Consider the following 112164-nt stretch of genomic DNA (forward strand, 5'->3'; position numbering starts at 1 on the left):
ACCTCGACCTCGGCCGGGCGGGCGGCGGTGGTGAACTGGCCGGCCTTGCGGAAGCGCCAGAGGTAGCCCGGCACCACCGCCTCCAGGGCGGTGGGCACGATGCCCAGCGCCGTAATGGTGCGCCCCTCCGCCTCGGCGGCCTCCGAGACGACGTTGTCGGTCTGGAGCAGGGTGACCTGGTCGCGGGTGAGCTTGAGGGCGTCGGGCAGGAGGCCGAGCGACAGGGTGTCGACGATCTCCAGCATCCGGGCCTGGAGGTTGGCCGCCGGCAGCGGCAGCGCCACCACCGGGCGCCGGCGCATGGTCGTCTCCAGCATGTAGCGCACCAGCGCCTCGAGGGTGCGGATCTCGGGGCCGCCGAGCTCGTAGACCGTGCCGCCGGGGACCTTGCCGTCCACCGCCCGGGCCACGGCCTCGGCGACGTCGCCCACGAACACCGGCTGGAACCGGGTCTCGGCGCCGGCGAGCGGCAGCACCGGCAGGGCACGGGCGAGGCCCGCGAAGCGGTTGAAGAAGCTGTCGCCCGGCCCGAACACGATGGAGGGCCGGAACACCACGGCGTCGGGCCGGGCGGCGAAGACCTGCGCTTCGCCCAGCGCCTTGGAGCGGGCGTATTGCGACGCGGACTGGGCGTCGGCGCCCAGCGCCGAGACATGGACGAGGTGGGCACCCACCGCGGCCGCCGCGCGGGCGATGGCCCCGGCTCCCTCCGCCTGCAACCCCGAAAAACTCTGGCGCCCGCTCTCCTGCAGGATGCCCACGAGGTTGACGACGATGTCGGCGCCCGCCACCGCCTGCGCGATCGACTGCGGATAGCGCAGGTTGGCCTGGACGGCGACGATCTGGCCGACCTTGCCCAGAGGCTGCAGGAACAGGGCGAGGTCGGGCCGGCGCACGGCGACGCGGATGCGGTAGCCGCGCTTGGCCAGCGCCCGCACCACGTGCCGCCCGAGGAAGCCGGACCCGCCGAACACGGTCACGAGGCGTGTCGCGGCCGGGGTCAGCGGCCCGGCGCCGGGCATGGCGGAAACCCCGGTCTGGGAAATCCTGGTCTGGGAAACCCCGGTCTGGGAAACGGTCTCTGGAAGGTCGGTCATCGCTGATCCCGAAAGACGGCCCGGAGCGGGGTCTGCCGCGCTCGCGCGAAGGGATCGCGGCCGGCGCCGGTCCCGTGCGCAGCGCTATGTAGAGCAGTTCCAGCCCGAACGGGAGCCGCCGCGGGCCGCGAAAACACGCGACGTCGCGGCCCCGGACGGGACGCATGGCGCTAGGCGGCCCGACGGTGGTATCGACGCCCGATGCTGCAGACCTTCGGCGAGGCCTTCTCGCTCCTCGCAAACCTCGACCGGGACGTGGTGGCGATCGCCGCCCTGAGCCTGCGCGTCAGCGCCTCGGCGGTGGCGATCGCCGCCCTCGTCGGGATTCCCCTGGGCGCCCTCGTCGCCCTGGTGGACTGGCGCGGGCGCCAGGCGGTGGTGGCGCTCCTCAACGCGGCCATGGGCCTGCCGCCGGTGATCGTCGGCCTCGTGCTCTACCTGCTGCTGTCCCGCTCCGGCCCGCTGGGAGCCCTCGGGCTCCTGTTCAGCCCCGCCGCGATGATCGCGGCGCAGGCGGTGCTGGTGACGCCCCTGGTGGCGGCGCTGGCACGCCAGACCGTCGCCGATGCCGACGGGCAGCTGGGCGAGCAGCTGCGCTCGCTGCGCCTGTCCCTGTGGCAGCGCATCCTGGTGCTGATCTACGACGTGCGCTTCTCCCTCGTCACCATCGTGCTGGCCGCCTTCGGGCGGGCGATGTCGGAGATCGGCGCGGTGCTGGTGGTGGGCGGCAACATCGCCGGGCACACCCGCACCATGACCACCGCGATCTCGCTGGAGACCCAGAAGGGCGACCTGCCGCTGGCGCTGGCCTTCGGGCTGGTGCTGATGGCCCTCGTGATCGCCGTCAACGCCGCGGCGGCCGTGCTGCGCGGCTACGCCGCCCGCGCCTACGGATGAGCGGCCCCGCCGCCATCGTCCGCCTCGCGGGCCTGCGCTACGAGGCCGGGGGCCGCACCATCCTCGACGGGCTCGACCTGACGCTCGAGGGCACCGGCATCACCGCCCTCGTCGGCCCCAACGGCGCGGGCAAGAGCGTGACGCTTCGGATGATCGACGGGCTGCTGGCGCCGCAGGCCGGCACCGTCGAGACCGGCGCCCTGCGCCGCGCCTTCGTGTTCCAGCGCCCGCCCCTGGTGCGCACCAGCGCGGCGCGCAACGTCGCCCTGGCCCTGGCGCCGCTCGGGCTCTCGGGGGCCGAGCGCAGGGCCCGCGTGGCGCAGGCCCTCGCGCGGGTCGGCCTCCTCGACCGGGCCGGCGACCCGGCGCCGAAGCTGTCGGGCGGCGAGCAGCAGCGCCTGGCGCTGGCCCGCGCCTGGGCGACCCGGCCCGGCCTCCTCCTCCTCGACGAGCCCACCGCCAGCCTCGATCCCGCCGCCACCGCCACCGTGGAGACGCTGGTGGCCGAGATGGCGGCGGAGGGCATCGCCGTGGTGCTGGTGTCGCACAACCTCGCCCAGGTGGCGCGGCTGGCCGAACACGTCGTCGTGCTTGCCGCCGGCCGCGTGGTCGAGCAGGGTCCGGTCCGACAGGTTCTCGGCGCACCGCGATCGGCGCAGGCCCGGGCCTACATCAAGGGAGAGTTCTCATGGGAATCGGCCGTCGCAGCCTCCTGAGCCTGTGCCTCGCGGTCTGCCTCTCCGGGCCGGCCGCCGCCGAGCCGGGGGAGACGATCACGGTGGCCTCCACCACCTCCACCGAGCAGTCGGGCCTGTTCAAGCACCTGCTGCCGCTGTTCACGCAGGCCAAGGGCATCGGCGTGAAGGTGGTGGCGCTCGGCACCGGCCAGGCCCTGGACGTGGGCCGGCGCGGCGACGCCGACGTGGTCTTCGTCCACGACCAGGCCGCCGAGGAGGCCTTCCTCGCCGACGGCTTCGCCGTGAAGCGCCAGGACGTGATGTACAACGACTTCGTCGTGGTCGGCCCCAGGAACGACCCGGCCGGGGCCGGCGGCCAGGACGTGCTCGAGGCCCTGCGCCGCATCGCCGCCGCCAGGGCGCCCTTCGTCTCGCGCGGCGACCGCTCGGGCACCCACGCGGCCGAACTGCGATACTGGAAGGCGGCGGGCGTCGACCTCGGCGCGGCCAAGGGCGAATGGTACAAGGAGATCGGCCAGGGCATGGGCCCGGCGCTCAACACCGCCTCGGCCGCGAACGCCTACCTCCTGTCGGATCGCGGCACCTGGCTCTCGTTCAAGAACCGCGGCGATCTCGCCATCCTGGTGGCCGGCGACCGGCGCCTGTTCAACCAGTACGGCGTCATGCTGGTGAACCCGGCCAAGCACCCGCAGGTGAAGGTCGCCGCCGGCCAGGCCTTCGTCGACTGGCTGGTCTCGAAGCCCGGCCAGGACGCCATCGCCGCCTACACCATCGGCGGCGAGCAGCTGTTCTTCCCCAACGCGGCCCCGGATGCGAAGGGGCAGTGAGCGCGCACGAGGCCGGGGAATCGGCTAGAGAGCGGGCATGACCGCTCCCCTCGTCCGCTTCGCGCCCTCGCCCACCGGCTACCTGCACATCGGCAACGCCCGGCCGGCGCTCCTCAACGCGCTGTTCGCCCTGCGCCACGGCGGGCGCTTCCTCTTGCGCCTCGACGACACCGACGCGGAGCGCTCCACGGACGTCTTCGCCGATGCCATCGCCGAGGACCTGGCCTGGCTCGGCATCGTGCCCGACCTCGTCGCCCGCCAGTCCGACCGGGCGGCGATCCACGACGCGGCGGCCGAGCGCCTCAAGGCGATGGGCCGGCTCTACCCGGCCTACGAGACCCAGGACGAGCTGGAGCGCCGCCGCCGGCGCCAGCTCGGCCGCGGCCAGCCGCCGCTCTACGACCGCGCCGCCCTCGAACTCACCGAAGCCGATCGCGCGGCCCTGGAGGCGGAGGGGCGCAGGCCGCACTGGCGCTTCAGGCTCGACCACAGGAGCGTGACCTGGACCGACCTCGTGCGCGGGCCGGCCCACGTCGACTGCGCCTCGCTGTCGGACCCGGTGCTGATCCGCGCCGACGGCAGCTACCTCTACACCCTGCCCTCCGTGGTGGACGATGCCGAGATGGGCGTCACCCACGTCATCCGAGGCGAGGACCACGTCACCAACACCGGCGTGCAGGTGCAGATCTTCGAGGCGCTGGGGCACCCGGTGCCGGTGTTCGGCCACCACAACCTGCTCACCACCATCGACGGCGAGGGCCTGTCGAAGCGCCTCGGCCACCTCTCGCTGCGGGGGCTTCGCGACGAGGGGTTCGAGCCGGCGGCCGTGCGCTCGCTGGCGGTGCTGACGGGCTCGGCCGAAGCGGTGCGGGCGGTGGCCACGATGGACGAGCTCGCGGCGTTGACCGACCTGGCGCAGATCTCGCGGGCGCCCGCCAAGTTCGACCCGCACGAGCTCGACGGGCTCAACGCCCGCCTGATCCACGCCATGCCCTACGCGCAGGCCAGCGAGCGTCTGCTGGCGCTGGGCGTGCCGGACGACCGCGCCGAGGCGTTCTGGCTCGCGGTGCGGGCCAACCTCGCCAAGGTTGCCGAGGCCGGCGACTGGTGGCGGGTGGTGGCCGGGCCGGTGACCCCGGTCGTCCCCGACCCCGGCTTCGTCGCCGCCGCCCTCGCCGTCCTGCCGCCCGCGCCCTGGGACGGCGAGACCTGGAAGGTCTGGACCGGGGCGGTGAAGGCCGCCACCGGCGCCAAGGGCAAGGCCCTGTTCATGCCGCTGCGCCTGGCGCTCACCGGCCTCGAACACGGGCCGGACCTCGCCGGACTGCTGCCGCTGATCGGCCGGGAGGCGGTGGTGGCGCGGCTGTCGGGCGAGTAGGCCCGCCGGTCACCCCTCGCCGGTCTTGCCCCGCTCGGCCCGGCTGCGGCCGAAGTCCGGTTCGGCGGTCTCCTGGCCCTGGGCGACGATGCCCCGGCGGATGGCGCGGGTGCGGGTGAACAGGGCGTGGAGCGCGTCGCCGTCGCCCCAGCGGATGGCGCGGGCCAGGGCCGAGAGGTCCTCGTTGAAGCGGCCCAGCATCTCCAGCACCGCGTCCTTGTTGGCGAGGAACACGTCTCGCCACATGGTCGGGTCGGAGGCGGCGATGCGGGTGAAATCGCGAAACCCGCCGGCCGAGAACTTGATCACCTCCGATTGCGTCACCGCCTCGAGGTCGGCGGCGGTGCCGACGATGTTGTAGGCGATGAGGTGGGGGACGTGGCTGGTGATGGCGAGCACGAGGTCGTGGTGCTCGGCCGTCATGGTCTCGACGATGGCGCCGATCCCCTCCCAGAACGCCTGCACCCGCGCCGCCGCGCCCGCGTCGCCCTCGGGCAACGGGGTGAGGATGCACCAGCGCCCGGAGAACAGGGTCGAGAAGCCGGCGTCCGGCCCCGAGTATTCCGTGCCCGCCACCGGGTGGGCCGGCACGAAATGGACACCGGGCCCCAGATGGGGCGCGACGGCGGCCACCACCGCCACCTTCACCGAGCCGACGTCGGAGACCACCGTGCCGGGCGCGAGATGCCCGGCCATGGCCTCGGCCACCGCGCCCGCCGCCCCCACCGGCACGCACAGGATCACGAGGTCGGCCTGTGCCACCCCTGCCACAAGGTCGTCGGTGGCGACATCGGCGATGCCGAGCGCCCGCACCCGCTCGAGCACGGCCGCGTCGCGGTCGATCGCCACGATGGTCTCGACCATGCCGTAGTGCCGGGCCGCCCGGGCGATGGACGAGCCGATCAGCCCGAGGCCGACGATGGCCAGGCGCCGGAACGGGGCCGGCGCCTCAGCGGGCACGGGTCTCGTCCATGAAGGCGGCGAGCGCGGACAGGAACGCCTCGTTGGCGGCCTGCGAACCGATGGTGACGCGCAGGGAGCCGGGCAGGCCGTAGGCCGAGACGCGGCGCACGATGATCCCGCGCTCGGTCAGGAACGCATCGGCGTCGGCCGCCGAGCGGCCCGGCGCATCGGGGAAATGGACCAGCACGAAGTTGGCGACACTCGGGGTGATGGCCAGGCCCAGGGCGCGCACGCCCTCGCCGACCCGGGCGAGCCAGGCGTCGTTGTGGGCGATCGCCGCGGCGACGTGGTCCTCGTCGGCGATGGCCGCCGCCCCGGCGGCGATGGCCAGCCCGGACAGGTTGAACGGACCCCGGATGCGGTTGACCGCGTCGGCCACCTCGGGCGGGGCCACCATCCAGCCGATGCGCAGGGAGGCGAGGCCGTGGATCTTCGAGAAGGTCCGCGTCGTCACCACGTTCCGCGCCTCGTGCACGAGGGCGAGCCCGGCCTCGTAGTCGGCCGCCCCGACGTATTCGGCATAGGCCCCGTCGAGCACCAGCAGCACCCGCGGCGGCAGGCCCGCGTGCAGGCGCCGGACCTCGCAGAACGGCAGGTAGGTGCCGGTGGGGTTGTTGGGGTTGGCCAGATACACGATGCGCGTGCGCGGGGTCACCGCGGCCAGGATCGCGTCGACGTCGGCCGTCAGGTCGCGCTCGGGCACCACCACCGGGGTGCCGCCCGCCGCCAGGATGGCGATGCGGTACACGAGGAAGCCGTGCTCGGTGTAGATCCCCTCGTCGCCCGCCTCCAGGAAGGCGTAGGCCAGGAACGACAGCAGCTCGTCCGAGCCCGCACCGCAGACGATGCGGGCCGGATCGAGGCGATAGCGGTCGGCGATGGCTTGGCGCAGCCGCGTGGCGTTGCCGTCGGGATAGAGGGCGAGCTTGCCCGCCGCCTCCGACAGCGCGGCGATGGCCCTGGGGCTCGGGCCGAGCGGCGTCTCGTTGGAGGAGAGCTTGTGGACCGGATGCGCGCCCGGCGCCCCGCTCTTCTCGGGGCCGCTCTTGCCGGGCACATAGGCCTCGATGGCGAGCACCCCGGGGCGGGGCAGCGGGCGGGCGGCGGACGGGTCTGCGGGAACGGTCATGTCGGGATACGGCGCCGGAACGAGGGCGAAGCCGTTCCTCTAGCGCATTTCGTGAGGCCGTGGACACCGGCGGCGACGGGAAAGAATCGCCGCAGCTCCGACCGGGCGGGACGCCCTACACCCGGAACCGCGCCGCGTGGCTGCCGACCTCGTCGAGGCTCTGCGGGGCGGCACCGGCGCGCTCCAGGGTCTCGCGCAGCTGGCGCGGGCCGGCGCCGCCGGGAACCGCGAGGAGGAGGCTGAGGCCGTCGCGGGCCACCACCTCGCCGTAGAGGTCCTGCAGCGCGCGCTCCGCCTGGGGCGTCCAGGCCGCGACCCGCAGGGCGTGGAGCACCCAGTCGCGCTGCGCGGCGGCCGGGTCGTCGAGGGGGTTGGAGATCACGAACACCGGGGTCCCGGCCGGGTGGGTCGGCCGCTCGATGAAGGGCAGGCGGGCAATCACCTTGGGCCGGCCCTCGCCCACCAGCCCCTCCCACCACGGCGCGGCGCCCGAGGCCGGGGCATCCTCGGAATCGAGGCGGAAGATGCCCAGGTCGCCGCGGGAGGCCGCCACCGCCTCGATGACCGCGAGGCAGGTGGGATGCGGCCGGTAGGGCACCGTGAAGCCGAAGTGGAACCGGGCGGAATCGCGCATCGGCGCGTCGCCGCCCGAGACGTCGGCGTGGACGCCGAACGGCGCCTGGACGTAGGTGAAGGTGGCGATGATGACCCGCCAGATCCCCTCCACGGTGTCGAGGGGCAGGAGCCCGCGATGGCGCTCGGCCACCCGCCGCATCATCCCGGCCTCGCGGCCGGGCCGGAAGGCGGAGCCCGAGGCCGAGGTCTTCTTGACCGCGATCAGCCGGTCGATGATCGACCCGCGCTGGATCAGCAGGGCGTGCATCTCCGCGTCGATGCGGTCGATCTCGGCGCGCAGGGAGGCGAGATCGTCGAGGGGCGGCGCGGGTCTCGTGAAAAAGCGCATGCGAGGAAACGCGGGTCCGGGGCGGGGGACGAGTGGTCGGCGCGTGAGAGGCCGCCGGGCCCGTGTGCGGGACCCTGCTCGGGGGCCTTGCTTAGGGAATTGCGCGAGCGAGGGCCAGTGCGGGGAGCGATCCTGCCCGGCAAACGGCCTTTTGCCGGGGCGGGGGCCTTTCGTTGACGCCCGCAGGGGCGCACATTACCTCGCGTGACACCCGTTGCGGGCAGACCGGCTCGTGCCGGCCGGCGCTCGACGCCCAAAACCCGAGACGGACGGAACCGTCAAGACCCGCCATGGACACTTCCCTCGATCCCGCCACGGCACCGGGCGCCCCCGTGGACGACGTTTCCGCGCGGGACCCGTCGCAGCCGGTCGACCCCAGGAGCCGGGATCCCAAAAGCGCCGATCCCAAAAGCACCGATCCCAAAAGCCCGGTGGCGCTGTTCGGGGCGGACGAGCCGCTGGCCATGGACGCGGGGGTGGCGCTGGCGCCGTTCCGCATCGCCTACCAGACCGCGGGCACCCTCAACGCGGCGCGCACCAACGCGGTGCTGATCTGCCACGCGCTCACCGGCGACCAGCATTTCGCCCACACCCATCCGCTCACCGGCAAGCCCGGCTGGTGGGAGACCCTGGTGGGCCCGGGCAAGCCGGTGGATACGGATCGCTACTTCGTGATCTGCTCCAACGTGATCGGCTCCTGCATGGGCTCCACCGGTCCGGCCTCCCTCGACCCGGCCACCGGCCGGGCCTACGGGCTCGATTTCCCGCTGGTGACCATCCGCGACATGGTGCGCGCCCAGGCGATGCTCCTCGACCGGCTCGGCATCCCCGACCTGTTCCTGTGCATCGGCGGGTCGATGGGCGGGATGCAGGTGCTGCAATGGGCGGCGAGCTACCCCAAGCGGGTGTTCGCGGCGATGCCCATCGCCACCGGAGCCCGGCACTCGGCCCAGAACATCGCCTTCCACGAGGTCGGCCGCCAGGCGATCATGGCCGACCCGGCCTGGGCGGAGGGGCGCTACCTCGAAGAGGGCACGCGCCCGGCCAAGGGGCTCGGCGTCGCCCGCATGGGCGCCCACATCACCTACCTCTCGGAGCCGGCGCTGCACCGCAAGTTCGGCCGCCGCTTCCAGGGCGGCTCGGCCCCGACCTTCTCCTTCAACGCCGACTTCCAGATCGAGAGCTACCTGCGCCACCAGGGCCTGAGCTTCGTCGAGCGGTTCGACGCCAACGCCTACCTCTACCTCACCCGCGCCATGGACTACTTCGACCTCGCCGCCGATCACGGCGGGGTCCTGGCCAAGGCGTTCCAGGGAACGAAGACGCGGTTCTGCGTGATGTCCTTCACCTCCGACTGGCTGTTCCCCACCGCCGACTCGCGGGCGATCGTGCATGCGCTCAACGCGGCCTCGGCGGCGGTCGCCTTCGTCGAGGTCGAGAGCGACAAGGGCCACGACGCCTTCCTCCTCGACGAGCCGGTGATGTTCAACGCCGCCAGGGGGTTCATCGACGCCGCCGCCCGGGCGCGCGGGCTGTGAGAGTGGCCTCGAGACCGCCCGGAACGCGTCGTCCCGCCCACCTCCTCATCCTAAGGTGCCGCGTGAGCGGCCTCGGGAGGAGGGAGCGGGACGGAACGCCGGCGGGTGCCGCCTCATGACGATGAGCCGCTCCCCATCCCTTTCCCCCGCCCCCTGGCAGGGCATCGGCGCACTGCCGCATGACGACGGCGCGCGCATCGATCACCTGATCGTGCTCGGCCTGGTGCCGCCCAACGCCCGGGTGCTCGACATCGGCTGCGGCGACGGTTCGCTGCTGGCGCTCCTGCGCGACCGGCGCGGGGTCGATGGGCGCGGCATCGAATTGTCGCGCGAGGGCGTCAACGCGTGCCTGGCCCGCGGCCTGCCGGTGATCCAGGGCGACGCCGACACCGACCTCGAGAACTACCCCGACGACGCCTTCGACGTGGTGGTCCTGTCCCAGACGATCCAGGCGACGCGCAACCCGCGCATCGTCCTCGAACACCTGCTGCGGATCGGCCGGCAGGTGGTGATCTCGTTCCCGAACTTCGGGCATTGGCGGGTGCGGGCCGAACTGGGGTTTCGCGGGCGCATGCCGGTGACGACCCTGATGCCGGAGGCCTGGTACGAGACCCAGAACATCCACCATTGCACCATCCGCGACTTCGTCGGTCTGTGCCGGGTGGTCGGCGCCCGCATCGAGACCGCCCAGGCCCTGAACGCCAGGGGCCGGCCGATGCGCTTTGCCATGCCGTGGTGGGTGTGGAACTTGATGGGTGCGCAGGGGGTGTTCCTGCTGCGCCGGGGCGAACCCGGCCCGACCTGAGGCCGCCCGCGTTCCACGTGAAAACTCGGGCGTCGGCCCGACGCTTCACGGGCGGACCGGGCAAGGACCTTGCATCGGATCGCGTACCGGGACCGGCGTCCTGCGCAGCTCGGTTCCCGCGCGGCCGGCGGCGTGAAGGTCTCTCCCCTCCCCGCGAGGCGGCGATCGAGGCGGCAGGGTAGGAGGGGGAGCGCCTTGGACCTGAACACCATCGCGGCCGTCGCGACGCCCCGGTCGCGGGAGGAACTGACCGGCTGGCGGCCGGGCGACGCCTGGCTCGCGGGCGGGACGTGGCTGTTCTCGCAAGCCCAGCCGGCCCTGACCCGGCTCGTCGACCTCACCCGCCTCGGCTGGCCGGATCACGCGATCAGCGACGAGGGCCTGTCGTTGGCGGCGACCTGCACCATCGCCGCCCTCGACCGGATCGAGCTGCCGCCCGCCTGGGTCGCCGCCCCCCTGGTCGGGCGCTGCTGCCGGGCGTTGCTCGGGTCGTTCAAGATCTGGACCCTGGCCACGGTCGGCGGCAACGTCTGCCTGGCGCTGCCGGCCGCCCCGATGATCGCCCTGGCGACGGCCCTGGAGAGCACCTGCGTGGTCTGGACGCCCGACGGCGGCGAGCGCAGGGTCGGCATCCTCGATTTCGTGGTGGGCGCCCAAACGGTGGCCCTGGCACCGGGCGAGGTCCTGCGCCGCATCGACCTGCCGGCGGCGGCCCTGCGGCGGCGGACCGCGTTCCGGCAGGTGTCGCTCAGCCCCAACGGCCGTTCGGGCGCCCTGCTCGTCGGTACGCTGGACGCTGACGGCGGCGTCGCCCTCACGGTGACGGCCGCGACCCGGCGGCCGTTCCGCCTCGCCTTTCCGGCCTGCCCGGAGGCGGGGGCGTTGCGGGAGGCCATCGCGGCCGCGATCCCCGAGGCGGCCTATCACGACGACGTCCACGGCGCGCCGGACTGGCGCCGGCACATGACCCTGGTGCTGGCCGAGGAGATCCGCGCCGAGATGGCGAGGGAGGGACGGGCATGATCCTCACCGTCAACGGCGAGGTGCGAGAGGCCGCGCCGCGCCCCGGCCAGTGCCTGCGCACGCTTTTGCGCGAGCACGGCTGGTACGGGGTCAAGAAGGGCTGCGACGCCGGCGATTGCGGCGCCTGCACCGTCCACCTCGACGGCGAGCCGGTCCACTCCTGCCTCGTCCCGGCGTTCCGGGCCGAGGGCCGGGCGATCACCACCATCGAGGGGTTGGCCGGCTCATGCCGGCCGGGCGAGGGGCTGGCCGGCTCATGCCGGCCGGGCGAGGGGCTGGCCGGCCCGTGCCGGCCGGGCGAGGGCCCGCCGGCGGTGCTGCACCCGATGCAGGAGGCGTTCCTGGCCGCTCAAGGCTTCCAGTGCGGCTTCTGCACGCCGGGCATGATCATGACGGCCGCCGCCCTCGACCAGGGCCAGCGCCGGGATCTGGCCACCGCCCTCAAGGGCAACCTGTGCCGCTGCACCGGCTACCGGGCGATCGGCGACGCCATCGCCGGGATCGGCCACGTCGACCGGGACACCGATGGGGCGGCCGACCCGTGCGGGCGCAACCTCCCCGCCCCGGCCGGCGCGGCGGTGGTCTCGGGCACCGCCCGCTACACCCTCGACGTTCCGCTGGAGGGCATGCTGCACATGAAGGTGCTGCGCTCGCCCCATGCCCATGCCCGCGTCCTGCGCATCGACCGGGCCGCCGCCCTGGCCGTGCCCGGCGTGGTCGCGGTCCTCACCCACGATGACGCGCCGGCGAAGCGCTTCTCCACCGGCCGCCACCAGGACCCGCTGGACGACGCCAGCGACACGCGGGTGCTCGATGATGTGGTGCGCTTCGTCGGCCAGCGCGTGGCGGCGGTGGTGGCGCTGGGCGAGGCGGCGGCCGAGGCCGGCTGCGCCGCCCTCGTCGTCGACTACGCGGTGCGCCCGGCGGTGTTCGACCCGCGAGCCGCCCTCATGCCCGAGGCGCCGCCGGTCCACGCCAGGCCCGGCGTCGCCGCCGGCCCCCACCCCAACCTCGCTGCGGAAGTCCACGGCGAGATCGGCGACGTCGCGGCGGGTTTTTCGCAGGCCGACCTGATCCACGAGGGCACCTACGTCTCGCAAAGGGTGCAGCACGCCCATCTCGAGACCCACGCCGCCATCGGCTGGCGGGACGCGGCCGGCCGCCTGGTGATCCGCTCGAGCACCCAGGTGCCGTTCCTGACCCGCGACGCCCTGGCCGACCTGTTCGACCTCGCGCCCGAGGCGGTGCGGGTGGTCTGCGGCCGGGTCGGGGGCGGATTCGGCGGCAAGCAGGAGATGCTGACGGAAGACCTCGTGGCGCTGGCCGTGCTCGCCACCGGCCGGCCGGTCGCCTGGGAGACGACGCGCGAGGAGCAGTTCGTGGGCGCCACCAGCCGCCATGCCATGCGGGTGGGCGTGAAGATCGGCGCCCTGCGGGACGGGACGCTCACCGCCATCGCCCTGCACGTGGTCTCCGACACCGGCGCCTACGGCAACCACGCCGGCGGCGTCATCCACCACGGCTGCAACGAGGTGATCGGGGTCTACCGCTGCCCCAACAAGCGCGTCGACGCCTACGCGGTCCACACCCACACCGTGCCCGCCGGGGCATTCCGCGGCTACGGCCTTAGCCAGACGGTGTTCGCGGTGGAATCGGCCATGGACGAGCTCGCCCGCGGCCTCGGGATCGACCCCTTCGCGATGCGGCGCCTCAACGTCGTGCGGCCCGGCGACGCCATGGTCTCCACGAGCCTGGCGCCGCACGACGTCGCCTACGGCAGCTACGGGCTCGACCAGTGCCTCGACCGGGTGGAGGAGGCCTTGGCGGCGATGCCGCCGGCCGTTCCCCCCTCCCCCGACTGGCTCACCGGCGAGGGCATGGCGATGGCGATGATCGACACCATCCCGCCGCGTGGGCATGTCGCCGAGGCGAGCGTCGCGCTCACCCCCGAGGGGCGCTACGCGCTGTCCGTCGGCACCGCCGAGTTCGGCAACGGCACCACCACCGTCCTCGGCCAGATCGCCGCCTCGGCGCTCGGCACCACGCCGGACCGGATCGCAATCCGGCAGGCCGACACCGACGCGGTCGGCCACGACACCGGCGCCTACGGCAGCACCGGCATCGTGGTGGCGGGACAGGCGAGCCTGCGCGCCGCCACCGCGCTCGCCGAGGCGATCCGGGCCGCGGCCGCCGCCCGTGCCGGGGTCGCGGCCGAGGTTTGCCGGCTCGGGATCGACGCCGTGGCGGTGCCGGGCGGCGCCGTGGCGCTCGCCGACCTGGCGCGGGAGAGCGCCCTCGTCGGGCATGGCCGGGCCGACGGGACGCCGCGCTCGGTGGCCTTCAACGTCCAGGGGTTCCGGGTGGCGGTGCACCGCCTCAGCGGCGAGGTCCGCATCCTCGACAGCGTCCAGGCGGCGGACGCGGGCCGGGTGATGAACCCGATGCAGTGCCGCGGCCAGATCGAGGGCGGCGTGGCGCAGGCCCTGGGGGCGGCCCTCTACGAGGACATGCGGATCGACGACGCGGGCGCGGTGACGACGCGGACGTTGCGCGACTACCACGTCCCGTCCTTCGCCGACGTGCCCCGCACCACGGTGCTGTTCGCCGACACCCACGACGGCATCGGGCCGCTCGGCGCCAAGTCGATGAGCGAGAGCCCGTTCAACCCGGTCGCCCCGGCTCTGGCCAACGCCATCCGCGACGCCACCGGCGCCCGCCTCACCCAGACCCCCTTCGCCCCCGACCGGATTTTTCGCGCGGTGATGGCGGGCGGATCGGGATCTCGGGCTCAGCGCCCGTAGATGTCCTCGACGCGGACGATGTCGTCCTCGCCGGTGTAGGAGCCGACCTGGACCTCGATGAGTTCCAGCGGGATCTTGCCCGGGTTGGTGAGGCGGTGCATCGCGCCGATCGGCAGGTAGATCGCCTCGTTCTCGTGGACGAGGGCGACGCTGCCGTTGAGGGTGACCTCGGCGGTGCCGCGCACCACCACCCAGTGCTCGGCCCGGTGGAAATGCTTCTGCAGGGAGAGCCGCCCGCCCGGGGTCACCATGATGCGCTTAACCTGGAAGCGCTCGCCGATGTCGATGCGCTGGTACCAGCCCCACGGGCGGTAGATCCGGCGATGGGCGTCCGCCTCCGGATGCGCCTTGTCGCGCAGGACCGTGACGAGGTCCTTGACGAGGCCGGAGCGGGCCTTGGAGGTGACGAGCACCGCGTCGGCGGTGGTCACCACCACCACGTCGTCGAGGCCGACCACCGTGGTCAGGTGCTCGCCCTCGCTGTGGACGAGGCTGCCGCGGGTGTGGAGCAGCTCGACCCGCCCGCGCACGGCGTTGCCGTCCGGGTCCTTGTCGAGCACGGACCAGACCGCGTCCCAGGTGCCGACGTCCGACCACGGGAACGAGACCGGCAGGACGCCGGCATGGGTGGTGCGTTCCATCACCGCGTAGTCGATGGAGGTCTTGGGCGCGCGGGAAAAGGCCGAGGCGTCGAGGCGGATGAAGTCGAGGTCGCGGGTCGCCTGCGCCAGGGCGCCCTCGGCGGCCTCCAGGATCTCGGGGACGTGCGCGCGCAATTCGGCGATCATCACGTCGGCGCGGAACAGGAAGTAGCCGGAGTTCCACAGCGCCCCGTCGGCGATCAGCGCCTCGGCACCGGCCGCGTCCGGCTTCTCGACGAAGCGCGCGACGGTGCAGGCCGCGCCGTCGCCCTCCAGCGGGCGGCCCCGGCGGATGTAGCCGTAGTCGGTGGCCGGCCGCGTCGGCTCGATGCCCAGGGTCATGATGTAGCCGGCCCGCGCGCCCTCGGCCGCCGCCCGCGCCGCCGCGGCGAAGGCGGCGGTGTCGCCGATGACGTGGTCGGCGGCCATGATCAGCACCACCGCGTCCGCCGCGGTGGCCGCGGCGTGCAGGGCGGCCACCGCCACGGCGGCGGCGGAATCGCGCCGTTCGGGCTCGAGCAGGATGTCGGCGGCGATGCCGGCCTGGGCGAGCTGCTCGGCGACGATGAAGCGGGCGTCGCTGGAGGTGATCACCGTGGGCCGCCCGAAGCTCGCCGCGTCGCCGACGCGCCGGGCGGTCTCCTGGAAGGTCGAGCTCGCCGGGCTCACCAGGGCGGTGAACTGCTTGGGCATGCTCTCGCGGGAGGCCGGCCACAGGCGCGTGCCCGAGCCGCCGCACAGGATCACCGGGAGGATCAGGGGAGTGGGCATGTCCGTCATCACCGAGCCTTCGTCTGGAGCGCGCGTCGTCATGGAGGGGTCACCGGCCGGGTCGGGTCCGCGCCGACGCGGCGGCGGGCATCCTCCAGGACGGACAGAAGGGTATCCTCCCAGGGCACGGCCGGCGTCCAGCCGATCGCCGCCGTGAGGGCGGCGGCGCTGCCGCTGGCCACCGGGATCTGGGACGGCCGCATCCGCTCGGGCGCGACCCGGACCTCGAAGGGCCGCCGCGACAGCCGGCGCAGGGCCTCGAGGATGTCGCCGATCCGGCGCGCCTCGCCCGAGGCGATGTTGAACACCGACAGGCCGGGCAGGCCCTCGGCCTTCTCGACGAGGGCCACGTAGGCGCAGACGACGTCGCGGACGTCGAGGAAGTCGCGCCGCGCGTCGAGGTCGCCGACCGCGATCACCGGGGGCGTCACCCCGGCCTCGATCCGGGCGATCTGCGCGGCGAAGGAGGGAACGACGAAGCGCTCGTCCTGGCCCGGGCCGCTGTGGTTGAACGGCCGCATCAGCACGACCCGGTGGCCACCCCCGTGCAGGATGTCGGTCAGCACCTCCTCGCCGACCCGCTTGGTGCGGGCATAGGTGCCGGCGGGCTGCGGCGGGGTCGCCTCGTTCACGGGACAGCCATCGAGGAAGGCGCGTCCGTAGACCTCGCCGGTGCTCGCGAAGAAGAAGCGTGCCCCCGGCGCCAGGTCGGCGACGGCCTCGGCCAGGGTGACGAGGTCGCCGACGTTGGCCCGCCAGGTGCCCGCGCGCGCGCCTTCCGACTGCTGGACCGAAGACGCCGCCGCCAGGTGGAGCACGTCGGTGGGCCGGAACGCGCCGATCACGTCCCGGACCGCCGCGCCGTCGGCGAGGTCGGTGTCGCGATAGGCCATCGGCGGCGCGGGGATGCCCGGGACAGGGGCGGCCGCCGCCGTTCTCCCGATTCCCAGGAGGCACGCATCGGGAAAGGCCCGCACGAAGGCGGGGGCGGCGTGGCGCCCGACGAACCCGTTGATGCCGGTGACGAGGATGCGCCTCACGTCGTCGTCCTCCGCTCCATAGCCCGTCTGCGTTCGTCCGATGACACCGAACGGTCCCGGCGCGGCCGTCACCCGGCCTTGCGCAACCGGGCGAGATCGGCGTCCACCATTTCGGTGATCATCTCCTCGAGGGTGATCTGCGCCTTCCAGCCGAAGGTCCGGTTCGCCTTGGCGGGGTCGCCGAGGAGCACGTCGACCTCCGCCGGCCGGTACAGGGCCGGGTCGACGACCACGTGGTCCTCGTGGCTCAGTCCGACGTGGCGGAAGGCGATCTCGCACATGTCGCGCACCGTGGTGGTGCGGCCGGTGGCGATGACGTAGTCGTCCGGCGTGTCCTGCTGCAGCATCAGCCACATCGCCCGGACGTAGTCCCTGGCGTGGCCCCAGTCGCGCTTGGCGTCGATGTTGCCGAGCCGCAGCTCGCCGGCGAGGCCGAGCTTGATCCGCGCCACCCCGTCGGTGACCTTGCGGGTCACGAACTCGACCCCGCGCAGGGGCGATTCGTGGTTGAACAGGATGCCGTTCGAGGCGTGGAGGTTGAAGCTCTCGCGGAAGTTCACGGTCATCCAGTGGGCGTAGAGCTTGGCGACCCCGTAGGGCGAGCGCGGATAGAACGGCGTCGCCTCGTTCTGCACTTCCTCTTGGATCAGGCCGAACATCTCGGAGGACGAGGCCTGGTAGTAGCGGGTGTCGGGCTTGAGGTTCCTGACGCATTCCAGGAGGTGGACGGCGCCGAGCCCGGTGACCTGGCCCGTCAGGATCGGCTGCTGCCACGAGGCCGTGACGAAGGATTGGGCGGCCAGGTTGTAGATCTCGTCCGGCTGGACCTGGTGCACGATCCGCGACAGGCTCGAGGGATCGATGAGGTTGCCGTCGAGCATGTGGACGTGGTCGGCGATGCCGAGCCACTTCAGGCGGTGGTCGTAGATGCCAGCGTGGCTCGAGCGACGGACGACGCCGAAGACCTCGTAGCCCTTGTCGAGCAGCAGCTGGGCCAGGTAGGCGCCGTCCTGCCCGGTCACTCCCGTGATCAATGCGCGCGGGGCTGCCATGGGACGGTCCTCAGCGGGGTTCGGGACGAAGGCCGCCGGCTCCCGACCAAAAACCGCGTCCCCTCAAGGCGTTGGATGGAGACGCATCGGCGCGTCCCGCCGTACCGGATGCCCGGGGGGCACGCAAGGGGCCGGACCATCCCGTCGGCCGGAGTCGGCACGCCCGACGATGCCGTCGTCCTCGCGACGCCGGCATCGCGAGGCGACGGGGATCAGAGCAGTTGCGAAAAGCTGCGCTCGGACCAGGACGTGCTCGACACCGGCCGGCGCGGCGGAGCCTCGCCGGTGCGGTCGGCCTTGGCCGGGCGCGGCCGGCGCGGGGCGGGCACGGCCTTGGCGAGGCGCTCGGGCTTGGCCGGGCCGCGGATCGCGTCGCTCTCGAACAGGATCGCGTGCCCGTCGAGGTCGGTGATCCAGCCGTCCTGCAGCCAGCCGATGGGGCGCCCGCCGTAGTCGACCACCATGTCGCCGTCGAGGTAGGCGGCGGGCCGCCCGTCCCAGAAGTAGAGGGATGCGCCGTCCTCGCAGAAGGCGGTCGCCCGTCCCTGTCGATCGTAGAAGGCAATCATGACGGGATCCGTGTCCGACGCGCGGGGAACCGGGCGTCCCCGTCACAAGGTAGGGCCGAACGCGGGAACGGCGAGGACGACGCCCCCGTCAGGCGGCATCCGCCTCCCGCCGCCCGAGCCAATCGGCCGCCAGCGTCGCGTCGGTCGCGGTCAGGCCGTGGCCGCCGGGCAGCACCCGGTGCTCCACCCGCGCACCGCGCTGCGCCAGCCCGGAGGCCAGGCGCCCCGCGTTCTCCTGCGGCACGATCGGGTCGGTCGCCCCCGACAGCACCAGCACCGGCAGCCCGGCGAGATCCGCCTCCGGCCAGGCGCGCAAGGGGACCATGGCGCGCAGGAGCACGGCGCCCGCGAGCACGCCGGGCCGCAGGAGCAGGGTCGCGGCGGCGATGTTGGCGCCGTTGGAGAACCCCACCGCGATCGGCCGGCCGATCCCGTAGGCGTCCCGCGCGGCGACGACGAAATCGGCGAGGTCACGAGCGCGGCGTTCCACGTCCGCCTCGTCGAACACCCCTTCGGCCAGACGCCGGAAGAAGCGCGGCATGCCCCGCTCCAGCACCGGCCCGCGCGGCGACAGCAGGGCCGCCCCGGGGGCGATCGCCCGCCCGAGCGGCAGCAGGTCGCCCTCGTCGCCCCCTGTCCCGTGGAGGAGCAGGAGGGCAGGGCGCCCCGGCACCGTGGCGGGCGCGAAGCGATGGACGAAACCGAGGGTGGCGGCGGTCATGGCGGGCTCCTGCAGGGGATTCGGCGATGTCGCCCCCGCGCCGGTCGTGGCGGCGCGGGGGCGGTCGCGGTCAGGCGAGGGCGGGCAGCACGCCTTCGATGCGGGCGCGCTGGGCCTCGAGGAAGGCCGGCAGCTTGAGCGCCCCGCCGAGGTCGGCCACCGGCTCGTCGACGGCAAAGCCCGGGACGTCGGTGGCGATCTCGAACAGGATGCCGCCGGGCTCGCGCAGGTAGACCGAGCGGAAGTACTGGCGGTCGCGCTGCTCGGTCACGGCGAGGCCGTGGTCCCGCGTGAGCCTGTCCACCATCGCCGCCTGCTCGGCATCGTCGGCCGCACGGAAGGCGATGTGGTGGACCGAGCCGGCCCCGGCCCGGCCGCGCTGTGCCTCCCCGACCCCGCGCAGGGTGACGAACCCGCCGAGATCCGCGCCGCTGGCGTAGCGCACCGCGTCGCCCTCGCGGGCGACCTCGGCAAAGCCCATCACGTCGGTGAGGATCGCCGCCGTCGGGCCGGTCTCGGCGAGCCGCAGCGTCACGCCGTGGATGCCGCGGATCGCCTCCCCGGCCGGTACCTCGCCGCCGCTGCGGGCCGGTGCCGGCCCGGCCTCGTCGACCCCCACCAGGGCGAGCGCCATGCCGTCGGGATCGGCAAAGCGCAGCACCGTGTCGCCGAAGCGGCGCACCGGCGGATCGACGGCGATGCCGTGGCCGGCCAGGCGGTCGATCCAGGCCCCGATGGCGCCGCGCGGCACCGTGAAGGCGGTCTCCTCGGTCTCGCCGGTGCCGACGTGGCCGCGGGCGGCCTGGGCGATGGGGAAGAACGTCAGGATCGTGCCGGGCCGGCCGGTCTCGTCGCCGTAGTAGAGGTGGTAGGTGCCCGGATCGTCGAAGTTGACGGTCTTCTTCACGAGCCGCAGGCCGAGCACGCGGTTGTAGAAGTCGAGGTTGCGCCGGGCCGGGCCGGACAGGGCGGTGACGTGGTGGATGCCGTGGCGGATGCCGGGGACGGACATGACGATGTCTCCTTCGAAGGGCGTTCGGTCCGGTGGGACGGACCCCGTGACGCCGATATGGAGCTTGTCAGGACCGGCATAAACGGAAACGATGGAAACCCATCGTTTCGCAAAAGCAGGGTTGCCATGCGCCTACCCGATTTCGAGGCCTGGGCGATCTTCGCCAAGGTGGCCGAGGCCGGCTCCTTCGTGCGGGCCGCGGCCGACCTCGGCCTGTCGAAGGGCACCGTCTCGAAGGCGGTGAGCCGGCTCGAGGCGCGTCTCGGCGCCCCGCTGTTCCACCGCACCTCGCGAAAACTCTCGCTCACCGAGACCGGGCGGCAGGCCCGCGAGGGCGCCGCGCGGCTGCTGGCGGAGGGAGAGGCGGCCGAGGCGCTGGCGATGGCCACCACGGCCGAGCCGCGCGGCCTGGTGCGGCTGGCCTGTCCGATGTCGTTCGGGGTGCTGCACGTGGCCCCGCTGCTGCCGGCCTTCCTCGCCGCCCATCCGCAGGTGCGGATCGACCTGGCGCTGAGCGACGCCGTGGTCGATCTCGTGGGCGAGGGCTTCGATCTCGCCCTGCGCATCGCGGCGCTGGCCGATTCGAGCCTCAGGGTGCGCCGCCTGTGCCCGATCCGGCGTTCGCTGGTGGCGGCCCCGGCCTATCTCGACCGGCACGGCCGGCCGCAGGCGCCGGCCGACCTCGCCCACCACGCCTGCCTCGGCTACGCCCACCTCCCGAGCCCCGACCGCTGGCGCTTCGTGAGCGAGACCGGCGAGGAGGCGAGCGTGGTGCCGGGCGGGCCGCTGCGGGCCAACAACGCCGACGCCCTGACGCCGGCGGTGCTGGCGGGCCTCGGCCTCGCCGTGCAGCCCGATTTCATGGTGTGGGAGGACCTGGCCGCCGGCCGGCTCGAACGGGTGATGACGGCCTGGGCGCCGCCGCCGATCGCCCTCAACCTGGTGATGCCCCCGGGTGCCCTGCGCCCGGCGCGGGTGAGCGCGCTGATCGGCTTCCTCGAACGGGAACTGGTGGCGCGGCCGTGGAACACGCCGGGGCCGTGACCGGATGTGACGGGCTGGTCCCAGTCGTGCTTACGGTTGTCCGACAGGCGCGCGCGCAAGGAACATGCGCAAGGACCGCGCGCAAGACGAACCATGATCGACGGGGGGACGGATGGCGGCCAAGGCGCAGACACACGACGGCACCGGCAAGGTCGGGTCGATCTGCCGGTCCCTGCGCCGGGCCATCGTCGAGCGGGCGCTGCTGCCGGGGGACCGCCTGCCCGAGGATGCGCTGGGCGAGCGCTTCGGCGTCAGCCGCACCATCGCCCGCCAGACCCTGGGGCAGCTGGCGGCGGAGGGGCTGGTGGAACTGCGCCGCAACCGCATCGCCGTGGTGGCGACCCCGAGCTGGGAGGAGGCGCGCGACACCTTCGAGGTCCGCATCTCGCTGGAGCGCCTGGTGATGCAGCGCCTCGTCGGGCGAATCGGCCCGGCCCAGGAGGCGGCGCTGCTCGCCCATATCGACGAGGAGGATGCCGCCCGCCACGGCACCGAGGCCGCCTCGATCCGGCTCGCCACCGAGTTCCACCTGCTGCTCGCCGAAATGACCGGCAGCCCGGTGCTCGGCCGCTACGTCGGCGAACTCGGCTATCGCTGCGCCCTGATCCTGTCCCTGTACAGCCGGCCCCATTCCTCCGATTGCGCCGTGAGCGAGCACCGCGAGATCGTCGCCGCCCTGGTGGCGGGGGACGCCGAGCGGGTGATCGCCCTCATGGACCACCACCTCGACGCGGTGGCCGAGCGCGCCCACATCGTCGCCGAGCCCCCCCGCGACCGCGACCTCGGACGCCTGCTGGCGCCTTATGTCGAGGGCGGGGCGGCGAGGCGGAAGGCGGGGTGAGGGGAGCGGTGTCGGCCGGAACCCGATTGAGCGAAACGCGCAGCCCTCACCCACCCACCTCCGGCAGCCGCCCGGCGTAGTCCGCGATCCCGCCGGCCGTCGTCAGCCAGACGTCGTCCCGCCGCGACGCGATATGGGCCAGGGCGGCGCGCAGCGGGCGCAGGCGGTGGGGCTGGCCGACGATGTAGGGGTGGAGGGCGATGCCCATCACCAGGGGCGCGGCGGCGCTCTGCGCCAGCATCTCGTCGAAGGCGTCGACGATCATGTCGGAAAAATCCCGGGCCGAATCCTTGCGCGCCACGATGGCGGGGATGTCGTTGAGCTCCTGCGGGTAGGGCACCGAGAGGATGCGCCCGCCGCCGCGGGTGGCAAACCACACCGGCTGGTCGTCGTGGGCCCAGTCGAGGAGGTAGCGGTAGCCGGCCTCGGCCAGGAGGTCGGGGGTGATGCGCGACTGCGAGATCCACGGCCCGAGCCAGCCGGCCGGGGCGCGGCCCTCGTGACGGGTGAGGGTGGCGGTGGCCTCGGCGATGAGCGCGCGTTCGGCGGCCTCGTCGAGGGGGCCCTGGCGCTCGGCGTTGGTGCGGCCGTGGCCGACGATCTCGTCGCCGCGTGCCCGGAACGCCTCGATCAGGCCGGGGCAATCGGCATAGAGCCGGCTGTTGACGAGCACGCTGGCGGGGAGCCGCAGGCTGTCGAACGCCTCGGCGAGCCGGAACGCGCCGACGCGGTTGCCCCAGTCGCGCCAGGCGTAGTTCAGCACGTCCGGCTGCGGCCCGCCCGGCGCCAGCTCGGCCCCGAGGCCGGAGCCGAAATCGAAGGTCTCGAGGTTGAGGGCGACGTAGACGGCCAGGCGCCTGCCCTGCGGCCAGTCGTAGACCGGCCTTTGCGGGAGGGCGCTGTAGCCGTAGCGGCCGTGTCCGGGAATCGTATCCATGGGGTGTCTTCGTGAGGGGTGGAGGGATCAGGCGGCGCCGAGGTAGGCCGCTTCCAGGGCCTTGTCGGCGGCGAGCTCGGCGGCCGAGCCGGCGGTGACGACGCGGCCCTGTTCGAGCACGTAGCCGCGGTCGGCCACGGTGAGCGCCAGGGCCGCCATCTGGTCGACGATGAGGATGGTGACGCCCTGGTCGCGCAGCTCCGCCACCACGGCGTAGAGGGCGTTGATCATCGCCGGGGCGAGGCCGAGGGACGGCTCGTCGAGGAGGAGGATGCGGGGTTTGGCCATCAGCCCGCGGGCGATGGCGAGCATCTGCTGCTCGCCCCCCGAGAGGAGGCCGGCCCGGCTGCCGGCGCGCTCGCGCAGGCGCGGGAAACGGTCGAGCAGGGCCTCGATCTCGGCGGGGTCGAGGGCCTCGGCCCGGCCGTGGGCGCCCAGGCGCATGTTCTCGATGACGGTGAGTTCGGGAAACACCTGGCGGCCCTCGGGCACCAGGGCGAGGCCGAGCCGGGCGATGCGGTGGGCCGGCAGCGCCGCGATGGCGACGTCGTCGAGCAGGATGGTGCCGGTGACCGGGCGCAGCAGGCCCGCGAGGGAGCGCATGGCGGTGGACTTGCCGGCCCCGTTGGCGCCCAGCAGCGCCACCGTCTCGCCGGGGCGCACCTCCAGGGCGAGGGCGTCGAGGACCGGCGCGGCGCCGTAGCCGGCGGTGAGCCCCTGCGCGAACAGCACCGCGTCGGCCGGCCCGCGCCAGGGTGTCTCGCGGGGCCTCGCCGGCGTGTCGGCCCCGCCGAGGTAGGCGCGCAGCACGGCCGGATCGGTGCGGACGGCGGCGGGCGTGCCCGCGGCGATGGGCCGGCCGGCGTCCATGACGAGGACGTGGTCGGAGACGCTCATCACCAGCGGCATGTCGTGCTCGACCAGCACCACGGCGATGCCGCAGCCGGCGATGCGGCGCAGGAGGCCGCCGAGCGCGTCGGTGTCGGCCCGGGTGAGGCCGGCGGCGGGCTCGTCGAGCAGCAGCACGCGGGGGCGGCCGGCCAGCGCCCGCGCGATCTCCACGAGGCGACGGTCGACGTGCGGGAGTTCCCCGGCCGGCCGGTCGAGGCGGCCTTCGTAGCCGGCAAAGTCGAGGAGGGCGGCGGCGTCCCTGGCGTCGCCGGCGCGGGGCCAGCGCCAGAGCCGGCCCGGATCGAGGGCGAGGACGACGTTGTCGAGGACGCTGAGCGAGCCGAACAGGCGGGTGGTCTGGTAGGTGCGGGCGATGCCGGCCCTGGCGATGGCATGGGCGGGCGCACCGGCGAGATCCGCGCCGGCGAGGCGTATGGCGCCGGCGTCCGGCCGGTAGAAGCCCGAGACCATGTTAAGCACGGTGGTCTTGCCCGCGCCGTTGGGGCCGATGAGGCTGGTGACGGCGCCGGGGGCGGCCGTCACCGAGACGCCCTCGGCCGCGCGGATGCCGCCGAAGGCGATGCCGATGCCCTCGATCGCCAGGGGCTCGCCGCCACGCCGGTAGAGGAGGCGCGTCACATCGGGCGAGGGCCGGGGCGGCTCGGGGGCGGGCTTGGGCAACAGCCGCGCCAAAGTCCCGATCAGCCCCGAGGGCACCAGCCACAGCACCACCAGGGTGGCGAGGCCGAAGAACAGGAGCCGGTATTCGGCGAGCCCCGCCAGCAGTTCCGGCAGGAGCACGGTCACGAGGGCGCCCACCAGCGGCCCCAGCACCGTGCCGGCCCCGCCCACCACCACCGAGAGGACGAACAGGATCGACTGCGAGAACGGGAACGAACTCGGCGCGATGAATAGCATCAGGGGCGGCAGCACCGCGCCGGCCAGCGCCGTCAGCGCCGCCGAGATCGCGAAGGCCAGGGTCTTGACCCGCACCGGGTCGAACCCGAGGGAGGCGGCGGCGACATCGGCGTCGCGCACCGCCCGCATGGCACGGCCGAGGCGGCTCAGCGCCAGGCGGTGGAAGCCGTAGAGGGCGCCACCCGCTCCGAGGACCGAGAGGAGCGCCAGCTCGCGCTCCAGGAACGCGTGGCCGAACAGGGTCGGGCCGCCGGTGACGACGAGGCCGTTCTGGCCGCCGGTGAGCGCCCCGCCCTCGATCAGCCCGTGCTCGACGATGAAGCCGAAGGCGATGGTGACCATGGCCAGGTACGGCCCCTTCACCCGCATCGCCGGGATCGCGAGCAGCCCGCCGATGCCGGCCCCGATCAGCGCGGCGGCCGGAAGCGCCAGCCAGAAGCTCACCCCGGCCAGCGTCAGGATCGCGCTGGCGTAGGCGCCGATGGCGTAGAACCCGGCGTGGCCGAACGACATCAGCCCGGTCAGGCCGAGGAGCACGTTGAGGCCGGTGCCGGCGATGGCCGTGAGCGCGACGAGGGCGATCACGAAATGCGCGTAGCCGGAACTGACCATCACCAGGGCGAGGCCGGCCAGGGTGAGGCCGGCGATGGCCAGCGGCATCGCGTGAGGCGAACGCAGCATCGCTCAGACCTTGTTGACGGCGGCGCGACCGAGCAGGCCGTCCGGCCGCAGGGCGAGCGCCAGGATGATCACGGAGAACACGACGATCTGGGTGTAGGTCGAGCCGAGGGTGGCGGTGACGAGCGCCTCGGCGAGACCGTAGAGGAGGCCGGCCAGCACCACGCCGGTGGCCGAGCCGATGCCCCCCAGGATCGCCACCGCGAAGGCCTTGATGCCGAACAGGGTGCCCATCTCGGCCGAGACCGAGAACAGCGGCGCGATCAGCAAGCCCGCCACCCCGGCGAGCAGCGCCGAGAGGGCATAGGCGCAGGCCACGGTCCGGCGCACGTCGATCCCCATCAGCCGGGCGGCGTCGGCGTTCTGGGCCACCGCCAGCAGGACGCGGCCGAGGTCGGTCCGGCGGAACACCGTCCGGATGGCGAAGGCGACGCCGAGGCCGACCACGGGGATGACGAGCTGCAGGGGATAGAGGCCGGTGCCGAGGATCTCCACGGGCCTGGTGGCCAGCACGGAGGGCAGGCTGCGCGGCTCCTTGCCGAAGGTGAACAGGATGGCGTTGTCGAGGACGATGCCGCCGGCCACGGTGGCCAGGAGCCAGGAGTCGGACGCCCGCTCGACGAAGGGCCGCACCAGGAGGCGTTCCACCACGAGGCCGAGCAGCGCGCAGCCGGCGAGCGCCAGGAGCACGGCCAGCGGCATCGGCCAGCCGAGGGTGACGCCGAGGGCGTAGCCGAGCACCGCGCCCAGGGTCACAGCACTCCCTTGTGCGAAGTTGACGGTGCCCGACACCACGTAGGTGACGTGGAACCCGAGCGCGATCAGCCCGTACATGCTGCCGAGGCCGAGGCCGCTGACGAGGGTTCCGGTCAGCATGGGGTGGAGCCTTTCGGGTTGGCGGGGGCCGGACGTCGGACCGCAGGAGACGCCGGATCGGGCGCGGGTCCCTTCTCCCAGGGGGAGAAGGACAGGTTGAGGGGCGTGCCCCCTCCGGAACGGTCACTCCCCTCACCCCTGCGCTCTCCCCCTGGGAGAGGGAGCCCGTCGCGGCGCACGAACGACGTTGCGCCCTCGGAATCGGGTTGCGACGGGACCACCGGCAGCCCGCCCCCTCCCCTCAGTTGCCCACCGCGACGATCTCGCCGTTCTGGAACCGGGTGAAGACGTAGTCCTGCGGCCCGAGCGCGTCGTGCTGGCCGGGGGCGAAGGGTTTTTCGTAGGTCTTGATCAGGCCGGGATAGGTGGCGACCTTGTAGAAGCCGTCGCGCACCTCCGGTCCCTTGGCGGAGCCCGCCGCCTTGATGGCCAGCGCCAGGAGGTGGGTGGCGTCGTAGGCGTTGGCGATGCCCACCGCCGGGGTGACGTCGGCCATCGACTTGATCGCCGGGTACTTCGCCTTGAGGGCGGTCAGCACCGCGGTCGCCTTGGGAGACGCGTTGCCGGCAAAGGTGAAGGTCTGGATGAAGTGGACCTTGGCGGCACTCGGGCCGGCCAGTTCGTCGAAGCGCCCGCCGGCAGGGCCCCAGTGCGAGACCACCGGCACGCTCCAGCCCATCCGGTCGAGGGATTTGACGACCTGCGCCGAGGGGCCGACGTTGCCGACCATGAACAGGGCGTCGGCGCCGGCCTCCTTCAGCCGGGTGAGCTGGGGCACCATGTCGACGTCGGAGGCCTCGAACTTCTCGATGCCGGCCGCGGGCAGGTTCGCGCCCTTCAGGGCGGCGGTCAGGCCCTTCTCGTTGGACTCGCCCCAGGCGTTGTTGACGAGGATCATGCCCGGCTTCTTGGCGCCGTAGGTCTTGACCGCGTAGGCCACCAGCGCCTCGTCCACCAGCGCATCCACCGCCGAGACCCGGAAGGCGTAGTTGTCGGCGGCCCCGTTGCGGGTGATGCCGGTGCCCGCCGCCCAGGGGCCGAGGAAAGGCACCTTCATCTGGTTGGCGATGGGGACGATGGCCATCGACACCGGCGTGTCGAGGCCGCCCACCAGCGCCACGACCCCGACCCGCTGGACGAGCTCGCGCGCGGCGAGCACGCCCTTCGAGGGGTTGGCCTCGTCGTCGCGGGCGACGAGTTCGAGGGGCTGGCCGAGCACGCCGCCGGCGGCGTTGATCTCGTCGATGGCCAGCCCGATGCCCCGCGAGATCGCCTCGCCGGACTTGGCCGACTGGCCGCTCAGCGCCGTGACGAGGCCGATCTTGAGGGTCTCGGCCGCGTGGACGCCCGAGGCCAGACCCAGCCCGATCAGGGCCACCGTCCCCAGGGCCAGCCGGCGTGTCGGCGATCGGCGTCCTTTGGCGTTCGGAGCCCGGGCGTTCGGAGCCTGAGTTTTCAGAGCCTGAGGTTTCATGGCCTGGGCGTTCATGGCGTCGTCTCCGGCTGAGGGTTACGGGCCTTTGCGCAACGGCCGTGCCATGCGCGTCGCATGGGCTGACGCCTTGCAGAGTCAGGCGAATCTCGGTTCGATGACGCCTCGCTGCCCAGATCGGCGCCAAACTGCATGCACTTGATGCATACACTTCGGCGCGATTCGCGCAATCCTGCCGCCGGACCCGATCCTGCCGCCCTCTCGAGGAGACCCCATCCATGACCACCGGACCAGCCACCGACACGACGCAGCGCGACGCGGCCGTGGTCACCGCCTATCTCGAAGCCTCGATGGTGCCCGACCCCGAGCGGGCGGCGGGCTACATGGCGCCGGGCATCCCGATCACCTTCACCGGCGCCCGGCTGTTCCACCACCCGCGCGAGGTCACCGCCTTCAACGCCGGCCGCTACGCCTGGGTGAAGAAGCGCATGGAACGCCTCGACGTGGTGCCGGGCGACGGCGTCACCACGGTCTACAGCCTCGGCACCCTCTACGGCGCCTGGCCCGACGGCACCCCCTTCGAGGGCAACCGCTACGTCGACCGCTTCACCGTGCGCGACGGGGTGATCGTGACCATGGAGGTCTGGAACGACAGCGCCGAGCGCCTGCTCACGAAGCACGGGATCACCGCCTGAAGGGGGAGCCCGCGGCGTTGACAAACGCCGGCCCGGCCGTCTGTCCTGCGCTGGACCCATGCTGTTCACCCGCCTCTCCGACGACCTGTTCCGGCCGCTGGCCTCCCCGAGCCGGGCCTTCAACGCGGCCCTGCTGCTGCACCTGCACACCCGCGTCTTCGCCGACGTCGCCGACCCCCTGCGCAAGGGCGAACTCCTCACCGAGATCGGCGATTTCGCCGAGGCCTTCAGCCAGGGCGAGATCGCCGACGACGAGACCACCCCGGCGGACCCGGTCGAGCGCCGCTCGGCGATCTACCGGCGCCTGCTCGATGCCGGCTGGCTGACGGAGCGGCGCGAGCGCTACGTGCCGGTGGTGGAGTTCGACCCCGAGGCCCGCCTCCTCATCGAGGAGCTGGCCCGGCTCGACAGGGGCGAGACCCGCTCCTACGGCGGCGCGGTGCTGGAGGTGCTCGGCAGCCTGGAGAGCGCCATCGCCAACCCGGCCGACCGCTCGGAGGCGCTGGTCAATGCCGCCAAGGCGTCGCGCGCCTTCCTCGGCCACCTGCGCAGCCTGGCCGGGGCCATGCGCAAGGTCGAGGAGCGCATCCTGCGCGAGGACGACCAGCGCGCCGCCTTCCGGCTCTACTTCGAAGAGTTCGTCGCCCGCCACCTGGTCAGCGACTACCGCACCCTCCACACCCGCCTGAACCCGTTCCGCTTCCGCTCCGGCATCGTGCGCGAGGCGGCCCGGGCCCTGCGCGACGCCCTCACCATCCGCGCCCTGGCGGAGGCCGGCCTGCGCGAGGGCCGCGCCCCGGACCTGGGAAGCGCCGAACGGACCGTGCGCGGCGACCTGGCCGAGATCCTGGCGGTCTTCGAGGGGCTCGACCGGCATCTCGATGCGGTGGACGCGGTGGTCGCCCGGCTCGAACGGCGGATCGCGGCGGCCCTGCGCTACCTCGACCACCGCGATTCCGACCGGATCGAGCGGGTCGCCGCCGCCCTGCGGGCGGTGGGAGCGACGGGCACCCCGCCCGATCCGCCGCCGATGGCTCAGGTCTCGCTGCTGCACCCGCCGGTGGGTGAGCCCCACCTCTACCGGCCGCGCAACGCCCGCCGCCCGATCCTGGCCGAGCCGCTGCCCGAGATCTGGCTCGATCCCGCGGTGGAGGCCTTCATCGCCGCCAAGGACGCCTTCCGCCAGCGGGTGGCGGTGACGCCCGAACGGATGATCGCCTTCGTCGAGGGCCAGCTCGGCCGATCGACGGCGATCCGCGGCTCGCAGATCCGGGTGACCGACGTCGACGCCTTCGTGGTGTTCCAGCGCCTGCGCGAGCTCGACGTGCTGTTCGACGGCGCGCTCGGCCAGCGCTACCGCCTGTCGCGCCTGGAGGGCCGTGTCTCCAACGGCTGGCTCGACTGCCCGGATTTCCTGCTGGAACGGACCGGGCTGCGGGTGGTGCGGGAGCGCTGAGGCGAGGCCCAGCGGGGGGCGCATCCCCCTCCCCCTCGCGGGGAGGAAGGCGGGTCGCGGGTCCCGCTGTCGGCTTTGGACGGTCGGGCACCGCCCCCTGTCTCGCCCAACCGATTCGTTCGACGGCGTTGCGTAAACTGTATGCAATCTGCCCAATTCAGGTCAGAGGGCGCCCATTGTTTCCACTTTACAGAAAATAATATTCTCTCCAGTGAAGTGCATACATCCTCGCCCCCGGCGGGGTGTTTCACATGAAACGAATGGGAAGCCGGTCATGGATCCCCTGTCACTCACCCGCCGCGGTCTGATCGGCGGCGCGGCGGCGCTGGCCGCCCTCGGTCCCGGTGCGTCGCGCTCTTTCGCGCAGACGACGACCGGCACCCCTGCCGGGGCTCCCGCCGGCACCCTCAACTACGGTATCTCGATGAGCGACCTGCCGCTCACCACCGGGCAGCCGGACCGGGGTGCGGGCGGTTACCAGTTCACGGGCTTCACCCTCTACGATCCGCTGGTGGCCTGGGAGATGGACGTCTCCGACCGCCCCGGAAAGCTGGTGCCGGGTCTGGCCACCTCCTGGGAGAGCGACCCGGCCGACCGCAAGAACTGGGTCTTCAAGATCCGCGAAGGCGTGAAATTCCACGACGGCTCGCTCCTCGACGCCGATGCGGTGATCTGGAACTTCGACAAGGTCCTCAACAAGGAGGCCCCGCATTTCGACCAGCGCCAGGCGGCGCAGGTGCGCCCGCGCCTGCCCTCGGTGGCCAGCTACAGGAAGCTCGACGCCTCCACGATCCAGGTGACGACCAAGGCAGCCGACTCGCTGTTCCCCTACCAGATGCTGTGGTTCCTGGTGTCGTCGCCGGCCCAGTACGAGAAGGTCGGCCGCGATTGGGCGAAGTTCGCCTTCGAGCCCTCGGGCACCGGCCCCTACAAGCTCGCCGGCCTGACCCCGCGGGTGCGGGCCGAGCTCGTGCCCAACGAGGCCTACTGGAACCCCAAGCGCGCCCCGAAGCTCGCGCGGCTCATCCTGAGCTGCCTGCCCGAGGACCTGTCGCGGGTGAACTCGCTGCTCAGCGGCAGCGTCGACCTCATCGAACTGCCCGCCCCCGATTCGGTGCCCCGCCTCAAGGCCGCGGGCATGCGCATCGTCGGCAACGACACGCCCCACGTCTGGAACTACCACCTGTCGATGGTCGAAGGCAGCCCGTGGCGCGACCTGCGCCTGCGCAAGGCGGCCAACCTCGCCATCGACCGCGAGGGCGTGGCCACCCTGATGGGCGGGCTCGCCACCCCGGCCGAGGGCCAGGTGCAGCGCTCGAGCCCGTGGTTCGGCAAGCCGACCTTCAAGGTCGGCACCGACATCGACGCCGCCCGCAAGCTGATGAAGGACGCCGGCTACTCGGCCCAGAACCCGCTTAAGGCCAAGTTCATCATCCCCACCGGCGGCACCGGGCAGATGCTGTCCCTGCCCATCAACGAGTTCATCCAGCAGAGCTGGGCCGAAATCGGCATCGCGGTGGAGTTCCGCACCGTCGAGCAGGAGGTCGCCTACACCGCCTGGCGCCAGGGCGCGGCCGATCCGAGCCTGAAGGGCATCACCGCCAGCAACGTCGCCTACGTCACCTCCGACCCGCTCTACGCCATCATCCGCTTCTACGATTCGAAGCAGATCTCCCCCAACGGCGTGAACTGGAGCCACTACCGCAACCCGGAGGTCGACGCCCTCTGCGACAAGGTCAAGCAGAGTCTCGACCCCAAGGAGCAGGACGCGATGCTGGCGCGTATCCACGAGATCGTGGTCGACGACGCGGTGCAGGTTTGGGTCGTCCACGACACCAATCCCCACGCCCTGTCCCCGAAGGTGAAGGGCTACACCCAGGCCCAGCACTGGTTCCAGGACCTCACCACCCTGTCGTGAGGGCGCGCTCCCGCCGACGCCGTCGCGTCGTCGGCGGGGTCCTTGCCGATCCACCGCCCGCTTGCCTCGGATTGCCGGGCGATACGGTTTCCACTCGAATCGAGCGGGACCCGTATCACCGAGCCCGCACGGCGCCTGAGCGAAGCCCATGTCCGCATCACGACGTGATCACCCGGAAATGGGATGACGGGACGGCCTACGTCCCGATCATCGAGCGGATGCGGGCGGCCATGGTCTCGATGGCGAAGGGCTTGGTCAGCACCGCCATGCCGGGGGCGAGCGAGCCGTTGCCGACGGCGGCGTTCTCGGCGTAGCCGGTGATGAACAGCACCTTCAGGGCCGGCCGGCGCGCGCGCGCGGCATCCGCCATCTGGCGTCCGTTCATGCCGCCGGGCAGGCCCACGTCGGTGATGAGCAGGTCGATGCGCACGTCCGACTCCAGCACCCTGAGGCCCGCCGCGCTGTCGGACGCCTCGATGGCGGTGTAGCCGAGGTCCGCCAGGACGTCGGCGATCAGCATGCGCACGGTGGATTCGTCGTCCACCACCAGCACCGTCTCGCCCTGGACCGAGCGCGGCAGCCGGGCGATGTCGGTGGGGGCCTCCTCCGGCGCGATCTCGCCCTCGTGCCGCGGCAGGTAGATGCAGACCGTCGTACCCTTGCCGACCTCCGACGTGATGCGGACCTCCCCGCCCGACTGCTGGGCGAACCCGTAGATCATGCTGAGCCCGAGGCCCGTGCCCTGCCCGATCGGCTTGGTCGTGAAGAACGGCTCGAACACTCGCTCCACCACCTCCGGCGGCATGCCGATGCCGGTGTCGGTGACGCTCAGGCACAGGTACTGCCCCGGCGGCATGTCGTGCCCGCGCGCCGCCTGCGCGTCGAACCGGGTGTTGGCGGTCTCCACCGTGATGCGGCCGCCCTCCGGCATCGCGTCGCGGGCGTTGATGCACAGGTTCAGGAGCGCGTTCTCGAGCTGCGAGGGGTCGACCAGGGCCGGCCAGATCCCGGCGGCGGCGGCGACGTCGATCGGGATCGCCGGCCCCACCGTGCGCTGGATCAGCTCGCGCATGTCCGCCACGAGGCGGTTCACGTCGGTGGGCTTCGGGTCGAGGGTCTGGCGGCGGGAGAACGCGAGCAGCCGGTGGGTCAGCGCGGCGGCGCGCTTCGAGGCCCCCTGCGCCGCGGCCATGTAGCGTTCGACGTCGTTGAAGCGGCCCTGCTGCATCCGGGTCTGCATCAGTTCGAGCGCACCCGAGATGCCGGCCAGCAGATTGTTGAAGTCGTGGGCGAGGCCGCCGGTGAGTTGGCCCACCGCCTCCATCTTCTGGGCCTGGCGCAGGGCCTCCTCGGCCGCCATCAGGTCGCCGGTGCGGGCCGCCACCTGCTCCTCGAGGGTCGCGTTGAGGGCGGCGAGCGCATCCACCGCCTCGCGCACCGCCGCATCCGCCCTGACCCGTTCGATATGGGCCCAGCAGCGTTCCGTGACCTCGCGGACGAGGGTCAGGTCGTGCGCGGTCCAGGTGCGGGGGACCCGGTCGTGGATCGCCATCAGGGCGGTCAGGCGGCCGTCCTTGATCAGCGGCATGCAGATCGTGGCGGCGATGCCGATCGCCTGGAAGGTCGCGGCCTCCTCCGGCGCCAGCTCCGCCAGGTTGTCGTTGACGATCAGCGGTTCGCCGGCACCGAGGTCGCGCACCGCACGCCTGCCGAAGGCGGCCAGGCTGTAGTGACCGACGATGCTGGGGGAGCCGGGTGCGGCCCAGTCGCCGCGGATGGTGAAGCCGTCCTCGTCCGGGTCCATGTCCGCGTAGGCGCAGTTCGACAGGGACAGGTGCTCGGCCACCATCCGCGTGGTGGTGGCCAGGATGGCGTCGGCGTCCACGCTCTTGGCGGTGGCCACCCCCAGGTCGTCGAGGAAGCGCAGGCGGGCCTCGTTGGCGCGCAACGCCTCGTCCGCCTGCCGCCGGCGGGTGATGTCGATGGCGGTGCCCAGCGCCCGCAGGCAGCGGCCGCCCTCGTCGAACAGGCCCCGGCCCTTGGCCGCGACCCAGCGCACGAGGCCGTCCTCCTTGCCGACCGTGCGGTACTCGACGTCGTAGGTCGCCCGCTGCAGCGGATCGAGGGCCGAGGCGAAGGCGGCGACGGTCGCGTCCCGGTCCTCCGCGTGCAGGCCGCCGTAGAAGTCGTCCATGGAGCAGGGCACGTCCGGCGAGATGCCGAACATCGCCTTGGTGCGGTCCGACCAGGTCAGGACGCCGGTGGAGAGGTCGAGGTCCCAGGTGCCGATCTCGGCCGCCGCCACCGCGAGCTGGTGCGAGACCTCGCTGAAGGCCAGGCGCTCCCGGCTGGCCTGCCGTTCCGCCGCCAGGATCGCGTTCTGGGTCTCGAGGGCGCAGAGGCGGTCCCGGTCGAGGGTGACGTCGAGCTGGCTGGCGAAGAAATACGCCAGCGCCCCGGCCGCGTCGGTGACCGGCGCCAGCAGGAGCCGGTTCCAGAACGGGGTGCCGTCCTTGCGGTAGTTGCGGATGTCCATCTCGACGGCCCGCGGCACCGCCAGCGCCTCCCGCAGGCGGGCCACGTCGTCGGGATCGGTCTCGCCCCCCTGCAGGAACCGGCAGTTGCGGCCCAGGATCTCCTCGCGGTCGTAGCCGGTGAGACGGCAGAACGCCTCGTTGACGAAGACGATCGGATTGTCGGGCAGGCGCGGGTTCGTGATGACCATCGGCATGCGCGTGGCGCGCACGGCCGCGGGGAACGGATCGAAGCCGCCGTCGGTGCCGGCGATCTCGGCGCCGATCCGGGTCTCGTCGCGCAAGAGCTGCTCGACGGAGTCCCGCGGGATCGACGGCTCGGTCGTGTGGTCCTTCGAGGTCTCGTCCATGCGACCGGCGGTATACCCGACAAAGGATCGTTTTTCACCGCGCCCGGCCACGCGCCGCGGGCGATCGGGTCCCGGACGAGGTTCTTCGCGAGCGGGACGTTCTGGGAATCGGGTTTTTGCGGGACATGTTCCCGGCTTGTCATCGGGGAGGACGGCCCGCCGGCCCGTGCTAGGAGGAAGGCGATCCGAACGCCAGCCGGTCCGCCATGCTTGAAGCCTTCCGCGCCATCGTCGACGGCGACGAGCCCCCTCCCCCCGGGGCCCGCGCGCCCGACGAGACCGAACTCACCCGCGCCCTGCAGGTGCTGCTCAAGAGCCAGTGCGTCTATGCCGGCACGCCGGGCATCGGCCGCTCCTACGAGATCGCCCGGCACTACGCGCCGTTCTTCCAGAGCTACTTCTCCGGCCTCGGCTACGGCTTTGAGGTCTCGCACCGCGACCAGATGGTGTTCCTGCGGGTTCCGACCGACGGGGTCCGCCACGACGGCCAGGCCGAGCGCCTGCGCAAGGACGAGACCCTGGTGCTGCTGGCCCTGCGCCTCGCCTACGAGGAGGGCTTGCGCGACCACCGCGTCACCACCGAGGGGGTGGTCGAATGCACCACCGACGACATCGCCGAGTCGATCCGCACCGCCGCCCGCAGCGATCCGCCCGAGGAGACGCGGCTCACGGAGATCCTGCGCCTGTTCGCCCGCAAAGGCGCGCTGCGCCTGGGCGAACGCGACAAGGCGGAGCGGATCACGCCCCTGATGGTGCTGCCGGGCATCGCGGTGCTCTCGCCCGACGCCTGGATGGACCAGGTCCGGGCCTGGGCCTCGCGCGGTGAAGACGAAGGGTGACGGGGGAACGGCCGAACGCCCTGGGTCGTTTCCCGTGGCCTTAGCCGGCTCGGCGATCGCCTCCGGCCGCACCTGCCGGAGAGCCTCGTTGTTTCGCATGGACGCGCCGACGCTCGAACACATCGCCCGGCTCGGGTACGGCGCCCGCGGGGCGGTCTACTGCCTCGTCGGCGGGCTCGCCGTCCTCGCCGCCGTCGGCACCGGCGGCCAGACCGGGGGCAGCAAGTCGGCCCTGACCGCCCTGCTGACGCAGCCGTTCGGGCGGATCTGGCTCGGGCTCGTCGCCCTGGGCCTGCTGTGCTTCGCCGTCTGGCGGATCGTCGAGGCCGCCACGGACGCCGATCGCCACGGGCGCTCGGGCAAGGGTCTGGCGGTGCGCGCCGCCCATGTCGTCAGCGGGCTGACCAACGCGGCGCTGGCGCTCAGCGCCGGGCAGCTCGCCCTCGGCCTCGCCCTGTCGAGCCGGGACAACGAAGCCGCGCAGGATTGGACCGCCTGGCTGCTCGGCCAGCCGTTCGGGCAGTGGCTCACCGGGATCGTCGGCCTCGTGGTGATCGGCATCGGCCTCGGCTTCCTGCGCAAGGGCTGGTCGGGCGACGTCGTCAAGCACCTCGCCCTGCCGGCGGGCGCCGGGTCCTGGGCGGTCCCCCTCGGCCGGCTGGGCTTCGCCGCGCGCGGAGTGGTGTTCGCGCTCATCGGCGGCTTCCTCGTCCTGGCCGCCGTCCACAGCCGCTCCTCGGAGGTGAAGGGCCTGGGCGAATCCCTCGTCTTCCTCCGCAGCCAGCCGTTCGGATGGGTGCTCCTGGGGCTGACCGCGGCCGGCCTGTTCGCCTTCGGCCTGTTCAGCTTCGTCCAGGCCCGCTACCGCCGCATCGACGCCCCCGACATGGCCGACGGAAAGGCCGCCCTGAAGAACGCGGCGTCCTCGCTGCCGGGGCGGTGAGGCGCGTCAGCGGGCCCTGAGCGCCCGCCGCGTGCGCCCGATCCAGCGCAGGAACGCGGTGGAGCGCCACGACAGCGATTCGCGCATGCGCAGGCGCGAGGCCAGGGCCGCCTCCAGTCGTGTCCGCAAGTCGGCCATGGCGGCATCCGCCTCCTGCAGGCGGGCCTCCAGGTCTTCGGCGTCGGCCCGGCGCCGCGCGTCGGTCTCGGCCAGGGCGGCGGCCCGCCGCTCGGCGTCCGTCACCGCCGCCGTCAGGTCGGCGACCTCCCGATCGTAGCGGAGGTCTTTCTCCGCCACCGTCTGCGTCAGCTGTGCCACGGCGTGGTCCCGGCCGTGGATCTCCCGCTCGAGGTGCTGGAGGGTGCGCAGGTTGTAGACGTCGAGGGTGCCCGACCAGACGCGCAGCCGGTCGATCTCGTCCGGGGTGCGGGCATGAGTATAGAGGGTGTCGAGGGCAAAGCGCTGCATGTAGGTGTGGGGCTGCCGTTGTGCGATCGCGGCGACCCGCAGGGCGACCGGGTCGGTGGCGGGTCCGCCCTCCTCGCCGAACACCTCTCGGAACAGGTCTTCGTCGATGCCCGCGAACCGGTCGAGGATCCGAGTGATCTCGCATTGCAAGCGCAGCATCGCCTCCACCGTGGGAGCGCTGGTGTTGGCGTTGTTGTAGCGGATGCGGAACGCGCTCAGGGGCTCGGAAAGGACGTGGATGCCGTGGCCCGCGATCAGCATGCGGATCCACATGTCGAGGTCCTGCAGATTGACGAAGCGCGGGTCGTAGGCGCCGGCGGCCTCGTAGGCCTCGCGCCGGATCATGGCGGTGGGGGCGCACAGGCAGTTGCCCTCGAAGAAGAACTGCCGCAGCCAGGTCCGGCGCGAAAAATCGGGAAACCGCAGCGGCACGGTGAAATCGTTGAACGGCGCGGCCGGCAGCCCGTCCTCGCCGACGGGGCGGGGCTGGCCGAACACCAGGGAGACCTGAGGGTTCGCCTCGAGGAAGGCGACCTGGCGGGCGAGCCGTCCGGGCAGGGCCCAGTCGTCGGAGTTCAGGATCGCGAGGTAGCGTCCGCGGGCGCGGGCGATGGTGGCGTTCATCGCCGCCGAGATGCCGAGGTTGCGCGGGTGCGCCTCCAGGCGGATGCGGGGATCGTCGAACGCCTGGAGGATCGCCAGGGTGTCGTCGGTGGAGCCGTCGTCGGTGACGACGATCTCGAAGTCCTGGAACGGCTGGGCGAGCACGCTCTCGATGGTCTGGCGCACGTAGGGCGCGTGGTTGTAGGCCTTGATCAGGACAGAGACCGTGGGCGCGGCGTCCAGGGTCGCCGGGACGGCCGGCGGGAGAGGCGCCGCCGCGACCCGCGCGATCCCCTCCGCCGCCTCCCACCACAGCGGGCGGACGCAGGCCTCGTCGGGGACCATGTCCGGCCCCGAGAGGTCGGTGGACCCGGCCTCCATCTCGTCCCAGAACCCGCGCAGCCGCTCCCGGGTCCAGCGGTAGTGTTGGCCGTAGCCCTCGGCGAGGTCGACCTTGCCGAGACGCAGGGCCTGCGTCGCCTCCCGCGTCGCGTTCCGGTCGAAGCCGAGGTGCTTGTAGTGCCAGAGCATCAGGTCGTCGCGGGCGGGCAGGTGGAGGGCGCCCACGGGCTCGGCCGCGTGCCGGCCCGGCCCGAAGCCGGTCTCGTGCAGGGCGCCGGGGTCGAACACGCTGAGCTTGTTGAACGCGGCCCGCGGCCGGCCGCGGGTGACGCGCTCCACCAGCAGGCCGGCGTCGTCGGGCATCGCCTCGGCGTTCATGTCGAAGCCGAGCGCCGGGATCAGGGTGACGCCGCGCTCCCGCTGCTCGGCGAGGTAGTCGGCCATGCCCCGCCCGCGCAGATGGAGATGCTCGTCGATGGCAGTGACGATCACCCAGTCGGCCCGGCCGCGGCTCTCCTTCCAGGCCTCGTCCTGCATGGCCTTGTGCGACAGGACGAAGGACTCGGCCTCGACCCGGGCAAAGCTGCGCAGCTCCACCTTCGGATGCGCCGCCAGGATCTCGCGCGAACCGTCGGTGGAGCCGTCGTCGTAGATCACGTAGCGATCGACGAAGGGATCGTAGTGGCGGAAGAAGAAGCCGAGCATGTCGGCCTCGTCCCAGCACACGGTGTAGAGGTGGACGACGGGGAGCTTCACGTGACGGGCAGTCCCTTGTAGCCGCCGATGTCCCGCCGGACGATGCGGGCGGGGTTCCCGAGCACCAGGGCGCCCGGCGGCACGTCGCGGGTCACCACCGCGCCGCCGCCCACGACGGCGTTCTCGCCGATGGTCAGTTCGGGCAGGATCGTGGCGCCCGCCCCCACGACCGCGCCGCGCCCGATGGTGACATGGCCGGCCACGACGACGCCGGGGCCGATGGAGACGAAGTCCCCGAAGCGGGCGTGATGGCCGATGCTGGCCCCGCGGTTGATGAAGACGTGGGCGCCGAACGCCGAACGGGCGCCCAGCGAGCAGCCGGCATTGACGTAGGTGCCCGGCCCGATGTCGATCCGGCGGGGCGTCGCGACGGTGGGATCGACCAGCGTGAACGGCGTGACGAGCCCGGCCGCCCCCGCCTCCCGCGCCCCGGCCTGCCGGTGGGCGGGGGTGAACAGCGGCACCACGAACGCAATCGCGCGCAGGGTTTCGTCGAGGTCGGCGACATCGAGGGGGCGCACCCCCTCCCCCAGGTGGCAGGCGCCCGGCCGGTTGCGGACGCCGGCGACGATGGGGATGCCCGCGCGATGCAGGCTCTCCTCGACGTCGACCAGGATCGGCGAGCCGGTTCCGAACAGCAGGATCCCGGTCATCGCGGGCCCGCCTCGGCGAAGGTCAGGACCGCCTGCGCGATCCGCTCGGCGACCTCATCGGCGACGTCACCGATCACTTCTGGCTGGATCGGCAGACTCAGGAGGGTGTCGCTCAGCCTCTCGGTGATCGGCAGGGGGTGGGCCGCGCCCCCGGCGAAGGCGGGGTGCCGGTGCAGGCCGGGCGCGTAATGCACCGCGGTGCCGATGCCGGCGCCGGCCAGATGCTCCTTCAGCCGGTCGCGGTCGGGATGCGCGATGGCGAACTGGTGGTGGACGCAGCCCTCCGCCTCCGGCGGCAGGACGATGGACGGACAGGCCGCCAGACCCGCCCGGTAGCGCGCCGCGATAGCCCGGCGCTCGGCGTTGCCGGCATCGCAATGGGGCAAGAGCGCCAGCAGGATCGCCGCGTGGATCTCGTCGAGCCGGGCGTTGAAGCCGAGGGTCTGGCTCACGCGACCCCCGGGCGAAAAGCCGTAGGCGCGCAGCGAGCGGACCCGGCCGGCAAGCGCCGCATCGTCGGTGACCACCGCGCCGCCGTCCCCGACGCAGCCGAGGTTCTTGGTGGGATAGAACGAATAGGCCGCCGCGTGCCCGAAGGTGCCTAGGCGGCGACCCTCCAGGGTGGCCCCGTGCGACTGGGCGCAATCCTCCACCACCGCCAGCCCGTGCCGGCCGGCGATGGCCATGAGGGCGGGCATGTCGGCCGGATACCCGAACAGGTGCACCGGCATGATCGCGGTCGTGCGGGCCGTCACCGCATCCGCCACCGCGGCCGGATCGATGCAGCGGCTGGCGGCATCGACCTCGACGAAGCGGGGCAGGGCCCCGCACTGCAGGATCGCCTGTGCGCTCCCGGCGAAGGTGAGGGCCGGCAGGATCACCTCGTCGCCCGGGCCGGTGCCGAGGGCGCGCAGCGTCAGCGCCAGGGCATCCGTGCCCGAGGCGACGCCGATGCCGTGGCCACGGCCGCAGTAGCGCGCGAAAGCCGTCTCGAAGGCGTCCACCGCCGCACCGAGGATGTAGTCGGGTCCTCTCAGGACAGCGGACACCGCGGCGTCGATCTCGGGTCGGAAGCGGGCGATGCGGCGCGGTGGGGCCGCCTGCGGGATCATGCGAGGCAATCGGCCATGAAGAGATGCGGCTGGGCTCCGTCGTAGTGGCGGGTCTCGCCGTAGCGGGCCGAGGCGCATACCAGGAGGAGGGTGCCGGGACGGAAGTCGCGCAGGTGGATCAGGATCCCCGGCTTGATCCACAGGGCCCGGTCGTAGCCGTCGAGGCCGATGGCGGTCCGCTCGTCGCCGTTGTCGACGTGGATCTCCACCGACCCGGTCAAGGCCACGATCAGCTCGTCGCAGGAATTCGCGTGGCCGCCGCGGGTCACCTCCGACGACGAGACCTTCATGACGAACACCCGTTCCATCGGAAACGGAACGTTGCTGAAGTGTTCGAAGGCCAGCAGGTCGCCGCGCATGTCACGATTGACACGCTGGTCGATGAATTCGACGCCATTGATAAGGCGCATGACTTCTCGTTCCGATGACGTTTGCTTTCTCGTCACCGTATAATCCGATGTTTTAAAATGCAAACTCGGGATTATTCGGAAACATCGTTGCCGAATGCTCCCGGCGACACCGATGGGAGGCGTCGTCCCAGGCTGGGCCGGAGGGGTGCCAGGCTGGGTTGGAGGGGTGCCAGGCAACGCCGTGCCGCGTCCCGTGCATGGCCTCCGGACCCAGACCCCGTGATCCCCTGCCCAGCGATCCCCTGCCCAGCGATCCCCTGCCATGCCGGCCCCATCGCTTGCGCCGGCCGCGCGAGTCGGGGCAACTGGACGGCCACCCCTCACGGATCGCCGGGCCCCTCGGAGTGTATCGCCTCACCGACATCGTCCTCTCCAACTGGTACCTGATCCGGCGCGAGCAGATCCGGATCCGGGGCGCGACCGCCTTGGTCGGGCCGACGGGGGCGGGCAAGTCAACGATCTTCGATGCGGTCGGCACGGTGCTGGCCGGCAACAACGCCAGCCGGCTGGCGCTCAACGCGTCCGCCTCGGGGCGCAGCGCACGCACGGTGCGCGACTATTGCCTGGGCTGGATCAGCGACCCGGCCGAGGGCGGGCGCCCCACCCGCGAGGCCTGCGAGACCCTGATCGTCCTGGTGTTCGAGAACGCCGCCACCGGCCGGGTCGTCTCGGTGGGGCTGGCGCTGGCCGCCCGCGCCGAGGACAGCCGCGAGACCACCCTGTCGCGCTTCATCGCGGAAGGGCACCGGTTCGAGATCGGCGACTACGTGCGCGAGACGCCGGAGGGCAGCTTTGTCGCCCCCTGGCCCGAGATCGCCAAGGACCTGCGCCTGGTGTCGCGGCGCTTCGAGGAATTCCGCTCCTCGGGCGAGCGCTTCACGGCGCAGGTGCTCGCCCTCCTGCGCGAGGGCGCCCCGGCGCCCGAGCCGCGCCACTTCCTGCGCACCTTCTCGAACGCCGTCGCCTTCAAGCCGATCTTCGATTCCAGCGCCTTCGTGCGCTCCTTCGTGCTCGAGCCCGAGCCGCTCGACGTCGCCCGCATCCGCCAGTCGGTGGAGAACTGGCGTCGGCTCCTCGAGACCATCGAGGAGCTGGAGCGGCGGCTCTCGCATCTGCGCCGCCTGCTCACCCGCTACGAGACCTGGGCGGAGGCGAGCCTGTCGGCCGCCCTCGACGAGGTGCGCGCCGCCGGGGCCGACCTGCGCCGGCGGCTCCTCGACTGGAGCGCGGCGAGGGCCCGCCTCGGCGAGGTCGCCGAGCGCCTGCGCATCGCCCGCGAGAGCGTCGCCGCCAGCCAGGGCTTCGTGCGCGACATCGACGGGGAGATCGCCGCCAAGAAGGCGCTGGCGGCGGGCACCGCCGCGCAGGGCAGGCTCGCCGCCACCGATGCCGGCCTGTCCATGCTGGCGCGCGACCGGCGCGACCTCGGGACCCGGGTGGGCGACCTCGTCGGCCTGGTGCTCGAGGCGGGCAAGCTCGCCGCGATCCTTCCCGAGATCCGCCGGATCGACCCGCAGGCGGCGCGGGTGGTGGAGGCCTGCGCCCGCTCGGGGCTGCGCCGGGACGCGCCCCCCGACGAGAGCCTGCGCCCGGACGGGCCGCTGGCGCGCCTCGTCGCCGACCTCTCCGCCCTGCCCGACATCGCCACGCCCCTCGACCGGGCCGCCGAGGACATGGCCCTGCGCGCCCGTGCCGAGGAGACGCAGGTTCAGAGCCTCTCGGCCGCCTTTTCCGGCGGTCGCACCAGCGCGGGGCGGCTGTCCTCGGACACCGCCGGCTTTCGCGACGAACTCGCGCGCCTGGGCATCGAGGCGGTGCCGGTGTGCGAACTCGCCGAGATCGTCGATCCGGCCTGGGGCCCGGCCCTGGAAGGCCTGCTGGGCGGCGCCCGCGAGGCCCTGGTGGTGCAGCCCGACCGCCTCGCCCAGGCCTTCGCCCACCTGGAGGCGCGCAAGAGCCAGTTCTACCGCTGCCTGTTGGTCAAGACCACAGACACCGCCCGGCGCCGGGGCGGGCGCGACGACGTCGGCCCGCTCTCGCTGATCGCATCGGACGATCCCCACGCCATGGCCTTCCTCGCCGCCCGGCTCGGCGGTTACGACCTCGCCCCCGACGATGCGGCCCTGTCGCGGATGAGCCGGGCTGTGGCGCCGAGCGGGCGCTCGACCTCGGGCATGGCCTATTCGGTGGTGCGCCCGGTGCAATTGATGATGACCCGCGGCAGCCGGGGGCCCACCGCCGAGGGCCGGCAGGCGCTGGAACAGGCGGTGGCGGAGGCCCGGCGCCTGCGCTCGCAGGCCGACGTGCTGCGCGAGGCCGCCCGCAGCGCCACCGTGCTGGGAAAACGCCTCGGCGAGGCCGATCTCGACGTCGCCGCCCTGCGCGAGGAGGCCGATACCATCGAGGGCCGGCGGCGCAGCCTCACCACCGAGCGCGAGGCGGTGGAGAAGGCCGACACCGGCGCCCTGGAGGCCGAGATCCGCGACCTGCAGGCCGAGCGCTCGGCCTATCTCACCGAACTGGTGCAGGTGCTCGAGCCCAAGCGCGACGCGCTGCTGGGCGAGGAGGCCGGGCTGAAGGCGAAGGTGACGGCCTCCCGCGAGGCGGCCCGCGCGGCGCTGGCCGCCCGCCGTAGCGCCCACGCCCGCTGGAGCGGCGGCGACAGGGTGCGCATCCGCCTCGTGCGTCCGGACGGGTTCGATCCGGCGGCGGTGGCCAGGGCGCGGGCGGATGCGGCCGGGCTCGACGCGAAGGACCTGGCCGCTGTGGCCAACGCCGCCCGCCAGGCCGCCCGCGAGGGGGCCGAGACCGCCCGCACGCAGGGGCGCGCCGCCGAGCGGGATCTGGCCGAATACTGCGCCCAGTGGCGGCTCGAGAATCCGCTCGGGCGCGGCGACGTGCCGGCCTCCTTCGGCTACGCCTGGGTCGTGCGCGCCCACGACGAGGTCGCCGGGCACGAGCTGCGCCGCTACCGCGACCAGGCGCTGCGCGCCGAGGGCGAGATGCGCCGGCTGATGACGGAAGACCTGCTGACCCGGCTCGCCGACAAGTTCGAGCGGGTCCGCACCCGCCTCGACGCCCTGAACGAACGGCTCTCGACCCAGAGCTTCACCGGCCAGACCTACGCCTTCGAGGCGGCGGTGGACCGGCGCTACGCCGCCGTCCATGCGCTGGCCACCGAGGTCGCCCGCTCGCCCGACGCCGCCCAGGCGATCCTGCCCGAGGCGGGGGCGCCGGCGGACGGGCCGCTCTCGGCGGCCATCGCCGAGATCTCGGCGCTGATCGCCGGCGAGGAGAGCGCGGCGCGGCTGGCCGACTACCGCAACTACTTCGTCTACGAGATCGGCATGCGCGATGCCGCGGGCAACCGCACCACCATGTCGAACCGGGCCCTGCGTGGCTCGGGCGGAGAGGCGCAGGCGCCGTTCTACGTGGCCATCGCCGCCTCCCTCGCCTCGGCCTACTACCCCGGAGACCGCCCCGGCGACGAGAACCCGGGGCTGGGCCTGTGCCTCCTCGACGAAGCCTTCTCGAAGCTCGACGTGCGCAACTCCCAGGCCCTGGTCGACCTCTACCAGGCCTGGGGCCTGCAACTGCTGATCGCCGCGCCCGAGGACAAGCGCACCACGCTGACCGAGGTGATGGACACCATCGTCACGGTCTACAAGAACCCCGACCTCACCTCCGTGCGCATCGAATCCGAGCATCCGCTGGAGGCGGCCAAGCGGGCGCTCGCCGCCATCAATCCGGAGCGCCGGAGCCCGCAAGCCTCTGTCATGACGAGCGATGCCGCCGAATAGGCCGGCGCCCGGCGCGAGGGATTCTCGCGGCATCGGCGGTTGCCCCGCCCACGATCCCCAAGTACAGCCGACCGACACGGCCGGCCGATCGACCGGAGAAACCCTCTCCGCCCGCCCGGCGGCGGCGGCGCTGGCAAGGTTGTGCTTCGCGTCGTCGCCGAATCGGTCGATGGCGGCGACCAGCAATGACGGATGATGGCATGCGCATCTTGGTGACCGGCGGCTGCGGCTTCATCGGCTCGGCGCTCGTTCTGCATCTGGTGGAAGACCTCGGCCACGACGTCCTCACCCTCGACGCGCTGACCTATGCGGCCAACCCGATCTCGCTGCAGCCGTTGGCCGACGATCCGCGCCATCGCCTCGTGGAAGCCGACATCTGCGACGCGCCGGCCGTGCACGCCGCCTTCGCCGCGTTCCGGCCGCAGGCGGTGATGCATCTGGCCGCCGAGAGCCACGTCGACCGCTCGATCACCGATCCGGGCGCCTTCATCCGCACCAACGTCATCGGCACGCAGGTGATGCTCGATGCGGCCCGCGGCTATTACGAGGGCCTCACCGGGCCCGACCGCGAGGCTTTTCGCTTCCTCCACGTCTCCACCGACGAGGTCTACGGCTCGCTGCCGCCGGGCGGGTTCTTCACGGAGGAGAGCCGCTACGACCCGCGCTCGCCCTATTCGGCGTCGAAGGCGGCGTCCGACCATCTGGCCCGCGCCTGGCACGAGACCTACGGGCTGCCGGTGCTGGTCACCAACTGCTCCAACAACTACGGCCCCCGGCACTTCCCCGAGAAGCTGATCCCGCTGATGATCCTCAACGCCCTGGAGGGCAAGCCGCTGCCGGTCTACGGCGACGGGCTCAACGAGCGCGACTGGATCCATGTGGAGGACCACGCCCGCGGCCTCGTGGCGGTGCTGGAGAAGGGCAAGCTCGGCGAGACCTACCTCCTCGGCGGCCGCTCGGTGCGCAACAACCTCGCGGTGGTGAAGGGCCTGTGCGCCGCCTTCGACCGGCTGCGCCCGGAGGCCGGCCCGCACGAGCGGCTGATCACCTACGTCGCCGACCGCCCCGGCCACGACCGCCGCTACGCCATCGACCCCACCAAGTCCGAGGCCGAGGTCGGCTGGGTCCCCACCAAGGTGTTCGAGGAGGCCCTGGAGGAGACCGTGCGCTGGTACCTCGACAACGAATCGTGGTGGCGCCCGATCCGCGAGGGCCGCTATTCCGGCGAACGCCTCGGCCTGTCCGGAAAGGCCTGAGGTGGACGTCCTCATCCTCGGCGGGGCCGGGCAGGTCGGCACCGAACTCCAGGCCGCCGGCCGCTGGCCCGAGGGCGTGCGCCTGCACGCCCCCGACCGGCACGCCCTCGACATCACCGACGCGGCGGCGGTGGCCGCCCTCGTCGCCGGAACGCCCTGGGCGGCGGTGATCAACACGGCCGCCTACACGGCGGTGGACAAGGCCGAGAGCGAGGTCGCGCAGGCCTGGCGCCTCAACGCGCTGGCGCCCGCCTATCTGGCGGCCGAGACGGCCCGCACCGGCATCCCGCTGGTGCAGGTCTCCACCGACTACGTCTTCGACGGCAGTGCGCCGGGCGCCTACGAGGCCGATGCGCCCATTGCCCCGCGCAGCGTCTACGGGGCCAGCAAGGCCGCCGGCGAGATGGCGGTGCGCACCGCCAACCCGCGCCACGCCATCGTGCGCACGGCCTGGGTGGTGAGCCCGCACCGGGGCAACTTCGTCAAGACCATGCTGAGGTTGGCCGCCGAGCGCGACGCCCTGAGCGTCGTCGACGACCAGCACGGCTGCCCGACGAGCGCGGCCGACCTCGCGCAGGCCCTGGCCGCGATCGCCCTGCGCCTGGCGTCCGATGCGGGCGCCCCCACCGGCACGGTCCATTGCGTCAACGAGGGCGCCACCACCTGGTGCGGCTTCGCCCAGGCGATCGTGGCCGGCGCCGCCCGGCGCGGCGGCCGCTCGGTGCCCGTCACCGGCATCCCCACCAGCGCCTACCCGACCCCGGCCCGGCGGCCCGCCAACTCGCGGCTCTCCACACGTAGCCTGACGCAGGCCTACGGCCTCGTGCCGCGGCCCTGGGAACAGGCCCTCGACGACATCCTCGACCGGCTCGTGGGGCCGGCGACAGAAGGAGTGCAGCCATGAAGGGGATCGTTCTGGCCGGAGGCTCGGGCACCCGGCTGCATCCGGCGACGCTGTCGATCAACAAGCAGCTGTTGCCGGTCTACGACAAGCCGATGATCTACTACCCGGTCTCGGTGCTGATGCTGGCGGGCATCCGCGAGATCCTGATCATCTCGAGCCCGGAGCACCTCGACAACTACAAGCGCCTGTTCGGCACCGGCGAGCAGTTCGGCCTGAGCTTCTCCTACGCGGTGCAGCCGCGTCCCGAGGGCCTGGCGCAGGCCTTCGTCATCGGGCGCGACTTCGTCGGCAGCGACGACGTCGCCCTGGTGCTGGGCGACAACCTGTTCTTCGGCTCAGGGATGAGCGAGCTGCTGGCGCGGGCGCGCGAGCGCAAGCACGGTGCGACGGTGTTCGCCTACCACGTCGAGAATCCGGCCGCCTACGGCGTCGTCACCCTCGACCGCGAGGGCCGGCCCCTGCGCCTCGTGGAGAAGCCCAAGGAGCCCGAGAGCCCCTGGGCGGTGACGGGCCTCTACTTCTACGACAACCAGGTCCTCGACATCGCCGCGGCGGTGACGCCCTCGGCGCGGGGCGAGCTCGAGATCACCAGCGTCAACCAGGCCTACCTGGAGAAGGGCGAGCTCCACGTCGAGAAGATGTCGCGCGGCTACGCCTGGCTCGACACCGGCACCCACGACAGCCTGCTGGAGGCGGCCGAGTTCGTGCGCACCCTGCAGCACCGCCAGGGCCTGCAGGTCGCCTGCCTGGAGGAGATCGCCTACCTCCAGGGCTTCATCGGCAAGGACCAGCTCGTCGCCCGCGGCGAGCTGTTCGCCAAGACCGCCTACGGGCAGAACCTGCTCCGGCTCGCCCGCGAGGAGATGCCGGGGCAGGCCGGGCTCTGAGGGGAAGGTCGGCAGGCGATGAGGATTTTCGCGTCGCCCGACCCGTCAGGGACAGAGCGTCGCTGAAGAATGAGATCGTTTCCTCTCCATGAAGCCTCGGTGAAGCGCGCACCTCTCCTCCCCCTTGTGGGGAGGAGTAGGGCGGTGGGGGTGGTTCCGCCTGCTACCAACCGAGGGGCACCCAGCCACCCCCTGCCCCCCTCCCCACAAGGGGGAGGGGAGAGCGTTCGGCCCTCCTCACGCCATGCGCTGCGGTTCCCGCTCTTCCCGCGCGAGGACCGGCGCCGGGTAGGGTGCGGCGGCCAGCAGCGCGTTCGAGGCGTCCTCGACCCGCTCCTGCAACCGGTCGAGGAACGTCGCGCGGTCGAGGCCCGGCAGGATCGGGGGCAGGAAGGCGATGACGGTGGTGCCCGGGCGCCGCATCAGGCTGCGGCGCGGCCAATAGAGGCCGGTGTCGAGGGCCACGGGCACGCAGGGCACGTCGAGCGCCGCGTAGAGATGGGTGATGCCGAGCTTGTAGGCGGGGGCGGCGCCGGGCGCCCGGCGGGTCCCCTCGGGGAAGATGATGAGCTGGCGGCCGTCGCGGATCGCCTGGGCGGCGGCCTCGTTCATGGTCGCCATCGCCTTGGCGCCGCGGCTGCGGTCGATCGCCACCATGCCGCTGCGCGACAGGTACCAGCCGATCAGCGGAATCCAGAGAAGCTCGCGCTTGAGGATGTAGGCGAAGTCCGGGAACACCGTGACCAGCGCCAGGGTCTCCAGCGCCGACTGGTGCTTGGCCGCCACGATGCAGGCCCCGGCCGGCCGGTTCTCCAGGCCGCGGAACTCCACCGTCAGACCGCCGACCACGCGTAGCAGCCACAGGGTGGTGCGGCCCCAGACCTGCGCCAGCCGGATCACCGCGCGGCGGGAGACCAGGGTCGGCAGGCCGGCCACGGCGATCACCGTGGTGGCGAGGTAGAAGGCGCAGTTGAAGGCAAGCGATCGGAGGAGGAGCATCGACGACCCGGGTCACGCCGCCCCCGCGACGCCGGGGCCGGCCGCCTGCGTGTAGCGCGCCGGTCCCCGCTTCACCACCGTGCCGGGTAGGGAGTCAGGACAATCGGGTGAAACCCGATTGTCGATGGACCGGGCGCGAAGAGCGCCCCGCGGAGCGGGCTTTGCAGGACGCACGTCCTGCAAAGCGTCGCGCGAAGCGTGAGCCCAAGGCCGCGGATGCGGCCGCCGGCGCTTGAGGCAAACCCAAGACGACAGGGCGATCGGGTTCACCCGAGCGCCCTGGGTAGGGAGTGGCCCTCAATATCCCTCGGCGAGGGTGCCGCGCTGGCGCGGATCGGCGGCCCCGGCGAGCAATCCCTCCGCCGCCATCACGGAATTGGCCGAGCCGGAGCTCTGGCCCACCGCCACGGCGTGGCCCCGCGCGCGCAGGAGCGCCAGGGTATCGGGCGAGACGCCCTCCTCGACGCTCAGGCGGTCGGGCCGCCACTGGTGGTGGATGCGCGGGGCCGCCACCGCCTGGGCGAGGTTGAAGCCGAAATCGACGAGGCCGACCACCACCTGCAGCACGGTGGAGATGATGCGGCTGCCCCCCGGGCTGCCGGTGGCCAGCACCAGCCGGCCGTCCCGGAACAGGAAGGTCGGGGTCATCGACGAGAGCGGGCGGGCGCCGGCCGCCACCGCGTTGGCCTTGCCGCCCACGAGGCCGTAGGCGTTGGTGGCCCCGACCTTGGCCGAGAAATCGTCCATCTCGTTGTTGAGGAGCACGCCGGTACCCTCGGCGACGAGGCCGACGCCGTAGGAGAAGTTGAGGGTGGTGGTGTTCGAGACCGCGTTGCCGGCCGCATCGATCACCGAGAAGTGGGTGGTCTGGTCGGGCTCGAACGCGAGCGGATCGCCGGCCTTGACGGAATCGGCGCTGCGGGCGCGGGCCGGATCGATGGCCGCGCGTAAGGTCGCGGCGTAGGATTTCGCGGTCAGCCCCTCCACCGGCACCTGGGTGTGGGCGGGGTCGCCGAGCCAGGTGGCGCGGTCGGCGTAGGCGGGCTTCATCGCCTCGGCCAGATGATGGATCGCCTCGGCGCTGCCCGCCCCCATCCGGGCGAGGTCGAAGCCCTCCAGGATGTTGAGGATCTGCAGGAGATGGATGCCGCCCGAACTCGGCGGCGGCATCGAGACGACCTCGTAGCCGCGGTAGCGGCCGCGCACCGGCTCGCGCACCACCGTGCGGTAGGCATCGAGATCGGCCGCCGTCATCACGCCGCCCGCCCCCCGCACCGCCGCGGCGATCCTCTCGGCGACCGGCCCGCGGTAGAAGGCGTCGGCCCCTCGCGCGGCGATGGCCTTGAGGGTGTCGGCGAGATCGGTCTGGACGAGGGTGTCGCCGCGGGCCAGGGGCGCGGTCCCGGAGAAGAAGATCGCCCGGCTCGACGGCCAGCGCCCCAAGAGCCCGGCGGCCCGGGGCAGCGAATCGGCGAGCCCGGCCTCCACCGGGATGCCGCCGCGGGCCAGCGCCTCGGCCGGGGCGACGAGATCGGCGAGCGACAGGCGGCCCGAACCGTAGAGGCGGTGGGCGTCGGTCAGGCCCCGCACGGTGCCGGGCACGCCGATGGCCTTGCCGCTCCGGGTGGAGGCGGACGGGTCGGGCTCGCCGCGGGCGTCGAGGAACATGTCGCGGCTGGCCGCCGCCGGGGCGGTCTCGCGGTAGTCGATCGCCACCGTGGCCGCCGGCTCGGCCCGGTGCACCAGCATGAAGCCGCCGCCGCCGAGATTGCCCGCCCGCGGCAGGGTCACGGCCAGGGCGAACCCCACCGCCACGGCGGCATCGACGGCGTTGCCGCCGCGCCTGAGAATGTCGACCCCGACCCGCGTCGCCGTGGCGTCCTGCGACGAGACCATGCCGTGGCGCGCCAGTACCGGGAGCACCCGGGCGTCGTCGGACTGGATCGGCGGCGTCTGCGCCCGGAGCGGTCCACTCAGGAAAAGGAGGGCGAGCCCGACGCGAAGAAGGTCAGTCGTCGTCGCTCTCGTCGGCTGCCGCATAGAGTCCTTCCGCACCGATCCCCTCGTCGAGCATCATGCGGGCGCGCGCCCGCAGCTTTTCCGTCTCGCTCTTCAGCTGGCCGCAGGCGGCCAGGATGTCGCGGCCGCGCGGGGTCCGCACGGGAGAGGCGTAGCCGGCGTCGTAGACGATCTCGGCGAAGCGCTCGATCCGCTCCCACTCGGAGCAGGCGTAGGCCGAGCCCGGCCAGGGGTTGAACGGGATCAGGTTGATCTTGGCCGGGATGCCCTTGAGCAGGCGCACGAGTTCGCGGGCGTCGGCGTCGGTGTCGTTGACGCCCTTGAGCATCACGTATTCGAAGGTGATGCGCCGGGCGTTGTTGAGGCCCGGATAGGCGCGGCAGGCGGCGATCAGCTCGGCCAGCGGGTACTTGCGGTTGAGCGGCACCAGGGTGTCGCGCAGGTCGTCGCGCACGGCGTGCAGCGAGATCGCCAGCATCGCATGGGCGTCGGTGCCCAGGCGCTGCATCTGCGGCACCACCCCGGAGGTCGAGACGGTGATGCGCCGGCGCGAGAGGCCGAGCCCGTCCTGGTCGGCCATGACGCCGACGGCGTCGATCACCGCATCGGTGTTGTAGAGGGGTTCGCCCATGCCCATGAACACGATGTTGGTCACCGCCCGCCGGGTCTCGTCGGCCCCGGCCTGCACCGGGTTCTGGCCGGCCCAATCGTTGAGGCGGTCACGGGCCACCACCACCTGGGCCGTGATCTCGGCGGCGGTGAGGTTGCGCACGAGGCGTTGGGTGCCGGTGTGGCAGAACGAGCAGGTGAGCGTGCAGCCGACCTGGGAGGAGACGCACAGGGTGCCCCTCCCCCGGCCGGGAATGTAGACGCATTCGATCTCGGCGCCGCGGTTGTGGTCGTGCCGGCCGGTGGGCGGCATCCGCAGGAGCCACTTGCGGGTGCCGTCGCGAGAAACCTGCTCGGTGACGACCTCGGGCCGGTCGAGGGTATAGGCCTCGGCGAGCTGCGCCTTCAGCCCCTTGCCGACGTTGGTCATGTCGGAGAACTGGGTGGCGCCGCGCACGTTGAGCCAGTGCCAGACCTGGGCGGCGCGCATCTTCTGCTCGCGCTCGGACACGCCGATCGCCCCGAGCCGGGCCTTCAGGTCGTCGCGGGTCAGCCCGACCAGGGACGAGCGCACCCCCGGCACCGCCTCGGGGACGAAATCGGGCAGCTTCTCGATTGCTGTCACGGCGCCCGCCTCGCGCGCCGCGGTGTCGAACGACGCCGTCGCCATGGAATGTCTCGTGCCTTCGAAGATTTTTGGGGAACGGCCTCCTCTTAGGCGATTCCGCGGTCGAACGCGAATGGTGCCGCTGCGCTTGCGGGCGGCCGGTCGGCGACGGTAAGGCGGCGGGCCGCCCGGGCCGGGCACGGGCGGAGGAACGGATGACCCGAGCGATCCACGTCGGCGCCCTGGTGGCGCTGTGTCTCCTGTCTCCGGCCCAGGCGCAGGACGCGGCCTGCGACGAGGCCGACATCGCGGTGGCGACGATCCCGGTGCCGCCCCAGAGCGCCACCGCCTATCGACGCGCCCGGGCGGTCGGCGTCACGGTTGGCGAAGCGCAGGACGGCGATGTCGTCCTGCTCGGCGACAGCCTGACCCAGCTATGGCCCGCCGCATCGGTGGCCGAGACCTTCGGTGCGAAGGTCCTGAACCTCGGCGTCGGCAGCGACCGCACCCAGAACGTCCTGTGGCGCCTGCAGGACGCGCGCTACGCGACGCTGTCGCCGCGCACCGTGTTTCTGATGATCGGCACCAACAACCTCGGCTACCTCGACAAGGTCTGCGCGATCCGGGAGGGGGTCCGGCAGATCGTCGAGCGGATCGACGCCCTGTGGCGCAAGCCGAGGCTGGTGGTGGTGGGCATCCTGCCCAGGGGCAGGAAATCCGCCTTTCGCGATGCCGACCGCATCGGTTTCAACCGCGAACTCGAGATCCTCCTGACGAGGCGGGGCAACGCCGTGATGGTGGACGACACCGCCCTGCGCTGCGCCGACGACCACTGCCCGACCTTCGCGCCCGACATGGTCCATCTGACCCCGGAGGGATACGCGGTGCTCGGCGCTGCGGTCCGCCTGAGGTTGGAGGCGGCGGGAGCGCCGTGAGGACAGGCGGGTTCGCGCTCGCGCATCTCCGAACGCTGTCGGCTCCTCCCACACCCTGCCCTCATCCCGAGGTGTCGGGTGGGAGGGCAGCGTCCGCGGGAGAAAGGTGACGCGACACCCGCCTCGCGACAGGTGCGACGGCCGAAAAGCCCGACCCTACTGCGCCGGCTTCGGCTCGGCCGGCGCGGCGGCGGCGGGCAGGAGCACGTCCTTGGCGACGGTGCCCTCCGGGCCGTACTCGCCGGCCACCGCGAGGCAGGAGCGCTCGCGGTTGAGCTGCATCTGGTTGGACATCAGCGCGAACATGGTCTGGACCTTGGCGCCGAAGGGGCCGCGCGGGGCGACGTCCTTGGGGTCGACGTTCTGCTTCTGGAGCAGGGCGTCGAACTGCTCGACGCCGATGCGGTAGCCGCAGACGTTGGCCGCCGAGAAAATGTAGGCGGCGAACTCCAAGGCGCGCGGGTTGGGCGCGTTGCGGATCTGCGCGCTCGCAAACGTCGGTGCGGCCGCGAGGGCGAGCCCCAGGGCGAGGCGCAGGGGGAGCGGGGATGTCGACATGGCGTGGTGGTTTCCTCAATCGTCCCGCGCGGGCTGCTCAAACGTCCCGCTTCGGAGACCGCCACATAGGTCGGTCCGCCGCTTCGGCCAAGGGACCACATCGAAGCACCGACCGCTTGCCCCGTCAGTGCCCGAGGCTGTGCGAGAGGAAGAAGGTGAGCATGGCGCGCGATGCGTCGGGTCCACGCGGGTCGGTGTAGCTCGCCCCCGCGCGCCCTCCCGACCAGGCATGGCCGAGGCCCTTGACCACCCAGTTCTCCACCAGCACGCGGCCGTCGGCGTCGGCATAGCGGGTGCGGGTATAGGCGAGGCCGCCGGGGCTGGCCTGAGGAGCGGGCGTCTCCAGCGCTTCGAGCCGGGCGATGCCGGCCTGGGCCAGGACCTGGTCGCCGTTGCGGGGGCTGACGGTGCCGTCGCCCTCGCCGTGGACGACGATGGTGGGGATGCGGATGCCCGCCGCCGGTGCCCCGAAGCCATTGGGCGGATTGGCGCCCGGGGCGCCCATGTTCATGGCCATCAGGGCGGAGGAGAGGTCGCGGGCGCAGCCCGCCGCCAGCCCCGAATGGACGCCGACCCCAGCATAGAGGTCGGGATAGGCATGGGCGACGTTGGCCGCCGCCGCCGCACCGGCCGAGAGCCCGGCGATGTAGACGCGGGCGGGATCGGCCCCGTGCGCGGCGGTGACCGCCCTGGTGATGCCGGCGATGATGCCCGCCTCGCCGCCGTCGCGGCCCTGGTCGCGCGGCTCGAACCAGTTCCAGCACTTCTGGCCGTTGGCCCGGCCGGACTGGCCCGGATAGACCACCAAGAACCCGAGTTCCTCGGCGAGCTCGTTCATGCCGGTGCCGGCGGCGAAGTCGTCGGGCGACTGCGAGCAGCCGTGCAGCATCACCACCAGCGGCGGCCGGGCCGCGAGGTTGCTCGGGACGTAGAGCTTGTAGGAACGGGCGCCGGCGGCGTTCTCGAAGGCATGCTCGGAGAAGGTGCCGGCCCCGGCCACCCGCGGTGCCACCGCCGCGCCCGGCACCAGCCCCTTGAACAGCGGCGCGACGTTGCGCCCGAGCCCGCCGACCACGGTGCTGACGACCTCGCGCACCCGCTCCGGCAGCACCGGGCCCTGGAAGCCGGCCCGGTTGAACGCCGCCGCCTGCGGCGCCTCGGGCGCCTGCGAGGTGGACGAGGACGCGGACGTGGTCTTGGAGGAGGACGCGGGACGCGGCTCGACCGGTTCGGCCGTCAGGTCGATGGTCCTGGGTTCGATCGCCTTCGGCTGGGAGGAGGTCGGCGCGGCGCCGGTCAGGGCCCGCTGGATCAGCGCGGTCGCCTCGTGCAGGCGCCCTGCCCCGGTCATGCGGGTGGCCTCCATCATTTCGGCGATGCGGGCCTGGATTCCGTTCGACGACTCGGACATGGGGGAATCGCTTTCAAGAACGTCCGGTCTCCCTTCGGAGACGCGTGGCGCTATCGGGACAAGGGGGTATCGGCTGGATCAGCGCAGGCGGTCGCTCAGGGCCGCCTTGACGGCGGGGCTGGCGTGCAGGCTGCCCAGGACGTCGAGGGAGGCGATGGTGGCCCGGGCGAGGTCGGGGCTCACGTCGTAGGCGATGCTGGCGAGGCCCAGCACCCGGATGTGCAGGGTCTCGCCCCTGGCGCGGGCGTCTTCGAGGTCGGCGCGGGTGAAGTGGCGCAGTCCCAGCTCCACCCGGTTGCGAGCCACCGCCTGGCGGGTCACCTCGGCATGGCGTTCGGTCTGGTTACGGATGGCGGTGCGGATGAAGTCGGTGCGGTTGGCATAGACCCCCTCGGAGACGAGGAGGTCGATATGGCCGAGATCGACGAAACCGAGGTTGATCGTGATCTTCTCGCTATCGCCGGAGCGCGCGGGGGCCTTGCCCGGAGCTACCGGCGGGTCCTCGATCTGCAGCATCACCACCATCCTCACGCCATCCCGTTGGATGGTATATGGGCTTGCGATGATGCATTGCAATATGCACGATCGTGCAACGCAGCATCACGCCGCGTCGGTGGCGCTGCGGTAGTCGGACCAGACCGGGGTTCCGCCCAGGGTGGCGCAGAAGGCGGCGTGCGCCTCCCGTTCGGCGGGGGTGATGCGGCTGCGGGCACGGCGCGGCGCGGCGGCGCCGACCTCGTCGCCCGGGGCGAGGCCGGGGTCCTGCGAGGCGGTGAGCGCGGTCAGCCCGAGGGTGGTCTGCTTGCCGCCCAGCAGCTCCATGTAGACTTCGGCGAGGATCTGCGCGTCGAGGAGCGCCCCGTGCTTGGTGCGCCGGGCGGTGTCGATGCCGTAGCGGACGCACAGAGCATCGAGGTTGTTGGCCGCGCCGGGGTGCTTGCGCCGCGCCAGCTGCAGGGTGTCGACCACCGACTCGAGGACGATCGGCGGCGGGGCGGCGGCGGCCAGCCGCGCGAACTCGGCGTTGAGGAAGCCCACGTCGAAGGGGGCGTTGTGGATGACGAGGGGGGAATCGCCGCAGAACGCGACGAGGTCCGCGACGATGTCGGCGAACAGCGGCTTGTCGGCCAGAAAGGCGTCCGAGAGGCCGTGGACGGCGAACGCCCCCTGCGAGACCGGCCGCTGCGGGTTGCAGTAGCGGTGGAAATTCACCCCGGTCTGGATGTGGTTGACGAGTTCGACGCAGCCGATCTCGATCAGCCGGTCGCCGCCCTTGGCATCGGTGCCGGTGGTTTCGGTGTCGAGGACGATCTCGCGCAGCATGTGGCATTCCGGTTGGCGACGGCTTCAGCCGCGCAATCGTTCAAGGATAGCATCGACCTCCCTTTCGGTCCGGTCAAAGCCGTGGCCGGTGTCGATCACGATGTCGGCGCGCGCCCGTTTCTCGGCATCGGGCATCTGCTTGGCGAGGATCGCCGAGAACACCGCCTCCGTCATATCGGGCCGGGCGAGCACCCGCGCGCGCTGCACCTCCGGATCGGCCGTGACGACGAGGACGGCGTCGCAGCGGCGCTCGGCACCGCTCTCGTAGAGGAGGGGGATGTCGAGGACGACGAGGGGCGCGTCGGCGTGGCGGGCCAGGAAGGCCCGGCTCTCCGCCTGGACGAGGGGATGGACGATCGCTTCCAGAGCGGCCATGCGGGCGGGATCGCCGAGCACCGCCGCGCGCAGGGCCTTGCGGTCGACGGCGCCGTCCACGCCGACCGCATCCGGTGCGATCGCGGCAATGGCCGGCCCGGCCCCTCCTCCCGGCCCGTAGAGGGCATGGACGGCCGCGTCGGAATCGTGGACGGGCACGCCGCGCTTGGCGAACATCGCAGCCGTCGCCGACTTGCCCATGCCGATCGAGCCGGTGAGGCCGAGGACCGTCTGCACGCGCCCGGTCATGACGGGGCAAGGTCGGCCAGGATGCGCTCGCGCAGGGCCGGCGTCACCGAAGGGGTGCGGCCGAACCAGCGGGCGAACCCCGGCACCGCCTGGTGCAGCAGCATGCCGAGCCCGTCGACGGCATCGAGCCCGCGGGCGCGGGCGGCGGCCAGCAGCGGCGTCTCGAGGGGTGCGTAGACGATGTCGGCCACCGCCGCCTCGGAGCCCAGCGCCGCCACGTCGAGGACGAGGGGCGGATGGCCGGCCATGCCGAGCGAGGTCGTGTTGACGAGGAGCCCGGCGGGCGCGAGCGCGGCGGGGAGTTCGTCCCAGGCGATGGCGCGGACGCGGGCGGGGTCGAGGGCGACGAGGCCGAGCGCCCGTTCGGGCGTGCGGTTGGCCACTGCCACCCGGGCGATGCCGCGTTCGAGGAGCCCGACCACGATGGCCCGCGCCGCTCCCCCCGCCCCGAGGACGACGGCCGAACCGTCGCCGCGGCTCGGCCAGTCGCGGCCCAGGCTCTGGTCGAGGTGGGCGATGAAGCCCGGCGCGTCGGTGTTGTCGCCGGTGAGCCGGCCGTCCTCGGAAAAGAACAGGGTGTTGACCGCGCCGATGCGGGCGGCCCGCGGGGTCAGGACGTCGACGAGGGCGAAGGCGGCCTCCTTGTGGGGGATGGTGACGTTGCCGCCGGCCAGCCCCTCCTCGCGCAGGTCGCGCAGGAAGGCGGGAAACGCCGAGGGCGCCACGTCGATCCGCTCGTAGCGCCCGTCGATCCCGAACGCGGCGAGCCAATGGCCGTGGATTAGCGGCGAGCGCGAATGGGCGATGGGGTGGCCGACGACGAAGGCGCGGATCATGGGCGGCAGCCTTGCGCGAGGGGGCAGGCGGGGCCGCCGGGATCCTCGATCTGGAGCGTGGTGTGGGCGATGCCGAAGCGGTGGCGCAGGGCCTCGGCCGTCTCGACCAGGAAGCCGTTGCCGGGGTGCCCGGCCGCCATCACCAGATGGGCGGTCAGCGCCGTCTCGGTGGTGCTCACCGGCCAGACGTGGAGGTCGTGCAGGGCGCTCACCCCCGGCCGTGCGGTGAGGAAGGCGGCGATGGCCGCGGGGTCGAGGTTCTGCGGCACCGCCGAGAGCGCCATGACGGTGCTGTCACGCAGGAGGCCCCAGGAACTCCAAACGATGAGGGCGGCGATGACCAGGCTCACCAGCGGGTCGACCCAGTCGAACCCGGTGACCAGGATGACGAGGCCGGCGACCACGACGCCGGCCGAGACGGCGGTATCGGCGAGCATGTGGAGGTAGGCGCCGCGGATGTTGATGTCGCCCTTGCGCCCGGAGGCGAACAGCCAGGCGGTGACGCCGTTGACGAGGATGCCGACGCCGGCCACCGCCATCACGGTGCCGCCGGCCACGGGGGCGGGATCGACGAGGCGCGAGGCCGCCTCCCAGATGATCATCCCGGTGGCGAGTAGGAGGAAGACCGCGTTGAACAGCGCCGCCAGGATCGACGACCCGCGCAGCCCGTAGGTGAAGCGGGCGCTCGCCGGCCGCGTCACCAGGCGCGAGGCGACCCAGGCGACGACGAGAGCGAGCACGTCGGAGAGGTTGTGCCCGGCATCGGCCACCAGCGACATCGACTGGCTGGCGACGCCGTAGCCGGCCTCCACCACCACGAACACCGTGTTGAGGACGATGCCGATGGCGAAGGCCCGCCCGAACGAGGCCGGAGCGTGATGATGGCCGTGATGATCATGGCCTTGATGACCGTGGTGATGGTCGTGCGCGTGATCGGCCACGGAGCGCCCTTATCGTCTTGTGTGGAGGGTTCGATACCCTGACCGCTCTGTGGGATCGAGAGGTGCGCATCCCCTCTCCCCGCGTGCCGGGAAAGGCGAACCCGCGATCCGCCCTGACGAGCCGTGAGGACCGTCGACTGCGGTCCGTCCACGAGCCCGTGTCAAAACGCCAGGCACCCCCGCTCCCGCAACCGCTTCAACAGCGGCAGCAGCGGCAACCCCAGGATCGTGCTGTGGTCGCCCTCGATCCTCTCGAACAGGTGGATGCCCAGGCCCTCGAGCTGGTAGCCGCCGACGCTGGCGGTCACCCGCGCCGGCCCGGCCAGCGCGACGTAGCGGGCGATCTGCTCCGCATCGAGGCGGCGCAGGGTCAGCCGCGCCTCCTCGACGAAGCCGTCCACCACCTCGCCCCCTTCGGCGATGGCCACGGCCGCGTGCAGGCTGTGGGTCCGGCCCGAGAGCATCGCGATCTGTTCCCGCGCCTGGGCGAGATCGGCCGGCTTGTGCAGGAACGCGCCGTCGCAGGACAGGACCTGGTCGGCGCCGACCACGAGGCGGCCGGGAAACCGCTGCGCGACCGCGCGGGCCTTGGCCTGGGCGAGCACCAGGGCGAGGGCGGCCGGGCCGTCGTGACCGGCGGCCTCCAGTCCCCGCTCGTCGACATCGGCCGCGCAGGCCTCGACGGTGAGCCCGGCGCCTTCCAGCAGCAGGCGCCGGGTCGGGCTGGCGGAGGCCAGGAGCAGCGGGTCGGACCGGGTCCAGAGGCTGGTCATGGAATGGCCTGCCGTCGCTCAGCTGGCGATGAACTTGAGGCGGTGTTCGCGGTGCAGGTCGAGGATGGCGGCGGCCGTCTCCTCGATCGAGCGGCGGGTGACGTCGATGGTCGGCCAGCGGTGCTTGGCGCACAGCCGGCGGCAGGCGGCGACCTCGTCGGCGACCGCGCTGCGGTCGACGTAGAGCGAGGAATCGTCGGCCTTGAGGCTGAGGAGCCGGTTCTGGCGGATGTGCACGATGCGCTCGGGGCTGGCGAGCAGGCCGACCATCAGCGGCTTGCGCGCGGTCTCGAGGGATTCGGGCACCGGCATGTTGGGCACCAGGGGGAAGTTCGCGGTCTTGAGCCCGCGGTTGGCCAGATAGATCGCGGTGGGCGTCTTCGAGGTGCGGCTGACCCCGATCAGGATGACGTCGGCCTCGTCGAGGTCGAGGGGCAGGTTGCCGTCGTCGTGCGCCAGGGTGAAGTTCATGGCGTCGATGCGCTTGAAGTACTCGGCGTTCAGCATGTGCTGGGCGCCCGGCCGGGCCGTCGTCTCGGCCCCGAGGTAGGACTGCAGCAGGGCGTGCACCGGCTGCAGCACCGACAGGCAGGGCGAGCCGGTCTCGCGGCAGGCCGCCTCCAGGCGCTGGGTGAGGTCGTGGCCGACGAGGGTGTAGAGCACGAGGCCGGGTGCGGCCTCGATCTCCGAGATCACCCGCTCCAGCTGCGGCCCCGAGCGGACGAGCGGATAAACGTGCTCGATGGCCGAGATGCCCTCGTATTGCGCGGCCGCCGCCCGGCCGACGTTGATGAGGGTCTCGCCGGTGGAATCCGACACGAGATGGAGATGGAAGTAGCTTCGGCTCATCGGGCGCAGAGGTCCTTCGGCGCGATCGGGACGGCGGCCGGTCGGGGCGTCATCCACCGCGTCGCGCGAGAGGAGTCGACGAGTGTGGATAAGCCGGCTCAACGGGACCGTCCAGGGATCTCGCCTGCACGATCGTCGACTCCTGGATCAACAGCGTGTCGCAACCGACTCGTGCCGGGACCGGTTTTGGGAGAATCCGGGACGGCGTACGGTCGTCGGGGAGGGTCGAGGCGGCAAGCGCCTGACTCTGCTGATCGAATGCTCAGATTGCTCACGATCCGTTAAAGCCCGGTTAACGCCGTCGCTCCAGGGATCGCCTGTGGATGGATTTCCGCTCCCGTCATCCAGTCTCCAACTGAAAAAACAGAGTCCTCAAGAGTCTTTCTTTCTCTCTTTAAGGGGGCCCTGTGTGGATCGATCCGAGGCGATTCCACGATCGAGGCGGCGCCGGCGTTTTCGCTCTGGCCAAGACCCCGATCGGTGATGCTACACACGACACCGACGCCGACCCCCCGTTTCGAGGAGACCCGATGAGCCAGCTTCGCCGAGAGGACCGCGCGGTCCTGCGTGTCCTGTCCGGAGAAGCCGTGTTTCCGCCTCCGGCCTGGGTGATGCGACAGGCCGGACGCTACCTGCCGGAGTACCGCGAGGTTCGTGCCAGGGCCGGGTCGTTCCTCGACCTCTGCTACACCCCCGACTACGCGGTGGAAGTGACCCTGCAGCCGATCCGCCGGTTCGGCTTCGAGGCCTCGATCCTGTTCTCCGACATCCTCGTGATCCCCGACGCGCTGGACCAGAGGGTGCGGTTCGTTGAGGGCGAAGGCCCCCGCCTCGACCCGCTGGAGGGCCGGGCCGAATTCGACCGCCTGCGCCAGGCCGACGACCCGGCGATCTTCACCCACCTCGCGCCGGTGTTCGAGGCGGTGCGGCGGCTGCGGGCCGAACTGCCCTTCGAGACCACCCTGCTCGGGTTCTGCGGCGCGCCCTGGACGGTGGCGAGCTACATGATCGGCGGGCGCGGCACGCCGGATCTCGCCCCTTCGCGCGACCTCGCCCGCCGCGAGCCCGAACTGGTGAAGGCGCTGATCGACCGCCTGGTCGACGTGCAGATCGAATACCTCGTGCGCCAGTTCGAGGCCGGCGTCGACGCCGTGCAGATCTTCGAGTCGCACGCCGGCACGCTGCCGGAGACGCAGGGCGACGCCCTCAAGCAATGGTCGTTCGAGCCCATCGCCCGGATGGTCGCCGGCGTGCGCGCCCGGGTGCCGGGCGCCAGGATCATCGTGTTCGCCCGCGGCTCGGGCCTCGAGGGCCACGCCCGCGTGGTGCCCGAGACCGGCGCCGATGCGGTGGGCGTCGACTGGTCGGTGGATCTCGCCGAATTGCGCGCCCGCATCCCCGACACCACGGTCACGCAGGGCAACGTCCACCCCGACGTGCTGATCGAGGGCGGCGAGGCGCTGGACGCGGCCGTCGACGCGGTGCGTGAGGCGGTGAAGGGCAGGCCCCACATCTTCAACCTCGGCCACGGCATCACGCCGCAGACGCCGATCGCTCACGTCGAGCGGATGCTGGCGCGCCTTCGCCGATGAGCGACCTCTACCTCTGGATCAAGGCCGGCCACGTCGTCGCGATGATCGCCTGGATGGCGGCGCTGCTCTACCTGCCGCGCCTGTTCGTCTACCACGCCTCGCTGCCGCCCGGTCCCGGGTCGGCGGGGCAGTCCGAGACGTTCAAGGTGATGGAGCGCCGGCTCCTCAAGGCGATCATGACGCCGGCCATGATCGCCACCTGGGCCTTCGGCCTGGTCCTGGTCTGGCAGAGCGGCTATTGGGCCGAGGGCTGGATGCAGGCCAAACTCGCCCTGGTGCTGGCGATGAGCGGCATCCACGGCTGGCTCGCCCGCATGGTCAAGGACTTCGCCGCCGACCGGAACCGGCGCGGCCACAAGTTCTACCGCGTCATCAACGAGGTACCGACGCTCCTAATGATCGTCGTGGTGGTGCTGGTGATCGTGAAGCCCGGTCTCTGGTGAGCGGGCGGATTTTTGCCTGACGGCCCGTCCCTCGCGGGAAAGCGCATCGCCGCAGCACGGACGACGGCGGTATCGCTCCCCCCGCGATCGCGGCCCTCAGCCCGGCCGTCGCAGGGACGTCACCGCGCCGTAGCTCGTCTCGCGGATGCGCGTCATCGCCGTGTCGAGGGGTTCGGCCGCCACCGCCATGTGATGGCCGTTGGCGTGAATGAGGGTGGCCGGGTCGAGCATGATCCCGACGTGGCCGCGCCAGAACACGAGGTCGCCCCGCCGCAGGCCGGACGGGTCGAGGGGCAGCGCCTCGCCCAGGGCCGCCTCCTGCTGGTCGGCGTCGCGGGGAACGGACAGGCCGGCGAGCGAGCAGCACAACTGCACCAGGCCTGAGCAGTCGAGGCCCAGGCTGGTGCGGCCGCCCCACAGGTAGGGCGTCCCGATCAGCCGCTCGGCGCTCCCGGCGATGTCGGCCGCCGTCTCCTCGAGGGGGGCGCAATGGGCCGCGAACACGAAGGCGTCGTGGATGAGCCGGCCGTCCGCCGCGATGCCCCCAACGATCCGGCGATAGGCACCCTCGCTCTCGCCGAGCGCGAGGGTGGCGCCGAGCCCGAGATGGGCCAGCACCGGCTGCTTCAGGTCCGGCGCGGGATAGACGAAGGTGCGCAGCGCCGTGACGCGGTGGGTGGGCGTGGGGTCGACCGGGCCCAGCGCCGCGCTCGGCAGGTAGCCGACGTAGCCGTCGCTGCCGAGCTGCACGAAGGAGAAACCCTCCCAATCCTCGTAGAGGGTCACCGGCTCGCCCCGCTGCGCCTCGGTATCGAGGCCCGCGTCGCGGCCGGGGCCGCGGCAGAGGGGGGCCGAGCCGGCGAGCACCCGGCGCGGCTCGCCCTCGACGTAGCGCGTCGCGGTGATCCGGCCGCGCAGGCGATGGTCGGCGAGGTCGGGGCGCGCCGGCAACAGGCGGCGGTCGGTGGTGGCGAAGCGATCGACGGTCATCGCGCGAGATTATCGGGCGGCGACCGGCCCATCGCAAGTCGACCGCCCGTGCGGCGACTCTCGCGGCATGACGACGCAGACTTCTGCCTGATTGCTCATCATCGGGGCCCGGATTGCCCTTTGGTATGGCGGTGGGCCCGGAGCCGTGGTCGAAATCCGGTCATCGGGGCGAAAAACCCGCTCGAGCCTCGCTCGCCGCGCGGGGCGGGCCGCGTTTGGTGCAATGCACAAAGCGGACGGTCTGGCGTATATCCTCATGGGATGACGATCGCGAGCCGTGCTGTGAAGAAGATTCCGAAATCCTTCCAGGATCTGCCGCCGATCCGCGTCCGCCGCGAGCCGCCGACGATTCCCGAGGCCGTGGCCGCCGCCCGCGACCTCGCCGACGACGTCGAGCAGCAGGTGGAGATCGCCGCCGGGCTGATCGGCCTGCCCCTCGACGAGGTTCGCCCCCACGTGCTGGAGGCGGCCAAGGCGCGGCCCGAGCGGCAGCCGGAGCGCATCCTCAGCACCGGCACCCCGAACCGGCCGCCCCGCACCGTCATCGTGGAGCGGCGCACCCGCCCGCCGGTGATCGTCGAGCGCCGTGGCCGCCCCCCCATCGACGGGCGGCGGTAGCACCGCGAACCCGGGCGGCCCTCACCAGTCCAGCGTCTTGCCCGTGTAGTCGAGGTAGACGCAGCCGGTCTGGCCGAGGCGTCCCTCGATCACGTCGGCGACACCGTTGACGCTCGTCTCCACGTCGATGTCGGCGTCCGCCCCGCCCATCTCGGTGCGGACCCAGCCCGGATGGATCAACGCCACGCCGAAACCCTCGTCGCGGTGGCGGATTTCGAAGCTGCGCGCCAGGGTGTTCAGGGCCGCCTTGCTGGCGCGGTAGTTTTCCCAGCCGCCGCTGTCGTTGAGGCCGACGCTGCCGAGCACCGAACTCATGACGGCGACAAGTCCGCCCGGCGCCAGCCGGTCGCGGAACGCTTCGGCGAAGCGGATCGGGCTGACGGCGTTGGTGAGATAGACGGCGGCCGCGACCTCGCGCGGCACCAGGTGCAGCGGATCGTGCGCCTGGGTCGCCACGCCCGCCACCACGAACACCAGGTCGAAGCGGCGCCCGCCGAGGCGGTCGTGCAGCGCGGCCACCGCCGCGTCGTCGTCGATGTCGGCCGTCTCGAGGTCGAGCGCGTCGGACGCGATCGCGGCGAGACCGGGCGAGGGCGATCGCTGCGTGGCGGTGACGGACCAGCCGCGTGCCAGGAAGGTCTCGACGAGGCCGAGGCCGAGCCCGCGCGAGGCTCCGACGATGAGGGCGTTGCGCTGTGCCATGGGGAGGATCCTCGCTGTCGCTCAGGGCGCGGTGACGGGTGTCTGCGCCCCGTGAAGTCGGGCGCCGGCCGCCTTCGGGCAACGCCGGGGAGGTGCGCTGGCACACCGGTCTTTTTCGGGCGTCGAGGCCCGTCCCGACCGGGTCGTGTCGCCGTTTGATATTGGCTCGCCGTCTATTTTCGGTGGAACGCGGACGTTCACCCAGGCCTCTCGAATTGGATCAGTGCGCCAGCTTCAGTGTGGCTACCCCAGCCACGATCAAGGCTACACCCGCGTAGCGCGCCAGGGACGTCGGATCGCCGTAGATCATGATACCGACCATGAACGTTCCTGCCGCACCGATACCGGTCCAGATCGCGTAAGCCGTTCCAATCGGGATATCGCGCTGTGCAAGCCAGAGCAGGAACCCACTCGCCGCCATGAAGGCGATTGCCACGGCGATGCCACTCCAGCGGGTCTCGGAGGTCTGGGCCATCTTCAGACCCACCGGCCAACCGATTTCCAGCAACCCCGCCCCGACAAGATAGAGCCAAGCCATGACGCGTTCCTTCCTTCGTTCGTGATCGCCAAACCGGCAGAGCCCTTGCTCCACCATCTGACTCACTTGTCCGAATTGAAATACGATCGTATTCTAATTTTTCAAGGAGGATTTGCAAGCGATGGGGCGACGCCAAACGATAGACCGTGACCATGTGCTTGCCGCCGCGGAGGACATCGTTGCGCAGCGGGGTGCGGCGGCCCTGACAATCGACGCGGTGGCGAAGGCTGCCGGGATCACCAAGGGCGGGGTGCAATCGTCCTTCGGCACCAAGGAGGCGCTGATTGCAGCCATGCTACGCCGCTGGATGCAGGACTACGCCGACCGTGCTGGTGCGCTCTCCGGAGGCGATTCCTCACTTCTCGCGCGGGTCGCGGCGCATGTGGAGGTGACCCGCCGGGACGACGAAGACACTCAGCGTCGGGCTGCCAGTCTGCTCGCCCTTCTCCTTCAGACGCCGGAGCATCTCGTTGACCTGCGCCAGTGGTATCGGGAGCATTCTATCGGGCTGCATGCCGACGACCCTGCCGCGCGGCGTGCTCGATTGGCCTTCCTCGCTACGGAAGGAGCTTTCTTCCTGCGGTTCTTTGGCCTGATGCCGATGCTCGCAACCGAGTGGGAAGCGACCTTCACGGACATCCAGGGCTTGATACCGTCGCCGGACCTCACCCTTCCATAGTCTAAGCGTTCCATGCCATGCAACTGGAGGTCCGTAATCGATGGAAAGCAGACACTGAATGAGGGCAAGGCACGTTGAAAACGATTTATTCTATAGCGGCCGCTCCGATTATCATCAACGTATCTTTGTCGTTGATTGCAGCATATTTTCTTGGCAATACCGAGAAAATACCAATGCACTGGAATACGAACTGGCAAGTTAATTTATATGCACCAAAATTTGTTGGATTATCAATCATACCATTAGTTAGTATATTTGCGTTAGTATCTTTTTTATTATCCAACCATCTTAAGAAGGAATCTCAACAAATTCGTGATGTGGCAATCATTGGCCTTATATTGGTATCCAGCCACATTTTTCATCTCTACCTGATCAAGCAGTGGTTTGCTGCACAATCAAGCTGAACGTCTGAGTTGGGTCGACAGCCAACGCTTGAGCGGCGCCAGATTTCAAACCGGGACGCTGGCCCCCGACCGGGCTCGCAGCGCGGCGATGGCCTCGGCCAGCGCGTCGACCTGCGCCTCCGTATGGGCCGCCGAGAGCGCCACCCGCAGCCGCGCGGTGCCCGCCGGGACGGTCGGCGGGCGGATCGCCACCACCAGGAAGCCACGCTCTTCCAGGGCCGCCGAGAGCGCCAGGGCCGATGCCGCCTCTCCGACGTGGATCGGCACGATCGGGCTTTGCGCCTCCGGCAGCCCGAGGGCGGCGGTGAGGCGGCGGGCGAGGGTCAACGGCAGGGCGGCCCGTTCGGGCTCGGCCTCGAGGATGGCCAGTGCGGCCAGCGCCGCCGCCGCCGAGGCCGGCGGCAGGCCGGTGGTGTAGACGAAGCTGGCCGCCCGGCTCGTGAGCAGGTCGACGACGGCGCGGGACGCGCACAGATAGCCGCCGTAGGACCCGAGCGCCTTCGAGAGGGTGCCCATTTCCAGCGGTGCGCGCGCATCGGGGCCGATCACCCCGAGGCCGTGGGCATCGTCCACCACCGTCCAGGCGTCGTGGCGCTCCGCCACCGACAGGATGTCGGCGACCGGGCCGCGGTCGCCGTCCATGCTGAACACCCGCTCGGTGAGGATCAGGGCGTGGCGATGCCGGGCGCGATGGCGCTCCAGGGCCGCGGCGAGATCGGCCGTGTCGTTGTGAGCGAAACGGACCACCTGCGCACCCGAGAGCCGGGCCCCGGCCCAGAGGCAGGAGTGTGCGAGGGCATCGACGAGGACGAGGTCGCGCGGCCCGGCGAGCCCGGTGACGATGCCGAGGTTGGCCAGGTAGCCGCTGCCGAACACCAGGGCGGCCTGCGTGCCCTTGTGGGCGGCCAGCCGCTCCTCGAGGGCAGGCAGTAGCGGGTGGCTGCCGGTGACGAGGCGCGAGGCCCCCGCCCCGGCCCCGTAGCGGGCGGTCGCGGCTTGCGCCGCCGCGATCACCCGCGGGTCGTCGGAGAGCCCGAGGTAGTCGTTGCAGGAGAACGAGACCAGGGCGCGGCCCCCGCGCTCGGCCATGGCAGCGGCCCCGCGCGCGGTCGGCACGAGGCGCCGGCGCAGGGCGGTCTCCTCCAGGCGGGCGAGCTGCGCACCCGCAAAGGCGTCGAGACTGGAGATGGACCCGTGCATGCGCCCGTGGAAGCGATGCGGACACCCGGATGTCAAGGGAACGCGGGACGTGTGGTCGGCAGGACCGCGATCCTGCCGACCGTCGATGTGCGGCGCGCGGAGGTCCTGCGCCGCACGATCTCAGCCCTTCTTCTTGTAGGCTTGGATGGCGGTCTGGCAGCCCGGGGACAGCTTGGACATGTTCTTTTCGAAGCAGGCCTGTGTCTCGGGACCGTCCTCGGGCGGCAGACCGGCGCAGAACTGCGTGAAGTCGCCGGCGCACTGCTGTTGCAGCACGGCCTTGTCCTCGGCCGACATGGGAGCGGCCAACGCGGCACCCCCGGCCATAGCGGCCAGAACGACGCCCAGCCCAAAACGTACCAGCATGATGTGCTCCCAAGACGCCCGGCCTGTCCGGGCTGACGAGAACGTCAGGGACGCCGGAACCGTTGCACGCGCCTTTCGCCTTGCGCCGGGGGCGTGGCCGTGCCGGTCCGGAACGGAATCGCTGGGCTCGGTGTTGCTGGCTCCGCATTCTTGGGGGACTCGATGAGACCATATCTCCTCGCGCTGGTCGGGCTGTTGCTCGTGGCCGGCCCGCAGGCCGTTTCGGCACAGGTCGCCGCCGAGGAGACGCCCGCGACGTCGGAGGTGGACGAGCCGCGCCCGGGCCCACCGCCGCCGCTGCCGGATCTCGCCGACCCGAACGCCCGCGCCGGCCAGGCCCTGAACGAGCCAGACGAACGCTCCGGCATCCCGAAGGTGTTGCGCGGCTCGGCATCCAAGGCGGGCGGCCCCGCCAACGACCTCAACCCGGGAGGCGACACCGAGGCGCCGGCCCCGCCGCGCGGCGACCTCGGCAGGGTCCTGGCCGGCAAGGAATTGTTCCACGGGAACTACTGCGGGACGGGTCAGCGCGGCGAGGGATTGCCGCCCACTGACGCCCTCGACGAGGCCTGCATGCGCCACGACACCTGCTACGACACCAGCGGATACAGGTCCTGCGCCTGCGATGCGGCCCTCAAGCGCGAGGCGAGCGCCGTCTCCGACAGCCCGCGAGCCTCCCTGGAGGTCCGGCGCCGTGCCCTCAGCGTGATCGAGGCGGCCGCCGCCATGGCGTGCCGCACGCCCTGATGCCGGCAACTCTACCGGGCCGGCAACTCTACCGGGCCGGCTTGGCGATCCGGTAGAGCGTGAAGCGCGAGCCCGCCGCCAGCGGCGTCAGGAGCTGCGGCAGCGGGTTCGGGACCACCGGGCCGACGAGGTAGAGATAGGTGAAATCGGCGGGCCAGTTCCGGACGAAGGCGGGCTGGTCGAGGGCGGGGCCGCCGTTGGCGATGGCGGCCAGCACCGCGATGGGGGCGGGGCCGCCGTAGGGCACGGCGAGGCGCCGATAGGGCTCGCGCACCGTGATCGGCTGCTTGCCCGCGGCCGTGAACAGCGTCGGCACGAAGGCCTGTGCATAGGCCACCGCCAGGGTCGGCGCGTTGTAGATCGGGTATTCGCTCAAGCTTGAGAGCGGTGGGTCGGCCCCCTCCCCGCTGTGGCCGACGAGGACGCGCGCACCCCGGTCGATCTGCCCGAACGAGGCGACCAGCGTGGCGTATTCGGTGCGGTAGCCCTGCGCCACCACCAGCGCGGTGGCGAGGTTGACCAGGATGACGCAGAGGACGGCGCCCGTGGCGGTCCGGGCGAAGCGTTCGCTCGGCGGCGTGAACGCGAGGAAGCCCGGCACGATCAGGGCGGCGGCGACCACCACCCGCAGGTCGACGAAGGCGGTGTCGAACAGCGTCGTCGGCAGGGCGACGAACATCAGCGCCAGCCCGGCCGTGAGCCACAGGCCCGATTGCAGGACGCGCACCGCCCGGTGCTTGGCGAGGAGATAGCCGAGCACCGCCAGCACCGTGGTGCCGGCGAGCGAGAGCCCCATGTGGTAGCCGTTGAGGGTGACGACGAAGGCGCGCAGCTTCCAGGCGGCGTTCCAGACCGTGCCCTGCGACCCGACCTGGCCGCCGAAGGCCAGCATCAGCCCGAGAAGGACGACGGCCGGGGCGGCGAGGCCCGCGAACCGGAGACCCGTCTCGCGCAGGGGCGGGCGCCGGGTCGCCGCCCGCCAGGCTTCGTGCAGGCCGAGCGTGACGCCGTAGAGCCCGAGCGCGAACAGATGCGCGCCGAACAGCACCGCCACGACGAGGGCGTGGAGGACGAGCCGCAGCGGCCAGGGCCGGTCCTGCAGCACAAGCCAGCCCGCGATGCCCCACAGGGCGATCCCGAGCCCGAACTGGAAGTTCACGAAGCCCCAGGCGAAGGGGACGCTGGTGAGCATCATGACGGCGAAGAACCCGCTCGCCTCGAACCGGCGCTTGACCGCGCCTTCGACGGCGCAGGCGCCGGTGACGGTGAGGATCTGGCTCAGCAGCAGGAACAGCCGGGTCGCCGCCTCCACGCTCATCGACCGGGCCAGCTGCGGCACCGCGAGGTCCATGGCGAGGTTGGGCGAGAACGCCCAGGTCACCGCATAGGCCGGGTTGGCGGCCGGGGTGCCGTCGGTCACGAGGACCACCATGCGGGCGAGGTGGTTGGGATAGTCGACCATCGCCGGGATCGTCGTCGTCAGGACCGGCAGGAGCGCCAGGACGAACAGCACCGCGAAGGTCGCCACGCGCAACCGCGTCGGGGGGACGAAAAAAGGTGGGTCGTTGACCATCGGGGCGGAGCGCGTCTCTACCGGTGCATCGGGTGTTTCACGGGAAACAGGTGAGGCTGTGCTCGTCCCGTGAGCGCGTCACGCCCTGGCGGCGGCCTTCCCGGTCGCGAGACGGCCGGTACGGTCAGGCTGAGGCCGTGCGCTTAAGATCCGGTTCGTCGGGTTTCGGCGGCTGCGGGCATTTGACGGCCCGGCGGCCGGGTGGTTGTCAAAGACCCTCGGCGACGCGGCGTCGCCCAACGGGGTCCACCGGCCGATGCTCCACATCCTCTTCCCCTCGGCGCTCGCGGTACTGGCGGGTGCCAGCATCGTCGTGCAGCAGGCCTTGAACACCAACCTGCGCACCGCCCTGACCTCGGCGGCGTGGTCGGGCGTCGTGAGCTATCTCGTCGGGCTCGGATGCATGGCGCTCCTGGCCGTCGCGCTGCGTGATCCGGTTCCGTCGGCGAGCGTGGCGGCGCGCATCCCGTGGTGGGCCTGGAGCGGGGGGCTGTTCGGCGCGATCTTCGTCGGCCTCGGCATCCAGCTCGTGCCGGTGCTCGGGGCCGCCACCTTCATGGCGCTGCTGGTCGCCGGCCAGATGTTCGCCGCCATGGCCGTCGACCACGTCGGCCTGCTCGGCGTGCCGCAACGGCCGGTGGACCTCTCCCGCCTCCTCGGCGGGGCGCTGCTCATCGGCGGCGTCGTGCTGATCCGCCGGTAGACGACGTCCGCTTCACAATCCCGGCGGCATCCGCAGATGCCAGTCGGTGGCCGCCTGCAGCGCCTGGCCGATGCGCAGGGCCATGGCCTCGTCGTAGGGCTTGCACACGATCTGGAGCGAGAGCGGCAGCCCGGCCGGGGTGGCGCCGTTGGGCAGTGCCAGGGCGCAGAGTTCGAGGAGGTTGCCGAAGCGGGTGAAGCGCGAGGGCATCCTGTCCTGGTCGAGGCCGTCGAGCGGCACCGCCGGCTCCTCCGTGGTCGGGGTCAGCACGGCGTCGAGGTCGGCCATCGCGGTCGCCATCTGGCGCTTCATAGCGGCCTGGGTCTGGCGGGCGAGGAGGTAGTCGTGGGCCGAGATGCCGGCCCCGCCGAGGATGCGCTTGCGCACCGCCGGGTCGAGGGGGCTGTCGGAGTCCTCGGCGAGCCGCCCGTTCACGAAATGCGCCTCCGCCAGATGGATGGTGGAGGCGCTCATCAGGTCGGCGAGGCGGAAGGGGAGCGCGACCTCGACGATCTCGGCGCCGAGATCGGCGAGGGTGTCGAGGGAGCGGTCGTAGGCCGCCAGCATCTCGGCCGTGACGCCGACGCGCTCGGACGCCGGCATCCGGCCCAGCCGCAGGCCGCGCACGCCCCGGTGCAGGCTCGCCATCGGATCGGCCGGCAGGATGCCGCGGGTGTTGGGATCGCGCGGGTCAGGCCCCTGCAGCACGTCGTAGAGCAGGGCGACATCGGCGACGCTGCGGGCCATCGGCCCCGGCGTGTCGAGGGTGGCGCTGAGCGGCACGATCCCGGCCGCGCTGATGCGCCCGGTGGTGACCTTGAGCCCGGTCAGCCCGCAGAACGAGGCCGGCATCCGGATCGAGCCGCCGGTGTCGGTGCCGATCGCCCAGGGCGCCATGCGCGCGGCCACCGCCACGGCCGAGCCGCTGCTCGACCCGCCCGGCGTGCGCGCCCGCGTCAGGTCCCACGGGTTCCACGGCGTGCCCATGCGGGCGTTGGTGCCCCAGCCGCCGAAGGCGAACTCGACGGTGTGGGTCTTGCCCAGCACGATCATGCCCTGGCCGATCATCCGGCGCACGATGGTGGCCGTCGACGTGGCGCGCCGGTCGGGGAAGGCGAGCGAGCCGCCGGTGGTGATGCGCCCCTCGACGTCGACGAGGTCTTTCAGCGCCACCGGCACGCCGTGCAGCGGCCCGACCGCATGGCCCGAACGGATCGCCCGATCGGCCCCTTCGGCGGCCAGCCGCGCATCGGCCCCGTAGACCTCGACGAAGGCCCTCAGGCGCGGATCGAGCCGAGCGATGCGACCGAGCATCGCCTCGACCGCCTCCACCGGGGAGAGTTTTTTCGACGCGATGCGGTCGGCCAGGACGTGGGCCGGCAGCAGGCTCGGATCGGTGACGGTCTCGCTCATGGGCGGTGTTCCTACTGGACGCTGACGCGGGTGAGGTCCACGAACCAGGATTGCGGCGAGACGAAGCCTTTCACCTTGGGCGACATCGCCCGCGGGTTGAGGTCGTGGACCACGAACAGCCAGGGCGGATCGTCGACGAGGCGCTCGTGGGCGGCCCGCGTCGCGGTGGCGATCTCGGCGGGGTCGGCGGATTCCGACAGGGTCTTGAGGGCGGCATCGAACGCCGCGTCGGCCCAATGCTCGAAGTTGAAGCCCTTGGGCGGGATGTTGGCGGACGAGAAGTAGCGCGCCATCACCGAGGGGTCCGACGAGGGCGAGCTGACGTTGAGCGCCATGGCGCCCTGGAGCGAGGGCGCATCGGGGCTCGACCGCAGCGACGAGAACAGCACCTGCCATTCCGAGACGATGAAGCTCACCGCGACGCCGCAGGCTTGGCTGAGGTTCTCCTGCAAAAACTCGTTCATCGGCAGGGGCTGCATCTGCCCCGAACCGGAGGTGGAGATCATCACCTTGAAGGCGAGAGGCTTGCCCACGCCGTAGCCGGCGGCGGCCAGCAGCGCCCTGCCCTTGTCCGGGTCGAAGCGGTAGCGGTTGGCGGGCGCGCCGAAGTTCGGGTCGCTCGCCTTGAGCCAGCCCACCGCCGGCTCGGCGGTGCCGCCGAGGAAGTTCGTCATGCCCTCGCGGTCGATGCAGTAGTTGAGGGCCTGGCGCACCCGCACGTCCTTCAGCGGGCTGGCGGCCGCGCCGATGTTGTAGAACCACGGCCATACGTGCGGGTAGGAGCCGGTGGTGATGGTGAAGCCGGCCTGTTTGAGCGAGGCGATGCCGTCGGGCGCCGGGGCCTCGATCCAATCGACCTGGCCGGCGCGCAGGGCCGCGATGCGGGCGTTGGCCTCGGGGATCGGCGAGAGCCGGATCGTGTCGACCTTGGCCACCCGCTCCCTGTCCCAATAGCCGTCGTTGCGGGCGAGCACGACCGATTCGCGCGGCGCCACCCGCGTGATCCGGAACGGCCCGGTGCCGGCCGCCGGCAGCATCGCCACCTTGGCCCAGTTCCGGCCCGCTTTCTCGTAGGAGGCCGGCGAGGCGAACAGCACGTAGGCGGTCATGAACGGGAAGTAGGAGGCCACCACCGAAGAGGTGATCGAGACGGTGTGGTCGTCGATCCGGGCGTAGCTCTCCAGGAGCGAGGCGCGGGCGCGGGTGATGCCGGCGCCCTGCAGTTCGTACTGCGGGCTGTCGGCCTTGAAGAAGCGGTCGAGGTTCCAGATCACCGCATCGGCGTCGAACGGCGTGCCGTCGTGGAAGGTGACGCCCCGGCGCAGGTGGAAGATCCAGGTCTTCTTGTCGGTGGCCGATTGCTCCCAGCGTTCGGCGAGGCCCGGCCTGAGGCCGGCCGGCCCGTCGGTGCGGGTCAGATCCCACAGCACCAAGCTCTCGAACACCGGATAGCCGAGGAAGCGCATCCCCTCGAAGCCGTTGTTGGGCATGCCGGTGGTGGTGGGGATGTCGGCCGCCGTCATGGCGATGCGCAAGACGCCCTCTCCCCACGCCGGCCCGGCCGCCATCAGGGCGCCCGCCGTCAAGGCCGCGGCGAGCCGGCGCGGGAGACGGGACCGCGGGCTGGCGTCGTGGCGGCGGGACGCGCGCGGCAGCCGGGATAGCGTCATCGGGCATGGTCTCCATGGGCCGGGTCGAAGGCCGCCGAACGCCGAGTCGCGCGCGGGCTCAGACACGCATTGGGGTGCCCGCGGCAGAAAGCAAACGCGGTGCCGTGTATGCACGGCGAGGGTGGTGGCAAGGGTCGCGACAGGGGTCGCCGGGGCTCCTGCCAAGCTCGTTCTCAAGCTTCCTCAAGGACTTGAGCTTGGCCGGAACGACGAGGCCCGCCTTAAGGTAGAATGAATGCATTCTTCAGAACGCATTAAACGCCACCTCACTAGCGCAGGCTCAAGAGAACGGTCGCTCCCGATTTTCGCCTTGGCGCCCGCCTTCGGGCGGGCCCGGGGCTCCGACCGTCGAGGACCCGAGAGCCATGATACAGGATCAGGCCGCGCCATCGGCCGCCGATGCCCCGGACGGGGCACCCCCTACCGCCACCGATGCCCCGAACGGGGCACCCCTTACCGCCACGGTGATCCAGTTGGTGCCCAAGGGCGCACGGCCGGCGCGGGACCAGGGACCGATCGACGCCGAGGCCCGGCATCGGATCGGGCGCAACCTCAAGCTCCTCTATGCCGACGTCCTGACCCAGCCGTTGCCGGATCGCTTCGAGACCCTGCTCGCCGACCTCTCCGCCTCGAGCGGCATCGTAACCCCGCGGGAGACGTCATGATGGTGGCCTCACCCCAGCCGATCGGCACCCCGAGCGGCGCCGATGCCGAGATGCGCGACATGCTGATCGGCTCGATCCCGGCCTTGAGGGCGTTCGCCTACACCCTCACCTACGACCTCGACCGCAGCGACGACCTCGTGCAGGACACGCTCGTGCGGGCCTGGACCAAGGCGGACAGCTTCCAGCGCGGCACCAACCTCACCGCCTGGCTGTTCACCATCCTGCGCAACCTGTTCTATTCCGAGCAGCGCAAGCGCAAGCGCGAGGTCGAGGATGCCGACGGCGTCCATGCCGCGCGCCTCACGAGCCTGCCCGAGCAGGAGGTCCGCCTCGAACTGCGCGAGTTCCACAGCGCGCTGGACGCCCTGCCCCTGAGCCAGCGCGAGGCGCTGGTGCTGGTGGGCGCCCAGAGCTTCACCTACGAGGAGGCCGCCGCAATCTGCGGGGTGGCGGTGGGCACCGTCAAGAGCCGGGTCAGCCGCGCCCGCGGCCGCCTGATCCAGGATCTCGGCATGGCCGGCAGCGACGACATCGGCGCCGACGGCGTCACCCGCGCGGCGATGGGATGATGCGCATCGGGTCAGGACCCTCCGCGACCGCCCCCTCGCGGGCGAGAAGCGCGCGCTTGCGGTCGATGCCCCAGCGGTAGCCCGACAGGGAACCGTCGCCGCGCACGACCCGGTGGCAGGGGATCGCCACGGCGATGGCGTTGGCGCCGCAGGCCATGCCCACCGCCCGCGAGGCGCCCGGCTGCCCGATGGCGGCGGCGATCTCGGCATAGGTGGCCGTCCGGCCCGCCGGGATCCGGCGCAGGGCCGCCCATACCCGCTGCTGGAAGGCGGTGCCACCGATGTCGAGCGGCAGGTCCGCCCCGAGGGCGGGGGCCTCCACGAGGCCGACCACCCGCGCCACCAGGGTCTCGAACGCCGGGTCGCCCCCGACGAGGTCGGCCCGGCCGAACCGGTCCTGGAGATCGCGCAGGAGCACGTCGGGGTCGTCGCCGAGGAGGACGGCGCAGACCCCCACCTCGGTGGCCGCCACCAGGATCGCCCCGAGACTGCAGGCGCCGAGCGCGAAGCGGATGCGCGTGCCGGCCCCGCCGCCGCGGTAGCGCGAGGGCGCCATGCCCAGCCGCCCCTTCGCCTCGGCATAGAAGGCACTGGCCGCGCCGTAGCCGGCGGCATGGACCGCCTGCGTGATCGTGCCGGCATCTGGCAACGCCCCCGCGACCCGCCGGGCCCGCACCGCGGCGCCGTAGGCGCGCGGCGTCACGCCGGTCGCGGCCTTGAACACCCGGTGGAAGTGGAAGCGGCTCATGCCGGCGTCCCGCGCCAGGGCGTCGAGGTCGGGCGGTTCCTCGGCGGCCTCGATCCGCCGGCAGGCCCGCGTCACCGCGACGGCATGGCGCTCGGTGAGGCTCTCGCCGTCCGGCCGGCAGCGCAGGCAGGGGCGAAACCCCGCCGCACGCGCCTCGGCCGCATCCGCATGGAAGCTGACGCGGTCGCGGCGCGGCCGCCGGGCGGGACAGCTCGGGCGGCAGAAGACGCCGGTGCTGCGAACCCCGTAGACGAACGTCCCGTCGGCGGCGGCGTCGCGCGCCAGGAGCGCCTGCCAGCGTGCCGTATCCTGTCCTATCGTATCCTGCGCCCCCGTCATCGCCCGCCCTCCCGGCGTGCCGGTCGGGCACCCCGCGACGATCCTATGGGGCAGGCCGCGGGCGGGCGCATCCCGATCCTTGCGGTCGAACCGCCCGCGAAAGGCCCGGTCAGGCCGAGAGCCGGGCGTGGGCGTCCTCGATCTCCCGCCCAATCTCGCGTGCCTGGACGGGGAAGATCGCGTGGAACCGCATCGGTAGCATCTCGAGGAGCAGGGGCACCTCGCCGGCCGGTCGCGCCGGGCTGAACAGGAACCCCTGGATGTCGTCGCACCGGCGGGCCTGCAGCATGATCGCCTGCTCGACGCTCTCGACGCCCTCCGCCGTGACCCTGATCGACAGCTTGCGCGCCAGCGTCAGGATCGCCTCGATGATCGCCAGGCACTCGTGGCGGGTGTTCATGTCCTTGATGAACGAGCGGTCGATCTTGATCTTGTCGACGGGGAACCGGATCAGGTAGCTCAGGCTCGAATAGCCGGTGCCGAAGTCGTCGAGGGCGATGCGGACTCCCAGCGCCCGCAGTTCGCGCAGGTTCGAGGCGATCGCCGCGTTCATCTCGAAGAAGATCGATTCGGTGATCTCCAGTTCGAGCCGGCGCGGGTCGAGGCCGCTGGCCGAGAGGGCGTCGACCACGTCCTGCAGAAGGTCCGAATGGCGGAAGTGGGACGGTGAGATGTTCACCGCGATCCGGGTGGCCGCCGGCCAGCGGACGGCCTCGGCGCAGGCCCGGCCCAGCACCCAGCGCCCGATGGCCGAGATCAGGCCGCAGGCCTCGGCCACCGGCACGAAGTCGGCCGGGGAGATGACGCCGCGGGCCGGCGTGCTCCAGCGCAGGAGCGCCTCGAAGGAATCGACGCGGCCGGTGCGCAGGTTCACCAGGGGCTGGTAGTGGAGGTCGAGTTCGCCCTGGGCGATGGCGGCCTTGAGGTCGGTCTCGAGGTCCCGGCGGGTGCGCATCGCCCGCTCCAGGGTCGGCTCGAACATCGAGACCCGGCCCTTTCCGCTCGACTTGGCGTGGTAGAGGGCGAGGTCGGCCTTGCCCATCAGGCTCTCGGGCTCCACCGCATCGCGCGGGGTCATGCCGATGCCGACGCTGGCGCCGATCTCGACCTGGATCCCGTCGATGACATAGGGCGCGCTGACGATGGCGATCAGCCGTTCGGCCAGGCCCACGGCCGCGTCGTCGGTGATCCGCCGGTGGAGGATGGCGAACTCGTCGCCGCCCAGGCGCGCCACGAGCTCGCCGGTGTCCACGGCGGTGCGCAGGCGGCGCGCCACCTGCTGCAGCAGGCGGTCTCCGATGTTGTGGCCGAAGGTGTCGTTGACGATCTTGAAGCCGTCGAGGTCCATGTACAGCAGGGCGCAGGGCTCGTTCACCCGCCCGGCCCGCTCGCATTCGGCCCCCGCCTGCAGCCCGAACAGGGCGCGGTTGGCGAGGCAGGTGAGGGAATCGTAGCTGGCGAGATAGGCGATCCGGTCCTCCGAACGCCGGGTCGCCGTGATGTCGGAGCCGACCCCGCGGACCCCCACGAAGCTGCCGTCGCGGTCGTAGGTGGGTTTTCCGCTCAGGCGCCACCAGCGCGGCCCGTCGGGCCCGGGGATCTCGACGACATGGTCGCGGAAGGCGGTGGCGCTGCGGGTCAGCGCGATCAGTTCGCGGCCGCCGTCGCCCAGGGGCGCGTCCGGCCGGCCCGAGCGCAGCAGCCGGTCGAACGGCGCGTGCAGGAGGTCGGCCATGGCGATGCCCGAGACCTCGGCCATGCGCTCGGAGACGTGCTGCAGGGTCCCGGCCGCGTCCGTCTCCCACAGCCAGTCGCTGGTGTTGGCCTCGAACTCGTGGAGCAGCAGCCCGATCGTCTCGTTCTGGTGGAAGACGCGCACCCGGTCGAGGATGCGCTCGGTGGAGAGCCGGGTCATGCGCCGCACGCTGGCGAGGACGAAGGCGGCGTAGATCGCCAGGAGTACCGCCAGGAGGAACGAGGCCTGCTCGCCGGTCAGGACCAGGGCCAGGAAGCTCCCGACCACCAGGGGCACGCAGAAGCAGATCGCCAGGTGGGGAATGCCGTTGAGCACGAAGGCGGTGGCGATGAGCCCGGCGGTGATCGCCACCACGAGCATGCGGTGGTCGACCCCCGAGGGGCCGAACAGCACGAACGGCATCGTGCTCCAGGCGAGGCCGAGGCCCAGGATGAGGATGCGCACCGCCTTCGTCCGCACGCCGAGGCCGGGCAGCCAGGCCTGCCTGTGGCGGCCGACCCAGCCGATCGCCGGCAGCAGCCCGGAGAAGATCGTCACCGCCGCGACCAGGCTGACGAGGTAGCGGTGCGAGGCCACGTCCCAGAAGAAGGTCATCACCGCCACGGCGACGACGACGTGGGTGATGGCAAGGTGCGAGGCGAGATCGATGGTCTCGGCCAACTGCCCGGCCATCGTCTCCTCGCGGTAGCGCGCCGGAACCGCCTCCGCCGCGTCGGGCAGGCGCGGCAGCGGGATCGGAAGGAGCGTGCCGGTCATGGGGCGAGCCGCCGTGGGACCACCCGCAGCGGCATCCCGCCGTGGGGCCGCAGGGTGACCTTGAACCGGGCCTGCGGCCGGGGCTCGGCCGCCGCCTCGAACCGGAAGTGCGGCAGGAGGCCGGCCAGGATCACGCTGCATTCGGCCAGCGCGAAGCCCATGCCGATGCACACCCGCGGTCCGGCCCCGAACGGGAGGTAGCCGTAGCGGTCGCGCTGGACGCCCGGCGCGAACCGGTCCGGATCGAAGGCCTCGGGGTCGCCCCAGAGCGCGCGGTGGCGGTGGATCGCATAGACCGGGATGTGGACCGAGGCCCCGGCCGGGATGGTGGCGCCCCCGAGGCGGATCTCCTGCGCGGCCTGGCGCACCACCATGGGGGCGGGCGGATAGAGGCGCATCGCCTCCATGACGACCTGGCGGGCGTAGGGGAGGTCGTCGGGGGAGGCCGCCGGTCCGGCCGCCGCGATCTCGGCGCGCAGGCGTCCCTCGATCCGCGGGTGTTCGGCGAGCAGGCGAAAGATCCAGGCCATCGCCAGGGCCGTGGTCTCGTGCCCGGCGGCGATGAAGGTGAGGAGGTTGTCGGTCAGCGCCTGGTCGGACATGCCGGCGGCGCCGTGGTGCCCGGGACCGGTCCTGCCGTGACCGGTCTCGCCCGTCTCGATCTTGCCCATGCCCGCGGCGCGATGCGGGCAGCCCGTCGCCGCCTCGGGGTCGCGGGCCTGCATCATCAGGCCGAGGAGGTCGTCGCCCGGCTCGGCGCTGGCCCGGCGCCGGGCCACGACGTCGGCGATGCCGGCGCGCAAGGTCGCGGCCGCCCGGGCGGCCTTGCCCGCGCCGGGATGCGGCATCCAGGCGGGCGCGCCCAGCATCGACAGGCCGATGCGCCAGCCGACGCTGTCGAGGTAGGTGGTCAGCGACGTCCCGAAGGCCGCCACGTCGAGACTCGGCTCCTTGGGCAGCATGGTGCTGCCGATGATGTCGAAGGTGGTACGCATCATCTCGTCGAGGACGTCGCGGGTGCCGGCACCCTGCGCGTCCCACCGCTCGGCCGTGCGCGCCACGGCCTCCCGCATCGACGGCACCAGGGCCGCGATGGCATCGGGCCGGAACACCGGCGCCACCGTCCGGCGCTGGTCGCGCCAGCGAGCGCCGTCGGAGGTCAGGATGCCGCGGCCCAGCATCGGCGACAGGGCCGCGATCATGAAGTCCTCGCGCACCAGCGCCTCGGCCCGATCGACCATCAGGGTCCTGATCAGGGCGGGATCGCAGACGAAGAACGTCCGGCGGCCGAACCGGGCGACCTCGACGAGGCCGTCCTCGTAGACCTCGGCGGGCCAGGATTCGATCATGTTGCGTACGATCCGGCGCAGCAGCACCGGAGAAGCCAGCGCCGCCGTCAGCGCGGACCAAGCGGTCGGGGACGACCAGCGGGTCGGTCCGTCCTCCGAAAAGCCTGGCGTACTGGCGATCTGCATCGGTCATCCTGGGTCGTTACCGACGGACGCTAGAGATGCTGTGTTGACGGACCGTGAACTCTGGATCGTATCGCTCCGAGACCTTGGTGCGGGCCCTTCATCACGGCCTGGAACAGCCGTGTCTACAGCACCACCTCCGGGCCGACCCGACCGTCGGCCAGCGGGGACAGGAACGCGGCGCCGATGCCGTTGTCGAAGGCGCGGGCGACCTTGGCCGGGGTGTTGCCGATCATGATCAGGGTGCCGACGGCGAGGGGCCGGTCGAGGGAGACCGCGGCCCCGGACACCGAGATGTTGAGCACCCGGCCCGGGATCGTCGCCCCCAGCGCGGTGGTGACCACCACCTCCTGCTCGCGCGGCACGATCCGCGGCGCGGCGCGCTCGGCGGGCGGACGGGCATTCTGCTCGTTGGCGAGGGAAACGAGGTTCCGGGCCACCAGCCGGAGGGGATATTCGGCGCGCAGGACGCGCACCGCGAAGCGGTGCTTCTCCGCGCGGATCACCCGCGTCTCGATGGAGCCGGCATGCCGGATGCTGCAGGTCAGGCGCTCGCCGACCGCGGGCACCGTGGCGGACTTGAACCGGATCCCGAACCCGGTGACGTCGTCGGTGACGGCATAGAAATCAGGCCTCGCCTTGCCCCAGCACAGGGCCGGCAACACGAGCTTGACCCGGGTCATGGCACGTCGCTCGATCATCGAGGCTCCCGCGAAGACGAACGACGGTCTACAGCGCGAGACGTTCGCACCGGCCTTCGCCGATCGCGACATTTGTCTGCACCTCACGGTTGGGCGCTGCGGTCGAGCGATCTCGTCCATGACCAAGGCCTGGACGGCGGCGATTCGGCTCGTGGACACATGGGACGTGTCCTCGATCCCACGCATGGGACCGGCCAGGGCGACGGTCTCGATGGTGCCGGTGTCGCGGGTCCTGGATCGTCACCGGCGGCGGATGCCCAGGACCTTGATCCGCGAGGCCAGGGTCGTCGGCTTGAGCCCCAGGATCTCGGCGGCGCCGCCGGTGCCGAAGATGCGGCCCTGGGCCAGCGCGAGGGCGGCCACGATGTCGGCGCGGACCTTGGCGCGGCGGTCGGCCTCGGTGGCGGGGGCGGTGGGCTGCGGATCGAAGGCGACGGGGTGGACGGCGGCGGTCGCCTCCGGTTCGGGCAGGTCGAAGCGCAGGCGGCCGCGCACCGCCAGGATCGCGGCGCGCTCGATGATGTTCTCGAGTTCGCGCACGTTGCCCGGCCAGTCGTAGCGCGTCAGCCGGCGGACGTCCCCCTCGGTCAGGCGCAGCTCGGGGATGTTGAGCCGCTTGACCACGCCGCGCAGGAAGTGCTGGGCGATGAGGGGGATGTCCTCCGGGCGCTCGCGCAAGGGGACGGCGGCGATGGGAAAGACGTTGAGCCGGAAATAGAGGTCCTCGCGAAAGCGGCCGCGCTTCACCTCGGCCTTGAGGTCGCGGTTGGTGGCCGCCACCAGGCGCACGTCGACCGCCCGCGTGCGTTCCTCGCCGACGCGCTCGAACTGGCGCTCCTGCAGCACCCGCAGCAGCTTGCCCTGGAGATCGAGGGGAATCTCGCCGACCTCGTCGAGGAACAGGGTGCCGCCGTCGGCCAGATCGAACCGCCCGACCCGGTCGCGCAGCGCCCCGGTGAAGGCGCCCCTGGCGTGCCCGAAGAACTCGCTCTCGAACAGTTCGCGCGGGATCGCGGCACAGTTCACGCGGATCAGCGGCCGGTCGCGGCGGCGGCTCGCCTCGTGGATGGCGCGGGCGATCAGCTCCTTGCCGGTGCCGGATTCGCCGGTCACCAGAACGGTGGCGTCGGTGCCGGCCACGAGGTCGATCTGGCGCAGGGTCGCCTCGATGGCCGGCGAGCGGCCGATGATGCCCTGGTGGTGGCCACCCTCGCGGATCTCCTCGCGCAGGTAGGCGTTCTCGAGCTCCAGGCGCTCGCGCAGGGAATCGACCTCCGCCAGGGCCCTGCGCAGGCGCTCGTCGGCCTCGCGGCGCTGGCTGATGTCGCGGAACACGATGACGGCGCCGAGCAGGCGGCCGCGGTCGCGGATCGGCGTCGAGGTGTATTCCACGTGGAACGCCGACCCGTCCCGGCGCCAGAACACCTCGGTGTCGACCTGATGCACGGCGCCGTCGCGGAAGGCCGCGTAGATCGGGCAGTCGTGGTGGGGGTAGTGGCAGCCGTCGGCGTGGCTGTGGTGGACGGTGGCATGCATGTCGCGCCCGACGAGGTCGCTGGCCTGCCAGCCCAGCATCCGCTCGGCGGCCGGGTTGATGAAGGTGGTGATCCCGTCGGCGTTGACGCCGTAGATGCCCTCGCCCGCCGCCCGCAGGATCAACTGGTTCTCGCGCTCGATGTCCGCGAAGATGCGCTCCATGCGCTGCCACTCGGTGAGGCCCGCGCGCATGTGCGCATCGGCCTGCGTATCGACGAGGCGGCGGCGGCGCTCGTCGAGGTCGAACAGGCTCACGAGGACGGTCTGGGGGTCTCCCGGCAGCAATGCGCCACTGTACTCCACATGGAGCCCGTGGCCCTCGGCGTGCCGGGGCGAGAGCGCATGGGTCCAGTCGCGCCCCCGCGCCTGGACGGCCTGGGTGAACACGATCAGCGTCGGAACCTGCTCGGGGTGGAGGGCGGTGACGCGCATGGCGCGGAGTGTCGCGCGGTCGTAGCCCAGGAGCCGGGCCGCCGCCGGGTTGGCATCGCGGATGGCGTCGGCCACGGGGTCGAACACCAGCATCGCCTCGGGCGCGCCCTCGAAGGTGGGGCCGAACGCGTCCCCTCCCCCTTGCGGGGAGGGGAGTCCCGCGACCGACGATGGATCGGAGGTGGCCATGCGAAACCTCGCCGTCGAGCCGGAGCCGCCTCACCCGAGCGACGAGACTTCGTAGCACGGACGACGAACATTCGTAGACTACGAAACTTCGCATTCACGAAATAGCCGCTAAACCCCTCGAAGGGTTGACGAACCTTACCGGATCGCCGCTGGCACACCCCTTGCTGATCCCTCTCCATCACCCCGGGCGAGGCAAACGCGATGGCGCTGTTCGACGATCCGTTCAATGCGAGGCTCACGCTCAGGCAGCGCGGCTGCTCCTGCGGCGCCCATGCCAGCCAGGCCGAGCACGATGCGACGCCGACGGGCGACGCGCAGATCGAGCGGGTGGTGGAGGGCGCGGTGATGCGCGCGCTGTTCCCCCACGACGCCCAGCGCCGGGCTTTCCTCAGGAGCGTCGGCGCGGCCACCGCGCTGGCCGCCGTCAGCCAGTTCTTCCCCGTGAAGTTCGCCGCCGAGGCCCTGGCCCAGGCCGGCACCCCGGAGAAGAAGGCGCTCAAGATCGGGTTCATCCCGATCACCTGCGCCACGCCGATCATCATGGCCTCGCCGATGGGGTTCTACGCCAAGCAGGGCCTCGAGGTGGAGGTCGTCAAGACGGCGGGCTGGGCGGTCATCCGCGACAAGACCCTGAACAAGGAATACGACGCCGCCCACATGCTGGCGCCGATGCCCATCGCCATCTCCCTGGGCCTCGGCTCGACCCCCACCCCCTACACGATGCCGGCGGTGGAGAACGTCAACGGCCAGGCGATCACGCTCGCCATGAAGCACAAGGACCGGCGCGACCCCAAGGACTGGAAGGGCTTCAAGCTCGCGGTGCCGTTCGACTACTCGATGCACAACTACCTGCTGCGCTATTACCTGGCGGAGGCCGGCATCGACCCCGACGCCGACGTGCAGATCCGCAGCGTGCCGCCGCCGGACATGGTCGCCAACCTGCGCGCCGACAACATCGACGGCTTCCTGGCGCCCGATCCGGTCAACCAGCGGGCGGTCTACGACGGCGTCGGCTTCATCCACCTCCTCTCCAAGGAGATCTGGGACCGCCACCCCTGCTGCGCCTTCGCCGCCTCGCAGGACTTCGTGACCCAGACGCCCAACACCTACGCCGCGCTCCTGCGGGCGATCATCGAGGCGACGAGCTACGCGTCGAAGGCCGAGAACCGCAAGGAGATCGCCGCGGCGATCGCCCCGGCCAACTACCTCAACCAGCCGCTCACGGTGGTGGAGCAGGTCCTCACCGGCACCTACGCCGACGGCCTGGGCGGCGTGAAGAAGGTGGCCGACCGCGTCGATTTCGACCCCTTCCCGTGGCAGTCCTTCGCCGTGTGGATCATGACCCAGATGAAGCGCTGGGGTCAGATCAAGGGCGACGTCGACTACGACGGCGTCGCCAAGCGGGTGTTCCTGGCTACCGACGCGATCAAGCGCATGGAGCAGGACGGCGTCACCCCGCCGGCCTCCACCACCAAGACCTTCTCGGTGATGGGCAAGCCCTTCGATCCGGCCAAGCCGAAGGAATACCTGGAGTCCTTCGCGATCAAGCGGGCGCTCTGAGGCACGCGCGCTCCCTCTTCCATGGGGAGAGGGCGGGGGTGAGGGGAGCGGACCCTCCGGAGGTGTCGCACACCTCACCCTGTCCCTCTCCTTCCAGGAGAGGGGACCCGCGCTCGAACACCCGATCTTCGTCAACCGGCCGGCGACGGCGTTCCATGCGGAGCCGACATCCCCATGCCCAGCCCCTCCCTCAACCTGCGCGCCGCGATCGTGTCGCTCGGCCTCCTCGCGCTGTTCCTGCTCGCCTGGCACATCGCGGTGAGCGGCCTGACCAAGACCGAGGCGATGGACCCGGAATACGCCGCGCTGATGGGGGCCTCGGCCACCACCGGCAAGTCGGCGATGCCCGGCCCGCTCGACGTCGCCGCCACGATCTGGGGCCACCTCAAGGACCCGTTCTACGACCGCGGGCCCAACGACAAGGGGCTCGGCATCCAGATCGCCTATTCGATCGGGCGGGTGGCGCTCGGCTACGGGCTGGCGGTGCTGGTGGCGATCCCGATCGGGTTCGTGATCGGGATGTCGCCGCTGATGAGCAAGGCGCTCGACCCCTACATCCAGCTCCTCAAGCCGGTCTCGCCCCTGGCCTGGATGCCGCTGGCGCTGTTCACGATCAAGGATTCGGGCCTGTCGGCGATCTTCGTGATCTTCATCTGCTCGCTCTGGCCGATGCTGATCAACACCGCCTTCGGGGTCTCGGGCACCCGCAAGGAATGGCTCAACGTCGCCCGCACCCTGGAGGTCGGGCCGCTGCGGCGGGCCTTCACGGTGATCCTGCCGGCGGCCGCCCCCACCATCCTCACCGGCATGCGCATCTCCATCGGCATCGCCTGGCTCGTCATCGTGGCGGCCGAGATGCTCGTGGGCGGCACCGGCATCGGCTACTTCGTCTGGAACGAGTGGAACAACCTCTCGATCACCAATGTGATCACCTCGATCCTGCTCATCGGCGTCGTCGGCATGGTCCTCGACCAGCTCCTTGCGAGGGCCCAGCGCCTCGTCACCTTCCCGGAATGAGGCGGCGATGAACGCGCTCACACCCTTCACTCCCGCCGCCTCCGACAGCCCGGAACCCGGCCGCATGTCCCCCTCCGAACGCTTCCTCTCCATCGAGGGCATCGCCCGGCGCTACCCGGCCCCCGGCGGCAAGGCGACCACCGTGTTCGAGAACCTGTGGCTGCCCATGCGCCGGGGCGAGTTCGTCTGCATGATCGGGCATTCGGGCTGCGGCAAGACCACGGTGCTCAACATCCTGGCCGGTCTCGAGGCCCCGAGCGAGGGCGTCGTCATCGCCGACGGCAAGGCGATCGAGGGGCCGAGCCTCGACCGGGCGGTGATCTTCCAGGGCCATGCCCTGCTGCCCTGGCGCAGCGTGCTCGGCAACGTCGCCTACGCGGTGTCGTCGCGCTGGCCCAAGGCCGGTCGCGCCGAGGTCGAGGCCCGGGCCGCCGAGGCCATCGCCACGGTGGGTCTGGCGGGCTCCGAGCACAAGCGCCCGGCCGAGCTCTCGGGGGGCATGAAGCAGCGGGTCGGCATCGCCCGGGCGCTCTCGATCGCGCCCAAGATGCTGCTCATGGACGAGCCGTTCTCGGCGCTCGACGCCCTCACCCGCGGCACCCTGCAGGACGAGGTCCGGCGCATCTGCCTCGAGACCGGCCAGACCGTGTTCATGATCACCCACGACGTCGACGAGTCGATCTATCTCGCCGACCGCATCGTGCTGATGACCAACGGTCCGCAGGCCAAGGTCGCCGAGATCGTCGAGAACCCGCTGCCCAAGGTCCGCTCGCGGACCGGGCTGCACCGCCAGCCCGGCTACTACGCCCTGCGCAACCACCTCATCGATTTCTTGGTCAGCCGCTCGAAGACCCTGCGCGACGAGAGCCCGCCCGGCTACGACCAGCGCCACCCGCCCGTCGTCCGGCTGACCCTGACCGAGGCCGACGAGGCCGCGGCGGCGCTCGGCTGAGCACGCCGAACCAAGCGCGGGTCCCCTCTCCTGGAAGGAGAGGGAGAGGGAGAGGGTGAGGGTGAGGTGTGCGACCTCGTCGGAGAACGCACTCCCCTCACCCCTGCCCTCTCCCCCTGGGAGAGGGAGACCCGCGCGACCCTGCTCCACCATCATGCAACCGGGAGACCCATCATGAAGCGCGAAGACCTCACCGAGAAGCTGCTCGACATCAAGCGCGAGAAGGGCTGGACCTGGAAGCACATCCAGGCCGAGATCGGCGGGATCTCGCCGATCCTCATCACCGCCGCCTGCATGGGCCAGATGAAGCTGCCCAAGGCCCAGGCGAAGAAGGCGGCCGAACTGTTCGGCCTCAGCCAGGCCGAGGAGCGGATGCTCAACGAGGCGCCCTATCGCGGCTCGATCCCGCAGATGCCGCCCACCGACCCGCTGATCTACCGCTTCTACGAGCTGGTGATGGTCTACGGCACCACCTGGAAGGAGCTGATCCAGGAGGATTTCGGTGACGGCATCATGTCGGCGATCGACTTCAACATGACCATGGAGCGCGAACCCAACAACAAGGGCGACCGGGTCAAGATGAACCTCTCGGGCAAGTTCCTGCCCTACAAGTACTACGACAACGAGGACGGTGTGCCCGACTACGGCTTCAAGGAGCCGTAGCGTCCGGCCGCACGCAAGCCGCGGCGTTGGCACGATGATCGGCGCGCACTACCATCGCGCGCCGGAGGATACGGTCGTGGACGCCGCCGGGAGTGGAGGGGCCGATGTATGTCGACGATGGCTGGCGGCCGCCGCTCGAACCGCCGTCCCGCAAGCCCCGCATCACGAAGCGGCAGGAGCGGGTGCTGGTATGGGTGCTGGCCTTGAACGCCCTGCTCCTGCTCGTCGCGCCGATCGGCGGGGCGACCATGGCCCACGCCCTGCTGGCGCTGTTCCGGTAGGTCCGGGAGGACCACGCGGCGGTGGATGGTGCGGTGCGCCAGCGCCACCGAGGGTCGACGGCCGCGCCCGTTTCATGCTCGATGCGCGCCTGGGCCGGGACGCCGTTGAATCCGCCCGGGTCCTTGGTGTGTCGCCGGGTCCGATCGCAAGGCCGCAGGGCCGGTTTGCGGATCCTGCTTAGGGAGACGACCGCATGAACCTCGACGCCCTCTCGCTCACCTGGGCCCCGCGCCTGCTCAGCGTCCTGCGCATCATGACGGGGCTCCTGTTCCTTCAGCACGGCACCCAGAAGATCCTCGGGTTCCCGCCGAGCGAGCGCGGCATGCCCGCCCTGTTGTCGCTGTCGGGCACCGCCGGCCTCCTCGAACTGGTGGGCGGCGTGCTGATCGTGCTCGGCCTCTTCACCCGCCCGGTGGCCTTCATCCTCTCCGGGCAGATGGCGGTGGCCTATTTCCTGGCCCACGCGCAGCGCAGCTTCTATCCCATCCTCAACGGCGGCGAACTCGCGATCCTGTTCTGCTTCGTCTTCCTCTACCTCGCCGCCGCCGGCCCCGGGCCGTGGAGCCTGGACGCGCAGCGCCGCCGGGTCTGAGGTCACCTGCGTTCGAACGAGGCCCCGCGGAGCCCGTCACCATGCGCCGTCTCGCCGTCCTTCTCGTCGCGCTCTGCCTCCCCGGCGTCGCCGTCGCGGCGACGAGGCCTTGCGCGGACCTCGAGGCGCAGCAGGACAGGAATGCCTGCATCGGCGCGGCGCTCGGCGAGGCCGACGCGGCCCTGAACCGGGCGTACCGGCAGCTCGGCGACCGGCTCGATGCCAACGGCAGGCGCAACCTCGTCGCCGCGCAGCGGGCCTGGATCGTGTTTCGCGACCGGGAATGCGAGCTCCGGTCCGGCTACGACACGCAAGACCCCGGCAACAACGGCACCCTGGCGCCGTTCCTGGTCGGCGACTGCAAGCGCGACCTCACGGGGCGGAGGACCGCGGATCTCCTCGACCAGCTGACGTGCCCCGGCGGCGACCCGTCCTGCACGCGATAGATCGGGGGCGCCTGCTCCGCCCTCGGTCCGATACCGGGGAACGCCGCGCTTCGCGGGGTCTGTGGCGGATGCTACTGGCGCACGACGCTGCAAGATGATCCGTGAGGGCACCCATGGCCGAGACCCACCCCCCCACCGCCGACGTCGCCGCCGGGCTCGCCGCGACCCTGGAGGGCATCCGCCGCGCCGCCGGGGACCACGGGCGCGATCCGGCGACCGTCACCCTGGTCGCGGTCTCCAAGACCATCGCGGCGGAGGGCATCCTCACCGCCCTGGAGGCCGGGCAGCGGGTGTTCGGCGAGAACTACGTGCAGGAATCCAAGGCCAAGTGGCCGGCCCTGCGCGAGCGCTTCCCCGACGTCGAACTGCACCTCGTCGGGCCTTTGCAATCCAACAAGGCCCGCGAGGCGGTGGAGCTGTTCGACGTCATCCACGGCCTCGACCGGCTGTCGCTGGCCGCCGCGCTGGCCAAGGAGATCGCCCGCGTCGGGCGTTCCCCGAAACTGCTCGTCCAGGTCAACACCGGCGACGAGCCGCAGAAGGGCGGCGTCTCGCCCGCGCAGGTCGACACGCTGCTGGCCGAGTGCCGCGACACCCACGGGCTGACGATCTCGGGCCTGATGTGCATTCCGCCCGCCGAGGACCCGCCCTCGGCGCATTTCGGGCTCCTGGCCGCCATCGCCGAGCGCCACGGCCTGCCCATGCTCTCGATGGGGATGAGCGCCGACTACGAGGCCGCGATCCAGATGGGCGCCACCCATGTGCGGGTGGGGACCGCGATCTTCGGGGCGCGGGTGCGGCCCGATCCGGCCTGAGCCGCTACATGATCTCGCGGGCGGTATCCTGCCAGCGGGTCAGGGGCCGGGTCAGGGCCACGAGGACGGCGTCGGCGAGCTTGCCCAGGATCGCGAAGGCGATGATCGCCGCCAGGATCTGGTCGGCCCGGCTGAACTGCTGCCCGTCCACGAGGAGGTAGCCGAGCCCCTCCGAGGCGCCCATCAGCTCGGCGGCCACCACGAACAGGAAGCCGAGCCCGAGGCCGGTGCGCAGGGCCACCAGGGTGGCCGGCAGCACGGCGGGCAGGAGGATGCGCCGGGCGAGCGCCGCCTTCGACAGGCGGAAGATGCGGCCGACCTCGATCAGCTTGCGGTCGACCGAGGCGATGGCCCCGGCCACCCCGATGTAGACCGGGAAGAACACCCCCACCGCGATCAGCACCACCTTGGGCGTCTCGAGGATGCCGAGCCACAGGATGAACAGCGGCACCCAGGCCAGCGAGGGCACCGCCCGCAGGGCCTGCAGGGTCGGATCGAGGAGGTGGCGGGCGAAGGGCAGCGTGCCGGTGAGCGCGCCCACCGCGATGCCGGCGGTGGCGCCCAGCACGAAGCCGAGGCCGACGCGGGTGAGGGTGGCGTTGACGTGCAGCCACAGGTCGCCCGAGACGGCCATCGCCTGGAGGGCGGCGACGATCCGGCTCGGCGGCGGCAGCAGCCGCCCCTGCGCCAGGCCGGCCCGCACCGCGAACTCCCAGCCGAGCGCCACCGCCAGCGGTAGCAGGAGCCCGAGGACGACCTGGCCGGCCGAGCCCCAGGAAACCTTCGGCCGTGGGGTGGCCGCGCTGCCGGACGAGGCCATGGGCGGACGCTCAGCGGGCCGTGACGGGCGCGAACCGCGTGTCGATCAGGCCGGCCACCGCCGCCTTCACGTCGACCTCGGCGGGGACCACGCCGGCCTGCTGCAATGCCACGCCCGCCGCCTCGATGCTCTGGGCCTGGGCGGCGCCGACGACGGGCTGGGTGAGGTCGGTGCGCTCGATCTGGCGGGCGATCACCGGCTCGGGCAGCTTGGTGGCAGCCACGAGGGCCTGCTTCAGCGAATCCGGGTTGGCGATGGCGTAGGCGCGGGCCTGCTCGTAGGCGGCGATCACCGCCTTGACGAGCTCGGGGTTGGCGGTGGCGAAATCCTCGCGCACGTCGAGCACGCCCCAGGTGTTGGCGGAGGCATCGCGGAAGAACAGGACGTTGCCGCCCTCGATCTCGGAGGCCGCCATCATCGGGTCGAGGCCGGCCCAGGCATCGACGTCGCCGCGCTCGAGGGCGGCGCGTCCGTCGGCATGCTGCAGCAGGACGAGCTTGGCGTCCTTCTCGGTGAGGCCAGCCCCCTGCAGGGCGCGGATCAGGAAGATGTGCGGATCGGTGCCGCGGGTGACGGCGATGCGCTTGCCCTTGAGGTCGGCGGGCTTGGCGATGCCGGTGTCCTTGCGGGTGACGAGCGCGGTCCATTCCGGGCGCGAGAAGGCGTAGATCGCCTTGATCGGGTTGCCGTTGATGCGCGCCAGCAGGGCGGCGGCGCCGGCCGAGGAGCCGATGTCGATGGCGCCGGCGTTGAGGAATTCCAGCGCCTTGTTGGAGCCGAGCGACTGGGTCCAGCGGACCTTGATGCCCTTGTCCTTGAGCGCCTCTTCGAGGAAGCCCTTGTCCTTGAGGACGAGGCTGACCGGGTTGTAGGTCGCCCAGTCGAGCCGGATCTCCTTCACGTCGGCGGCGAAGGCCGCGCCGTGCGAGAGCAACAGGGCGAGGGCGGCGCTCGCGAGGCCGCGACGGGACAGGTGCATGGCGGAGCTCCCCGATGCCCGTCGACGCGGGCTCACAGGGGTGAGCTAGGCAATCGCGTTCGGAGTGTCAAACGGAAAATCCGCTGAAGAGAACGCTTCAGGGGAGTTGGAGGAAGGCGGCGATCTTCGCTTTGACTTCTGCGATGACGCTGTCTGGGGCCATGTTGGAGAAACGCGCTCCACGGTCGGCCCAGGAAAGGGGCTTACCCTGATCAGCCAGTACGAAGCCGTGGGTCCCGTGTTCGGGTGGCAGGGCGACCTCGTAGGGGTAGCCGCGTCCGCGACTGGTGATGGGGCACGCGAAGCATCGCCCGACGAGGTCATTGTAGGATCGGGGTGTCAGCACAAGCACCGGACGCCAGAAACCCTGCTCCGTCCCGCCATGCGGACTGAAGTTCAGAACGATGATGTCTCCGAGATCGGGACAATAACGTGTTTCACCAGAACTCGTTTCCGACGGGAGGCCCGACGAACTGCTCGTCATGGAGGTTGTCTTTCGTGATGCCGGCGAGCAGTTCCTCGAACGTGTAGCGAGGCTGAGTCGCGCGGGGGGAAATGACGATCTGTCCATCTTCGACGCGCAACTCGGCACCGCTGCCTTCGCTGGCGCCCACATCCCGCAGGATGTGCGCAGGAATGCGGATGGCGAGGCTGTTGCCCCACCGTGAGAACTGAACGAACATTTTTCGATCCGCGCCGGTATCAACGAGATGTACGCTCAGGCGAGCCATATCGACTCACGGGCGTATCGTCGATGTAGATACGTTTTAATCGGCTGTGGGTCAAAATCCCTTGTGCCGCTCGTGCGCAAGCCGCACCGGTCCAGCCTTCCTCGCGCGCTGCCCCTATGCGGTGGTTTCCCCGCACCGCGAGCCCGCTGTCGGCGACGGCTTAACATGCTACGGGAGCGCGATGTTCGACGCTGCCGCAAGCCTCAAGTCCGTCCTCGATGCCCTGCCGCGGGATGCCCGCGAGGCGACGCAGTTGCGCGCCGTGCTGGTGCCGGAACTGCGGGCGGTGATCGCGGCCGGGCACAAGGACGCCGAGGAGCGCCTGATGCAGGAGCGCGACGGCGTCGCCTGCGCCAGGCGCATCAGCGCGCTGACCGATGCGGTGGTGCGCGCCATCCACGACGCCGTGGTCTGGCGGCTCTATCCCAACGACAACCCGTCGTCCGGCGAGCAGCTGGCCGTGGTCGCCACCGGCGGCTACGGCCGGGGCACGATGGCGCCGGGCTCGGACATCGATCTCCTGTTCCTGCTGCCCTACAAGCAGACCGCGTGGTCGGAGAGCGTCGTCGAGGCGATGCTCTACGTGCTGTGGGACCTCAAGCTCAAGGTCGGCCACGCCACCCGCTCGGTGGAGGAGTGCCTGCGCGAGGGCAAGGCGGACATGACGATCCGCACCGCCCTCTTGGAAGCGCGTTTCCTGTTCGGGTCGCGGGTCCTGTTCGAGGAGCTGGTGACGCGCTTCGACACCGAGCTCGTGATGTGGACCGCACCGGAATTCGTCGAGGCCAAGCTGCGCGAGCGCGACGGGCGCGTGAGCAAGTCTGGGGCCTCGCGCTACCTCGTCGAGCCCAACGTCAAGGACGGCAAGGGGGGGCTGCGCGACCTCAACACCCTGTTCTGGATCGCCAAGTACACCTACCGGGTGCGCGACCAGAGCGAGCTCGTGCCCGCCGGCCTGTTCACGCCGGAGGAGTACCGCTTGTTCGAGCGCTGCGAGGAGCTGCTGTGGCGGGTGCGCTGCCACATGCACTTCGTCACCGGCCGCTCGGAGGAGCGGCTGTCCTTCGGCCTGCAGCCGAAGATCGCCGAGCGCTTCGGCTACGGCCCCCGCGGCGGGCTCTCGGGCGTCGAGCGGTTCATGAAGGCCTACTTCCTGATCGCCAAGGACGTCGGCGACCTCACCGCCATCGTCTGTGCCGCCCTGGAGGCGCGCCACGCCAAGCGCACCCCGGTGCTCGACCGCTGGATCGGCCGGTTCCGCGACCGCTTCCGCGCCTCCGCCATCGAGGCCGAGGACTTCGTGGACGACCACGGCCGCATCAACGTCAAGGACGGCGACGCCTTCGTGCGCGATCCGGTCAACCTGATCCGCCTGTTCTGGCTGGCCGACCGCCACAACCTGCCGATCCATCCGGACGCGACGCGCCTGGCCAACCGCTCGCAGCGGCTGATCGGCCATTCCCTGCGGGCCGACGGGGAGGCCAACCGGCTGTTCCTCGACATCCTGACCTCGAAGAACTCGCCCGAGACCATCCTGCGGCTGATGAACGAGGCCGGCGTGCTCGGCCGCTTCATCCCGGATTTCGGCCGCATCGTCGCGATGATGCAGTTCAACATGTACCACCACTTCACGGTGGACGAGCACCTGCTGCGCTCGCTGGGCGTGCTGGCGGCGATCGATTCGGGACGGGTGACCGAGGACCACCCCCTGGTCACGCGCCTGATCAACACCATCAGCAACCGGCGCGCCCTCTACGTGGCGGTGCTCCTGCACGACATCGCCAAGGGCCGGCCGGAGGACCACTCCATCGCCGGTGCCGCCATCGCCCTCAAGGTCGGCCCCCGCTTCGGCCTCAGCCCGGCCGAGACGGAGACCGTGGCCTGGCTCGTCGAGCACCATCTCCTGATGTCGATGACCGCCCAGAGCCGCGACCTGTCCGACCCCAAGACCATCGAGAAGTTCGCGGGCGTGGTCCAGACGCTGGAACGCCTCAAGCTCCTCACCATCCTGACGGTGGCCGACATCAAGGCGGTGGGCCCGGGCGTGTGGACCGCCTGGAAGGGCACGCTCCTGCGCACCCTCTACGACGAGACCGAGGTGATGCTCTCGGGCGGCCACTCCGAGATCGCCCGGACCGACCGGGTCCGCCTCATCCAGATGGCCCTGCGCGAGCAGCTCGCCGACTGGGAGTCGGGCACCTTCGACGCCTATGCCGGCCGCCACAACCAGGCCTACTGGCTCAAGGTCGATTCCGCCCGCCAGTTCAAGCACGCCGGCTTCGTCGACCGCCTGGCCGCCCAGGGCCGCACCGTGGCCACCGCCTGCGAGACCGACCCGGCCCGCGGCATCACCGAGATCACGATCTATTCCCCCGACCACCCGCGCCTGCTCGCCATCGTCACCGGCGCCTGCGCGGCCTCGGGTGGCAACATCGTGGATGCGCAGATCTTCACCACCACCGACGGCTTCGCCCTCGATTCGATCTTCATCTCCCGCGCCTTCGACCGGGACGAGGACGAGCTGCGCCGGGCCGGCCGCATCACGATGGCGATCGAGAAGGCGCTCAAGGGCGAGATCCGCATCGCCGACCTCGTGGCCGACAAGCACCCCCCGAGCGCGCGCACCACCACCTTCCTGGTGCCGCCCGACATGGCGATCGACAACGCCCTGTCGAGCCGCGAGACCGTGGTGGAGATCACCGGGCTGGACCGGCCGGGCTTGCTCTACGAGCTGACCACGGCGCTGAGCCGGCTGAGCCTCAACATCACGTCGGCCCATGTCGCCACCTTCGGCGAGCGGGCGGTGGACGTCTTCTACGTCACCGACCTCACCGGCACCCGCGTCACCCAGCCCGACCGGCAGGTGGCGATCCGCAACGCGGTGATGGAGGTTTTCGCCGGCGACGTGGCGGCGCTGCGGGCCGAGGGGCTGGAAGCCCTGGTCGACTCGCCGCCGCCGCGCGAGGCGTGAGGACCGGTCAACTTGATTTCGGGCGGCGAGGGCCTGATATCACCCGCGACCCCGACATCCCTTTTCCTTCAACGATCGACGACAACCGATGATGGCCACCGACATGGAGCACGAGGACCGGCGCGAGGCGAGCGAGGCCTCGCAGGCAGCCCACGAGTCCGCCCCCGGCGAGGCGCAGGCCGCCGAATCCGATTCCGCCAACGGCGACGTCAAGCACGCCGAAGCCCTGGCGACGCTGATGGCCGAGCGCGACGAGTTCAAGGACCGGACCCTGCGCACCCTGGCGGAGATGGAGAACCTGCGCCGCCGCACCGAGCGCGAGGTCGCCGACGCGCGCACCTACGCGGTCACCAACTTCGCCCGCGACCTGCTCACCGCCGCCGACAACATCCGCCGCGCCATCGAGAGCGTGCCGGCGGACGCCCGCGAGACCGCCGACGGCGCCTTCAAGGCGCTGCTCGACGGCATCGAGCTCACCGAGCGCGACCTCGCCAAGACCTTCGAGCGCCACGGCGTCAAGCTCCTGGAGCCCAAGGGCCAGAAGTTCGATCCCAACCGCCACCAGGCGATGTTCGAGGTGCCCGATGCCGAGGTGCCGAGCGGCACCGTGGTGCAGGTGATGCAGGCCGGCTACGTGCTCGGCGACAGGGTGCTGCGCCCGGCCCTCGTCGGCGTCGCCAAGGGCGGCCCGAAGGCCGCGGCCGGCCCGGCGGCCGACGACGCGGCCTGAGCGACGACGTCCAGTGCCTCGGATCGGAACATGGCGTCCGGTCCGAGACCCTCGAGCGAGGTCTCGCTACTTGAGCTGGATGCTGTCGACGACATCGCGGAACCGCGACAGGGTGGCGTCGCGCTGTTCGGCGCGGACCACCCCGACGGCGCGCAGGTATCCGTCGGGCGCGAACCGGATGGTCTGCGAGATCACCACCGGGATGTCGGTGGGCAGGTCCTTGGCGCGGGCCACCATCTCGTGCCAGTCGACCCCGTTCTGGCGGTAGCTCTGCGACCGCTCGATCACGAAGTCCTTCATGGTCTGGTTGGAATAGAGGGCGGCCCTGGCGAAGGCCTCGCGCTGGTCGGCGGCGGGGGGCTGCTGCACCGCCTGGGCCAGGACCAGGATCGGCTGGTCGAGGTTGCTGACCTCGTCGTTGGCGCCGTAGGTCATCAGCATCGAGTTGCCGGCCAGCACCCGGACCGGGCGGAAGCCCGCGGCGGTGCCGACCTTGAAGGGCAGGGCCGCCACCTGCTCCTGAAGGGTGAGCGCGGGGCGGATGTGCACGCCCGTGAGCATGCCGCGCATGGTCTCCTCGGTCTCCGCCCCGGGCACGCTCTGGGCGATGATGATGCCGGTGACCGTGGGATCGCCCACGAGGAGCAGCCATTTCTTGATCGGGGGCGCGCCCGCCGGCTCGGCCACCGGCTGCTCGCCGGTGAACAGCACCGCGTCGACCTCGCCGGCGACCTTGATCGCCTCGCGGCTCGAGACGACGAAGCCCTGCGACTTCAGGTTCTCGTCGGTGAAACTCTTCTCGAGGTCGACGTAGGCGCTGGGCGGCAGCTCCACCACCGAGAGCGTGGCGCCGCCCTCCAGGCGCTCGAACCCGGAGAAGCGCTTGGAGGGGGCCATGTCGGAGGGCGGCGTGAACCCGAAGCGGGAGCTGGGCGGATAGACCACGTCGGCCGCGAGGGCAGCCGCGGTGAGGCCGAGGCTCAGCACCAGCGCCGCACAGGGGCGCAGACAATCACGCAGACGCATCGGGTCCTGGTCTCCGGGCACTGTGGGCGGTCTTGGGACAGCCGGCTTGGGGCAGTCGGGCCGCCCCGAGCCGTGTCTCGATCCCCGATGAGGTCGGCCCACATCCCTCCCCTGTCAAGCGTGGCCGGATCTCATGGGCACCCGCACCCGCCGCAACGTGAGATTACAGCGCCCCCCGGCCGGCAGGCGATCGGCCATGACCGCCGGAATCGTCGCGTCCCCCGCTTCGCCCAGAAGATCGGGCACGGCCGGCAGCAGCCGGTCGACGCCGTGGTGGATCAGGCGGGAGACCCCGCCGATCACCAGGGCGTCGCCCGAGCGGAGCCGGACGGACCGGGTCGGGTCGCCGCGCCGCAGCCCGCCGTAGCGGAACAGCGCGGTGGCCCCCAGGGACAGGGAGACGACCGGGGCATCCAGCGCCTCTTCGTCGCGGTCCTGGTGCAGGCCCATGCGCGCGGCCGGGCCGTAGAGGTTGACGAGGCAGGCCTCCGGCTCGGCATGGTAGCCCGACAGGTCGGCCCAGGCGCGCAGCGCCAGCGAGGGCATCGCCGGCCAGGGCCGGCCGGTCTCGGGGTGATGCGCCTGGTAGCGGTAGCCGACCTCGTCCGAGACCCAGCCGAGGGCGCCGCAGTTGGTCATCCGCACCGAGAACGGCCGGCCGGTGCGCGGCATCCGCGGCGTGTAGGGTGGGGCCTCGTCCATCGCCCGCGCCAGCTCCGTCCAGAGCCGGTCGCGCGCCGCCGCGTCGAGGTAGCCCGGATGGTGCACGAGCCCCGGGGCCAGCACCACGCCGGGCGAGGCGGCGGCCATCGACCGGATCAGTGGTCCTGGTCGATGTCGCGCTCCAGCACCGACTTGCTCTCCACCGTGGTGTCGGACTTGAGGTGGTAGACGAGCGGGATGCCGGTGGCGATCTCGAGGCTGGCGATGGTCTTGGTGGTCATGCCGTCGAGGACCATCACCAGGGCGCGCAGGGAGTTGCCGTGGGCGGCCACCAGCACGCGCTCGCCGTTCATGACGCGGGGCAGGATGAACTGGATGTAGTAGGGCAGCACCCGGGCGGCGGTGTCCTTCAGGCTCTCGCCGCCGGGGGGCGGCACGTCGTAGGAGCGGCGCCACTGGCGCACCTGCTCGTCGCCCCAGCGCTCGCGGGCGTCGTCCTTGTTGAGGCCCGACAGGTCGCCGTAGTCGCGCTCGTTGAGGGCTTCGGCACGGTGGGTCTCGAGACCGCCCTGCCCCATCTCCTCCAGCATCAGCGAGCAGGTGTCCTGGGCCCGGCGCAGGTTGGAGGTGAAGGCGACGTCGAAGGCGAAACCCTGGCCCTTGAGCCAGCGACCGGCGGTGCGGGCCTCGGCGATGCCGAGCTCGGTCAGTTCGGGGTCGCGCCAGCCGGTGAACAGCTTCTTGAGGTTCCACTCGCTCTGGCCGTGGCGAGCGAGGACGAGCAGACGCTCCATGGGGCAACGATCCCTTCGGTCGTGGATGGTGCGGTGCACAAACGTGCGCCGCCACGGCTGATGCCTGCCCGAGCCTGAACGCGCGATGACGCGGGCGCCGTTTGCCGAGCGCGTCTATCAGAGCCCGAGCACGTCGGCCATGCCGTAGAGGCCCGGCGGCCGGGCGAAGGCCCATCGCGCTGCGCGCACCGCGCCGCGGGCGAAGATGGCGCGGTCCTCGGCGTGGTGGGAGAGCGTGATGCGCTCGCCGGGGCCGGCGAAGACCACGCTGTGGTCGCCGACCACGCTGCCGCCGCGCAGGGTGGCGAACCCGATGTCGCCGGGTCGGCGCGCGCCGGTGTGGCCGTCGCGGGTCGAGACGCGCACATCGGGCAGGGCGACGCCGCGCCCGTCCGCCGCCGCCTCGCCCAGGAGCAGGGCGGTGCCCGAGGGCGCATCGACCTTCATGCGGTGATGCATCTCGACGATCTCGATGTCGAAGTCCTCGCCGAGGGCCGCGGCGACCTTGCGTACCAGCCCGGCCACGAGGTTGACCCCGAGGGACATGTTGCCCGAGCGCACGATCCTGGCGTGATGGGCCGCGGCCGCCAGCCTGGCGAGGTGGGCCTCGTCCATCCCGGTGGTGCCGACCACGTGGACGATCCGCGCCTGGGCGGCGAGTTCGGCAAAGACGATGGTGGCCGCCGGCACGGTGAAATCGAGCACGCCCTCGGCGGCGGCGAAGACCGGCAGCGGATCGTCGGTGACGGGCACGCCCAAAGCCCCGATGCCGGCCAGCGTCCCGGCATCCTGGCCCAGCGCGGGCGAGCCCTCGCGCTCGATCGCCCCCGACAGCGTGCAGCCCTCGGCCTCGGCCACCGCGCGGATCAGCATCCGCCCCATGCGCCCGTCGGCGCCCACCACCACGAGCCGCATGCTGTCCTCCGACCGTTCCGGCTGGCGGTACAGCCTGGGGCCGGCTCTGCCAAGACGCGTGCTCGGCGCGTGTCCCTCTCGATTCGATGTCCGCTCTCGAACTGCGTGCTACTTGCGGGGTGGAAGGAACGGCGTATCGTTCCGCTTATGACGATTGCGGCCCATGACTTGTTGCGAAACTGAAGAGCCGCGGACGAATCTTGGAAATTTATTATCCCGAATCTGACGCTTGTGGCCCAAGCCTTAGGTCCGCCACGGGTGGAAAGTGTAAATTCGTAGTAATTTAACGGGATAAAATCTCGCCTTAATTATTTTGATCAAAAATAATAATGACTTCATTTTCACGGTGAATTAATATGCTTGAAAATATGCCGATTTCAAATAAATATGAATTTCAGGCCGTCGCTCCTACATTTTTAACTGCTTTATTGTTGTATGTCGTAGTTATTGAGGGTGGATCATACCACTTGATAACGAGCTTTATGAACATGCTCGTATTAACTGCTGGGGTCTCGTCTTTTGCGATCACGTTTTATCACACGCGGAACGGTAACTTCATGTGGCAGAGAAAAAATTGGAAATTTCGTAATACATTTCTGCAAATTATTTTTGGTTTGTTGTTTACAATTTTATTTTTAATCATCATTATATTTTTGATATTGTCATCGATTGTACTTTGGATAAAACCTTACCCATACAATAGTAGCGCTACACAAGGTCTTACTGCGCTTCTGGGAATGACGTTTATTTTTGGTTCGATTTCTGCGAAATATTTTGGCAACGTGCTCCGGCGGGTATAATCTCTCTTACAAGTCCATCATTATTTCTGTTGAGGATCAAATTTCAGTGATTACTTCCGGTCAAGGACGGACGGTACCAAGAGTTAAATTTCGTCGACTCGACGAGGTGGTACTCCTGAGCGACGTCCCTCCGACGACGGCGCCGTCCTGACGGCGGGTACGGACGGGACGATCGTCGCCGTCGTCCGCGAGAGTATCATCGAGTTCTCCGAGCCTCCGGGAACGCTCGCGACGGTCATAACGGACGAACTCACGCGTGCGGGTGCCGCCGGAGCGTGAAGGCGCCGACAGGCGATCAGCTTACGCATTTCCTGCTGAGCCACGACAGGTGATTCACCTCACGACTTGCGCCCCGCCAGCAGCGGCCCGAGCACGTCGACGACGCCGTTGAGGAAGATCTGGGTGCCGACGCACAGGAGCAGGAAGGCCGAGAGCCGGCCGAGCACCCGCGCCCGGCCCGGGCCGATCAGCGAGACGACCCGGTCGGCCGAGCCGTAGGCGATGCGTACCATCGCCGCGATGACGAGGGCGGCGAGCGACACGCCCACGAAGAAGCCGACGGATTCCGGCCCGGCCGGCGGTCGGTTCGAGCCCAGCGCGATCGCCACCGCGATGGTGCCGGGGCCGGTGGTGAAGGGCAGGGTGAGGGGGAAGAAGGCGATCTCGGCGAGGTTGCCGGCCGGCTCCTGCGCCTCGGCGTGCTTGCGCGCCTCGCGGGCCTCGGGTGCGCGCAGCAGCGTCCACGCCGAGGCGCCGACCACGAGGCCGCCGGCGATCCGCAGGGCCGCCAGCGAGACGCCGAAGAAGTTGAGGATCGGCGCCCCGGCCCAGAGCGCAGCCAGCATGATCAGCGCCGCGTAGAAGCCGATCCGCCGGGCGAGCTCGAGGCGCTCGGCATGGCTGTTCTGCGCCGTCACCTGCGCGAAGATGAGGGCGGCCCCCACCGGGTTGACGATGGAGAACAGGGTCGAGAGCGCCAGGAGGAAGCTCGCGACCCCGGCTTCCAGGCTGATGGCGTCGGTCATCGCGTCAGCCCGGTGAGGGAGCGGGGACCAGGACCCGGGCGGGCGCGCGCAGGGTGCTGCGCCGGACCTGATGCACGGGAATCGGACGATACAGCTGCTTGGTCGCGTCGACCACGTGCAGCCCGGCGAAGGGCAGCGACAGGCCGGTGCCGAACCGCTCCCAGGCCCCGGCGGTGCGCAGCCACAGGCGGCTCTCCACCGGTGGCATGTACAGGGTCTCGGCCCAGCCCTCCGGCGAGAACAGGGTGCTGCGCATCAGCCGGCCGAGCTGCGAGCGGCTGTAGGGCTGGCCGTGGCCGAACGGCGTCGCCTCGCGCCGGGCCCAGACGCCACGGCGGTTGGGCACGACGAGGATCATGCGCCCCCCCGGCGTCAATACCCGCCAGACCTCCTGCAGCAGTTCGGTGGGGCTCTCCACCGATTCGAGGGCATGGACCAGGATGACGCGGTCCACCGCCGCCTCCGGCAGGGGCATCATCGTCAGGTCGGCGAGCGCCGAGGCCGAGCGGCCGCTGCCGGGCCAGTTCACCACGCCCTGCGTGGCGGGCATGAAGGCCAGCGTGCGCTCGGCGATGCAATGCACGGTGGTGAGGTAGGGGGTCGCGTAGCCGAGCCCGAGCACCCTCAGGCCGGAGACGGAGCCGAGGAAGCCGTGGACCGCGCGGCCGACGATGCGGTGGGTCACGCTGCCGAGCGGCGTGGCGTAGAAGGCGCGCAGATCGGTGACGTCGAGACGCATGGCGTTGCGGTTCCGGCCCGTCCGGGCCGTGGAAGCCCGACGAGGGCCATCAATGGGGATCGCGGGCGCGCCCGGCAACCCGCGCCGCGCACGGAACCGCCTGCTCTACCTCATGTTCTTCGACCGCCGAACGATGGAGTGAACCCCGCCATGACCGACCCTCGCCCCGAGATCCGCACCTTCCTCTGCCGCAGCGACAACATCGGCGTGCTCCTGCGCGATCCCGCCACCGGGGCCTGCGCCGCCATCGATGTGCCCGAGGCCGCCGCGGTGCTGGCCGCCCTCGACGAGACCGGCTGGACGCTGACCGACATCCTGGTCACCCACCGCCACGGCGACCACGTCGAGGGCATCCCCGAGGTCAAGCGGCGCACCGGCGCCAAGGTCACGGCGCCGCTCAAGGCGGGTGGCGCGGTGCCTGAGGTCGACCGGACCGTGAAGGAGGGCGACGTCGTGCGGATCGGCGAGCTCGCCGCCGAGGTCTGGGAGACGCCGGGCCATTGCGACGACCACGTCTCCTACGTGTTCGGGCAGGCTGGGGTCGCCTTCGCCGGCGACACCCTGTTCACCCTGGGCTGCGGCCGCATTCTCGAAGGGCCGCCGGAGGTGCTGTGGCACTCCCTGAGCCGGTTCCTGGCCCTGCCCGACGCGACGCAGGTCTACAGCGGCCACGACTACGTGCTGGCCAACGCCCGCTTCGCGCTGGCCGCCGAGCCCGACAATGCCGCGCTCACCGCGCGCATGGCCGAGGCCGAGGCGGCGGCCGGCGAAGGCCGGTTCCTGATCCCGACCACCATCGGGATGGAGCGCGCCACCAACCCGTTCCTGCGATCCGACCAGGCGACCCTCGCCAAAGCCGTGAATCTTTCCGCGCAGGCGGCACCGGTGGAGGTTTTCACCGCCCTGCGGGCCTGGAAGAACCGGTTCTGACAGGCTATGCGACTGACTCAGGGCTGCCGGGCGCGGATACACGGTCTGCGTGCCGGCCGCCTTTCGAAGAGGACATGGTGCCGATGCGGGCGCGCGCCCACCGGAACGCGGCGGCCCGCGGACGGGATGCCTTCACCAAGCGATCCGCGACGCCCGTCGCCGTGGTCGCGGCGGTGCCGCAGGGGCCGGTTCAAGAGCCGGCCGTCGTGGGCGAGCCCGTCCCCGCCCCGGCCGAGTCGGCACCGGAGGCGTCCGTCACCCCTGCGGTCCGACCGCTGCGGGTCGCCCTCCGGTCGCGCCCGGCCACGGTCTCGGCCGACGTGCGCCTGCTCGCCATCGCCTCGGACCATCTCGCCCGGCTGGGCCCCAAGCGCGTCACCGTCGTTGCGGTGGCCGCCGAGGCCGGCATGACCCACGCCAACGTCTATCGCTACTTTCCCTCGAAGGACGCTCTCCTCGACGCCGTGGTCGGGCGCTGGCTGCGCGACGTCGAGGCCGAGCTCGCCCGGATCGCCGACGCGCCGGACCCCGCCGACGACAAGATCGAGCGGCTGCTCACCGCCCTGGCCGCGGCCCAGCGCGAGACCCTGTCGCAGGCGCCCCATCTCTTCGCGGTCCACCTCGATGCCGCGGTGGCGGCACGGCCGATCGCCCGCCGGCACCGGGTCCGCCTGCGCAACCTGGTCGAGCGGGTGGTCGAGGAAGGCATCGGCGCCGGGGCCTTCGTCGCCCGCGACCGCGAGCGGGCCATCGCCTACATCTTCGATGCGAGCTACCGCTTTACCCACCCCCTCGCGATCCAGAACGACGCCGACCTGCCGCGCGACCTCGTCGATCTGCGCTTCGGCGTGGTGATCCAGGCGATTCAGCGCAGCCTGCGTTCCGGCCAGCTCTGACCTCCGGCCCGCTGCTGCCGAAGTGACAGATCCGACCCGCTGTCACGACTGCTTCGCCGCCGAAGCGATGTCGCCGTCCTCGCCCTAAGAGACTGGGAAGCCTCGCGTTCTTTGGGGCATCGAAAACCCTGCCGGGCGCCGGCTGGCCCGAACCCTGCTTTCCCTCGCCTCCCGTCGGCTTGAAGCGGCGCGCCTTTTCCGCCACACCCCGGCGCAACGAGAGCGGGCGGGAAGCCCGGTCCGCGGTTCGACGACCGACGGCTCGGCATCGCAACCGTGGGCAGCCATCACCATCGGAGGTCGTTTTTCATGGCACGCAGCAAGATCGCGCTCATCGGCGCCGGGCAGATCGGCGGAACCCTCGCGCATCTGGCGGGCCTGAAGGAACTCGGCGACGTCGTCCTGTTCGACATCGCCGACGGCGTGCCCCAGGGCAAAGGCCTCGACATCGCCGAATCGGCTCCCGTCGACGGCTTCGACGCCCATTACTCCGGCGCCAGCGATTACGCCGCGATCAGCGGCGCCGACGTGGTGATCGTCACCGCCGGCGTGCCGAGGAAGCCCGGCATGAGCCGCGACGACCTCATCGGCATCAACCTCAAGGTGATGGAGGCCGTCGGCACCGGCATCAAGAACCACGCGCCGGACGCCTTCGTGATCTGCATCACCAACCCGCTCGATGCCATGGTCTGGGCGCTGCAGAAGTTCTCGGGCTTGTCCACGAACAAGGTCGTCGGCATGGCCGGCGTCCTCGATTCCGCCCGCTTCCGCCACTTCCTCGCGGACGAGTTCAAGGTCTCGGTGGAGGACGTCACCGCCTTCGTGCTCGGCGGCCACGGCGATGACATGGTGCCGCTGGTGCGCTACTCCACCGTGGCCGGCGTGCCGCTGCCCGACCTGGTCAAGCTCGGCTGGACCACACAGGAAAAGCTCGACGCCATGGTCGAGCGCACCCGTAAAGGGGGCGGCGAGATCGTCAACCTGCTCAAGACCGGCTCGGCCTTCTACGCCCCGGCGGCGTCGGCCATCGCCATGGCCGAGAGCTACCTGCGCGACAAGCGCCGGGTGCTGCCCTGCGCCGCCCATCTCTCCGGCGAATACGGCATCGACGGCATGTACGTCGGCGTGCCGATCGTCATCGGCGCAAACGGCGTCGAGCGCATCCTCGAGGTGGAGTTCACGCCCGACGAGAAGGCGATGTTCGACAAGTCGGTGGGCGCGGTAAAGACGCTGCTCGAGGCGTGCAAGGGCATCAATCCGGCATTGGCGTGACAATGGGCGAATAGCGAATAGTGAGTGGCGAATAGCAGGTTTCAGGCTCGCCGATCCGCTTCCTCGATGACTATTCCCTATTCGCTACTCCCTATTCGCCCCATCCAAAAGAGGTTGCGATGAACATCCACGAATACCAGGCCAAGGCGGTGCTCAAGGAATTCGGCCTGCCGGTCTCGCGCGGCGTTCCGATCTTCAAGGCCGAGGAGGCCGAGGCCGCCGCCAGGGAACTGGGCGGCCCGGTCTGGGTGGTGAAGTCGCAGATCCATGCGGGCGGGCGCGGCAAGGGCACGTTCAAGGGCGCGCCGGCCGGGGCCAAGGGCGGCGTGCGCGTCACCAAGTCCATCGACGAGGTCAAGCAGTTTGCCGGCGAAATGCTCGGCGAGACCCTGGTGACGATCCAGACCGGCGAGGCCGGCAAGCAGGTCAACCGCCTCTACATCGAGGAGGGCGCCCAGATCGAGGCGGAGTTCTACCTCTCGATGCTGGTGGACCGCGAGACCGGCAAGGTCGCCTTCGTGGTCTCCACCGAGGGCGGCATGGACATCGAGACGGTGGCCCACGAGACGCCGGAGAAGATCGTCACCTTCTCGGTCGATCCGGCCACCGGCGTGATGCCCCACCACGGTCGCCTCGTCGCCAAGACCCTCGGGCTCACCGGCCCGCAGGCCAAGGAAGCGGGCGATCTCGTCACCAGGCTCTATACGGCGTTCACCGCCAAGGACATGAGCATGCTCGAGATCAACCCGCTGGTGCTCACCGGCGACGGTCATCTCAAATGCCTGGACGCCAAGATCTCGTTCGACTCCAACGCCCTCTACCGCCACCCCGACATCGTGGCCCTGCGCGACGAAACCGAGGAGGACGCCAAGGAGATCGAGGCCTCGAAATACGACCTCGCCTACATCGCCCTCGACGGCACCATCGGCTGCATGGTCAACGGCGCGGGCCTCGCCATGGCGACCCTCGACATCATCAAGCTCTACGGCGAGGAGCCGGCCAACTTCCTCGACGTCGGCGGCGGCGCGAGCGAGGAGAAGGTCACCGCGGCCTTCAAGATCATCACCGCCGACCCGCAGGTGAAGGGCATCCTCGTCAACATCTTCGGCGGGATCATGAAGTGCGACGTCATCGCCCGCGGCGTCATCGCTGCGGTGAAGGCGGTGGGCCTGCAGGTGCCGCTGGTGGTGCGCCTGGAGGGCACCAACGTCGAGCAGGGCAAGGACATCATCCGCAACTCGGGGCTGAACGTGATCTCGGCCGACGACCTCGACGACGCCGCCCAGAAGATCGTCGCCGCCGTGAAGAAGGGCTGAGAGTACCCATGTCCATCCTGATCGACGCGAACACCAAGGTCATCTGCCAGGGCTTCACCGGCAAGAACGGGACCTTCCATTCCGAGCAGGCCATCGCCTACGGCACCAAGATGGTCGGCGGCACCTCGCCTGGCAAAGGCGGTTCCAAGCACCTCAACCTGCCGGTCTTCGACACGGTGGCCGAGGCCCGCGAGGCTACGGGTGCGGATGCCTCCGTCGTCTACGTGCCGCCGCCGGGCGCGGCCGACGCCATCTGCGAGGCGATCCAGGCCGAGATCCCGCTGATCGTCTGCATCACGGAGGGCATCCCGGTGCTCGACATGGTGCGGGTCAAGCGCGCGCTGGAAGGCTCGAAGTCTCGCCTCGTCGGGCCGAACTGTCCCGGCATCGTCACGGCGGGCGAGTGCAAGATCGGCATCATGCCGGCTAACATCTTCAAGCGCGGCTCGGTGGGCATCGTCTCGCGCTCGGGCACCCTGACCTACGAGGCCGTGTTCCAGACCTCGAACGCGGGGCTCGGCCAGACCACGGCGGTGGGTATCGGCGGCGATCCGGTCAAGGGCACCGAGTTCATCGCCATGCTCGAACTGTTCCTTGCCGACGACAGGACCGAATCGATCGTGATGATCGGCGAGATCGGCGGCTCGGCCGAGGAGGAAGCGGCGCAGTTCCTCGCCGACGAGGCCAAGCGCGGCCGCAAGAAACCGATGGTCGGCTTCATCGCGGGGCGCACCGCGCCTCCGGGCCGGCGCATGGGGCACGCCGGCGCCATCATCTCCGGCGGCAAGGGCGGCGCCGAGGACAAGATCGCCGCCATGGAAGCGGCCGGCATCCGGGTCTCGCCCTCGCCGGCCCGCCTCGGTTCGACCCTCGTCGAGGTGCTGAAGGGTTGAGGCCGCGTTTGCGGTGCGGTGCATTCCGGTGCGCCGCACCTATATGAAGATGGCGATGCTGGGTTGAGCCCTGCATCGATCGACAACCCGGGTCGGGGCCGACCCGGACGAGGGCCCGAGGGGCGGGCTCTCCAGCGGCAGGATGAACGACCGATGGCACGGATGGACGCGAACGACACGGCGCTCGGGACTTCCTTCCTCACCGGCGGCAACGCCGCCTACATCGAGGCCCTGCAGGCGGACTATTTCCGCGATCCGGCCTCGGTGGATCCGGCCTGGGCCGCGTTCTTCAAGTCGCTGGGCGACGACAGGGCGCTGGCCGAGAAGAACGCCGCCGGCGCATCCTGGGAGAAGCCGCACTGGCCGGTGCAGGCCAACGGCGAGATCGTCTCGGCGCTGGACGGCAACTGGGCCACGGTCGAGAAGGCGATCGGCGACAAGATCCGCGCCAAATCCGACACGGCGAAGGTGGAGCCCAAGGCCGCCAACGGGGCCGCGGCCCCGGCCGCCAGCGCCGCCTCCATCGAGCAGGCGACCAAGGATTCCGTGCGCGCGATCATGCTGATCCGCGCCTACCGCATGCGTGGCCATCTCCACGCCAAGCTCGACCCCCTCGGCCTCGCCCAGCGCGGCGACCAGGCCGAGCTGCACCCCCAGCACTACGGTTTCGAGGAGGCGGATTGGGACCGCCCGATCTTCCTCGACAACGTGCTCGGCCTCGAATACGCGACCATCCGCGAGATCGTCGAGATCCTGGAGCGGACCTACTGCCAGACGCTCGGCGTCGAGTTCATGCACATCTCCGATCCCACCGAGAAGGCGTGGATCCAGGAGCGCATCGAGGGCCGGGGCAAGGAGATCTCGTTCACGCCCGAGGGCAAGCGCGCGATCCTCAACAAGCTGATCGAGGCCGAGGGCTTCGAGAAGTTCCTGGACCTCAAGTACACCGGCACCAAGCGCTTCGGCCTCGACGGCTCGGAATCGATGATCCCGGCCCTGGAGCAGATCATCAAGCGCGGCGGCGCGCTCGGCGTGAAGGAGATCGTCCTCGGCATGGCCCACCGCGGCCGGCTGAACGTGCTCACCAACGTGATGGCCAAGCCCTTCCGGGCGGTGTTCAACGAGTTCAAGGGCGGCTCGGCGAACCCGGCCGAGGTCGAGGGCTCGGGCGACGTGAAGTATCACCTCGGTGCCTCGTCCGACCGCACCTTCGACGACAACAACGTCCACCTCTCGCTCACCGCCAACCCGTCCCACCTCGAGATCGTCGATCCGGTGGTGCTGGGGAAGGTGCGCGCCAAGCAGGACCAGCGCGCCAAGCCGAACGTGCAGCGCACCAGCGTGATGCCGCTCCTCATCCACGGCGACGCCGCCTTCGCGGGCCAGGGCGTGGTGGCCGAGTGCCTCGGCCTGTCGGGCCTCAAGGGCCACCGCACCGGCGGCTCGATCCACTTCATCATCAACAACCAGATCGGCTTCACCACCGACCCGCGGTTCTCGCGCTCCTCGCCGTATCCGTCGGACGTCGCCAAGATGGTGGAGGCGCCGATCTTCCACTGCAACGGCGACGACCCCGAGGCGGTGACTTTCGCCGCCAAGATCGCCACCGAGTACCGCCAGAAGTTCGGCAAGCCGGTGGTCATCGACATGCTGTGCTACCGGCGCTTCGGCCACAACGAGGGCGACGAGCCGGCCTTCACCCAGCCCAAGATGTACCAGCGCATCCGCAAGCATCCGACCGCGCTGGAGACCTACGGCAAGCGTCTCGTCGCCGACGGCGTGATCACCGAGGAGCAGCTGGCCGAGCGCAAGGCGGCGTTCCGTGCCATCCTCGACGGCGAGCTCGAGGTCGCTGGCAACTACAAGGCCAACAAGGCCGATTGGCTCGACGGCCGCTGGTCCGGCTTCAAGGCGGTGCGCGAGGACGTGGACGATCCCCGCCGGGGCAAGACCAGCGTGCCGGCCGAGACGCTGCGCGAGATCGCCCAGCGCATCACCACGCCGCCGCCGGGCTTCCACCTCCACCGCACCATCCAGCGGTTCTTCGACAACCGCGCCAAGGCGGTGGAGACCGGCAAGGGGATCGACTGGGCCACCGCCGAGGCGCTGGCCTTCGGCTCGATGCTGATCGAGGGCCACCGCGTCCGCCTCTCGGGGCAGGACGTCGAGCGCGGCACCTTCTCGCAGCGCCACGCCGTGGTGATCGACCAGGAAAACGAGCAGCGCTACACCTCGCTGAACTCGATCCGCGAGGGCCAGGCCAGCCTCGAGGTCATCAACTCGATGCTCTCCGAGGAGGCGGTGCTCGGGTTCGAGTACGGCTACTCCCTGGCCGAGCCCAACGCCCTGGTGCTGTGGGAGGCGCAGTTCGGCGATTTCGCCAACGGCGCGCAGGTGGTGATCGACCAGTTCATCTCGAGCGGCGAGCGCAAGTGGCTGCGCATGTCGGGCCTGACCCTGCTGCTGCCGCACGGCTACGAGGGCCAGGGGCCGGAGCATTCCTCCGCCCGCCTGGAGCGCTTCCTGCAGATGTGCGCCGAGGACAACATGCAGGTCGCCAACGTGACCACGCCCTCGAACTACTTCCACATCCTGCGGCGCCAGCTCAACCGCGAGTTCCGCAAGCCGCTGGTGCTGATGACGCCCAAGTCCTTGCTGCGCCACAAGAAGGCGGTGTCGAACCTCGACATGCTGGCGGAGGGCTCGACCTTCCACCGCATCCTGTGGGACGATGCCCAGCACGAGCCGGACGGCATCAAGCTGGTGCGCGACGAGAAGATCCGCCGCGTCGTGCTGTGCTCGGGCAAGGTCTATTACGACCTGTTTGACGAGCGCGAGAAGCGCGGGCTCAGCGACGTCTACCTGATGCGCGTCGAGCAGCTCTACCCGTTCCCCCTGAAGGCGCTGGCCACGGAGATGGCCCGCTTCCGCAACGCCGAGGTGGTGTGGTGCCAGGAGGAACCCAAGAACATGGGTCCCTGGGCCTTCGTCGAGCCCTACCTCGAATGGGTGCTCGGCCAGGCCGGCGCCTCGGTGAAGCGCGCCCGCTACGTCGGCCGCCCGGCCTCGGCCTCCACCGCGGTGGGCCTGCTCTCCAAGCACCAGGCGCAGCTCGCGGCCTTCCTCAACGAGGCGCTGGCCGTCTGACGGCCGCGCCCTCTCCTTGTCAGGCCGCGCCCGCCGCGGCCCCAACCCTCCGGGGACGAAACCACATGGCAACCGACATCCTCGTCCCGACGCTCGGCGAATCCGTGAGCGAGGCCACGATCGGCCGCTGGTTCAAGAAGCCGGGCGACATCGTGGCGGCCGACGAGCCGCTGGTGGAACTCGAGACCGACAAGGTCACCCTCGAGGTCAACGCGCCGGCCGCCGGCGAACTCGGCGAGATCGTCGCCAAGGACGGTGAGACGGTGGAGCCCGGCGCCCTGCTCGGCTCGATCGTCGAGGCGGGGGCGGGCGGGGCCAAGCCCGCGCCGAAGAAGGCCGAGGCGAAGGCGACGGAGACCAAGGCGGAGTCCCGGTCCGAAGGCGCGAAGCCGGCCGATTCCGCGCCCGCCACCGAGTCCTCGGCCGGCTACGGCAACCACGGCGAGGGCGCATCGCCCGCCGCGCGCCCCTCAGGCGACAACGGCCCGGCGGTGGCCAAGATGGCGCGTGAATCCGGCATCGATCCCGCCACCCTCGCCGGCACCGGCAAGGACGGCCGCGTGACCAAGGGCGACATGATCGATGCCACGGCCAAGGGGCCGACCCCCGCCGCGGCGCCGGCCCGCGAGGCCAAGGCTCCTCCGGCGCCGCGTCCGGCCTCGAAGCCCGACGACGCCGCGCGCGAAGAGCGCGTGAAGATGTCCAAGCTCCGCCAGACCATCGCCCGGCGCCTCAAGGACGCCCAGGACACGGCGGCGATGCTGACGACGTTCAACGACGTCGACATGGGCGCCGTGATGGCCCTGCGCGCTCAGTACAAGGACATGTTCGAGAAGAAGCACGGCACCAAGCTCGGCTTCATGGGCTTCTTCACCAAGGCGGTGATCGGCGCGCTCAAGGACGTGCCGGCGGTGAACGCCGAGATCGACGGGACCGACCTCGTCTACAAGAACTACTACCACATCGGCATCGCGGTCGGGACCGACAAGGGCCTCGTGGTGCCGGTGGTGCGCGACGCCGACGACCTCTCCATCGCCGGGATCGAGAAGACAATTGCCGGCTACGGGAAAAAGGCGCGCGACGGAAAGCTCTCCATCGACGAGATGCAGGGCGGCACCTTCACCATCACCAACGGCGGCATCTACGGCTCGCTGATGTCAACCCCGATCCTCAACGCGCCGCAGTCGGGCATCCTGGGCATGCACCGCATCGAGGAGCGCCCGGTCGTGCGAGCCGGCAAGATCGAGGCGCGGCCGATGATGTATCTCGCCCTCTCCTACGACCACCGCATCGTCGACGGGAAGGAGGCGGTGACCTTCCTGGTGCGGGTGAAGGAGGCGCTGGAGGATCCGGCCCGGCTCGTGCTGGATCTGTGACACGATGATGTCGGCGGCTGTTGCAATGGCAATCTCACCGGCCATGGCCGCCGACACGGATTTCCCTCCCGCAACATTGATTGTCGTGCTCATTCTCGATTCAGCCGCGATAGCTGCCCTCGTTTCCCCTGTTTTTCTCTTCTCGCAGTCGATCGTCCAAACACTTCGCCGCTCCGCGGGATGAGGCGTGTGTGTGTCAGCCGAGAGGTTCGTTCGTCCATCCCGAGCCGTACGAGGGGCATGACGGATGCCGGTCGTTGCGAAGGTGGATGGTGTCCGCATCATGTTCTACGCGAACGAACACCCGCCGCCTCATTTTCATGCCGAAATCGCCGAGCATCGGGCCGTCATCGACATCGCAAGCCTCACGGTGACAGAAGGGTTTCTTCCGATTGCAAAACGACGGACAATTCTGGACTGGGCTGCGTCGCGACAACGCCAATTGAGCCTCGCTTTCGTTCGGGCGACAGCACATGAGAAAGTTGAGCCGATCGCATGAAGAAGCTGCCTCGGGTCGCAACCGCCGAGCCCGTCATCCATGGTGTGCTCAAGCTGATCTTCCTGGACGGCTATGAAGGCGTCATCGATCTTCGTCCGCTCATCGCCCGCGGCAAGGTGTTCACCTGGCTGCAGAACCCTGAGAATTTCTCGGGCGTGCGCGTCGACGAGTACGGGCACTCCATCTCGTGGACGGACGAGAGCGGTTACACCCTCGACTTCGGAGCCGACTCGCTGAGGCGAGACTGCGAGCGTCAGGCCGAGATCCACAAGCTGATGGTCGGGTGATCCCGACCGTGCTGCCGAATGGTTCGTCCACGAGCCATACCGATTCTGCCGAACCGTGATGCCGGGCTGCAAAACGCGGTGGTCGCCCGATGTCGCGACAGCTGTTGAAGGAAGACCATGTCCTACGATCTCGTCGTCATCGGCACCGGCCCCGGCGGTTACGTCTGCGCCATTCGCGCCGCGCAGCTCGGCCTGAAGACGGCGGTGGTGGAAAAGCGGGCGACGCATGGCGGCACCTGCCTCAACGTCGGCTGCATCCCGTCCAAGGCCCTTC

General features: G+C 71.2%; 103 protein-coding genes (2 of these 103 running past the window's edge). 49 read left to right on the top strand and 54 right to left on the bottom strand.

Annotated elements, in window-relative coordinates:
* Nucleotides 1–1022 carry the 5' portion of a complex I NDUFA9 subunit family protein gene (locus ASG59_RS14025; protein WP_056409467.1) on the bottom strand. The gene continues 124 nt to the left of window position 1, outside the view, so only the first 1022 of its 1146 coding nucleotides appear in the window; its start codon is at nt 1020–1022; its stop codon lies off the left edge, out of view.
* A 276-nt stretch (nt 1023–1298) separates the two neighbouring features.
* On the opposite strand from ASG59_RS14025, the gene ASG59_RS14030 reads away from it, so the two are divergent.
* The 4 genes from ASG59_RS14030 to ASG59_RS14045 are packed head-to-tail and all read left to right on the top strand — an operon-like array spanning nt 1299 to nt 4897.
* Nucleotides 1299–1994 (top strand): ABC transporter permease, encoded by a 696-nt coding sequence (locus ASG59_RS14030; RefSeq protein ID WP_056409469.1) that lies wholly within the window; start codon nt 1299–1301, stop codon nt 1992–1994.
* Nucleotides 1991–2710: a phosphate ABC transporter ATP-binding protein gene (locus ASG59_RS14035; protein WP_055880457.1), complete on the top strand. Its 720-nt coding sequence runs from the start codon at nt 1991–1993 to the stop codon at nt 2708–2710. The genes ASG59_RS14030 and ASG59_RS14035 overlap by 4 nt, the downstream gene beginning before the upstream one ends.
* A complete protein-coding gene (locus ASG59_RS14040; protein WP_082523866.1) occupies nt 2683–3519 on the top strand; it encodes a substrate-binding domain-containing protein in 837 nt (278 codons plus the stop codon). Before ASG59_RS14035 ends, ASG59_RS14040 begins: the two co-directional genes overlap by 28 nt.
* A 37-nt stretch (nt 3520–3556) precedes the next feature.
* Nucleotides 3557–4897: a glutamate--tRNA ligase gene (locus ASG59_RS14045; protein WP_056409470.1), complete on the top strand. Its 1341-nt coding sequence runs from the start codon at nt 3557–3559 to the stop codon at nt 4895–4897.
* 9 nt (nt 4898–4906) lie between these two features.
* Here ASG59_RS14045 and ASG59_RS14050 read toward each other — a convergent pair whose 3' ends face one another.
* The 3 genes from ASG59_RS14050 to ASG59_RS14060 all read right to left on the bottom strand — a co-directional run bounded on the left by ASG59_RS14050 (nt 4907) and on the right by ASG59_RS14060 (nt 7953).
* Nucleotides 4907–5857, bottom strand: a complete 951-nt coding sequence (locus ASG59_RS14050) for a prephenate/arogenate dehydrogenase family protein (protein ID WP_056409472.1) — start codon at nt 5855–5857, stop codon at nt 4907–4909.
* A complete protein-coding gene (locus tag ASG59_RS14055; RefSeq protein WP_056409475.1) occupies nt 5847–6989 on the bottom strand; it encodes a histidinol-phosphate transaminase in 1143 nt (380 codons plus the stop codon). The genes ASG59_RS14050 and ASG59_RS14055 overlap by 11 nt, the downstream gene beginning before the upstream one ends.
* A gap of 115 nt (nt 6990–7104) precedes the next feature.
* Entirely contained in the window at nt 7105–7953 is an 849-nt protein-coding gene (locus ASG59_RS14060) for a chorismate mutase (RefSeq protein ID WP_056409477.1), read from the bottom strand.
* 290 nt (nt 7954–8243) lie between these two features.
* Between ASG59_RS14060 and ASG59_RS14065 the strand changes: the two genes are divergently transcribed.
* The 4 genes from ASG59_RS14065 (at nt 8244) to ASG59_RS14080 (ending at nt 14120) form a co-directional block, all read left to right on the top strand.
* Nucleotides 8244–9491 (top strand): homoserine O-acetyltransferase, encoded by a 1248-nt coding sequence (locus tag ASG59_RS14065; protein WP_056409479.1) that lies wholly within the window; start codon nt 8244–8246, stop codon nt 9489–9491.
* 115 nt (nt 9492–9606) lie between these two features.
* The gene (gene metW, locus ASG59_RS14070; protein WP_055880476.1) at nt 9607–10296 is read left to right on the top strand and encodes a methionine biosynthesis protein MetW; all 690 of its coding nucleotides are present in this window, start codon (nt 9607–9609) and stop codon (nt 10294–10296) included.
* Nucleotides 10297–10491: 195 nt separating this feature from the next.
* Complete coding sequence (locus ASG59_RS14075; protein ID WP_056409481.1) at nt 10492–11319, top strand: FAD binding domain-containing protein; 828 nt, start codon at nt 10492–10494, stop codon at nt 11317–11319.
* Nucleotides 11316–14120, top strand: coding sequence for a molybdopterin-dependent oxidoreductase (locus ASG59_RS14080; RefSeq protein WP_056409482.1), 2805 nt, complete (start codon nt 11316–11318; stop codon nt 14118–14120). The genes ASG59_RS14075 and ASG59_RS14080 overlap by 4 nt, the downstream gene beginning before the upstream one ends.
* Here ASG59_RS14080 and ASG59_RS14085 read toward each other — a convergent pair.
* The 6 genes from ASG59_RS14085 to ASG59_RS14110 all read right to left on the bottom strand — a co-directional run bounded on the left by ASG59_RS14085 (nt 14108) and on the right by ASG59_RS14110 (nt 19926).
* Nucleotides 14108–15532, bottom strand: a complete 1425-nt coding sequence (locus ASG59_RS14085; protein ID WP_156399258.1) for a mannose-1-phosphate guanylyltransferase/mannose-6-phosphate isomerase — start codon at nt 15530–15532, stop codon at nt 14108–14110. The genes ASG59_RS14080 and ASG59_RS14085 overlap by 13 nt on opposite strands.
* Nucleotides 15533–15570: 38 nt before the next feature.
* A complete protein-coding gene (locus tag ASG59_RS14090; protein ID WP_056409674.1) occupies nt 15571–16572 on the bottom strand; it encodes a GDP-mannose 4,6-dehydratase in 1002 nt (333 codons plus the stop codon).
* A 68-nt stretch (nt 16573–16640) separates the two neighbouring features.
* Nucleotides 16641–17624 (bottom strand): GDP-mannose 4,6-dehydratase, encoded by a 984-nt coding sequence (gmd, locus tag ASG59_RS14095; RefSeq protein WP_056281456.1) that lies wholly within the window; start codon nt 17622–17624, stop codon nt 16641–16643.
* Between the two features lie 212 nt (nt 17625–17836).
* Nucleotides 17837–18193 carry a 4-fold beta flower protein gene (locus ASG59_RS14100; protein ID WP_055880497.1) on the bottom strand — a complete coding sequence of 119 codons (357 nt, stop codon included), beginning with the start codon at nt 18191–18193 and terminating at the stop codon, nt 17837–17839.
* An 88-nt stretch (nt 18194–18281) separates the two neighbouring features.
* Entirely contained in the window at nt 18282–18914 is a 633-nt protein-coding gene (locus ASG59_RS14105; protein ID WP_056409486.1) for an alpha/beta hydrolase, read from the bottom strand.
* A gap of 70 nt (nt 18915–18984) precedes the next feature.
* Nucleotides 18985–19926 (bottom strand): ring-cleaving dioxygenase, encoded by a 942-nt coding sequence (locus ASG59_RS14110; RefSeq protein WP_056409488.1) that lies wholly within the window; start codon nt 19924–19926, stop codon nt 18985–18987.
* A gap of 126 nt (nt 19927–20052) precedes the next feature.
* Here ASG59_RS14110 and ASG59_RS14115 point away from each other — a divergent pair, with 126 nt between their 5' ends.
* Nucleotides 20053–20970, top strand: coding sequence for a LysR family transcriptional regulator (locus ASG59_RS14115; protein WP_055880506.1), 918 nt, complete (start codon nt 20053–20055; stop codon nt 20968–20970).
* A 112-nt stretch (nt 20971–21082) separates the two neighbouring features.
* Nucleotides 21083–21811, top strand: coding sequence for a GntR family transcriptional regulator (locus ASG59_RS14120; protein ID WP_056409490.1), 729 nt, complete (start codon nt 21083–21085; stop codon nt 21809–21811).
* A 46-nt stretch (nt 21812–21857) separates the two neighbouring features.
* Here the strand turns inward: ASG59_RS14120 and ASG59_RS14125 are convergent, their stop codons facing one another.
* The 4 genes from ASG59_RS14125 to ASG59_RS14140 all read right to left on the bottom strand — a co-directional run bounded on the left by ASG59_RS14125 (nt 21858) and on the right by ASG59_RS14140 (nt 27600).
* On the bottom strand, nt 21858–22748 hold the full coding sequence (locus ASG59_RS14125; protein ID WP_056409492.1) for a polysaccharide deacetylase family protein: 891 nt from the start codon (nt 22746–22748) through the stop codon (nt 21858–21860).
* Between the two features lie 27 nt (nt 22749–22775).
* Nucleotides 22776–25238, bottom strand: coding sequence for a branched-chain amino acid ABC transporter ATP-binding protein/permease (locus ASG59_RS14130; protein WP_056409495.1), 2463 nt, complete (start codon nt 25236–25238; stop codon nt 22776–22778).
* A gap of 3 nt (nt 25239–25241) precedes the next feature.
* Nucleotides 25242–26111, bottom strand: a complete 870-nt coding sequence (locus ASG59_RS14135; RefSeq protein ID WP_055880517.1) for a branched-chain amino acid ABC transporter permease — start codon at nt 26109–26111, stop codon at nt 25242–25244.
* Between the two features lie 241 nt (nt 26112–26352).
* Nucleotides 26353–27600, bottom strand: coding sequence for an ABC transporter substrate-binding protein (locus ASG59_RS14140; protein ID WP_244475717.1), 1248 nt, complete (start codon nt 27598–27600; stop codon nt 26353–26355).
* A gap of 221 nt (nt 27601–27821) precedes the next feature.
* Between ASG59_RS14140 and ASG59_RS14145 the strand changes: the two genes are divergently transcribed.
* From ASG59_RS14145 to ASG59_RS14155, 3 genes are all read left to right on the top strand, one after another.
* On the top strand, nt 27822–28238 hold the full coding sequence (locus ASG59_RS14145; protein WP_055880522.1) for a nuclear transport factor 2 family protein: 417 nt from the start codon (nt 27822–27824) through the stop codon (nt 28236–28238).
* Nucleotides 28239–28296: 58 nt separating this feature from the next.
* Complete coding sequence (locus ASG59_RS14150; RefSeq protein ID WP_055880525.1) at nt 28297–29694, top strand: Wadjet anti-phage system protein JetA family protein; 1398 nt, start codon at nt 28297–28299, stop codon at nt 29692–29694.
* A gap of 274 nt (nt 29695–29968) precedes the next feature.
* Nucleotides 29969–31612 carry an ABC transporter substrate-binding protein gene (locus ASG59_RS14155; protein WP_056409497.1) on the top strand — a complete coding sequence of 548 codons (1644 nt, stop codon included), beginning with the start codon at nt 29969–29971 and terminating at the stop codon, nt 31610–31612.
* Nucleotides 31613–31808: 196 nt separating this feature from the next.
* Here the strand turns inward: ASG59_RS14155 and ASG59_RS14160 are convergent, their stop codons facing one another.
* Nucleotides 31809–34496, bottom strand: a complete 2688-nt coding sequence (locus ASG59_RS14160; RefSeq protein WP_056281469.1) for a PAS domain-containing protein — start codon at nt 34494–34496, stop codon at nt 31809–31811.
* 206 nt (nt 34497–34702) lie between these two features.
* On the opposite strand from ASG59_RS14160, the gene ASG59_RS14165 reads away from it, so the two are divergent.
* A complete protein-coding gene (locus tag ASG59_RS14165; RefSeq protein ID WP_056409499.1) occupies nt 34703–35335 on the top strand; it encodes a DUF4194 domain-containing protein in 633 nt (210 codons plus the stop codon).
* A 97-nt stretch (nt 35336–35432) separates the two neighbouring features.
* On the top strand, nt 35433–36278 hold the full coding sequence (locus tag ASG59_RS14170) for a DUF1206 domain-containing protein (protein ID WP_056409501.1): 846 nt from the start codon (nt 35433–35435) through the stop codon (nt 36276–36278).
* Between the two features lie 6 nt (nt 36279–36284).
* Here ASG59_RS14170 and ASG59_RS14175 read toward each other — a convergent pair whose 3' ends face one another.
* From ASG59_RS14175 to ASG59_RS20810, 4 genes are read right to left on the bottom strand one after another with little or no spacing between them, the layout of a single operon-like run.
* Entirely contained in the window at nt 36285–38447 is a 2163-nt protein-coding gene (locus ASG59_RS14175) for a glycosyltransferase (protein ID WP_056409503.1), read from the bottom strand.
* Nucleotides 38444–39100: an acetyltransferase gene (locus ASG59_RS14180; RefSeq protein ID WP_056409506.1), complete on the bottom strand. Its 657-nt coding sequence runs from the start codon at nt 39098–39100 to the stop codon at nt 38444–38446. Before ASG59_RS14180 ends, ASG59_RS14175 begins: the two co-directional genes overlap by 4 nt.
* A complete protein-coding gene (locus tag ASG59_RS14185) occupies nt 39097–40212 on the bottom strand; it encodes a DegT/DnrJ/EryC1/StrS family aminotransferase (protein ID WP_056409508.1) in 1116 nt (371 codons plus the stop codon). The genes ASG59_RS14180 and ASG59_RS14185 overlap by 4 nt, the downstream gene beginning before the upstream one ends.
* Nucleotides 40209–40622 carry an FdtA/QdtA family cupin domain-containing protein gene (locus ASG59_RS20810; protein WP_056409510.1) on the bottom strand — a complete coding sequence of 138 codons (414 nt, stop codon included), beginning with the start codon at nt 40620–40622 and terminating at the stop codon, nt 40209–40211. The genes ASG59_RS14185 and ASG59_RS20810 overlap by 4 nt, the downstream gene beginning before the upstream one ends.
* A gap of 344 nt (nt 40623–40966) precedes the next feature.
* Between ASG59_RS20810 and ASG59_RS14195 the strand changes: the two genes are divergently transcribed.
* From ASG59_RS14195 to rfbA, 4 genes are all read left to right on the top strand, one after another.
* A complete protein-coding gene (locus ASG59_RS14195) occupies nt 40967–44422 on the top strand; it encodes an SbcC/MukB-like Walker B domain-containing protein (protein ID WP_056409512.1) in 3456 nt (1151 codons plus the stop codon).
* A gap of 200 nt (nt 44423–44622) precedes the next feature.
* Nucleotides 44623–45678 carry a dTDP-glucose 4,6-dehydratase gene (rfbB, locus tag ASG59_RS14200; RefSeq protein ID WP_056409680.1) on the top strand — a complete coding sequence of 352 codons (1056 nt, stop codon included), beginning with the start codon at nt 44623–44625 and terminating at the stop codon, nt 45676–45678.
* Between the two features lies 1 nt (nt 45679).
* Nucleotides 45680–46582 (top strand): dTDP-4-dehydrorhamnose reductase, encoded by a 903-nt coding sequence (rfbD, locus tag ASG59_RS14205; protein WP_056409514.1) that lies wholly within the window; start codon nt 45680–45682, stop codon nt 46580–46582.
* The gene (gene rfbA, locus ASG59_RS14210) at nt 46579–47469 is read left to right on the top strand and encodes a glucose-1-phosphate thymidylyltransferase RfbA (RefSeq protein WP_055880548.1); all 891 of its coding nucleotides are present in this window, start codon (nt 46579–46581) and stop codon (nt 47467–47469) included. Before rfbD ends, rfbA begins: the two co-directional genes overlap by 4 nt.
* A gap of 237 nt (nt 47470–47706) precedes the next feature.
* Here rfbA and ASG59_RS14215 read toward each other — a convergent pair whose 3' ends face one another.
* The 3 genes from ASG59_RS14215 to rlmN all read right to left on the bottom strand — a co-directional run bounded on the left by ASG59_RS14215 (nt 47707) and on the right by rlmN (nt 51766).
* On the bottom strand, nt 47707–48468 hold the full coding sequence (locus tag ASG59_RS14215; RefSeq protein WP_055880551.1) for a lysophospholipid acyltransferase family protein: 762 nt from the start codon (nt 48466–48468) through the stop codon (nt 47707–47709).
* Between the two features lie 297 nt (nt 48469–48765).
* Nucleotides 48766–50508, bottom strand: a complete 1743-nt coding sequence (gene ggt / locus ASG59_RS14220) for a gamma-glutamyltransferase (protein ID WP_056409516.1) — start codon at nt 50506–50508, stop codon at nt 48766–48768.
* The gene (gene rlmN, locus ASG59_RS14225) at nt 50477–51766 is read right to left on the bottom strand and encodes a 23S rRNA (adenine(2503)-C(2))-methyltransferase RlmN (protein ID WP_055880558.1); all 1290 of its coding nucleotides are present in this window, start codon (nt 51764–51766) and stop codon (nt 50477–50479) included. The genes ggt and rlmN overlap by 32 nt, the downstream gene beginning before the upstream one ends.
* 152 nt (nt 51767–51918) lie before the next feature.
* On the opposite strand from rlmN, the gene ASG59_RS14230 reads away from it, so the two are divergent.
* Nucleotides 51919–52638, top strand: coding sequence for a GDSL-type esterase/lipase family protein (locus tag ASG59_RS14230; RefSeq protein WP_056409517.1), 720 nt, complete (start codon nt 51919–51921; stop codon nt 52636–52638).
* A gap of 156 nt (nt 52639–52794) precedes the next feature.
* Here ASG59_RS14230 and ASG59_RS14235 read toward each other — a convergent pair whose 3' ends face one another.
* The 9 genes from ASG59_RS14235 to ASG59_RS14275 all read right to left on the bottom strand — a co-directional run bounded on the left by ASG59_RS14235 (nt 52795) and on the right by ASG59_RS14275 (nt 59953).
* Nucleotides 52795–53196, bottom strand: coding sequence for a hypothetical protein (locus tag ASG59_RS14235; protein ID WP_056409519.1), 402 nt, complete (start codon nt 53194–53196; stop codon nt 52795–52797).
* A 124-nt stretch (nt 53197–53320) separates the two neighbouring features.
* Nucleotides 53321–54607 (bottom strand): PHB depolymerase family esterase, encoded by a 1287-nt coding sequence (locus tag ASG59_RS14240; protein WP_056409521.1) that lies wholly within the window; start codon nt 54605–54607, stop codon nt 53321–53323.
* A gap of 78 nt (nt 54608–54685) precedes the next feature.
* Nucleotides 54686–55123 (bottom strand): hypothetical protein, encoded by a 438-nt coding sequence (locus ASG59_RS14245; RefSeq protein ID WP_055881284.1) that lies wholly within the window; start codon nt 55121–55123, stop codon nt 54686–54688.
* A gap of 84 nt (nt 55124–55207) precedes the next feature.
* On the bottom strand, nt 55208–55930 hold the full coding sequence (gene dnaQ, locus ASG59_RS14250) for a DNA polymerase III subunit epsilon (RefSeq protein WP_056281059.1): 723 nt from the start codon (nt 55928–55930) through the stop codon (nt 55208–55210).
* A 24-nt stretch (nt 55931–55954) separates the two neighbouring features.
* Nucleotides 55955–56542: a dephospho-CoA kinase gene (gene coaE / locus ASG59_RS14255; protein WP_277996118.1), complete on the bottom strand. Its 588-nt coding sequence runs from the start codon at nt 56540–56542 to the stop codon at nt 55955–55957.
* An 8-nt stretch (nt 56543–56550) separates the two neighbouring features.
* A complete protein-coding gene (locus tag ASG59_RS14260; protein ID WP_056409526.1) occupies nt 56551–57390 on the bottom strand; it encodes a shikimate dehydrogenase in 840 nt (279 codons plus the stop codon).
* Nucleotides 57387–58331 carry a cation diffusion facilitator family transporter gene (locus ASG59_RS14265; protein WP_056409528.1) on the bottom strand — a complete coding sequence of 315 codons (945 nt, stop codon included), beginning with the start codon at nt 58329–58331 and terminating at the stop codon, nt 57387–57389. The genes ASG59_RS14260 and ASG59_RS14265 overlap by 4 nt, the downstream gene beginning before the upstream one ends.
* A gap of 161 nt (nt 58332–58492) precedes the next feature.
* Nucleotides 58493–59104 (bottom strand): Maf family nucleotide pyrophosphatase, encoded by a 612-nt coding sequence (locus ASG59_RS14270; RefSeq protein WP_056409530.1) that lies wholly within the window; start codon nt 59102–59104, stop codon nt 58493–58495.
* Between the two features lie 18 nt (nt 59105–59122).
* Nucleotides 59123–59953 (bottom strand): pyruvate, water dikinase regulatory protein, encoded by an 831-nt coding sequence (locus tag ASG59_RS14275; protein ID WP_055880596.1) that lies wholly within the window; start codon nt 59951–59953, stop codon nt 59123–59125.
* Nucleotides 59954–60483: 530 nt separating this feature from the next.
* Here ASG59_RS14275 and hemE point away from each other — a divergent pair.
* Complete coding sequence (gene hemE / locus ASG59_RS14280) at nt 60484–61545, top strand: uroporphyrinogen decarboxylase (protein WP_056409532.1); 1062 nt, start codon at nt 60484–60486, stop codon at nt 61543–61545.
* Entirely contained in the window at nt 61542–61988 is a 447-nt protein-coding gene (gene hemJ / locus ASG59_RS14285) for a protoporphyrinogen oxidase HemJ (RefSeq protein ID WP_055880602.1), read from the top strand. The genes hemE and hemJ overlap by 4 nt, the downstream gene beginning before the upstream one ends.
* Before the next feature lie 96 nt (nt 61989–62084).
* Here hemJ and ASG59_RS14290 read toward each other — a convergent pair whose 3' ends face one another.
* The gene (locus tag ASG59_RS14290; protein ID WP_056281048.1) at nt 62085–62978 is read right to left on the bottom strand and encodes a C40 family peptidase; all 894 of its coding nucleotides are present in this window, start codon (nt 62976–62978) and stop codon (nt 62085–62087) included.
* 261 nt (nt 62979–63239) lie between these two features.
* On the opposite strand from ASG59_RS14290, the gene ASG59_RS14295 reads away from it, so the two are divergent.
* A complete protein-coding gene (locus tag ASG59_RS14295; protein ID WP_055880608.1) occupies nt 63240–63596 on the top strand; it encodes a hypothetical protein in 357 nt (118 codons plus the stop codon).
* 21 nt (nt 63597–63617) lie between these two features.
* Here ASG59_RS14295 and ASG59_RS14300 read toward each other — a convergent pair whose 3' ends face one another.
* Both ASG59_RS14300 and ASG59_RS14305 read right to left on the bottom strand, forming a co-directional pair.
* Nucleotides 63618–64298, bottom strand: coding sequence for an SDR family NAD(P)-dependent oxidoreductase (locus ASG59_RS14300; RefSeq protein WP_056409534.1), 681 nt, complete (start codon nt 64296–64298; stop codon nt 63618–63620).
* A gap of 220 nt (nt 64299–64518) precedes the next feature.
* A complete protein-coding gene (locus ASG59_RS14305) occupies nt 64519–64836 on the bottom strand; it encodes a multidrug efflux SMR transporter (RefSeq protein ID WP_056409683.1) in 318 nt (105 codons plus the stop codon).
* Nucleotides 64837–64957: 121 nt separating this feature from the next.
* On the opposite strand from ASG59_RS14305, the gene ASG59_RS14310 reads away from it, so the two are divergent.
* A complete protein-coding gene (locus ASG59_RS14310; RefSeq protein ID WP_056409536.1) occupies nt 64958–65515 on the top strand; it encodes a TetR/AcrR family transcriptional regulator in 558 nt (185 codons plus the stop codon).
* A gap of 74 nt (nt 65516–65589) precedes the next feature.
* A complete protein-coding gene (locus tag ASG59_RS20670; RefSeq protein WP_156399250.1) occupies nt 65590–65919 on the top strand; it encodes a DUF1648 domain-containing protein in 330 nt (109 codons plus the stop codon).
* A gap of 45 nt (nt 65920–65964) precedes the next feature.
* Here ASG59_RS20670 and ASG59_RS14315 read toward each other — a convergent pair whose 3' ends face one another.
* Together ASG59_RS14315 and ASG59_RS14320 are read right to left on the bottom strand one after the other, a co-directional pair.
* Nucleotides 65965–67119 carry an aminotransferase class I/II-fold pyridoxal phosphate-dependent enzyme gene (locus ASG59_RS14315; protein ID WP_056409539.1) on the bottom strand — a complete coding sequence of 385 codons (1155 nt, stop codon included), beginning with the start codon at nt 67117–67119 and terminating at the stop codon, nt 65965–65967.
* A 120-nt stretch (nt 67120–67239) separates the two neighbouring features.
* Nucleotides 67240–67485 (bottom strand): hypothetical protein, encoded by a 246-nt coding sequence (locus tag ASG59_RS14320; RefSeq protein WP_055880621.1) that lies wholly within the window; start codon nt 67483–67485, stop codon nt 67240–67242.
* Nucleotides 67486–67647: 162 nt separating this feature from the next.
* Between ASG59_RS14320 and ASG59_RS14325 the strand changes: the two genes are divergently transcribed.
* Nucleotides 67648–68232: a phospholipase A2 family protein gene (locus tag ASG59_RS14325; RefSeq protein WP_056409541.1), complete on the top strand. Its 585-nt coding sequence runs from the start codon at nt 67648–67650 to the stop codon at nt 68230–68232.
* 28 nt (nt 68233–68260) lie between these two features.
* Here the strand turns inward: ASG59_RS14325 and ASG59_RS14330 are convergent, their stop codons facing one another.
* Nucleotides 68261–69760, bottom strand: coding sequence for a hypothetical protein (locus ASG59_RS14330; protein ID WP_244475718.1), 1500 nt, complete (start codon nt 69758–69760; stop codon nt 68261–68263).
* A 301-nt stretch (nt 69761–70061) separates the two neighbouring features.
* On the opposite strand from ASG59_RS14330, the gene ASG59_RS14335 reads away from it, so the two are divergent.
* Nucleotides 70062–70508: a DMT family transporter gene (locus tag ASG59_RS14335; RefSeq protein WP_056409545.1), complete on the top strand. Its 447-nt coding sequence runs from the start codon at nt 70062–70064 to the stop codon at nt 70506–70508.
* Between the two features lie 12 nt (nt 70509–70520).
* On the opposite strand, the gene ASG59_RS14340 is transcribed toward ASG59_RS14335, so the two are convergent.
* Both ASG59_RS14340 and ASG59_RS14345 read right to left on the bottom strand, forming a co-directional pair.
* Nucleotides 70521–71921, bottom strand: coding sequence for an amidase (locus ASG59_RS14340; protein ID WP_056409547.1), 1401 nt, complete (start codon nt 71919–71921; stop codon nt 70521–70523).
* Between the two features lie 11 nt (nt 71922–71932).
* The gene (locus ASG59_RS14345) at nt 71933–73591 is read right to left on the bottom strand and encodes an ABC transporter substrate-binding protein (RefSeq protein WP_082528769.1); all 1659 of its coding nucleotides are present in this window, start codon (nt 73589–73591) and stop codon (nt 71933–71935) included.
* Nucleotides 73592–73956: 365 nt separating this feature from the next.
* On the opposite strand from ASG59_RS14345, the gene ASG59_RS14350 reads away from it, so the two are divergent.
* Together ASG59_RS14350 and ASG59_RS14355 are read left to right on the top strand one after the other, a co-directional pair.
* Nucleotides 73957–74256 carry a NepR family anti-sigma factor gene (locus ASG59_RS14350; protein ID WP_156399251.1) on the top strand — a complete coding sequence of 100 codons (300 nt, stop codon included), beginning with the start codon at nt 73957–73959 and terminating at the stop codon, nt 74254–74256.
* Entirely contained in the window at nt 74256–74825 is a 570-nt protein-coding gene (locus ASG59_RS14355; protein ID WP_055881292.1) for a sigma-70 family RNA polymerase sigma factor, read from the top strand. Before ASG59_RS14350 ends, ASG59_RS14355 begins: the two co-directional genes overlap by 1 nt.
* Here the strand turns inward: ASG59_RS14355 and ada are convergent.
* The 5 genes from ada to ASG59_RS14380 form a co-directional block, all read right to left on the bottom strand.
* The gene (ada, locus tag ASG59_RS14360) at nt 74803–75912 is read right to left on the bottom strand and encodes a bifunctional DNA-binding transcriptional regulator/O6-methylguanine-DNA methyltransferase Ada (RefSeq protein WP_056409551.1); all 1110 of its coding nucleotides are present in this window, start codon (nt 75910–75912) and stop codon (nt 74803–74805) included. The two genes, ASG59_RS14355 and ada, sit on opposite strands and share 23 nt — an antisense overlap.
* 109 nt (nt 75913–76021) lie before the next feature.
* Nucleotides 76022–78424, bottom strand: coding sequence for an EAL domain-containing protein (locus tag ASG59_RS14365; protein ID WP_056409553.1), 2403 nt, complete (start codon nt 78422–78424; stop codon nt 76022–76024).
* Nucleotides 78421–79899 (bottom strand): cytochrome P450, encoded by a 1479-nt coding sequence (locus ASG59_RS14370; RefSeq protein WP_082528770.1) that lies wholly within the window; start codon nt 79897–79899, stop codon nt 78421–78423. Before ASG59_RS14370 ends, ASG59_RS14365 begins: the two co-directional genes overlap by 4 nt.
* A 122-nt stretch (nt 79900–80021) precedes the next feature.
* A complete protein-coding gene (locus ASG59_RS14375; protein ID WP_055881299.1) occupies nt 80022–80597 on the bottom strand; it encodes a PilZ domain-containing protein in 576 nt (191 codons plus the stop codon).
* A gap of 240 nt (nt 80598–80837) precedes the next feature.
* On the bottom strand, nt 80838–82754 hold the full coding sequence (locus ASG59_RS14380) for a sigma 54-interacting transcriptional regulator (RefSeq protein WP_082528771.1): 1917 nt from the start codon (nt 82752–82754) through the stop codon (nt 80838–80840).
* Between the two features lie 201 nt (nt 82755–82955).
* Between ASG59_RS14380 and ASG59_RS14385 the strand changes: the two genes are divergently transcribed.
* The 8 genes from ASG59_RS14385 (at nt 82956) to ASG59_RS14415 (ending at nt 89081) form a co-directional block, all read left to right on the top strand.
* Nucleotides 82956–84314 (top strand): CmpA/NrtA family ABC transporter substrate-binding protein, encoded by a 1359-nt coding sequence (locus tag ASG59_RS14385; RefSeq protein WP_055880646.1) that lies wholly within the window; start codon nt 82956–82958, stop codon nt 84312–84314.
* A gap of 174 nt (nt 84315–84488) precedes the next feature.
* Nucleotides 84489–85331 (top strand): nitrate ABC transporter permease, encoded by an 843-nt coding sequence (ntrB, locus tag ASG59_RS14390; protein WP_055880648.1) that lies wholly within the window; start codon nt 84489–84491, stop codon nt 85329–85331.
* Between the two features lie 64 nt (nt 85332–85395).
* On the top strand, nt 85396–86283 hold the full coding sequence (locus ASG59_RS14395; RefSeq protein WP_244472258.1) for an ABC transporter ATP-binding protein: 888 nt from the start codon (nt 85396–85398) through the stop codon (nt 86281–86283).
* Nucleotides 86284–86457: 174 nt separating this feature from the next.
* Nucleotides 86458–86946, top strand: coding sequence for a cyanase (cynS, locus tag ASG59_RS14400; RefSeq protein ID WP_055880655.1), 489 nt, complete (start codon nt 86458–86460; stop codon nt 86944–86946).
* Nucleotides 86947–87050: 104 nt separating this feature from the next.
* Nucleotides 87051–87227, top strand: coding sequence for a hypothetical protein (locus ASG59_RS20960; RefSeq protein ID WP_200945965.1), 177 nt, complete (start codon nt 87051–87053; stop codon nt 87225–87227).
* 194 nt (nt 87228–87421) lie between these two features.
* Complete coding sequence (locus tag ASG59_RS14405) at nt 87422–87820, top strand: DoxX family protein (protein ID WP_055880657.1); 399 nt, start codon at nt 87422–87424, stop codon at nt 87818–87820.
* Nucleotides 87821–87861: 41 nt separating this feature from the next.
* Entirely contained in the window at nt 87862–88266 is a 405-nt protein-coding gene (locus ASG59_RS14410; protein WP_055880660.1) for a lysozyme inhibitor LprI family protein, read from the top strand.
* A 113-nt stretch (nt 88267–88379) separates the two neighbouring features.
* Nucleotides 88380–89081, top strand: a complete 702-nt coding sequence (locus tag ASG59_RS14415; protein ID WP_055880663.1) for a YggS family pyridoxal phosphate-dependent enzyme — start codon at nt 88380–88382, stop codon at nt 89079–89081.
* Nucleotides 89082–89085: 4 nt separating this feature from the next.
* Here the strand turns inward: ASG59_RS14415 and ASG59_RS14420 are convergent, their stop codons facing one another.
* From ASG59_RS14420 to ASG59_RS14430, 4 genes are all read right to left on the bottom strand, one after another.
* Nucleotides 89086–89901, bottom strand: a complete 816-nt coding sequence (locus ASG59_RS14420) for an ABC transporter permease (protein WP_055880668.1) — start codon at nt 89899–89901, stop codon at nt 89086–89088.
* Between the two features lie 10 nt (nt 89902–89911).
* Nucleotides 89912–90880, bottom strand: coding sequence for an aliphatic sulfonate ABC transporter substrate-binding protein (locus tag ASG59_RS14425; RefSeq protein ID WP_056409555.1), 969 nt, complete (start codon nt 90878–90880; stop codon nt 89912–89914).
* A 97-nt stretch (nt 90881–90977) separates the two neighbouring features.
* Nucleotides 90978–91364: a type II toxin-antitoxin system PemK/MazF family toxin gene (locus tag ASG59_RS20045; protein WP_082528772.1), complete on the bottom strand. Its 387-nt coding sequence runs from the start codon at nt 91362–91364 to the stop codon at nt 90978–90980.
* A complete protein-coding gene (locus ASG59_RS14430; RefSeq protein WP_056281028.1) occupies nt 91318–91563 on the bottom strand; it encodes an AbrB/MazE/SpoVT family DNA-binding domain-containing protein in 246 nt (81 codons plus the stop codon). Before ASG59_RS14430 ends, ASG59_RS20045 begins: the two co-directional genes overlap by 47 nt.
* Before the next feature lie 229 nt (nt 91564–91792).
* Between ASG59_RS14430 and ASG59_RS14435 the strand changes: the two genes are divergently transcribed.
* On the top strand, nt 91793–94582 hold the full coding sequence (locus ASG59_RS14435) for a [protein-PII] uridylyltransferase (protein WP_055880677.1): 2790 nt from the start codon (nt 91793–91795) through the stop codon (nt 94580–94582).
* Nucleotides 94583–94670: 88 nt separating this feature from the next.
* The gene (grpE, locus tag ASG59_RS14440) at nt 94671–95312 is read left to right on the top strand and encodes a nucleotide exchange factor GrpE (RefSeq protein ID WP_056409557.1); all 642 of its coding nucleotides are present in this window, start codon (nt 94671–94673) and stop codon (nt 95310–95312) included.
* Between the two features lie 66 nt (nt 95313–95378).
* On the opposite strand, the gene ASG59_RS14445 is transcribed toward grpE, so the two are convergent.
* From ASG59_RS14445 to ASG59_RS14470, 6 genes are all read right to left on the bottom strand, one after another.
* Entirely contained in the window at nt 95379–96338 is a 960-nt protein-coding gene (locus ASG59_RS14445) for a hypothetical protein (protein WP_055880682.1), read from the bottom strand.
* Nucleotides 96339–96452: 114 nt separating this feature from the next.
* Entirely contained in the window at nt 96453–97148 is a 696-nt protein-coding gene (locus ASG59_RS14450) for an alpha-ketoglutarate-dependent dioxygenase AlkB (protein WP_055880685.1), read from the bottom strand.
* A gap of 8 nt (nt 97149–97156) precedes the next feature.
* A complete protein-coding gene (locus ASG59_RS14455; RefSeq protein WP_055880687.1) occupies nt 97157–97795 on the bottom strand; it encodes a 2,3-bisphosphoglycerate-dependent phosphoglycerate mutase in 639 nt (212 codons plus the stop codon).
* 117 nt (nt 97796–97912) lie between these two features.
* Nucleotides 97913–98710 carry a 4-hydroxy-tetrahydrodipicolinate reductase gene (dapB, locus tag ASG59_RS14460; RefSeq protein ID WP_056409560.1) on the bottom strand — a complete coding sequence of 266 codons (798 nt, stop codon included), beginning with the start codon at nt 98708–98710 and terminating at the stop codon, nt 97913–97915.
* Nucleotides 98711–99848: 1138 nt separating this feature from the next.
* Entirely contained in the window at nt 99849–100535 is a 687-nt protein-coding gene (locus tag ASG59_RS14465) for a MarC family protein (RefSeq protein ID WP_056409561.1), read from the bottom strand.
* Between the two features lie 4 nt (nt 100536–100539).
* Nucleotides 100540–101274 (bottom strand): class I SAM-dependent methyltransferase, encoded by a 735-nt coding sequence (locus tag ASG59_RS14470; RefSeq protein WP_055880701.1) that lies wholly within the window; start codon nt 101272–101274, stop codon nt 100540–100542.
* 150 nt (nt 101275–101424) lie between these two features.
* Here ASG59_RS14470 and gloB point away from each other — a divergent pair, with 150 nt between their 5' ends.
* From gloB to lpdA, 10 genes are all read left to right on the top strand, one after another.
* On the top strand, nt 101425–102204 hold the full coding sequence (gloB, locus tag ASG59_RS14475) for a hydroxyacylglutathione hydrolase (protein WP_056409564.1): 780 nt from the start codon (nt 101425–101427) through the stop codon (nt 102202–102204).
* A 275-nt stretch (nt 102205–102479) separates the two neighbouring features.
* Nucleotides 102480–103100, top strand: a complete 621-nt coding sequence (locus ASG59_RS14480; RefSeq protein WP_338011763.1) for a TetR family transcriptional regulator — start codon at nt 102480–102482, stop codon at nt 103098–103100.
* 309 nt (nt 103101–103409) lie between these two features.
* Nucleotides 103410–104372 (top strand): malate dehydrogenase, encoded by a 963-nt coding sequence (mdh, locus tag ASG59_RS14485; protein WP_056409566.1) that lies wholly within the window; start codon nt 103410–103412, stop codon nt 104370–104372.
* A 119-nt stretch (nt 104373–104491) separates the two neighbouring features.
* Entirely contained in the window at nt 104492–105688 is a 1197-nt protein-coding gene (gene sucC / locus ASG59_RS14490; RefSeq protein ID WP_055880707.1) for an ADP-forming succinate--CoA ligase subunit beta, read from the top strand.
* An 8-nt stretch (nt 105689–105696) separates the two neighbouring features.
* Nucleotides 105697–106581 (top strand): succinate--CoA ligase subunit alpha, encoded by an 885-nt coding sequence (sucD, locus tag ASG59_RS14495; protein WP_055880710.1) that lies wholly within the window; start codon nt 105697–105699, stop codon nt 106579–106581.
* Between the two features lie 153 nt (nt 106582–106734).
* Nucleotides 106735–109728 (top strand): 2-oxoglutarate dehydrogenase E1 component, encoded by a 2994-nt coding sequence (locus ASG59_RS14500; RefSeq protein WP_055880712.1) that lies wholly within the window; start codon nt 106735–106737, stop codon nt 109726–109728.
* 65 nt (nt 109729–109793) lie between these two features.
* A complete protein-coding gene (gene odhB / locus ASG59_RS14505; protein WP_056409572.1) occupies nt 109794–111104 on the top strand; it encodes a 2-oxoglutarate dehydrogenase complex dihydrolipoyllysine-residue succinyltransferase in 1311 nt (436 codons plus the stop codon).
* 247 nt (nt 111105–111351) lie between these two features.
* Nucleotides 111352–111603 carry a DUF4160 domain-containing protein gene (locus ASG59_RS20050; RefSeq protein ID WP_082528773.1) on the top strand — a complete coding sequence of 84 codons (252 nt, stop codon included), beginning with the start codon at nt 111352–111354 and terminating at the stop codon, nt 111601–111603.
* Entirely contained in the window at nt 111600–111890 is a 291-nt protein-coding gene (locus ASG59_RS14510; protein WP_056409574.1) for a DUF2442 domain-containing protein, read from the top strand. Before ASG59_RS20050 ends, ASG59_RS14510 begins: the two co-directional genes overlap by 4 nt.
* Nucleotides 111891–112007: 117 nt before the next feature.
* A protein-coding gene (lpdA, locus tag ASG59_RS14515; RefSeq protein WP_056409576.1) for a dihydrolipoyl dehydrogenase crosses the window boundary here: on the top strand, nt 112008–112164 show its 5' portion. It continues 1244 nt past the right edge of the window; the window shows 157 of its 1401 coding nt (coding positions 1–157); the start codon lies at nt 112008–112010; the stop codon falls past the right edge of the window.

It is taken from the genome of Methylobacterium sp. Leaf466, from assembly GCF_001425565.1.
Taxonomy (GTDB): domain Bacteria; phylum Pseudomonadota; class Alphaproteobacteria; order Rhizobiales; family Beijerinckiaceae; genus Methylobacterium.

Coding starts and splice junctions, on each gene's coding strand:
- ASG59_RS14030 (WP_056409469.1), top strand. CDS start 1,299: ATGCTGCAGACCTTCGGCGAGGCCTTCTCGCTCCTCGCAAACCTCGAC.
- ASG59_RS14035 (WP_055880457.1), top strand. CDS start 1,991: ATGAGCGGCCCCGCCGCCATCGTCCGCCTCGCGGGCCTGCGCTACGAG.
- ASG59_RS14040 (WP_082523866.1), top strand. CDS start 2,683: ATGGGAATCGGCCGTCGCAGCCTCCTGAGCCTGTGCCTCGCGGTCTGC.
- ASG59_RS14045 (WP_056409470.1), top strand. CDS start 3,557: ATGACCGCTCCCCTCGTCCGCTTCGCGCCCTCGCCCACCGGCTACCTG.
- ASG59_RS14055 (WP_056409475.1), bottom strand. CDS start 6,989: ATGACCGTTCCCGCAGACCCGTCCGCCGCCCGCCCGCTGCCCCGCCCC.
- ASG59_RS14060 (WP_056409477.1), bottom strand. CDS start 7,953: ATGCGCTTTTTCACGAGACCCGCGCCGCCCCTCGACGATCTCGCCTCC.
- ASG59_RS14065 (WP_056409479.1), top strand. CDS start 8,244: ATGGACACTTCCCTCGATCCCGCCACGGCACCGGGCGCCCCCGTGGAC.
- metW (WP_055880476.1), top strand. CDS start 9,607: ATGACGATGAGCCGCTCCCCATCCCTTTCCCCCGCCCCCTGGCAGGGC.
- ASG59_RS14080 (WP_056409482.1), top strand. CDS start 11,316: ATGATCCTCACCGTCAACGGCGAGGTGCGAGAGGCCGCGCCGCGCCCC.
- ASG59_RS14085 (WP_156399258.1), bottom strand. CDS start 15,532: ATGCCCACTCCCCTGATCCTCCCGGTGATCCTGTGCGGCGGCTCGGGC.
- gmd (WP_056281456.1), bottom strand. CDS start 17,624: ATGGCAGCCCCGCGCGCATTGATCACGGGAGTGACCGGGCAGGACGGC.
- ASG59_RS14100 (WP_055880497.1), bottom strand. CDS start 18,193: ATGATTGCCTTCTACGATCGACAGGGACGGGCGACCGCCTTCTGCGAG.
- ASG59_RS14105 (WP_056409486.1), bottom strand. CDS start 18,914: ATGACCGCCGCCACCCTCGGTTTCGTCCATCGCTTCGCGCCCGCCACG.
- ASG59_RS14110 (WP_056409488.1), bottom strand. CDS start 19,926: ATGTCCGTCCCCGGCATCCGCCACGGCATCCACCACGTCACCGCCCTG.
- ASG59_RS14115 (WP_055880506.1), top strand. CDS start 20,053: ATGCGCCTACCCGATTTCGAGGCCTGGGCGATCTTCGCCAAGGTGGCC.
- ASG59_RS14120 (WP_056409490.1), top strand. CDS start 21,083: ATGGCGGCCAAGGCGCAGACACACGACGGCACCGGCAAGGTCGGGTCG.
- ASG59_RS14125 (WP_056409492.1), bottom strand. CDS start 22,748: ATGGATACGATTCCCGGACACGGCCGCTACGGCTACAGCGCCCTCCCG.
- ASG59_RS14130 (WP_056409495.1), bottom strand. CDS start 25,238: ATGCTGCGTTCGCCTCACGCGATGCCGCTGGCCATCGCCGGCCTCACC.
- ASG59_RS14135 (WP_055880517.1), bottom strand. CDS start 26,111: ATGCTGACCGGAACCCTCGTCAGCGGCCTCGGCCTCGGCAGCATGTAC.
- ASG59_RS14140 (WP_244475717.1), bottom strand. CDS start 27,600: ATGAACGCCCAGGCCATGAAACCTCAGGCTCTGAAAACTCAGGCTCCG.
- ASG59_RS14145 (WP_055880522.1), top strand. CDS start 27,822: ATGACCACCGGACCAGCCACCGACACGACGCAGCGCGACGCGGCCGTG.
- ASG59_RS14150 (WP_055880525.1), top strand. CDS start 28,297: ATGCTGTTCACCCGCCTCTCCGACGACCTGTTCCGGCCGCTGGCCTCC.
- ASG59_RS14155 (WP_056409497.1), top strand. CDS start 29,969: ATGGATCCCCTGTCACTCACCCGCCGCGGTCTGATCGGCGGCGCGGCG.
- ASG59_RS14160 (WP_056281469.1), bottom strand. CDS start 34,496: ATGGACGAGACCTCGAAGGACCACACGACCGAGCCGTCGATCCCGCGG.
- ASG59_RS14165 (WP_056409499.1), top strand. CDS start 34,703: ATGCTTGAAGCCTTCCGCGCCATCGTCGACGGCGACGAGCCCCCTCCC.
- ASG59_RS14170 (WP_056409501.1), top strand. CDS start 35,433: ATGGACGCGCCGACGCTCGAACACATCGCCCGGCTCGGGTACGGCGCC.
- ASG59_RS14180 (WP_056409506.1), bottom strand. CDS start 39,100: ATGACCGGGATCCTGCTGTTCGGAACCGGCTCGCCGATCCTGGTCGAC.
- ASG59_RS14185 (WP_056409508.1), bottom strand. CDS start 40,212: ATGATCCCGCAGGCGGCCCCACCGCGCCGCATCGCCCGCTTCCGACCC.
- ASG59_RS20810 (WP_056409510.1), bottom strand. CDS start 40,622: ATGCGCCTTATCAATGGCGTCGAATTCATCGACCAGCGTGTCAATCGT.
- rfbB (WP_056409680.1), top strand. CDS start 44,623: ATGCGCATCTTGGTGACCGGCGGCTGCGGCTTCATCGGCTCGGCGCTC.
- rfbA (WP_055880548.1), top strand. CDS start 46,579: ATGAAGGGGATCGTTCTGGCCGGAGGCTCGGGCACCCGGCTGCATCCG.
- ASG59_RS14215 (WP_055880551.1), bottom strand. CDS start 48,468: ATGCTCCTCCTCCGATCGCTTGCCTTCAACTGCGCCTTCTACCTCGCC.
- ggt (WP_056409516.1), bottom strand. CDS start 50,508: ATGCGGCAGCCGACGAGAGCGACGACGACTGACCTTCTTCGCGTCGGG.
- rlmN (WP_055880558.1), bottom strand. CDS start 51,766: ATGGCGACGGCGTCGTTCGACACCGCGGCGCGCGAGGCGGGCGCCGTG.
- ASG59_RS14230 (WP_056409517.1), top strand. CDS start 51,919: ATGACCCGAGCGATCCACGTCGGCGCCCTGGTGGCGCTGTGTCTCCTG.
- ASG59_RS14235 (WP_056409519.1), bottom strand. CDS start 53,196: ATGTCGACATCCCCGCTCCCCCTGCGCCTCGCCCTGGGGCTCGCCCTC.
- ASG59_RS14240 (WP_056409521.1), bottom strand. CDS start 54,607: ATGTCCGAGTCGTCGAACGGAATCCAGGCCCGCATCGCCGAAATGATG.
- ASG59_RS14245 (WP_055881284.1), bottom strand. CDS start 55,123: ATGCTGCAGATCGAGGACCCGCCGGTAGCTCCGGGCAAGGCCCCCGCG.
- dnaQ (WP_056281059.1), bottom strand. CDS start 55,930: ATGCTGCGCGAGATCGTCCTCGACACCGAAACCACCGGCACCGATGCC.
- ASG59_RS14260 (WP_056409526.1), bottom strand. CDS start 57,390: ATGATCCGCGCCTTCGTCGTCGGCCACCCCATCGCCCATTCGCGCTCG.
- ASG59_RS14270 (WP_056409530.1), bottom strand. CDS start 59,104: ATGACCAGCCTCTGGACCCGGTCCGACCCGCTGCTCCTGGCCTCCGCC.
- ASG59_RS14275 (WP_055880596.1), bottom strand. CDS start 59,953: ATGAGCCGAAGCTACTTCCATCTCCATCTCGTGTCGGATTCCACCGGC.
- hemE (WP_056409532.1), top strand. CDS start 60,484: ATGAGCCAGCTTCGCCGAGAGGACCGCGCGGTCCTGCGTGTCCTGTCC.
- hemJ (WP_055880602.1), top strand. CDS start 61,542: ATGAGCGACCTCTACCTCTGGATCAAGGCCGGCCACGTCGTCGCGATG.
- ASG59_RS14290 (WP_056281048.1), bottom strand. CDS start 62,978: ATGACCGTCGATCGCTTCGCCACCACCGACCGCCGCCTGTTGCCGGCG.
- ASG59_RS14295 (WP_055880608.1), top strand. CDS start 63,240: ATGACGATCGCGAGCCGTGCTGTGAAGAAGATTCCGAAATCCTTCCAG.
- ASG59_RS14300 (WP_056409534.1), bottom strand. CDS start 64,298: ATGGCACAGCGCAACGCCCTCATCGTCGGAGCCTCGCGCGGGCTCGGC.
- ASG59_RS14305 (WP_056409683.1), bottom strand. CDS start 64,836: ATGGCTTGGCTCTATCTTGTCGGGGCGGGGTTGCTGGAAATCGGTTGG.
- ASG59_RS14310 (WP_056409536.1), top strand. CDS start 64,958: ATGGGGCGACGCCAAACGATAGACCGTGACCATGTGCTTGCCGCCGCG.
- ASG59_RS14315 (WP_056409539.1), bottom strand. CDS start 67,119: ATGCACGGGTCCATCTCCAGTCTCGACGCCTTTGCGGGTGCGCAGCTC.
- ASG59_RS14320 (WP_055880621.1), bottom strand. CDS start 67,485: ATGCTGGTACGTTTTGGGCTGGGCGTCGTTCTGGCCGCTATGGCCGGG.
- ASG59_RS14325 (WP_056409541.1), top strand. CDS start 67,648: ATGAGACCATATCTCCTCGCGCTGGTCGGGCTGTTGCTCGTGGCCGGC.
- ASG59_RS14335 (WP_056409545.1), top strand. CDS start 70,062: ATGCTCCACATCCTCTTCCCCTCGGCGCTCGCGGTACTGGCGGGTGCC.
- ASG59_RS14340 (WP_056409547.1), bottom strand. CDS start 71,921: ATGAGCGAGACCGTCACCGATCCGAGCCTGCTGCCGGCCCACGTCCTG.
- ASG59_RS14345 (WP_082528769.1), bottom strand. CDS start 73,591: ATGACGCTATCCCGGCTGCCGCGCGCGTCCCGCCGCCACGACGCCAGC.
- ASG59_RS14350 (WP_156399251.1), top strand. CDS start 73,957: ATGATACAGGATCAGGCCGCGCCATCGGCCGCCGATGCCCCGGACGGG.
- ASG59_RS14355 (WP_055881292.1), top strand. CDS start 74,256: ATGGTGGCCTCACCCCAGCCGATCGGCACCCCGAGCGGCGCCGATGCC.
- ada (WP_056409551.1), bottom strand. CDS start 75,912: ATGACGGGGGCGCAGGATACGATAGGACAGGATACGGCACGCTGGCAG.
- ASG59_RS14365 (WP_056409553.1), bottom strand. CDS start 78,424: ATGACCGGCACGCTCCTTCCGATCCCGCTGCCGCGCCTGCCCGACGCG.
- ASG59_RS14370 (WP_082528770.1), bottom strand. CDS start 79,899: ATGCAGATCGCCAGTACGCCAGGCTTTTCGGAGGACGGACCGACCCGC.
- ASG59_RS14375 (WP_055881299.1), bottom strand. CDS start 80,597: ATGATCGAGCGACGTGCCATGACCCGGGTCAAGCTCGTGTTGCCGGCC.
- ASG59_RS14380 (WP_082528771.1), bottom strand. CDS start 82,754: ATGGCCACCTCCGATCCATCGTCGGTCGCGGGACTCCCCTCCCCGCAA.
- ASG59_RS14385 (WP_055880646.1), top strand. CDS start 82,956: ATGGCGCTGTTCGACGATCCGTTCAATGCGAGGCTCACGCTCAGGCAG.
- ntrB (WP_055880648.1), top strand. CDS start 84,489: ATGCCCAGCCCCTCCCTCAACCTGCGCGCCGCGATCGTGTCGCTCGGC.
- ASG59_RS14395 (WP_244472258.1), top strand. CDS start 85,396: ATGTCCCCCTCCGAACGCTTCCTCTCCATCGAGGGCATCGCCCGGCGC.
- cynS (WP_055880655.1), top strand. CDS start 86,458: ATGAAGCGCGAAGACCTCACCGAGAAGCTGCTCGACATCAAGCGCGAG.
- ASG59_RS20960 (WP_200945965.1), top strand. CDS start 87,051: ATGTATGTCGACGATGGCTGGCGGCCGCCGCTCGAACCGCCGTCCCGC.
- ASG59_RS14405 (WP_055880657.1), top strand. CDS start 87,422: ATGAACCTCGACGCCCTCTCGCTCACCTGGGCCCCGCGCCTGCTCAGC.
- ASG59_RS14410 (WP_055880660.1), top strand. CDS start 87,862: ATGCGCCGTCTCGCCGTCCTTCTCGTCGCGCTCTGCCTCCCCGGCGTC.
- ASG59_RS14415 (WP_055880663.1), top strand. CDS start 88,380: ATGGCCGAGACCCACCCCCCCACCGCCGACGTCGCCGCCGGGCTCGCC.
- ASG59_RS14420 (WP_055880668.1), bottom strand. CDS start 89,901: ATGGCCTCGTCCGGCAGCGCGGCCACCCCACGGCCGAAGGTTTCCTGG.
- ASG59_RS14425 (WP_056409555.1), bottom strand. CDS start 90,880: ATGCACCTGTCCCGTCGCGGCCTCGCGAGCGCCGCCCTCGCCCTGTTG.
- ASG59_RS20045 (WP_082528772.1), bottom strand. CDS start 91,364: ATGACGAGCAGTTCGTCGGGCCTCCCGTCGGAAACGAGTTCTGGTGAA.
- ASG59_RS14430 (WP_056281028.1), bottom strand. CDS start 91,563: ATGTTCGTTCAGTTCTCACGGTGGGGCAACAGCCTCGCCATCCGCATT.
- ASG59_RS14435 (WP_055880677.1), top strand. CDS start 91,793: ATGTTCGACGCTGCCGCAAGCCTCAAGTCCGTCCTCGATGCCCTGCCG.
- grpE (WP_056409557.1), top strand. CDS start 94,671: ATGATGGCCACCGACATGGAGCACGAGGACCGGCGCGAGGCGAGCGAG.
- ASG59_RS14445 (WP_055880682.1), bottom strand. CDS start 96,338: ATGCGTCTGCGTGATTGTCTGCGCCCCTGTGCGGCGCTGGTGCTGAGC.
- ASG59_RS14450 (WP_055880685.1), bottom strand. CDS start 97,148: ATGGCCGCCGCCTCGCCCGGCGTGGTGCTGGCCCCGGGGCTCGTGCAC.
- ASG59_RS14455 (WP_055880687.1), bottom strand. CDS start 97,795: ATGGAGCGTCTGCTCGTCCTCGCTCGCCACGGCCAGAGCGAGTGGAAC.
- dapB (WP_056409560.1), bottom strand. CDS start 98,710: ATGCGGCTCGTGGTGGTGGGCGCCGACGGGCGCATGGGGCGGATGCTG.
- ASG59_RS14465 (WP_056409561.1), bottom strand. CDS start 100,535: ATGACCGACGCCATCAGCCTGGAAGCCGGGGTCGCGAGCTTCCTCCTG.
- ASG59_RS14470 (WP_055880701.1), bottom strand. CDS start 101,274: ATGCGTCTCGACGTCACCGATCTGCGCGCCTTCTACGCCACGCCGCTC.
- gloB (WP_056409564.1), top strand. CDS start 101,425: ATGACCGACCCTCGCCCCGAGATCCGCACCTTCCTCTGCCGCAGCGAC.
- mdh (WP_056409566.1), top strand. CDS start 103,410: ATGGCACGCAGCAAGATCGCGCTCATCGGCGCCGGGCAGATCGGCGGA.
- sucC (WP_055880707.1), top strand. CDS start 104,492: ATGAACATCCACGAATACCAGGCCAAGGCGGTGCTCAAGGAATTCGGC.
- sucD (WP_055880710.1), top strand. CDS start 105,697: ATGTCCATCCTGATCGACGCGAACACCAAGGTCATCTGCCAGGGCTTC.
- ASG59_RS14500 (WP_055880712.1), top strand. CDS start 106,735: ATGGCACGGATGGACGCGAACGACACGGCGCTCGGGACTTCCTTCCTC.
- odhB (WP_056409572.1), top strand. CDS start 109,794: ATGGCAACCGACATCCTCGTCCCGACGCTCGGCGAATCCGTGAGCGAG.
- ASG59_RS20050 (WP_082528773.1), top strand. CDS start 111,352: ATGCCGGTCGTTGCGAAGGTGGATGGTGTCCGCATCATGTTCTACGCG.
- ASG59_RS14510 (WP_056409574.1), top strand. CDS start 111,600: ATGAAGAAGCTGCCTCGGGTCGCAACCGCCGAGCCCGTCATCCATGGT.